Origin of the sequence: Corynebacterium antarcticum, assembly GCF_016595285.2 — a bacterium.
Lineage (GTDB): Bacteria > Actinomycetota > Actinomycetes > Mycobacteriales > Mycobacteriaceae > Corynebacterium > Corynebacterium antarcticum.
Genome location: NZ_JAENIP020000001.1, coordinates 807402 through 922744, shown reverse-complemented (window position 1 = coordinate 922744; position 115343 = coordinate 807402). Strand labels below are relative to the sequence as shown.

At 67.4% G+C, this 115343-nt stretch carries 85 protein-coding genes, 6 tRNA genes, 1 pseudogene and 1 CRISPR repeat array (2 of these 93 cut by a window edge); of the genes and pseudogenes, 53 read left to right on the top strand and 39 right to left on the bottom strand.

The genetic code is table 11. The features are described from left to right. Both JIM95_RS03975 and JIM95_RS03970 read right to left on the bottom strand, forming a co-directional pair. Positions 1-1877 carry the 5' portion of an ATP-dependent DNA helicase gene (locus tag JIM95_RS03975; RefSeq protein WP_200255770.1) on the bottom strand. It extends 88 nt beyond the left edge of the window, so 1877 of the gene's 1965 nt are visible here — the first part of the coding sequence; the start codon lies at positions 1875-1877; its stop codon lies beyond the left edge, outside the window. 275 nt (positions 1878-2152) lie between these two features. After that, positions 2153-3475, bottom strand: coding sequence for a nicotinate phosphoribosyltransferase (locus tag JIM95_RS03970; protein ID WP_410170736.1), 1323 nt, complete (start codon positions 3473-3475; stop codon positions 2153-2155). A gap of 134 nt (positions 3476-3609) precedes the next feature. On the opposite strand from JIM95_RS03970, the gene clpS reads away from it, so the two are divergent. From clpS to JIM95_RS03940, 6 genes are all read left to right on the top strand, one after another. Next, the gene (gene clpS / locus JIM95_RS03965; RefSeq protein ID WP_198737788.1) at positions 3610-3903 is read left to right on the top strand and encodes an ATP-dependent Clp protease adapter ClpS; all 294 of its coding nucleotides are present in this window, start codon (positions 3610-3612) and stop codon (positions 3901-3903) included. A gap of 19 nt (positions 3904-3922) precedes the next feature. Continuing rightward, entirely contained in the window at positions 3923-4462 is a 540-nt protein-coding gene (locus JIM95_RS03960; RefSeq protein ID WP_200255766.1) for a DUF2017 domain-containing protein, read from the top strand. 53 nt (positions 4463-4515) lie between these two features. Next, positions 4516-5211 carry a rhomboid family intramembrane serine protease gene (locus tag JIM95_RS03955; protein ID WP_200255764.1) on the top strand — a complete coding sequence of 232 codons (696 nt, stop codon included), beginning with the start codon at positions 4516-4518 and terminating at the stop codon, positions 5209-5211. Next, positions 5208-6137, top strand: a complete 930-nt coding sequence (locus JIM95_RS03950) for a serine hydrolase (RefSeq protein ID WP_200255761.1) — start codon at positions 5208-5210, stop codon at positions 6135-6137. The genes JIM95_RS03955 and JIM95_RS03950 overlap by 4 nt, the downstream gene beginning before the upstream one ends. A 130-nt stretch (positions 6138-6267) precedes the next feature. Further along, the gene (gene murI, locus JIM95_RS03945; RefSeq protein WP_248114133.1) at positions 6268-7116 is read left to right on the top strand and encodes a glutamate racemase; all 849 of its coding nucleotides are present in this window, start codon (positions 6268-6270) and stop codon (positions 7114-7116) included. Positions 7117-7189: 73 nt separating this feature from the next. Then, positions 7190-7957: an MBL fold metallo-hydrolase gene (locus JIM95_RS03940; protein ID WP_200255759.1), complete on the top strand. Its 768-nt coding sequence runs from the start codon at positions 7190-7192 to the stop codon at positions 7955-7957. Positions 7958-8122: 165 nt separating this feature from the next. Here the strand turns inward: JIM95_RS03940 and JIM95_RS03935 are convergent, their stop codons facing one another. Together JIM95_RS03935 and JIM95_RS03930 are read right to left on the bottom strand one after the other, a co-directional pair. Continuing rightward, positions 8123-8557: a hypothetical protein gene (locus tag JIM95_RS03935; protein WP_200255758.1), complete on the bottom strand. Its 435-nt coding sequence runs from the start codon at positions 8555-8557 to the stop codon at positions 8123-8125. 376 nt (positions 8558-8933) lie between these two features. Beyond that, entirely contained in the window at positions 8934-9983 is a 1050-nt protein-coding gene (locus JIM95_RS03930) for a zinc-dependent alcohol dehydrogenase family protein (RefSeq protein WP_200255757.1), read from the bottom strand. Between the two features lie 352 nt (positions 9984-10335). On the opposite strand from JIM95_RS03930, the gene rph reads away from it, so the two are divergent. Both rph and JIM95_RS03920 read left to right on the top strand, forming a co-directional pair. Further along, a complete protein-coding gene (gene rph / locus JIM95_RS03925; RefSeq protein WP_200255756.1) occupies positions 10336-11079 on the top strand; it encodes a ribonuclease PH in 744 nt (247 codons plus the stop codon). Between the two features lie 6 nt (positions 11080-11085). Beyond that, positions 11086-11721: pseudogene (locus JIM95_RS03920) on the top strand (non-canonical purine NTP pyrophosphatase); the annotation flags it as partial. 125 nt (positions 11722-11846) lie between these two features. Here JIM95_RS03920 and JIM95_RS03915 read toward each other — a convergent pair. Both JIM95_RS03915 and JIM95_RS03910 read right to left on the bottom strand, forming a co-directional pair. Continuing rightward, positions 11847-12206: a DUF3817 domain-containing protein gene (locus tag JIM95_RS03915; RefSeq protein WP_200255754.1), complete on the bottom strand. Its 360-nt coding sequence runs from the start codon at positions 12204-12206 to the stop codon at positions 11847-11849. Positions 12207-12220: 14 nt separating this feature from the next. Beyond that, positions 12221-12610 carry a hypothetical protein gene (locus tag JIM95_RS03910; RefSeq protein WP_200255811.1) on the bottom strand — a complete coding sequence of 130 codons (390 nt, stop codon included), beginning with the start codon at positions 12608-12610 and terminating at the stop codon, positions 12221-12223. Between the two features lie 124 nt (positions 12611-12734). On the opposite strand from JIM95_RS03910, the gene JIM95_RS03905 reads away from it, so the two are divergent. From JIM95_RS03905 to acpS, 4 genes are all read left to right on the top strand, one after another. Further along, positions 12735-12819, top strand: a tRNA-Leu gene (locus tag JIM95_RS03905). Positions 12820-12890: 71 nt separating this feature from the next. Further along, the gene (locus tag JIM95_RS03900) at positions 12891-13181 is read left to right on the top strand and encodes a hypothetical protein (RefSeq protein WP_200255753.1); all 291 of its coding nucleotides are present in this window, start codon (positions 12891-12893) and stop codon (positions 13179-13181) included. A gap of 222 nt (positions 13182-13403) precedes the next feature. Beyond that, a complete protein-coding gene (locus tag JIM95_RS03895) occupies positions 13404-22529 on the top strand; it encodes a type I polyketide synthase (protein ID WP_248702938.1) in 9126 nt (3041 codons plus the stop codon). A gap of 127 nt (positions 22530-22656) precedes the next feature. Then, positions 22657-23061 carry a holo-ACP synthase AcpS gene (gene acpS, locus JIM95_RS03890; protein WP_200255809.1) on the top strand — a complete coding sequence of 135 codons (405 nt, stop codon included), beginning with the start codon at positions 22657-22659 and terminating at the stop codon, positions 23059-23061. 786 nt (positions 23062-23847) lie between these two features. On the opposite strand, the gene JIM95_RS03885 is transcribed toward acpS, so the two are convergent. Together JIM95_RS03885 and bcp are read right to left on the bottom strand one after the other, a co-directional pair. After that, the gene (locus JIM95_RS03885; RefSeq protein ID WP_200255752.1) at positions 23848-24510 is read right to left on the bottom strand and encodes a TetR/AcrR family transcriptional regulator; all 663 of its coding nucleotides are present in this window, start codon (positions 24508-24510) and stop codon (positions 23848-23850) included. Between the two features lie 13 nt (positions 24511-24523). Further along, a complete protein-coding gene (gene bcp / locus JIM95_RS03880) occupies positions 24524-25024 on the bottom strand; it encodes a thioredoxin-dependent thiol peroxidase (protein ID WP_200255750.1) in 501 nt (166 codons plus the stop codon). Between the two features lie 170 nt (positions 25025-25194). On the opposite strand from bcp, the gene JIM95_RS03875 reads away from it, so the two are divergent. Continuing rightward, positions 25195-25476 (top strand): DUF3618 domain-containing protein, encoded by a 282-nt coding sequence (locus JIM95_RS03875; RefSeq protein WP_200255748.1) that lies wholly within the window; start codon positions 25195-25197, stop codon positions 25474-25476. Positions 25477-25552: 76 nt separating this feature from the next. On the opposite strand, the gene JIM95_RS03870 is transcribed toward JIM95_RS03875, so the two are convergent. Then, on the bottom strand, positions 25553-26761 hold the full coding sequence (locus JIM95_RS03870; protein WP_200255746.1) for a L,D-transpeptidase: 1209 nt from the start codon (positions 26759-26761) through the stop codon (positions 25553-25555). Between the two features lie 350 nt (positions 26762-27111). Between JIM95_RS03870 and JIM95_RS03865 the strand changes: the two genes are divergently transcribed. Next, positions 27112-27187: transfer RNA gene (locus JIM95_RS03865), tRNA-Lys, on the top strand. Positions 27188-27430: 243 nt separating this feature from the next. Then, a CRISPR array of direct repeats spans positions 27431-31850; the repeat unit is 28 nt; unit sequence GTTTTCCCCGCGTATGCGGGGATGGTCC. A 174-nt stretch (positions 31851-32024) separates the two neighbouring features. On the opposite strand, the gene cas2e is transcribed toward JIM95_RS03865, so the two are convergent. From cas2e to cas3, 8 genes are read right to left on the bottom strand one after another with little or no spacing between them, the layout of a single operon-like run. Beyond that, positions 32025-32369: a type I-E CRISPR-associated endoribonuclease Cas2e gene (gene cas2e, locus JIM95_RS03860; protein WP_200260529.1), complete on the bottom strand. Its 345-nt coding sequence runs from the start codon at positions 32367-32369 to the stop codon at positions 32025-32027. Positions 32370-32372: 3 nt separating this feature from the next. After that, positions 32373-33335 (bottom strand): type I-E CRISPR-associated endonuclease Cas1e, encoded by a 963-nt coding sequence (gene cas1e, locus JIM95_RS03855; protein ID WP_200260532.1) that lies wholly within the window; start codon positions 33333-33335, stop codon positions 32373-32375. 3 nt (positions 33336-33338) lie between these two features. Then, positions 33339-33980 (bottom strand): type I-E CRISPR-associated protein Cas6/Cse3/CasE, encoded by a 642-nt coding sequence (cas6e, locus tag JIM95_RS03850; protein ID WP_234034768.1) that lies wholly within the window; start codon positions 33978-33980, stop codon positions 33339-33341. Positions 33981-33994: 14 nt separating this feature from the next. Continuing rightward, on the bottom strand, positions 33995-34720 hold the full coding sequence (gene cas5e / locus JIM95_RS03845) for a type I-E CRISPR-associated protein Cas5/CasD (protein WP_200260538.1): 726 nt from the start codon (positions 34718-34720) through the stop codon (positions 33995-33997). Next, on the bottom strand, positions 34717-35865 hold the full coding sequence (gene cas7e, locus JIM95_RS03840; protein ID WP_200260541.1) for a type I-E CRISPR-associated protein Cas7/Cse4/CasC: 1149 nt from the start codon (positions 35863-35865) through the stop codon (positions 34717-34719). The genes cas5e and cas7e overlap by 4 nt, the downstream gene beginning before the upstream one ends. A gap of 25 nt (positions 35866-35890) precedes the next feature. Continuing rightward, positions 35891-36526, bottom strand: a complete 636-nt coding sequence (gene casB / locus JIM95_RS03835) for a type I-E CRISPR-associated protein Cse2/CasB (RefSeq protein WP_200260544.1) — start codon at positions 36524-36526, stop codon at positions 35891-35893. Further along, entirely contained in the window at positions 36519-38165 is a 1647-nt protein-coding gene (gene casA, locus JIM95_RS03830) for a type I-E CRISPR-associated protein Cse1/CasA (protein ID WP_200260547.1), read from the bottom strand. The genes casB and casA overlap by 8 nt, the downstream gene beginning before the upstream one ends. Positions 38166-38172: 7 nt before the next feature. Continuing rightward, positions 38173-41097 carry a CRISPR-associated helicase Cas3' gene (gene cas3, locus JIM95_RS03825; protein WP_200260550.1) on the bottom strand — a complete coding sequence of 975 codons (2925 nt, stop codon included), beginning with the start codon at positions 41095-41097 and terminating at the stop codon, positions 38173-38175. A 487-nt stretch (positions 41098-41584) separates the two neighbouring features. Here cas3 and JIM95_RS03820 point away from each other — a divergent pair, with 487 nt between their 5' ends. Then, complete coding sequence (locus JIM95_RS03820) at positions 41585-42148, top strand: nicotinamidase (protein ID WP_200260553.1); 564 nt, start codon at positions 41585-41587, stop codon at positions 42146-42148. A 424-nt stretch (positions 42149-42572) separates the two neighbouring features. Here JIM95_RS03820 and JIM95_RS03815 read toward each other — a convergent pair. The 4 genes from JIM95_RS03815 to JIM95_RS03800 form a co-directional block, all read right to left on the bottom strand. After that, positions 42573-42645 (bottom strand) — tRNA-His (locus JIM95_RS03815). Between the two features lie 69 nt (positions 42646-42714). Next, on the bottom strand, positions 42715-43296 hold the full coding sequence (gene orn, locus JIM95_RS03810; protein ID WP_200261059.1) for an oligoribonuclease: 582 nt from the start codon (positions 43294-43296) through the stop codon (positions 42715-42717). A 78-nt stretch (positions 43297-43374) separates the two neighbouring features. Then, positions 43375-44175, bottom strand: coding sequence for a mycolate reductase (gene cmrA / locus JIM95_RS03805; RefSeq protein WP_200260556.1), 801 nt, complete (start codon positions 44173-44175; stop codon positions 43375-43377). A 556-nt stretch (positions 44176-44731) separates the two neighbouring features. Continuing rightward, positions 44732-44805 (bottom strand) — tRNA-Arg (locus JIM95_RS03800). Positions 44806-44940: 135 nt separating this feature from the next. Here JIM95_RS03800 and JIM95_RS03795 point away from each other — a divergent pair. From JIM95_RS03795 to JIM95_RS03775, 5 genes are all read left to right on the top strand, one after another. Then, on the top strand, positions 44941-47289 hold the full coding sequence (locus tag JIM95_RS03795) for a bifunctional copper resistance protein CopD/cytochrome c oxidase assembly protein (RefSeq protein WP_200260559.1): 2349 nt from the start codon (positions 44941-44943) through the stop codon (positions 47287-47289). A gap of 145 nt (positions 47290-47434) precedes the next feature. Beyond that, positions 47435-48007 carry a single-stranded DNA-binding protein gene (locus tag JIM95_RS03790; protein ID WP_200260562.1) on the top strand — a complete coding sequence of 191 codons (573 nt, stop codon included), beginning with the start codon at positions 47435-47437 and terminating at the stop codon, positions 48005-48007. Between the two features lie 127 nt (positions 48008-48134). After that, complete coding sequence (gene ettA / locus JIM95_RS03785) at positions 48135-49805, top strand: energy-dependent translational throttle protein EttA (protein ID WP_200260563.1); 1671 nt, start codon at positions 48135-48137, stop codon at positions 49803-49805. A 231-nt stretch (positions 49806-50036) separates the two neighbouring features. Further along, positions 50037-50516, top strand: coding sequence for an acyl-CoA thioesterase (locus tag JIM95_RS03780; RefSeq protein ID WP_200260566.1), 480 nt, complete (start codon positions 50037-50039; stop codon positions 50514-50516). Further along, a complete protein-coding gene (locus JIM95_RS03775; protein WP_200260569.1) occupies positions 50513-51160 on the top strand; it encodes a DUF8185 domain-containing protein in 648 nt (215 codons plus the stop codon). The genes JIM95_RS03780 and JIM95_RS03775 overlap by 4 nt, the downstream gene beginning before the upstream one ends. Positions 51161-51189: 29 nt before the next feature. On the opposite strand, the gene JIM95_RS03770 is transcribed toward JIM95_RS03775, so the two are convergent. After that, complete coding sequence (locus JIM95_RS03770) at positions 51190-51588, bottom strand: globin (protein ID WP_200260572.1); 399 nt, start codon at positions 51586-51588, stop codon at positions 51190-51192. A gap of 1 nt (position 51589) precedes the next feature. Continuing rightward, positions 51590-52555: a mechanosensitive ion channel family protein gene (locus JIM95_RS03765; protein WP_248112466.1), complete on the bottom strand. Its 966-nt coding sequence runs from the start codon at positions 52553-52555 to the stop codon at positions 51590-51592. A gap of 47 nt (positions 52556-52602) precedes the next feature. Between JIM95_RS03765 and JIM95_RS03760 the strand changes: the two genes are divergently transcribed. Further along, entirely contained in the window at positions 52603-53319 is a 717-nt protein-coding gene (locus JIM95_RS03760) for an SDR family oxidoreductase (RefSeq protein ID WP_200260575.1), read from the top strand. Here the strand turns inward: JIM95_RS03760 and JIM95_RS03755 are convergent. Continuing rightward, on the bottom strand, positions 53316-55253 hold the full coding sequence (locus JIM95_RS03755; protein ID WP_200260578.1) for an FAD/NAD(P)-binding protein: 1938 nt from the start codon (positions 55251-55253) through the stop codon (positions 53316-53318). The genes JIM95_RS03760 and JIM95_RS03755 overlap by 4 nt on opposite strands. A gap of 26 nt (positions 55254-55279) precedes the next feature. Beyond that, on the bottom strand, positions 55280-57901 hold the full coding sequence (gene pepN, locus JIM95_RS03750) for an aminopeptidase N (RefSeq protein WP_200260581.1): 2622 nt from the start codon (positions 57899-57901) through the stop codon (positions 55280-55282). Positions 57902-58203: 302 nt separating this feature from the next. Between pepN and JIM95_RS03745 the strand changes: the two genes are divergently transcribed. Then, positions 58204-58845 (top strand): mycothiol-dependent nitroreductase Rv2466c family protein, encoded by a 642-nt coding sequence (locus JIM95_RS03745; RefSeq protein WP_200260583.1) that lies wholly within the window; start codon positions 58204-58206, stop codon positions 58843-58845. Between the two features lie 24 nt (positions 58846-58869). Here the strand turns inward: JIM95_RS03745 and JIM95_RS03740 are convergent, their stop codons facing one another. Beyond that, positions 58870-60006, bottom strand: a complete 1137-nt coding sequence (locus JIM95_RS03740; protein WP_200261065.1) for a TIGR04053 family radical SAM/SPASM domain-containing protein — start codon at positions 60004-60006, stop codon at positions 58870-58872. A 191-nt stretch (positions 60007-60197) separates the two neighbouring features. Here JIM95_RS03740 and JIM95_RS03735 point away from each other — a divergent pair, with 191 nt between their 5' ends. Next, positions 60198-60671: a ribose-5-phosphate isomerase gene (locus JIM95_RS03735; protein ID WP_198737755.1), complete on the top strand. Its 474-nt coding sequence runs from the start codon at positions 60198-60200 to the stop codon at positions 60669-60671. A 98-nt stretch (positions 60672-60769) separates the two neighbouring features. Here the strand turns inward: JIM95_RS03735 and JIM95_RS03730 are convergent, their stop codons facing one another. Both JIM95_RS03730 and JIM95_RS03725 read right to left on the bottom strand, forming a co-directional pair. After that, positions 60770-61567: a DUF1542 domain-containing protein gene (locus JIM95_RS03730; protein WP_200261068.1), complete on the bottom strand. Its 798-nt coding sequence runs from the start codon at positions 61565-61567 to the stop codon at positions 60770-60772. Positions 61568-61795: 228 nt separating this feature from the next. Beyond that, positions 61796-62038, bottom strand: a complete 243-nt coding sequence (locus tag JIM95_RS03725) for a helix-turn-helix transcriptional regulator (protein WP_200260586.1) — start codon at positions 62036-62038, stop codon at positions 61796-61798. A gap of 623 nt (positions 62039-62661) precedes the next feature. On the opposite strand from JIM95_RS03725, the gene JIM95_RS03720 reads away from it, so the two are divergent. From JIM95_RS03720 to clpX, 6 genes are all read left to right on the top strand, one after another. Next, positions 62662-62736, top strand: a tRNA-Gly gene (locus JIM95_RS03720). Positions 62737-63471: 735 nt separating this feature from the next. After that, positions 63472-63545, top strand: a tRNA-Pro gene (locus JIM95_RS03715). A gap of 140 nt (positions 63546-63685) precedes the next feature. Continuing rightward, positions 63686-65050 carry a trigger factor gene (tig, locus tag JIM95_RS03710; RefSeq protein WP_200260589.1) on the top strand — a complete coding sequence of 455 codons (1365 nt, stop codon included), beginning with the start codon at positions 63686-63688 and terminating at the stop codon, positions 65048-65050. A 271-nt stretch (positions 65051-65321) separates the two neighbouring features. Further along, positions 65322-65921 carry an ATP-dependent Clp protease proteolytic subunit gene (locus tag JIM95_RS03705; RefSeq protein ID WP_200260592.1) on the top strand — a complete coding sequence of 200 codons (600 nt, stop codon included), beginning with the start codon at positions 65322-65324 and terminating at the stop codon, positions 65919-65921. Between the two features lie 39 nt (positions 65922-65960). Continuing rightward, on the top strand, positions 65961-66593 hold the full coding sequence (locus JIM95_RS03700) for an ATP-dependent Clp protease proteolytic subunit (RefSeq protein WP_198737751.1): 633 nt from the start codon (positions 65961-65963) through the stop codon (positions 66591-66593). 141 nt (positions 66594-66734) lie between these two features. Then, complete coding sequence (clpX, locus tag JIM95_RS03695) at positions 66735-68009, top strand: ATP-dependent Clp protease ATP-binding subunit ClpX (RefSeq protein WP_200260595.1); 1275 nt, start codon at positions 66735-66737, stop codon at positions 68007-68009. A 79-nt stretch (positions 68010-68088) separates the two neighbouring features. On the opposite strand, the gene JIM95_RS03690 is transcribed toward clpX, so the two are convergent. After that, complete coding sequence (locus tag JIM95_RS03690; protein ID WP_200260598.1) at positions 68089-68826, bottom strand: TetR/AcrR family transcriptional regulator; 738 nt, start codon at positions 68824-68826, stop codon at positions 68089-68091. Positions 68827-69387: 561 nt separating this feature from the next. Here JIM95_RS03690 and JIM95_RS03685 point away from each other — a divergent pair. The 9 genes from JIM95_RS03685 to rpmA all read left to right on the top strand — a co-directional run bounded on the left by JIM95_RS03685 (position 69388) and on the right by rpmA (position 81558). Then, the gene (locus tag JIM95_RS03685) at positions 69388-70362 is read left to right on the top strand and encodes a malate dehydrogenase (RefSeq protein ID WP_200260601.1); all 975 of its coding nucleotides are present in this window, start codon (positions 69388-69390) and stop codon (positions 70360-70362) included. 102 nt (positions 70363-70464) lie between these two features. After that, on the top strand, positions 70465-73188 hold the full coding sequence (locus JIM95_RS03680) for a valine--tRNA ligase (RefSeq protein ID WP_200260604.1): 2724 nt from the start codon (positions 70465-70467) through the stop codon (positions 73186-73188). A gap of 2 nt (positions 73189-73190) precedes the next feature. Then, on the top strand, positions 73191-74768 hold the full coding sequence (gene folC / locus JIM95_RS03675; protein WP_200260607.1) for a bifunctional tetrahydrofolate synthase/dihydrofolate synthase: 1578 nt from the start codon (positions 73191-73193) through the stop codon (positions 74766-74768). Beyond that, the gene (locus JIM95_RS03670; RefSeq protein ID WP_200260610.1) at positions 74765-75202 is read left to right on the top strand and encodes a DUF4233 domain-containing protein; all 438 of its coding nucleotides are present in this window, start codon (positions 74765-74767) and stop codon (positions 75200-75202) included. Before folC ends, JIM95_RS03670 begins: the two co-directional genes overlap by 4 nt. 20 nt (positions 75203-75222) lie before the next feature. Further along, positions 75223-75744: a hypothetical protein gene (locus JIM95_RS03665; RefSeq protein WP_200260613.1), complete on the top strand. Its 522-nt coding sequence runs from the start codon at positions 75223-75225 to the stop codon at positions 75742-75744. A gap of 48 nt (positions 75745-75792) precedes the next feature. Next, a complete protein-coding gene (gene ndk / locus JIM95_RS03660) occupies positions 75793-76203 on the top strand; it encodes a nucleoside-diphosphate kinase (RefSeq protein WP_200260616.1) in 411 nt (136 codons plus the stop codon). 909 nt (positions 76204-77112) lie between these two features. Further along, positions 77113-80730 carry a translation initiation factor IF-2 N-terminal domain-containing protein gene (locus tag JIM95_RS03655; RefSeq protein WP_418904039.1) on the top strand — a complete coding sequence of 1206 codons (3618 nt, stop codon included), beginning with the start codon at positions 77113-77115 and terminating at the stop codon, positions 80728-80730. 207 nt (positions 80731-80937) lie between these two features. Continuing rightward, the gene (gene rplU, locus JIM95_RS03650) at positions 80938-81243 is read left to right on the top strand and encodes a 50S ribosomal protein L21 (RefSeq protein WP_200260622.1); all 306 of its coding nucleotides are present in this window, start codon (positions 80938-80940) and stop codon (positions 81241-81243) included. A gap of 48 nt (positions 81244-81291) precedes the next feature. After that, complete coding sequence (rpmA, locus tag JIM95_RS03645; RefSeq protein WP_198736916.1) at positions 81292-81558, top strand: 50S ribosomal protein L27; 267 nt, start codon at positions 81292-81294, stop codon at positions 81556-81558. A gap of 186 nt (positions 81559-81744) precedes the next feature. Here the strand turns inward: rpmA and JIM95_RS03640 are convergent, their stop codons facing one another. Continuing rightward, complete coding sequence (locus tag JIM95_RS03640) at positions 81745-82620, bottom strand: SDR family oxidoreductase (protein ID WP_200260625.1); 876 nt, start codon at positions 82618-82620, stop codon at positions 81745-81747. Positions 82621-82874: 254 nt separating this feature from the next. Here JIM95_RS03640 and obgE point away from each other — a divergent pair, with 254 nt between their 5' ends. From obgE to JIM95_RS03625, 3 genes are all read left to right on the top strand, one after another. Further along, a complete protein-coding gene (obgE, locus tag JIM95_RS03635) occupies positions 82875-84389 on the top strand; it encodes a GTPase ObgE (protein ID WP_200260628.1) in 1515 nt (504 codons plus the stop codon). Between the two features lie 106 nt (positions 84390-84495). Next, a complete protein-coding gene (gene proB, locus JIM95_RS03630; protein WP_200260632.1) occupies positions 84496-85647 on the top strand; it encodes a glutamate 5-kinase in 1152 nt (383 codons plus the stop codon). 307 nt (positions 85648-85954) lie between these two features. After that, entirely contained in the window at positions 85955-86869 is a 915-nt protein-coding gene (locus JIM95_RS03625; RefSeq protein ID WP_200260635.1) for a D-isomer specific 2-hydroxyacid dehydrogenase family protein, read from the top strand. Here the strand turns inward: JIM95_RS03625 and JIM95_RS03620 are convergent. Both JIM95_RS03620 and JIM95_RS03615 read right to left on the bottom strand, forming a co-directional pair. Beyond that, positions 86863-90279, bottom strand: coding sequence for a UvrD-helicase domain-containing protein (locus JIM95_RS03620; protein WP_200260638.1), 3417 nt, complete (start codon positions 90277-90279; stop codon positions 86863-86865). The two genes, JIM95_RS03625 and JIM95_RS03620, sit on opposite strands and share 7 nt — an antisense overlap. Before the next feature lie 5 nt (positions 90280-90284). Continuing rightward, complete coding sequence (locus JIM95_RS03615; protein ID WP_200260640.1) at positions 90285-93269, bottom strand: PD-(D/E)XK nuclease family protein; 2985 nt, start codon at positions 93267-93269, stop codon at positions 90285-90287. Positions 93270-93482: 213 nt separating this feature from the next. Here JIM95_RS03615 and JIM95_RS03610 point away from each other — a divergent pair, with 213 nt between their 5' ends. The 8 genes from JIM95_RS03610 (at position 93483) to holA (ending at position 101058) form a co-directional block, all read left to right on the top strand. Next, on the top strand, positions 93483-94787 hold the full coding sequence (locus JIM95_RS03610) for a glutamate-5-semialdehyde dehydrogenase (protein WP_200260642.1): 1305 nt from the start codon (positions 93483-93485) through the stop codon (positions 94785-94787). Between the two features lie 61 nt (positions 94788-94848). Further along, the gene (nadD, locus tag JIM95_RS03605; RefSeq protein ID WP_200260645.1) at positions 94849-95532 is read left to right on the top strand and encodes a nicotinate-nucleotide adenylyltransferase; all 684 of its coding nucleotides are present in this window, start codon (positions 94849-94851) and stop codon (positions 95530-95532) included. 203 nt (positions 95533-95735) lie between these two features. Then, the gene (gene rsfS / locus JIM95_RS03600; RefSeq protein ID WP_248112488.1) at positions 95736-96203 is read left to right on the top strand and encodes a ribosome silencing factor; all 468 of its coding nucleotides are present in this window, start codon (positions 95736-95738) and stop codon (positions 96201-96203) included. After that, positions 96200-96910 carry a histidine phosphatase family protein gene (locus JIM95_RS03595; protein WP_200260649.1) on the top strand — a complete coding sequence of 237 codons (711 nt, stop codon included), beginning with the start codon at positions 96200-96202 and terminating at the stop codon, positions 96908-96910. Before rsfS ends, JIM95_RS03595 begins: the two co-directional genes overlap by 4 nt. Before the next feature lie 87 nt (positions 96911-96997). Beyond that, positions 96998-97831 carry a DegV family protein gene (locus JIM95_RS03590; protein ID WP_200260651.1) on the top strand — a complete coding sequence of 278 codons (834 nt, stop codon included), beginning with the start codon at positions 96998-97000 and terminating at the stop codon, positions 97829-97831. Positions 97832-97908: 77 nt separating this feature from the next. Next, positions 97909-98583 (top strand): ComEA family DNA-binding protein, encoded by a 675-nt coding sequence (locus JIM95_RS03585; protein WP_200260653.1) that lies wholly within the window; start codon positions 97909-97911, stop codon positions 98581-98583. Then, positions 98580-100136, top strand: a complete 1557-nt coding sequence (locus tag JIM95_RS11475) for a ComEC/Rec2 family competence protein (protein ID WP_200260655.1) — start codon at positions 98580-98582, stop codon at positions 100134-100136. The genes JIM95_RS03585 and JIM95_RS11475 overlap by 4 nt, the downstream gene beginning before the upstream one ends. Then, on the top strand, positions 100084-101058 hold the full coding sequence (gene holA, locus JIM95_RS03575) for a DNA polymerase III subunit delta (RefSeq protein WP_200260658.1): 975 nt from the start codon (positions 100084-100086) through the stop codon (positions 101056-101058). The genes JIM95_RS11475 and holA overlap by 53 nt, the downstream gene beginning before the upstream one ends. Before the next feature lie 18 nt (positions 101059-101076). On the opposite strand, the gene JIM95_RS03570 is transcribed toward holA, so the two are convergent. From JIM95_RS03570 to JIM95_RS03555, 4 genes are all read right to left on the bottom strand, one after another. Beyond that, positions 101077-101811: a hypothetical protein gene (locus JIM95_RS03570; RefSeq protein WP_200260661.1), complete on the bottom strand. Its 735-nt coding sequence runs from the start codon at positions 101809-101811 to the stop codon at positions 101077-101079. Positions 101812-101861: 50 nt separating this feature from the next. Further along, positions 101862-102446, bottom strand: coding sequence for a hypothetical protein (locus JIM95_RS03565; protein ID WP_200260664.1), 585 nt, complete (start codon positions 102444-102446; stop codon positions 101862-101864). A gap of 339 nt (positions 102447-102785) precedes the next feature. Further along, a complete protein-coding gene (rpsT, locus tag JIM95_RS03560) occupies positions 102786-103049 on the bottom strand; it encodes a 30S ribosomal protein S20 (protein ID WP_198737722.1) in 264 nt (87 codons plus the stop codon). 209 nt (positions 103050-103258) lie between these two features. Further along, positions 103259-103822, bottom strand: coding sequence for a type II toxin-antitoxin system PemK/MazF family toxin (locus JIM95_RS03555; protein ID WP_248231957.1), 564 nt, complete (start codon positions 103820-103822; stop codon positions 103259-103261). Between the two features lie 156 nt (positions 103823-103978). Between JIM95_RS03555 and lepA the strand changes: the two genes are divergently transcribed. The 4 genes from lepA to JIM95_RS03535 all read left to right on the top strand — a co-directional run bounded on the left by lepA (position 103979) and on the right by JIM95_RS03535 (position 108954). Further along, positions 103979-105826 (top strand): translation elongation factor 4, encoded by a 1848-nt coding sequence (gene lepA / locus JIM95_RS03550; RefSeq protein ID WP_200260667.1) that lies wholly within the window; start codon positions 103979-103981, stop codon positions 105824-105826. Between the two features lie 122 nt (positions 105827-105948). Then, on the top strand, positions 105949-106608 hold the full coding sequence (locus tag JIM95_RS03545) for a hypothetical protein (RefSeq protein ID WP_200260670.1): 660 nt from the start codon (positions 105949-105951) through the stop codon (positions 106606-106608). A 183-nt stretch (positions 106609-106791) separates the two neighbouring features. Continuing rightward, positions 106792-107763, top strand: coding sequence for a diacylglycerol kinase (locus JIM95_RS03540; RefSeq protein WP_234034759.1), 972 nt, complete (start codon positions 106792-106794; stop codon positions 107761-107763). Between the two features lie 525 nt (positions 107764-108288). Beyond that, a complete protein-coding gene (locus JIM95_RS03535; RefSeq protein WP_200260673.1) occupies positions 108289-108954 on the top strand; it encodes a hypothetical protein in 666 nt (221 codons plus the stop codon). 122 nt (positions 108955-109076) lie between these two features. Here the strand turns inward: JIM95_RS03535 and JIM95_RS03530 are convergent, their stop codons facing one another. The 3 genes from JIM95_RS03530 to JIM95_RS03520 form a co-directional block, all read right to left on the bottom strand. After that, positions 109077-110981, bottom strand: coding sequence for a protein-arginine deiminase family protein (locus JIM95_RS03530; RefSeq protein ID WP_200260676.1), 1905 nt, complete (start codon positions 110979-110981; stop codon positions 109077-109079). Positions 110982-111127: 146 nt separating this feature from the next. Then, complete coding sequence (locus tag JIM95_RS03525; protein WP_200260678.1) at positions 111128-113437, bottom strand: 3'-5' exonuclease; 2310 nt, start codon at positions 113435-113437, stop codon at positions 111128-111130. Further along, positions 113438-115343 carry the 3' portion of a DEAD/DEAH box helicase gene (locus JIM95_RS03520; protein ID WP_200260681.1) on the bottom strand. It continues 4427 nt past the right edge of the window, so the window shows 1906 of its 6333 coding nt (coding positions 4428-6333); the start codon falls outside the window, past its right edge; it ends in the stop codon at positions 113438-113440.

Below are 115343 nucleotides of genomic sequence, written 5' to 3'. Positions count from 1 at the left end.
GAACCGTAGCGGCGGGTCACCAGGCGGTTGTCCAGCACGGCGACGACCCCGCGATCGTCGGTGCGGCGCAGCAGCCGGCCGGCGCCCTGCGCCATGAGCAGCGCGGCGTGGCTCGCGGCGACCTCCATGAACCCGTTCCGCCCGTCCGCGTCCGCGGCCTCCTTCCGGGCCTGCAGCAGCGGATCGTCGGGCCGGGGGAAGGGGATCCGGTCGATGATGACCAGCGAACACGTGCGTCCCGGGACATCGACGCCCTGCCACAGCGACAGGGTGCCGAACAGGCAGGTGTTCTCGCTCTTCGCGAACCGCTCCACCAGCGCGCCCGTGCCGTCGTCACCCTGGCAGAGGATGTCGAAGGGCAGGCGCATCCGCATCGCCTGCGTGGCCTGTTCCGCGGCGCGCCGGGAGGAGAACAGCCCCAGGGTCCGTCCGCCCGCGGCGGTGATCAGTTCCGCGATCTCGTCGAGCGTCTGCTCCGGTAGCCCGTCCCGGCCCGGATCGGGAAGATCGCGGGCGGTGTAGAGGATCGCGGCCTTCGCCGGGTCGAAGGGGGTGCCGGCGTCGAGGCTGTCGTAGGAGCCGCGGGCGAGGCCCCAGGCGGCGGCCATCGCATCGAAACGCCCGCCGAGCGTCAACGTGGCGGAGGTCAGGATCACCGTCTGCTCGGCGAACAGTCGTGAGGCGAGGAGACCCGCGACGGACAGCGGAGCGACCCGGAGGGTGTCGCCACGCCGGTCGTCCCGGTTCAGCCACACCACGTCCTGCTGCTTCGCCGGGTCTCCGGTGGCGAAGACCTCCAGCACCCGGACGATCGAGTCGTGCGTCTCCTGCAGCGCCGTCGCCACGGACTGGCGTTCGGCCGCGGTGGTCGGATCGTTGGCGACCTCTCCGTCGGGGCTCCGCGCGATCGACTGCCGCAGCGACCACAACGCGTCACGCAGCGCGGTGAACAGTGACGTCGCGGATGGGTCGATCACGTTCCACCTGCCCTCGGGCATCGCGGCGGACAGCTTCTCCCAGTCGCCCGCGAGTGCGCTGACCTTCTCGTCGCGTCCCTCCGCGCCGAGCTTCCCCGAGCGCTTGGCCAGCAGGGTCAACGCCGGGCCGGAGATCTCCGCCGTCGCCACCGCGGTGATCCGCCCGTCCAGCTCGTGGGCCTCATCGATGACAACGACATCGTGCTCGGGCAGGATCGTTCCCTCCGACAGGGCATCGATCGCGAGCAGCGCGTGGTTGGTCACCACGACGTCGACGTCCTGGGCCTTCCTCCGGGCGGACTCCGCGAAGCAGTCCTCCCCGTGCGGACAGCGGTTCGCCCCGAGGCACTCCCGGGCCGTGACACTCACCTGCTTCCAGGCGAGATCGGGGACACCCGGATCCAGGGAATCCCGGTCGCCGCTCTCCGTCTCCTGCGCCCACTCGTTCAGCCGCACGATGTGCCGACCCATCCAGGAGAGATCCGCCTCGTCGATCAGCGCCTCCTCCGAGGCCTCCGGCTGGCTGATCTTGTTCAGGCACAGGTAGTTCGAGCGGCCCTTCAGGATCGCGAAGGTGGGGCGTCTGCCCATCACCGGCTCCAGCGCGTCCGCCAGGCGGGGGAGATCGCGCTCGACCAGCTGCCGCTGCAGCGCGATCGTCGCCGTGGACACCACCACGGTGGTGCCCGTGGCCTGCGCGTGCGCCAGCGCCGGAATGAGGTACGCCAGTGATTTACCCGTACCGGTGCCGGCCTGCACCGCCAGGTGCCTCTCCTCCCGCATGGCCTTCGTCACGGCGTTCAGCATCGCGACCTGGCCGGGGCGCGTGATGCCACCGATCGCGGACACCGCCGTTCCGAGGAGCTGACCGGTGTCGGGGGAGAGTGCGGCTTCGGGCATGGATCCTTCCCGCAGGGGGTCGATGAGTCAGAGGTGCACTTCCGGAGCTGCCGGGAACCGGGCTGGTTGCGGCTGCGTGGAATGGGCTGCCCTGCAGTCTAACCCCCGGCCGGCCGGGGCACGGCGCCGTGCCGGGGACAGCCTGCACCGACGGTGCACGATCCCCGGACCCGTGCGGGAGGAGTGGACCGGGGACCGGGGGCCGTACGACGGTCGGGCGAGAGGAAAGCCCCGGAACGCTGGCGCGGTCCGGGGCCGTGAGGCTGGGGCGGGAATCAGAATCCGACGAAGCGGGCGCTGAGGGCGGGCTCGTCCCGGGACAGGGCGAGGCCCTCCCACGGGAGGGTGACCAGCTGGGCGGCCAGGTGCTCGCGGGCCTCGTTCAGCGTCGGGAGGCCGTCCACCGGCCTGCCGTCCCGGATCATCGGGATGGTCAGCTCGCGGGCGGTCAGCGTACCGGTGTCCGGAGTCTCCGCGTCGATCGGCAGCACGATCTCCTCGACGGCGGTCCCGGTGTCGCGGTGCGTGCGCAGCGCGCGCTTCGCGCCGCCACGGCTGGCCTTGTTGCGGGAACGCTTGGCGACGGGCTTGCCGTCGACCTCGACCAGCTTGTACACCATGCCCGCAGTCGGGGCACCCGAACCTGTGACCACCGAGGTGCCCACGCCGTAGATGTCCACCGGGTCGCCGGACAGGCCGGCGATCGCGAATTCATCCAGGTCGGAGGAGACGACGATCTTGGTGTTGTGGTTTCCGAGGGCGTCGAGCTGGCGCCGGACCTGCCTGGTCAGCATGCCCAGATCGCCCGAGTCGATCCGGACCGCGCCGAGCTTGGGGCCGCCGACCCGCACCGCGGTCTCGACGCCGTTGGTGATGTCGTAGGTGTCCACCAGGAGGGTGGTGCCCACACCGAGGGAATCTATCTGGGCCCGGAACGCGGCCTCCTCGTTCGCGCTCCCGTCCTCGTTGACGTGCAGGAGCGTCCAGGAGTGGGCGGCGGTGCCGCCGGCCGGGATCCCGTAGCGGAACGCCGCCTCGAGGTTGGAGGTCGAGTGGAAGCCGGCCAGATACGCGGCGCGCGAGGAGGCGACGGCGGCGTACTCGTGGGTCCGGCGGGAACCCATCTCGATGATCTTCCGGCCGTTGGCGGCGGTGACCATGCGGGCCGCGGCGGACGCGACGGCGGAGTCCGCGTTCATGATGGAGAGGACGACCGTCTCCAGGAGGACGCACTCGGCGAAGGTGCCGCGGACGGTGAGGATCGGGGAGTGCGGGAAGTAGAGCTCGCCCTCCCGGTAGCCGTCGATCCGGCCCGAGAAACGGTAGTTCCTCAGGTACTCCAGGGTGCGTTCGTCGAGGAAGTCGAGTGACGCCAGCTGCTCGTCGGTGAAGACGAAGTCCTGCACCGCGCGGAGGACGCGTTCGGTTCCGGCGACGACACCGTAGCGGCGCTCGTTGGGCAGCCGGCGGGCGAAGACCTCGAAGGCGCACTCGCGGTCGGCGGTTCCGTCACGCAGCGACGCCTGCAGCATCGTCAGCTCGTACATGTCCGTCAGCAGGGCGCTGGAGCGGTGGTTGTCTCTTGATTCCGGGGTGATGTGATTCACGCGCTCCACTGTAGTCCCATAGTTTCGGGCACCGACAGCACCGGTACTTTCCGGGGGAACACCGGTGCGCCGCCGCGACCGGGGTGGTCCCGCATGTCCGAACGGAAACGGATAGTCTTGTGGACATGAGTTCGCCCACACCGGTACCAGTAGAGACGGAGAACGTCGACGTCCTCACGAGTGAGAACCTGCCCTGGATGTGCATCGTCTGGGACGACCCGGTCAATCTCATGAGCTACGTCACCTACGTGTTCGAGACGGTGCTCGGCTACGACCGCAAACGCGCGACGGAGCTGATGATGCAGGTCCACACCGAGGGCAAGGCCGTCGTCTCCTCGGGGGAGAAGGACAAGGTGGAGGCGGACGTGAAGAAGCTGCACACCGCCGGTCTCTGGGCGACGATGCAGCAGGCCGGCTGAGAGGGGGAGACTGAACGACATGGAACCCTGGAAACGCAGGAAGGGCCTGATCCGCGGTCGGGCCAGATTCACCGCCACGTTCGACCCCATGGAGCGGGAGGTCCTCGGTGACCTCGCCGCCACCGTGGCGGAGGCACTGATCCGCCGGGCGCAGTCCGCCCCGAAGGACGAACTCGCGGAGCTCACCGGAATGCCCAGCGGGCACAGGGAAGCCCCCGAGGATCCGGCGCTGCGCCGGCTCCTCCCCGATTTCGAACGCGCCGGTGACGAGGAGTACGAGGGGGACAACTCCCTGCTCCGGAGCCTCCACGAGAACGACATCTGCCGGGGCAAGCTCGAGAACCTCCAGGTGATCAGTGAAGCACTCGGACCGGACGGCAATGTCGCGGTCGTCGTGCCCGAATCCGAGGTCGACGCCTGGATCACCGGGCTGAACGACATCCGCCTCTACGTCGCCTCCGGGGACGTCAACGGGGAGGCCGCGGAGGAGGAGCGCGCCGCGCTCGTCGAATGGCTGGCGTTCAACCAGGATTCCCTGCTCGCCGCCCTGATGGGGTGACCCCGCCGCAGGCGGGAGAATCCGACGTGACTCACGAATGATGAGGAAATGACGTGCCCAGGTACCCCGACCGTTCCGCCTTCCACATCCCCGACCCGGGGGCGCCGTTCCCCTCCGGTCTCCCCGCGTCGGTGCCGTCCGCCCCGTCCCCGGTGGCTGCGGGGCGGGCGCGGCTCCGCACGTCGGTGCGTCTCACCCTCGGCTGGGTGATCGCGATCTGGGTCGTGTTCCTGCTCAACATCCTCAGCGGGGACCACCTCAACTCCTTCGGGATCCATCCGCTGGACCCCGCGTTCCTGCCCGCGATCCTCAGCTCCCCGTTCCTGCACGCCGGGTTCGGCCACATCACGGGAAACACGACCATCGGGGTCGTCGCCGCGTTCCTCATCGGGCTCTCCGGGAGGAGAACCTTCTTCGAGGTCACGGCGATCTGCATGATCATCGGCGGCTTGGGCACCTGGCTTCTCGGGGGAGTCGGGACGAACCACATCGGCGCCTCGGGGCTGGTGTACGGCTGGATGAGCTACCTCATGGTCCGCGGCTTCTACAACCGCTCCCTCGGGCAGATCCTCGTCGGCGTCATTCTCGTGTTCTCCTTCTCCGGCATGATCTACGGTTTCCTGCCGCAGGCGGGACTGTCCTGGCAGGGGCACCTCTTCGGCGCGGTCGGTGGGGTGGTCGCCGGTGCGACCATCAGATCCGACGATCCGGTCCGGCGCCCACCGCGCGCGGGGAGCGGGCTGTCATGAGGAGACTGACGGGGCTGCTCGTGTGCGCGTCGGTGCTGTCCGCCTGCACGATCCCCACGGACGGCGGGAGCAGGGACGGGGACGACGACCAGCGTCCCCCGGTGTCGACGGGGGCCTCGCCGTGGGTCACCGGCACCACGTCACAGCTCGTGCCCGGGGCCCGGGAACTGCAGCGCGTGGCGGACGAGATCGCCGCCGCCGCGGTCGCGGACGGCCCTGTGGGCGTCGCGCTCGCCGACGGGCACGCCGTCGCGGAGTCGGGATCGGTCACCGTCGGCCCGGCCTGGTCCACCGTGAAGGTGCCGGTGTCCATGGCGGTCCTGTACCGCGGCACCGGGACCGTGGAGACCGTCGACCGGGCGATCACGGTGAGCGACAACGCCGCCCTGGACACACTGTGGTACTCCCTCGGCGGTGGGGCCGACGCTGCGGCGGCCACCGAAGAGATCCTCCGGAAGGCCGGTGATGAAACCACGGTCCCTCCGGAGATCACCAGGCCCGGGTTCTCCGCCGCGGGTCAGACCGCCTGGGCCCTCGCCGACCAGGCACGGTTCGCCCACCAGATGACCTGCATCCCGGGGGCCGGCGCTGTACTGACCGCGATGAATCAGATCACCGAAGCGCAGTCCTACGGACTCGGACGGATTCCGGGCCTCCCGTTCAAGGGCGGGTGGGGGCCGGACGACTCCGGCGACTACCTGGTCCGGCAGTTCGGTGTCCTGCAGACCCCGGACGGGGAGGTCGGCGTCGCGCTGGCGGTGCGACCCGGAGACGGCACCTACGACACCGGGCGGGCGATGCTCGACCGGATGGCAGGCACGCTGCAGACGGCGATCGACGACGGCGGCTTCACCGGTGCCGCCGCGTGTGTACCCGAGCCCTACCCCGAAGCGGCGCCGGTACCCGACGACGCGGAACCGCGCTGACGGTTCCGCCCGACGGTGGGGACGGTGGACTTCGCGCTGACCCGGTGGAACCCGGACACGGCGCCCCGTGCCCACCGCGGTGGAGAGCGGCCCGGTTCCCGCGCGGGGTGTGCCGGATAGGATCGGGGACGTGAGTACTCCGGAACCCCCAGCAGACGAGAAGGTCCGTGCCGAGATCCCCCCGACGGCGGATTCACCGATCGGCATCTTCGACTCCGGTGTCGGCGGGCTGACGGTCGCCCGGACCATCGTCGATCAGCTCCCGAGCGAATCGATGATCTACATCGGGGACACGGGCAACGGCCCCTACGGTCCACTGCCCATCCGCCGGGTCCGGGAACACTCCATGGCCGTCGCGGACGAACTGGTCCGCCGCGGGTGCAAGATGATCGTCATCGCCTGCAACACCGCCACCTCCGCCTTCCTCCGCGACGCCCGGGAGCGCTACGAGATCCCGGTCATCGGTGTGATCCTGCCCGCGGTGCGGCGCGCGGTCTCGACGACCCGCAACGGCCGCATCGGTGTCATCGGTACCGTCGGGACGATCAGTTCCGGCGCCTACCAGGAACTGTTCGCCGCCTCCCCGTCCGTCGAGTGCTTCGCCACCGCCTGCCCGAGCTTCGTCGACTTCGTGGAGCGCGGCATCACATCCGGGCGGCAGATCCTCGGCGTCGCTCAGGCTTACGTCGAACCCCTGCAGGCGGCGGGCGTCGACACCCTCGTCCTGGGATGCACGCACTATCCCCTACTGAGTGGCGTCATACAGTTGGCCATGGGGGAGCACGTGACCTTGGTGTCATCCGCCGAGGAAACCGCCAAGGACGTGTTGCGGACCCTGAGCCAGATGAATCTGCTCGCGGAGCCCGGAACGCCGTCCCGCACCTTCGAATCCACCGGCGATCCGCGCCTGTTCACGCAGCTGGCGGGCCGTTTCCTGGGGCCTGATGTGACACAGGTGAGTCACCTCGACGGACTGTAATCCGCGCCGGACACGACACGGTTTCAGGTTGAGAGATACCCATGTGGCCCCGAGTCATGGCACAGTGATTCCTATGAAGTTGACCATCCTCGGGTGCACCGGAAGTCTGGGAGCACCAAAAGGGCCCGCTTCCGGGTACCTCCTGCGTGGGGCCCGCGGACCAGCGGTGATCATGGACTTCGGCCCGGGCACCCTCGCGGCACTGCAGCGGGTGCAGGATCCGGCGGACGCCCACGTGATGTTCTCGCACCTGCACGCGGACCACTGCATGGACTTTCCCTCCCTCATGGTGTGGCGTCGCTACCACCCCGCATCCGCCGCCCCCGCACGTAACCTGTGCTGCGGTCCCGTCGACCTCCCGGCCCGGATGGGGCGGCTCTCCGCCGACATCGAGGGCGAGGTGGACGACATGTCCGATTCCTTCGCTTTCGTGCCGTGGCGGGACGGTGAGCCGGAGACCGTCGCCGACTTCACCGTGACCCCGTTCTCCGTGGTGCACCCCATCGAGGCCTACGGGCTGCGTGTCGAGGAACCCGCGACCGGTCGTGTCCTCGCGTACTCCGGGGACACCGGGTGGTGCGACAACCTCGTTGAGCTGGCGCGCGGTGCTGACGTGTTCCTGTGTGAGGCGACCTGGGGTGACGAATCCGCCGGAAAGCCGGAGGCCATGCACATCTCCGGACAGGAGGCGGGACGGGCGGCGCGGCTCGCGGGCGTGCGCCGGCTCGTTCTCGTCCACATCCCCCCGTGGGTCGACGACGAGGCCACCGTCGAAGCTGCCCGGTCCGAGTTCGACGGCGAGATCATTCTGGGACGTGCCGGGATGGAACTGGACATCTAGCCCCGACCGGAGTGCCTCACCGCCTCCTGATCCGACTGGACCGAGATCCTGAAGAAACCCCGCTGTGCGGGGTTTCTTTTGTGTGGGCGGAGGATGTGGCCATGGACACTGATGAAAAAGTTTTCCAATAGCTGTGGAACAGGCTACTTTATCGGTAATCATTGTCTATAAGTCCTGGAGTTGGTCATGCACCTGAGAAACCGGACACTGGCGATCGCCTTTGCGTCCGCGCTGCCGCTTGCCCTGATGTCCCCCGCACTCGTGAGTGCTGAGGAGCTCCCCCGGGAGAGTGTGGTGGAGAATCCCGTGAACACGGAAACCGAAGCGGTTGAAACCGCTGAACCAACGGAAAAGCCTGCGGAGACGGATACTTCCCCCGCATCGGGACATGATCATGACCACGGGAATCACGACCACGGCGGGCATGACCACGGGCACGATCATGACCATGGCAGGCATGACCATGGCAGGCATGACCACGACCACGGCGGAGATGACGACGATCACGATCACGGAGACGATCATGACCACGGCGGGCGTGACCATGATCACGGGCACGATCATCATGACCACGGCTATGACGGGCATGATCACGTTCATGACCAGTGGACTTCGGCGCACTCCCACGCAGAACGCCAATGGAACGGGCGTGACAGTGCTGAATCGCGGGACGGCTCGACTCTGGCGGCCGGCGCGCAGCCGCCCCAGGACTCCGCCCAGGCTGCACCCGATATTCGACAGGCATCGTCCGAGCAGAAAGGTACGGGGTCGGGTGTCGTGTGGGCGGCGTCTCCCATCATCGGTGCGTTGATTCTCACCGCTGGGGTCGGGGTGATCCGGCGGAGAAGGGGCTGACATCGTCCGGTCAGAGTCCCGGTGAATGGGTGACGCCCCAGGGTGTTTGATCGGGGCAGTTCGTTCCCGATCTCCCGGGGCGTCACCTGTGTCCAGGGCCGCAATGCGGTACGCGAGGGAACTACGGCGTGATCACCAGTTTCACCACCTTGTTCTCCGCAGCGTTGGCGAACAGATCGTAGGCCTCGATGAACCTGTCCATCGTGTAGTGGTGCGTGGCCATCTTCCTGGCTGGCAACTTGCCGGATTCGACCATGCGCATCAGTTTGTCGATGGAGTAGCCGTCGATGAGGCCCATGGAGATGTTGATGCTGGAGATCCACAGGTCCTGCAGGGGTAGATCGACGGACCTGCCGTGGACGCCGACGTTGGCGACGCTACCGTGCGGACGGACGATATCCAGGCAGGTCCTGAAGGTCTGTGGAATGCCGACGGCCTCGACCGCGACATCGACCCCGAGGCCGTCGCTCGACAGTGCCCTGATCTTCTCGACCGCGTCGGGATCGCCGGCGTTGACCTTGTGGGTGGCGCCGAACTCGATCGCGGTGTCCATCCGGTTCTCGTCCATGTCGACGGTGATGACCCGTCCGGCGCCTGCGAGCCCCGCGGTCATGACGGCGGACAGTCCGACCGGCCCTGCACCGACCACTGCGACGGTGTCGCCCGGTTTCGTGCGGCCGTTCAGGATGCCGATCTCGAATCCGGTGGGAAGGGCGTCGGTGAGGAACAGGACGTCCTCATCGCTCAGCCCGTCAGGGACGGCGTAGAGGGATGTCTCTGCGAAGGGTACCCGGCAGTACTCTGCCTGGGTTCCGTCGATGAGGTGTCCGAGGATCCAGCCGATTCCGCCGACGGTCTGGCAGTGCGAGTAGTTCCCGACCTTGCAGAAGCTGCATTTTCCGCAGGAGGTGATGGCGGGGATGATGACCCGGTCACCGACCTTGAACTCCGTGACCGCGTCGCCGACCTCAGTGATGGTGCCGACGGCCTCGTGGCCGAGGACCCGGCCGTCGGTCACCGCGGGGACATCGCCCTTCAGGATGTGGAGATCGGTGCCGCAGATGGTGTTGGCGTCGATTCTGCAGATGACGTCGGTGGGGTCCTGGATGGCCGGATCCGGTACCTCCTCCCAGGATTTCTGGCCGGGGCCGTGGTAGACGAGTGCCTTCATGAGGGAGCCTCCTTGTTGAGATTGGGGTTCACTAAGAAAGTGCTTTGGTTAACCTATTTACCGACGGTATGTCATTTCTCCACCCTGCAACAGGGGTATGTTTCGATACCGATTTCAACGGCCTGTTCGGAGGGATTTTTCCGGACAGGGGGTGGGTGGGGTCCGGTGGTCATCGTCCGGTGATGCCGTCACCGCGGGGACCGGACGGGCCGATCGTGGAGGCCGCCACAGAGCACGCTCCCCGACATTCCGGAGTCGGGTGGCGGCCGCTCCGGCGGCCGGGACCTGTCGGACAACGTCGGCGAGGGTGGGACCCCGGGGCGGAGGTACCGTGCCGGGTATCCTGACGGGCATGACTTCTTCCTTCACTCGCGCAGACGGACGCTCACTCGACGAGATGCGGCCGGTTTCCATCACCAGAGGCTTCACCACCAACCCGGCCGGAAGCGTCCTGGTCGAATTCGGCAACACCCGGGTCATGTGCACGGCGTCGGTCGAGGAGCGGATCCCGCGCTTCAAGGTCGGTTCCGGTGAAGGCTGGTTGACCGCCGAGTACTCGATGCTCCCCGCCGCCACACACGACCGCATGCCCCGGGAATCCATGCGCGGAAAGGTGAAGGGCCGGACCCACGAGATCTCCCGGCTGGTCGGGCGCTCACTGCGCGCCGCCATCGATCTCTCCCAGCTCGGCGAGAACACCATCGCCCTCGACTGTGACGTCCTCCAGGCCGACGGCGGTACCCGGACCGCCGCCATCACCGGCGCCTACGTTGCACTGGCGGACGCCGTCGCCGCGCTGCGCGAGCGGGGTGTCCTGACCGGGGATCCGCTGCTTCCCCCGGTCGCCGCGGTCTCGGTCGGCATCATCGACGGCCGTGTCTGTCTCGACCTGCCCTACGAGGAGGACTCCCGAGCCGAGGTCGACCTGAACGTCGTCATGACCGAATCAGGCAACTTCGTCGAGGTCCAGGGCACCGGCGAGGCGGGCACCTTCTCCCGGGACCAGCTGAACGCGATGCTGGATTCCGCGGAGATCGGCTGTCGACAGCTCATCGCCGCCCAGAAGGCCGCCCTCGAGTCACCCCTGAAGGGCTGAGCGCCGGTGCTTCTCCATGTGGCATCGCACAACCCCAAGAAACTGAAGGAACTCCGCCGGGTGCTCGACGCCGCCGGCATCGAGGGCGTCGAACTGCTCTCGTCGGAGGATCTGCTCGGATACCCGGAGCCCGTCGAGGACGGGCGGACCTTCGCCGACAACGCGCTGATCAAGGCGCGGGCCGGTGTGGCGGCCACCGGGATCACCACCCTGGCCGATGACTCCGGTCTCACCGTCGAGGAGCTCGGTGGAATGCCCGGCGTGCTCTCCGCGAGGTGGTGCGGCAGGCACGGCGACGACGAGGCCAACAACGAACTGCTTCTGGCGCAGATGGCCGATGTCCCGCTGAAGCGCCGGAAGGCCGCGTTCGTCTCGGTCTGCGCCCTGGTCACCCCGGACGGGGAGGAGTGGGTGGAGAAGGGCACCTGGTCCGGGCGGCTCGTCCGCACCCCGGTCGGGGAGAACGGCTTCGGCTACGATCCGCTGTTCATCCCCGCGGAGGAGGACGAGCGCGTGGGCGACACCGACGAGCGGCCCCGGTCCTCGGCCGAGCTGTCGCCGGAGGAGAAGGATGCTCTGTCACACCGCGGCAAGGCACTCGCCGCGCTGGTGCCGGCGCTCGCTGAGCTCGCCCGGCGTTCGGAGCTCGAGGGGACCGCCGTGGGTACCGATGAAGGACGCCTCATCGCGGTGGACACCGGCGATGAGGCGGAGGATGAGTCAGTGGAAGAGGATGCCGCGGAGGAATCCCGCGACAGCTAGGGGAATCAGAGATCGAACGCCGTCGTGACCTCGCGGCGGCGTTTGTGCTCGATCCAGAAGGACATGAAGGGGATCGTGCCGGCCAGCGCGGTGGTCAGCCAGCGCACCGGCTCCCACCGGGCCTTGATGCCGAGGTTCATCGTCGCCATGAGGTAGCACATGTAGAACAGTCCGTGCAGCTGGCCGATGAGGTTGGCCCAGCTGGGCATCTCGACGTGGAAGATGTAGTCGAGGATCATTCGGCCGGTGAGGATCAGCAGCCAGATACCGGTCACCCAGGCGGCGACGACGAAGATCCGGAGGGCTGTCCGGATCCGGTCCCGGCGGCCGTTCGGGCGGGTGGTGTCTGTGGAGGGGGCAGTCACGGAATGAACCTCTTTCACTCGGTTTTGTCGCTCCGGCGACGGGGCGTGTTGAGGGCGTTGAACGTCTCGATGTCGATTGACGGCCGGGGCGGGAGGAAGTCCTCGTCGATCTCCGTCATCTCCCCGCGGGCCTCACGCTCGGCCTTCTCCCGCTCGCCGGGAGCCTGGCCGGTCTCCCGGACCTCCCGTTCATACTCGCCGATCTTCCAGTAGGCGTAGATGAAGAAGGCTCCGAAGGCGGGCCACTGCAGGGCGTACCCGAGGTTCTGGAAGGAACCCGATCCGGACTGGAACCGGGTCCACTGCCACCAGGCCAGAAACAGGGTGGTCAGAACCGCGACGGCGAGGAGCAGGAGCCGGAAGAAGTGCACGCGGGGGCGTGTCTGTTTCCCGGGCTTGTCCATGTCGTTCACACCTGTCGACGATACCCCACCGGGGTACGCCGTCAGCCACCCGGAGGGAACCTGATTCGGAAGCCTTGGGCCGGTGATTGTAGGATGACGCGCAGCGTGCCCTCAGTGGGCACCCGCGCCCGTGGCGGAATTGGCAGACGCGCTGGATTTAGGTTCCAGTGTCTTATGACGTGGGAGTTCAAGTCTCCCCGGGCGCACCACCCCACCCCTCCGTGCATTGTCGCCCGGAGGGGTTTTCCCTTTCACGGAGGTGCACGGATACTGGGGGGGCATGAGCATCTCCCGCAGTTACGACGCCTGGTTGGCGGAGACCGGCACGCTGATCGGTGTCGAGTTCGAGGAGGACCGGAACCCGGGAGGGGAATCGTCCGTGGGGGAGGGGTGCGCGGGATCGTTCCTGCCCGTCCCGGGGACGGTCCTGGGGTCCGCCCGGGTTCTCGGCGATGACTGCACCGATCCTCTCCGAGGACAGGCGCCCCGCGGGGTCGACGAAGCGCGGGATGTCGTGGCCCGGATCCTGGATGAGGGAAGTGGTACGTCGGGGTCGGTGCGGACGGGCTGAGGTAATCACCCCTTTGCGGGGGTGGTCAATCCAGTTCCCGGGGCGAAACAGTTTTTCCCGCTCAACTACGTTTTTTATCGGCGTCGCCCGCTTTCCGCGAGGGTGAAGCACGGACACGCTCACAAAAGATGACGCTTTCCTCATGATTCTGTGGCACATTTGCCTGGGCAAAACTAGCGGCTCCCGGGCCGCCCACATCCATGCAAACAGGAGAGTTTCCACGTGACTGAGCACCAGCACACCTTCGGCAACGACCGACTCATAGACAACCTCGGGGAGCAGAGTTACGCACTGAGTTTCTCCGGTCAGGGTTTCGACTGGTTGCGCACGCTGCGCGATTCCCTCGCCACGGGTGCAGGTTCCAACGTCTCCGGCATCGTGGAACAGGCCGGCAAGCTCCTCGCGCCGGTCTCCGACGCTCTCGTCGGCACCCGCCCGCACGGCTTCGATCCCGTCGCATGGGCGGACACCGACGGGGAACCGACCTTCGACACCACGCAGGCCGCGGTCAGCGTCCCGGGTGTCTTCACCGCGCAGCTCGCGGTCCTCGACTCCCTGGAATCCCAGGGACTGGACATCGAACTAGCCACGGCGGTCATCGGCCACTCCCAGGGGGTGCTCGGTGTGCACCTGATGAAGGACGTCTCCCGGGCCGCGGAACTCGTCGCCGTCGCGGAGCTCATCGGCGCGGCCATGACCCGCACCGGCCGGATGACCGGGCTCATCCAGCAGGGCGAGAATTACCCGATGCTCCTGATCCAGGGGATCACCCGGGAGCAGCTGACCAAGGCCATCGCCGCGACCTGCGGCGACGTCGATGAGCGGGTCCGCCCCGTCATCGGTCTGCGCAACGGGATCGACGCCTTCGTGGTCGTCGGCCGGCCCGCGGACCTGACCGCGGTGAAGGAACTGCTGCAGAAGTTCGCCGCGCGCGACGCGAAGGCGATCGAGAACAAGGAGCGCGGCGGCAAGCCGTTCGCCCCCGCCTTCACGCCGCTGAAGGTGCAGACCGGTTTCCACCATCCCGCCTTCAACCCGGGCGTGGAGCAGGTCGTCGAATGGGCCGGTGCCTGTGGCATCGACACGGATCTCGCCCGCGCCGTCGCCGCCGACGTGATGGTCAACCCGGTCGACTGGGTCGCCGAGGTCACCGGCGCGGCCGATGCGGGAGCCTCCTGGATCTTCGAGATCGGCCCCGACGGCGGCGTCGCACCCCTCACCCGGAAGATCGTCACCGGCCGCGGCGTCGGCGTCCTCGCGGTGCATGACGAGGCCGGCCAGACCAGGCTCTTCGATCCGGGCCTGCCGATGGAACCCCCGGCCGACTTCAGCAGGTTCGCCCCGCGCGTCGCCCGCGACGCCGACGGCAACGACATCCTCGTCACCCGGTTCACCGAGCTCACCGGCTATTCGCCGATGCTGCTCGCCGGCATGACCCCCACCACCGTCGACCCCGAGATCGTCGCCGCCGCTGCGAACGCCGGCAACTGGGCGGAGATGGCCGGTGGTGGACAGGTCACCCCCGCGATCCTCGAATCGAACATCGCGAAGCTCACCGACCTCCTGGAGCCGGGCGTGAACGCCCAGTTCAACTCCATGTTCCTCGACCCGTACCTGTGGAAGATGCAGATCGGCGGCAAGCGCCTCGTGCAGCGCGCCCGCGCCAACGGCGCCCCGATCAACGGGGTCGTCGTCACCGCCGGTATGCCTGACCACGATGAGGCCGTGGAACTCATCCACGAGCTCCGCGAGGCCAACATCCCGTGGGTCTGCTTCAAGCCCGGCGCCGTCAAGCACATCCGTAAGTGCCTCGACGTCGCGGCGGACGTCCCCGAGATCCCCGTCATCATCCAGGTTGAGGGCGGCAAGGCCGGCGGGCACCACTCCTGGGAAGACCTCGATGATCTGCTGATCGCCACGTACGGCGACATCCGCGCGCACTCCAACGTCGTGCTCTGCGTCGGCGGCGGCATCGGCACCCCGGAGCGGGCCACCGACTACATCACCGGTGAGTGGGCGTGTGCCCACGGCCTGCCCGCCATGCCCGTCGACGGCATCCTCGTCGGTACCGCGGCGATGGCGACGAAGGAAGCGAAGACCTCCGAGGCCGTCAAGCAGCTGCTCGTCGACACCACGGGCATCGACGGCTGGGTCGGCGCCGGCCACGCCGCCGGTGGCATGGCCTCCGGCCGCAGCCAGCTCGGCGCGGACATCCACGAGATCGACAACTCCGCGGCGAAGGCCGGTCGGCTCCTCGACGAGGTTGCCGGTGACGCCGACGCCGTCGCCGCCCGCCGCGACGAGATCATCGCCGCCATCGGCCGCACCTGCAAGCCCTACTTCGGTGACCTCACCGACATGACCTACCGCACGTGGCTGCAGCGCTACCTGGAGCTCTCCGGGCCCCACAAGGGGGAGTGGACCGACATCACCTGGTTCACCCGCTTCGAGGAGATGGTCGCCCGCACCGAGGCCCGCCTCACCGACACGGACCACGGCACCTTCACCCCGGCCGTCACCCTGACCGAGGCCGACGCGCCGCGCACCACGGTCGAGAAGCTCATCGAGACCTACCCGCAGGTCGAGTCCGAACTGCTGCACCCGGCGGACGTCGCCTGGTTCCTCGGGCTGTGTCGCACCCCGGGCAAGCCCGTCAACTTCGTGCCCGTCATCGATGAGAATGTCCGCCGCTGGTGGCGCTCCGACTCCCTGTGGCAGGCCCACGACGAGCGCTACGACGCCGACCAGGTGTGCATCATCCCCGGGCCGGCCGCCGTCGCCGGCATCACCCGGATGAACGAGCCCGTCGCCGATCTGCTCGCCCGCTTCAACGCCGCAACCATCGAGCGCGTCGGGGAAACCTCCACCGAGGCACCCGCCACCGTCGACACCGCCCCCGTCCCGCGGGTGCTCGCCGCGCCGGGCACCTACTGGGCCGGACGCCACACCGCCTCCCTCATCGACCGCCTCGGCGCACCGGACGCCTGGGAGACCGCCGCCGACGGCCGCTCCGCGACCCATTCCGCGACCGGATCGACCCTCGTCGAGCAGGACGACACCCACGCGGTGCTCACGGTACCGCTCGCCGGCTCCACCGCGGCCGGCACCACCACGGATCTCACCATCCGCTTCACCCTGCCCGCCGACGCCGTCCCCGGCTCCGTCCCGCAGGTCACCCAGGCCGACGCCGAGGAGGCGATGGGTGAGCTCACCCGCGTCGCCGCCGGCGGCACCCTCGCCGAACTCGACGGACACACCGCTCGCTGGTCCACCACCCTGGACCTCGGCCACACGGCCGACTACCAGGGAGTGACCACCGGCTACCTGCCCTCAACCCTCTCCCCGGCAGGCACCGCCCCCGACGTCCTCGTCGGCCGCGCCTGGCCCGCCGTGTTCGCAGCCGTGAACTCCGCCGTCATCCCCGGCACCGACTCCGCGTCCGTCGTCGAGGGCATGCTCTCCCTGGTCCACCTCGAGCACCACCTCAAGCTCGACCGCGAGCTGCCCGTCCCCACGGCCGACAGGCCCGTGCAGCTCGACGTGACCGCCACCGCCGACGAGGTCACCGACACCGACATCGGACGCGTCGTCGTCGTCCGCGCGAAGATCATCGCCGACGGCGAACCCCTGGGCACCCTGTCCGAGCGTTTCGCCATCCGCGGCCGCAACGGCCGGGCCACCGCGAACACCAACACCTCGGTCCTGCCGAGCGTCATCGACAGCCCGCGCTCCTTCCGCTCCATAGCCACCGTCACCGCCCCGAAGGACCTCCGGCCCTTCGCCGTGGTCTCCGGCGACCGCAACCCGATCCACGTCTCGCCGACCGCGGCCGGACTCGCCGGCCTGCCGGGCGTCATCGTCCACGGCATGTGGACCTCCGCCATCGGCGAACTCATCGCCGCCTCCGGGTACTCCGACGACAGCACCACCACCGCGCCTGGCCGCGTCGTCGAGTACACCGCCACGATGCTCGCCCCGGTCCTGCCCGGCTCCACGATCGAGTTCACCGTCGAACGCACCGGCATCGACAACCGTCCAGGCTGCGGTGAGGTCCGCAGCGTCACCGCCACCGTCGGCGGCAACCCCGTGCTGGTGGCCACCGCCGTCATGGCCGCGCCCAGGACTTTCTACGCCTTCCCCGGCCAGGGCATCCAGTCCCCGGGCATGGGCATGGACGCCTACCTCTCCTCCGCCGCGGCGAAGGAGGTCTGGGACCGTGCCGACGCGCACACCCGCGGCAAGCTGGGCTTCTCCGTCCTTGAGATCGTGCGCAACAACCCGACCGAGGTCGTCGTCAACGGCGAGCGCTTCCACCACCCGGACGGCGTCCTGTTCCTCACCCAGTTCACCCAGGTCGCCATGGCGACCCTCGGCGTGGCCCAGGTCGCCGAGATGCGCGAGGCCGGCGCCCTGAACCAACGCGCCTACTTCGCCGGCCATTCCGTCGGCGAGTACAACGCCCTCGCCGCCTACGCCCGGGCGCTCACCCTGGAATCCGTCGTCGAGATCGTCTACCGCCGTGGCCTGACCATGCACCGCCTCGTCGAACGCGACGAGAACGGCAACTCCAACTATGCGCTGGCCGCACTGCGCCCGAACAAGATGGGGCTCACCGCCGACAACGTCGGCGAGTTCGTCGCCCGCATCGCCGAGGAGTCCGGCGAGTTCCTCGAGATCGTCAACTACAACCTCGCCGGCCTGCAGTACGCCGTCGCCGGCACCGTCACCGGCCTCAAGGCCCTCGGTGCCGCCGCCGAGAAGGCCGCGCCGGGTCAGCGTGCGTTCATCCTCATCCCCGGCATCGACGTGCCCTTCCACTCCTCGGTCCTGCGTGACGGCGTGGACGATTTCCGTGACCACCTCAACTCCCTGCTGCCGCAGGAACTGGACCTGGACGTTCTCGTCGGGCGCTACATCCCGAACCTCGTCGCCCGCCCGTTCGAGCTCACCCGTGACTTCGTCGAGTCCATGACCGAGGTCGTCGACTCGCCGCTGCTCACCGGGATCCTCGAGGACTTCGACGCGGCCGCCGCGAACGAGCAGAAGCTCGCCCGCACCATCCTCGTCGAGCTGCTCGCCTGGCAGTTCGCTTCCCCGGTCCGCTGGATCGAGACGCAGGACCTCGTCCTGCGCGACACCGACCACGGTGGACTCGGCGTGGAGCGCTTCGTCGAGGTCGGCGTGGGCTCCGCCCCGACGATCGCGAACATGATGGGCCAGTCACTGCGCCTCCCGCAGTACGCCCACTGCGACATCGAGGTCCTCAACATCGAGCGCGACCGCAGCGTCGTGTTCGCCACCGACGAGATCGTCCACGAGACGGCCGCCGAGGAGGAGAACACCGACGCCGGGACCCCGGCCGCCGAGGGCGCGGCCCCCGCGGAATCAGCGGCAGCAGCCGCACCGGTCGAGCAGGCCGCCCCGGCCGCGCCGGCCGGCGGGCCCCGCCCGGAGGACATCGCCTTCGGACCGGCTGACGCCACCGCGCTGCTCATCGCCCTGTGGACGAAGGTCCGCCCGGAGCAGATGGGTGTCACCGACTCCATCGAGACCCTCGTCGACGGTGTGTCCTCCCGCCGCAACCAGCTCCTGCTGGACCTCGGCGTCGAGTTCGGGCTCGGCGCCATCGACGGCGCCGCCGACGCGGAGATCGCCGACCTGAAGAACACCGTCTCCCGCATGGCGAAGGGCTACACCGCCTTCGGCCCGGTGCTCTCCGATGCGATCGCCGACGCCCTGCGCCGCATCACCGGCCCCACCGGCAAGCGCCCCGGCTACATCAGCGAGCGCGTCACCGGAACCTGGCAGCTCGGCCAGGGCTGGGCCGACCATGTCACCGCGGCCGTGGTCGCCGGCTCCCGCGAGGGAGCCTCCCTGCGGGGCGGCGACCTCGCCACCCTGAGCCCCGCCGCGCCGTCCAACACCGGTGAGCTCGACGCGCTCATCGACGCCGCCGTCCAGCAGGTCGCCTCCGACCATGGTGTCTCCGTCGGACTGCCGTCCGCCGGTGGCGCCGGCGGCGGGGTCGTCGATTCCGCCGCACTCGGCGAGTTCGCGGAACAGGTCACCGGCAAGGCCGGCGTCCTCGCCGCGACTGCGCGGACGATTCTCACCCAGCTGGGCCTCAACCACACCCCGCGCACCGCCGGTCTCTCCGATGCCGAGGCCGACCAGAGCTTCTTCGAGCTCGTCAGCAAGGAACTGGGCTCCGACTGGCCGCGCCTGGTCTCGGAGACCTTCGAGGCCGAGCGCACCGTGCTCATCGACGACCGGTGGGCGACCGCCCGCGAGGACGTCATCCGCGTCGCCGCGGGGGAGATCGACGGCGAGGACCTCGACGTCACCGGCACGGGTTCGGCTGTAGCCGACCTCGCCACCCACCTCGCAGGCAAAGCCGACGAGACGACCGCCGCCACGCTGCGCCGCCTCGCGGAGCAGGCACGCGACACCACGCCCGGCGCCTACGCCGACGATGTCGCCGTGGTCACCGGTGGATCGCCGAATTCCATCGCCGCCGCGATCGTCGCCGAGCTCCTGGCCGGTGGTGCGACCGTCGTCGCCACCACCTCCTCGCTCAACCACGACCGCCTCGAGTTCTACAAGGGCCTCTACCGCGACAACGCCCGCGGCGGTGCCGCACTGTGGATCGCGCCCGCGAACCTCACCTCGTACGCCGACCTCGAGTCCGTCATCGACTGGATCGGCTCCGAGCAGACCGCCACCGTCAACGGCGAGAAGAAGGTCACCAAGAAGGCGCTCGTCCCGACGCTGCTGTTCCCGTTCGCCGCACCACGCGTCATGGGCAGCCTCGACGACGCCGGCCCGCGCGCCGAGAACGAGATGCGCCTGCTGCTCTGGTCCGTCGAGCGGCTCATCTCCGGGCTGTCCGCCATCGGCACCGACGTCCGCGTCGGCCGCCGCATGCACGTCGTCCTGCCCGGCTCGCCGAACCGGGGCCGCTTCGGCGGCGACGGCGCCTACGGCGAGGCCAAGGCCGCACTCGACGCCCTGGTCACCCGCTGGAACGCCGAACCCGTGTGGGGCGACCGCACCTCACTCGTCCACGCCCTGATCGGCTGGGTCCGGGGCACCGGACTCATGGGCGGCAACGACCCCCTCGTCGAGGCCGTCGAGGCCGCCGGCGTGCGCACCTACTCCACAGAGGAGATCGCTGCCGAGCTGCTCACCCAGATCGCCCCCGAGGTCCGCTCCACCGCCGCCGAGGCTCCCGTCACCGTGGACCTCACCGGCGGACTCGGCGAGGCCGATCTGGATCTCGCCGAACTCGGACGCAACGCCGCCCGGGACGCCGCCGCGGCCGAAGCCGAACAGGACCGCGACGACACGAAGCGGGAACTGGCCGCGCTGCCCACCCCGTACCGCCGCGTGCGGCAGACGGCCCCGGACTTCTCGGGACAGGTCACCGCCGACCTCGACGACATGGTCGTCATCGTCGGCACCGGCGAGCTCGGTCCCTACGGCTCCGCGCGCACCCGCTTCGACGCCGAGGTCACCGGTGACCTCACCGCCGCCGGCGTCATCGAACTCGCCTGGTCCATGGGCCTGATCACCTGGGAGTCCGACCCGACCCCCGGCTGGTACGACGCAGAGGGCAACGAGGTCGAGGAAGCCGACATCCACGACCGCTTCCACGACGAGGTGCTCGCACGCGTCGGAGTGCGCCGCTACCACGACGACTTCGGCATGGTGGACAACCTCGCGCCGGAACTGACCACCGTCTACCTCGACCAGGACATGACCTTCAGCGTCCCCGACGCCGAGGCCGCCCGCACCTTCGTCGACTCCGAACCGGACAACACCAGCGCCTGGTTCGACGAGGAGACCGGCGAGTGGAACGTCACCCGCCACGCCGGGTCCGCGGTCCGCGTCCCGCGCCGCATGGCCATGTCCCGCTTCGTCGGCGGCCAGATCCCCGAGGGCTTCGACCCGACCGTGTGGGGCATCCCCGCCGACATGGCCGACAACCTCGACCGCGTCGCGCTCTGGAACATCGTCTGCACCGTGGACGCGTTCCTGTCCTCCGGGTTCAGCCCGGCTGAGCTCATGCGCGCCGTGCACCCCGCCCGGGTGTCCTCCACCCAGGGCACCGGCATGGGTGGCGTCGAGTCCATGCGCTCGCTCTACATCGACCGCATGCTCGCCGAGCCGCGCGCCAACGACATCCTCCAGGAGGCGCTGCCCAACGTCATCGCCGCGCACGTCATGCAGAGCTACGTCGGCGGCTACGGTCAGATGATCCACCCCGTCGCAGCCTGCGCCACCGCGGCGGTCTCCGTTGAGGAGGGCGTGGACAAGATCAAGCTCGGCAAGGCCGACGTCGTTGTCGCCGGCGGCTTCGACGATCTCTCCATCGAGGGCATCACCGGCTTCGGTGACATGGCGGCCACCGCCGACTCCGCGGAGATGGCGGGCAAGGGCATCGAGGAGAAGTACTTCTCCCGCGCCAACGACCGGCGCCGGGGCGGCTTCGTCTCCTCCGCGGGCGGCGGAACGCTGCTGCTCGCCCGCGCGAGTGTCGCCGCCGACCTCGGCCTCCCGGTGCACGGTGTGATCGCCTTCGCCGAGTCCTTCGCCGACGGCGCGCACACCTCGATCCCGGCACCGGGTCTCGGTGCCCTGTCCGCGGCCCGCGGCGGGGTGAACTCGCGGCTGACCAGGGCACTGGCATCGGTGGGTGTGACCGCCGACGAGATCGCCGTGGTGTCCAAGCACGACACCTCCACCACCGCGAACGACCCGAACGAGTCCGACCTGCATGAGCGGATCGCCGCGTCCATCGGACGCGCGGACGGCAACCCGCTCTACGTCATCTCCCAGAAGTCGCTCACCGGCCACGCCAAGGGCGGTGCCGCGGCCTTCCAGATGATCGGCCTCACCCAGGTGCTGCGCAGCGGTATCCTCCCCGCGAACCGGGCGCTCGACTGCGTCGACCCGGTCCTGGCGAAGCACAACCACCTCGTGTGGCTTCGCCGTCCGCTGAACCTGGCCGCCCGCCCGCCGAAGGCCGGACTGGTCACGTCCCTCGGGTTCGGCCACGTCTCCGCGCTGGTCGCCATCGTGCACCCGGGTGCCTTCGTCGAGGCGCTCCGCAACGCACGCGGTGACGACGCCGTCGCCTCCTGGACCGCGCGGTCGACCGCCCGCGAGGACGCCGGCCTGCGCCGGATCCTCCGCGGCATCTACGGCGGACCGGCCCTGTTCACCAGGCCCACCGACCGCAACCTCGGCGCCACCGGGGCAGCGGCCAAGGAACGCGAGGCGAGCATCCTGCTGGACGACGACGCCCGACTCATCGGCGGCGTCCTGCGTACCGGCGGAGAGATCTAGTCCCGCCGTACCGCTGACCGACCGACGACCGCCGCCCCACGTTCACAGGTGGGGCGGCGGTCGTCTCGTGCCACCACCCGGAACGGTGCTGCCCCGAAAGTAGAATGGATCCATGCCCGCACCGCTGCTGCCCGCCATCGGAACCGACCTCGTCCACGTTCCCGGCTTCGCCGAACAACTCGACACCCCGGGCAGCACCTTCACGGACGTATTCACCGCCACGGAGAAGCGCACCGCGGCCCGGAAACCGGCCCATCTGCGGGCCGAGCACCTCGCCGGGCGTTGGGCCGCCAAAGAGGCGTTCATCAAGGCCTGGTCCACCGCGCTCTACGGGCAACCACCCGTCATCGCTCAGGAACGCCTCGACTGGCGGGAGATCGAGGTAAGGCCCGACCGGTGGGGGAGAGTCACACTCGTCCTCCACGGGGAGGTGGCATCAGCAGTCGCAACCAGCCTGGGGGACGTGCGCGTGAGCCTGTCCATCTCGCACGACGGGGACTACGCGACGGCGGTGTGTTGGGTGATCAGATGAAGATGCGCATTGAGGGGCAGTGACCGACACGATCAACTGGCTGGGACAATAGCTGAATCCACTCTGACAAATGAGAATTGCAGAGGCACCACACTATTCCCAATTGTAAAATTGGTGGCTTGTTCATTGGATATGCGTGATGCCCCGTAACGACGGGGAAGAACAAAGGCGGACATGCTCGAACCACCCCTACTAACGGGCCATCCCCGCTCGTTGGGGCGGGGAATCGTGGAGAAATCATCGGCTCCGTGTGAAGAAGGTAGCACAGTATCGATCTTTGGGGTGTTCTGGTGCTGATTCAGAATGTTGACTGCAGCTGTGCGGTGTAACCTACCAACTGACTAATTTAGTAGGGGTTAACAAAGGGCGTCGCATATGCTACTTTTATCTCGTTGGGACAGTCTTGGAGAGGGTCAGCCTGACGTTCCTGTACGACGAGCCATGAAAAGAGGAAGAGTCGGATGGAAACTGACCGATCTGGAGAATCTGGCCATAAGGACGGCGCTCGAAAGCTGAGGGCGATCAAGGGTGAGGCCGTCGATATCCCGCGCCATAGTTCGAGCGCAGATAAAGAAGCGGGAGGCCGCGCGGGTTTCTGGGTGACCGGTGTGTATGAACCTGGGGCGGTCAAGGATCTTCGTCGGTGTGTGCGGCAGTGGGGAGGAGAAGTCGATGAAATTGATCCATCCAAAATTGGCGCAGTGGCTGTAGAGCGAGTGATCGGGATTGGCTTCATCTACTGCTATTATACGACCTGTAAGCCACTCAGACTGGTCAACTTCGAACCTACCCCTGAGCCACCGAGAACAGGTACGCGACGAGCATCCGCTTGATCTCTCTCACCGTGTAATCGAAGCGCCTGTCGTCGATTCCTGGGTCGCGGACGGCGAAGTTCAGCAGTGAGCTTGCAGTGTGGACGAGGATGGCCGCCAGTTCGGCCCGTTGTTCGTCGGTTGCGTGGCTGGCCAGGGGGCGCATCGCCTCCGCGATAATCTCGAGTACCTCAGACTCCGTCGCAGCGGCCGTGGCTCGGGTGGCCGGGGTGGACTGAATCGCATGCCAGACCGCACGCCTTGAGGGGTCATCGTGCCACAGCTTCGCGACGTGCTCGATGAACTCATCGAGGAACTCGGGCCACTGGAGAGCCGGTACCTGGTGGGCGAAGGTGTCGAGCTCGGCCACGACACCGGCCGTGTCTTGGCGGTCCAGCTCACAGATCAGGACGTACTTGTTCGCGAAGAACTGGTAGAGCGTGCCGATGGGCACCTCTGCGCGCCGCGCGACCTCGTCGAAGGTGAATGACTCGAATCCCACATCAACCAGAACGCTCCGCGCCGCGGTGAGGATGCGATCGAACCTCTCGCGCGAGCGCTGCTGCGCCGGGCGTCTGCGGGGGACGAGGATCTCGGTCGAATTCTGGTCGCTCGGGGGAGTGGAACGGGGTGTCATCGGCGTATCCCGGTCACAGATCCCGGAGAACCCGTGCGACGTGACCGGTGGCGCGAACGTTGTACTGCGCGGACTCCACCCGGCCGTTGGTGCCGATGATGATCGTGGAACGGATGATTCCCTGCACGACACGACCGTAGTTCTTCTTCTCGCCCCACGCGCCCCACGCCGCCATCGTCTCCTTCGATTCATCGGAGAGAAGGGTGAACGGCAGGCTCTCGTCCTCCCGGAAAGCGGCGAGTGCGTCAGGGGAGTCCGGGGAGACACCCAGGACCGTGATACCGAGATCGGTGAAGTCGGACAGGTTGTCCCGGAAATCACACGCTTCCTTCGTGCATCCTGGGGTGCCGGCCTTCGGATAGAAGTAGACCAGCACGCGGCGCCCGGCGAAATCCTCCAGTGAAACCGTCTTTCCGGTGTGATCCGGAAGTGTGAGCGCCGGCGCCGGATCACCGGGTTCCAGCCGACGGGGAGCAGATGACGTATTCGTGGGGGATGACGAAGGCGCGGGCATGAATCTCACCTTACCCGGCCCCGATTCCGGAGTTAAGACCGGATTCTCCCTCGATCGCCACCGCATCCGCCCGTTCACCATAGTGGCCCAGGTGCGCGTCACCCCTCCCATGAACTACCGTTGGAGGCATCGTAAGACTGACCACCACAATTAAAACCGGGAGTTCATCCGTGGCACGTGACATCGAAGACATCCAGCGCGAGCTGGACCGCACCCGCCGGCAGTTCGCCTCCACCCTGGACCAGCTCGCAGAGCGCAGCCGTCCGGAGAACATCGTGGACGACGCCAAGCGTTCCGCTACCGACAAGCTGAACGATCCGAAGGTCCAGAAGATCCTCGCCGGTGTCGCCGGCGCTGTAGTTCTGGCCGCTGCTTTCGGGGTCTACCGCTCCCGCAAGAAGAGCAGCGACCTCAAGGAGCTGCAGCGTATGCTCTCCGAGCGTCTCTCCTAGACACCACGTCTGGACAAGACCGAAGAAGATCATGCCCACCCCGGGTTACCGGGGTGGGCATGATCTTTTGAGGAGGTTACTGATTCTCGTCCGCGTTTCCGGCCTTCCAGGTCTCCCAGGGGATGTTCCAGTCCCCGAGACCGTCCCAGCCGGACAACTGTCCACCCTGGGTGTTACTGACGATGACGACATCGCCGCGTTTGACCGTGTTCTGGAACCACTGGGCGTTGTCCGTGGAAACATTGAGACACCCGTGGGACGTGTTCTGGCTTCCCTGCGCCCAGACGGACCATGGAGCCGCGTGCACGTAGATTCCGGAGTAGCTCATCTGGGTAGCGAACTGGACCTTCGTTCGGTACCCGTCCGGATCATCAACCGGTGTGCCGTACGTCGACGAGTCCATGACCAGTGTCGGGTGCTGGTCGCCGATGATGTACGTGCCGTTCGGGGTGGGGAAGCGTGCTGAACCCATCGAGATCGGGATGCTCTTCAGCACCTCGCCGTTGCGGGTCACCTTCAGTTGCTTGGTGTTGTCGTCGGCGTAGGAGATCACCGAATCGCCGATGGTGAAGCTCGCGGCATTGTCCGCCGCACCCCAGATCCCGCCGCCGAGTTCCTTGCCGTAGATGTCGGCTTTGACTTCGACCTTGGTGCCCGGTGTCCAGAACTCCTCGGGGCGCCACCGCACCTCACGGTTGTTCAGCCAGTAGAAGGCGCCCTCCACCGGTGGATCGGTGGTAATCTCCAGGGCTTCCTCGGCAGCTTTCCTGTCGGGGATGTTGAGCCCGAACCGGAACGCGATGGTCTGACCGATCCCGACCGTGGACCCGTCCAGGGGAGCCAGCGCCACCGACGCGGTCTGTGCCGGTTGTGAGGTACTGAACGTGGTCGTGCGCGTCGTTCCGTTGGAACCCGTGGCGGTGATCGTGTAATTGCGGTAGTAACCCAGTACTTCGGCGGTCGTCCACGTTTTACCGTCGCCGGAGAGCGTGGACTCGACCTCGTAGCCGTCCTGGTTGGTCATCACGACCTTCTCCAGCGTCCCCTCGAGTGCCTTGACGGTCACCTGCACCTTCGGATCCACGTCTGTTGAACCGTCGGGGATGCTCACCGCGGGTTTCAGGGGTTCTGCAGCGGTGGTGGCAGTCTCCGCGGCGGCTCGTGCGGAGCTGCCGTCGCTGTTGTCACCGTCAATCGTGCAACCGGCGAGAAATCCGGTGGTGGCGGCAATGGCCAGGAGACTGGTCAGCCTCCCGGTCTTTGACGCGTGTTGTCCGAAGGTCATTGTGCTCCATTTGGGTCTACGTCTCTGCGGGGCATGTCTGTTCGGTAAGCCAGACTGTGCCGCTTCACTAGATCGGCGGCTGCGTCCGCAGGGTTACGGTGCTACCAGCCTACGTTCCGGAGTTGCGGTGAGTGGGGACTTTCGGGGCGATTGTTCCTGAGCCGTGACCGTGCCCGCCGTCCCGACTTGTGTCCCGTTCGGGCTCATCCATCCTCCATCTGCAGCCGGCGATGTCGAGGAGCGCTCCTGATCTGGAAATACGGCTGATGAGCTGGCGATTTTACAATCATTCCGGCCGCTTGTAATATTTCTCTTCGTTGCCGAGGGAGTAAAAATCCCGGTAACGGTATGCGCCATTAGCTCAATTGGCAGAGCAGCTGACTCTTAATCAGCGGGTTCGGGGTTCGAGTCCCTGATGGCGCACCAATTTGCCCCGTCCGGAGTGATCCGGGCGGGGTTTTACTCGTGCGTGCCAGTCGGTTGACCGTGAGATCGGCATTTGCTGCACCCCGAGCTAGAGAATCTCGGTTGACTGAAACTGTGTGGCTCGGATGTGTGAGGCGAAGCCACAAAGAACCTCATTACACCTTGCAGGTACACGGTAGTGAGATCGACAGCAAACTGAAGCTATAATTGACTTGGGGTTCCCAAACCTCCAGTCTGGGAAGTGTTTTCCCCGCGTATGCGGGGATGGTCCGTCACCGAGCGGATGCGCCGGATAGAGATATGGGTTTTCCCCGCGTATGCGGGGATGGTCCGATGTCGCCCGCCTCTCCGTCGCCGTCGGGTACGTTTTCCCCGCGTATGCGGGGATGGTCCGTCTCGCACGTATCCGGCGAGGTCCGGTAGTGGGTTTTCCCCGCGTATGCGGGGATGGTCCTCAGGTGATCGCGCAGCAGTGTGCGGCCCCCATGTTTTCCCCGCGTATGCGGGGATGGTCCCGGCGTCTGATGTGAAGCCCGGCATGCCCCTGTGTTTTCCCCGCGTATGCGGGGATGGTCCTAGCAGGTTTATGACGCCGACGATGATGATGAGGTTTTCCCCGCGTATGCGGGGATGGTCCCAGTTGATCACCGCCCGAGAAGTGGCGATGAGAGTTTTCCCCGCGTATGCGGGGATGGTCCTGACTGAGCAGATCAAGGTCGTGGTTGAGCCGGGTTTTCCCCGCGTATGCGGGGATGGTCCGGTGGGCTAGCCCCTGTTGGTTGCGTTTCCGCAGTTTTCCCCGCGTATGCGGGGATGGTCCGCTGACCCGAACGACCATCCGCGTAATCCAGAAGTTTTCCCCGCGTATGCGGGGATGGTCCCGAGGGCATCGTGAAAGCCTGGAACAAGGTAGCGTTTTCCCCGCGTATGCGGGGATGGTCCTCGGGTGGTTGTCTCCGGTACCGGGGTGTTTCCGTTTTCCCCGCGTATGCGGGGATGGTCCGTCGTTCAAGACACGCGCCGGGTTCAACGATGAGTTTTCCCCGCGTATGCGGGGATGGTCCTCTTGCCGAAAGACGCGACGGCGCCAAAAACAGGTTTTCCCCGCGTATGCGGGGATGGTCCGGGCGTCGCTGACACTGTGATCGCTCGTCTGCTGTTTTCCCCGCGTATGCGGGGATGGTCCGCGGGCCGGGTCGACACCGACGAGCTTCAGGTAGTTTTCCCCGCGTATGCGGGGATGGTCCCCTGCAGCTCACGCCGACGAATACGTCATATGAGTTTTCCCCGCGTATGCGGGGATGGTCCCGGCTCGACTTCGATATCGTCGATCACGCCCCGGTTTTCCCCGCGTATGCGGGGATGGTCCCAGAGGTCTGGGCGCGTCGATCGATGAGAGCGTGTTTTCCCCGCGTATGCGGGGATGGTCCCCCCGTGCTGGGGGCGCTCGCCGGCGCGCTGGCGTTTTCCCCGCGTATGCGGGGATGGTCCGGACGCCTCGCTTATGAAGCACCGTCGGTTATCGTTTTCCCCGCGTATGCGGGGATGGTCCGACAACCGGGTGGGAGGGCCTGCGGAAATGGGGGTTTTCCCCGCGTATGCGGGGATGGTCCCCCTGCCCAGCCTGCGCAAACCCGCTGGCCTCCGTTTTCCCCGCGTATGCGGGGATGGTCCTTGGAAAACCGCGCCTACCGCGCCGGTGGACTGGTTTTCCCCGCGTATGCGGGGATGGTCCCGCCCCGAACTCATCCCTCAACGTCAAGCGCTCGTTTTCCCCGCGTATGCGGGGATGGTCCTCGCCGCCGAGCTGCATACCGAACTTCGTGATCGTTTTCCCCGCGTATGCGGGGATGGTCCCATCCACCGCGCCCTGAGCACGAACACGCGAGAGTTTTCCCCGCGTATGCGGGGATGGTCCTTCGTAGCTGGAATTGTCCGGCGCCGGAATTGTGTTTTCCCCGCGTATGCGGGGATGGTCCTATCAAGGCGCAGCCATTCCTCGCCGACGTTGCGTTTTCCCCGCGTATGCGGGGATGGTCCGGTCCACCTTGACTACACCGGCAGGCCAGAGGTGTTTTCCCCGCGTATGCGGGGATGGTCCCCTGCCGCGGAACCAGAAGCGGCGGCTGTAGAGGTTTTCCCCGCGTATGCGGGGATGGTCCCGAGAAACTCCGATCGTCGCGCGTGATTCTCCTGTTTTCCCCGCGTATGCGGGGATGGTCCGTGATCAACGTGCGGCGGAAGCCAATACCCTCTGTTTTCCCCGCGTATGCGGGGATGGTCCCACCCTCGTCGCCGCCGGTTTGATCAGCGGCGCGTTTTCCCCGCGTATGCGGGGATGGTCCCGGCGTGCAACCCATCTACAACCACAGCGGGAAGTTTTCTCCGCGTATGCGGGGATGGTCCCTTCGGCGAGATCGGCGTCGTGCCGGCGAGCCAGTTTTCCCCGCGTATGCGGGGATGGTCCCTCGGACCAGGCGAACAGCTTGTCCTTCAGGGAGTTTTCCCCGCGTATGCGGGGATGGTCCGTAGGTGCCGTATTCGTTGATGATGTCCGGGATGTTTTCCCCGCGTATGCGGGGATGGTCCGGCGGCGAGGGAGGCTCCGCCGGTACCGATTCCGTTTTCCCCGCGTATGCGGGGATGGTCCTCATAGATGGTAAATGTCAGCATCAAGGCAACCGTTTTCCCCGCGTATGCGGGGATGGTCCATCACGGCCGTACGTGGCGAGAAGTGCGGCCTCGTTTTCCCCGCGTATGCGGGGATGGTCCTCACGCTGGATAACTACCGGCGCGAGAACGGAGGTTTTCCCCGCGTATGCGGGGATGGTCCGAAAGCTGATTCCTCGTACGTCGACGGAAAAGTGTTTTCCCCGCGTATGCGGGGATGGTCCCTCGGACCAAGCGAACAATTTATCTTTGAGGGAGTTTTCCCCGCGTATGCGGGGATGGTCCCGCTCGGGAGTCGATGCGTTCGGCGGCGGCGTCGTTTTCCCCGCGTATGCGGGGATGGTCCCGCGATCAGCTCCGACAACCTCGCCTGCGTGTTGTTTTCCCCGCGTATGCGGGGATGGTCCTCCTACGGATCGGTCTATACAGATGATGATGTGGTTTTCCCCGCGTATGCGGGGATGGTCCGAGACTATCGCGGCCCCACCGGACGGTGACGGCGTTTTCCCCGCGTATGCGGGGATGGTCCCCCCCATCCACTAAAAGGACCACACCATGAGCAGTTTTCCCCGCGTATGCGGGGATGGTCCGTCCGAGGAGGCGCTGGACAAGGCACGCCACGAGTTTTCCCCGCGTATGCGGGGATGGTCCGGAACTCACACCATGCTTTCCATCCACGACGCAGTTTTCCCCGCGTATGCGGGGATGGTCCGTTGGAGATTCAGGGCACGAAGGGGCAGTTGGCGTTTTCCCCGCGTATGCGGGGATGGTCCTCCTACGGATCGGTCTATACAGATGATGATGTGGTTTTCCCCGCGTATGCGGGGATGGTCCGAGACTATCGCGGCCCCACCGGACGGTGACGGCGTTTTCCCCGCGTATGCGGGGATGGTCCCCCCCATCCACTAAAAGGACCACACCATGAGCAGTTTTCCCCGCGTATGCGGGGATGGTCCGTCCGAGGAGGCGCTGGACAAGGCACGCCACGAGTTTTCCCCGCGTATGCGGGGATGGTCCGGAACTCACACCATGCTTTCCATCCACGACGCAGTTTTCCCCGCGTATGCGGGGATGGTCCGTTGGAGATTCAGGGCACGAAGGGGCAGTTGGCGTTTTCCCCGCGTATGCGGGGATGGTCCCCAAACACCGGCGACAGCACTTCGTCCCACAGCGTTTTCCCCGCGTATGCGGGGATGGTCCTCACCGCGAGCGCCGCCGACGGTCGTACAGGCGGTTTTCCCCGCGTATGCGGGGATGGTCCCCGGCCGCGGGGCGCGTCCTCGGGGCGGTACAGGTTTTCCCCGCGTATGCGGGGATGGTCCCGCCGCGAAGCTCGCCCAGGTGCTGCAGGTCCAGTTTTCCCCGCGTATGCGGGGATGGTCCGGCCAGGCCCTCAGGGGTGCAGTGCTCCTCGGGGTTTTCCCCGCGTATGCGGGGATGGTCCCAAGGTTCCAGGCCCCACCGTAACCACGCCGGGGTTTTCCCCGCGTATGCGGGGATGGTCCGGTAGCCGGGTTCGTCGGCCTGCCGGAGATCGCGTTTTCCCCGCGTATGCGGGGATGGTCCGCGGCAGAGGACGCGGAGCGCGCGGGCGCCACTGTTTTCCCCGCGTATGCGGGGATGGTCCAGGTTTGCCGTCCACAAGGGTGTCCGAGATAAGGTTTTCCCCGCGTATGCGGGGATGGTCCCCCCCAACTTCTCCAGAGGATTCACCAACGTCGGTTTTCCCCGCGTATGCGGGGATGGTCCCCCCGTGTCACTGGCCGCGATGGCCGGTGTCTCGTTTTCCCCGCGTATGCGGGGATGGTCCGCCCGGAAACTCGCGCAGCAGCAGCCCCTCGCCGTTTTCCCCGCGTATGCGGGGATGGTCCCAGGCGGGCGGAGACGCCGCTACAGACCATGAGGTTTTCCCGTGCATGCGGGGATGGTCCCCCCGAATCTGCTGGTTAAGGACTGCGTAGGTCGTTTTCTCCGGCGTACGCGGGGATGGTCCCAGTGGCCTGGCGCGTTCGTGTAGGTCACCTCAGTTTTCCCGCGCATGCGGAGATGGTGCGAAAACCCCTCTGACAAATAAACTTGCGACCGTCGAGAATGAAAAAATGTGCTGGTTAAATCTGTAGATGTGATTCAGATTTGGGATGTAAGATCGTCGGTGGATCTGCTCTTCCTAGTGGTGTCTTGATCTCCTGCGGTGGGAAGCCCGAGACCATCCTCTGGGGGCTCTTGCATTATTCTTGGCTGTGGGGCGCAATATGAGATCAAGTCCATCGATGTCTGCCGTTGACCACTCATGGTTGTGCATCAATATGGAAAACCCCTGCTCTTTGGAATGATCTGGGTAGGTCATGATGGCCCTTCCGTTTCCGACTTCTTCAAGGACTATCTCCCAGATTTTCTCCCGCAGGCGTGAGTTAACCTTCCCCACGTAAACTCCCGTTGACACCTCGATGAGCCATCTCGTCAGGAATCCACGTAGAGAAGGTGGGCAGTTTGACAGGATTATCGTGATCATGGGCTAGGAATCCAGGCTGTAGTTCTTTCCGGCTTCCACTGACTCCAGTTTATCGTCCCATAATTCAATAACTGCAGGCGGTGGGTTGTCCTCGGAAATCTCGTCTGGAACCAGTAGGTGATTTATGTCATGTACTCCACGGGTGAGTAGCTTCTTCTCTCTGAAAAGGTCTCGGCATTTTCTCCTGATCTCGGAGGCGAGAATGTCGGGAGTTATGTCTTCGTTATTCATTCTCGCGACAGCTTCAAAAGCGACCGGTATGGTCACTTCGGCCTTGTAGAGATCCGCTATGTCGTAGACGAAGCTTCTGTCATGACCTTTGTGGACGAAGCCGAGGCCCGGGGAACAGCCGAGCGCGACTATCACCGAGTGGACGACACCGTACAGAGCGGCGTGAGCCGCGGACAATGCCTGGTTTATATCATCACTGGCGAGAAAATCCTCCGGATCATACTGCCGTTTGTCCCATTTCACCCCGGTTTCTTCAGAGAGGCGTCGGTAGACATCCCTGATCCGCGCACCTTCTCTGCCGCGGAGCTGTTGCATCGTGAGGCCATTCGTTGATTCGCCGTGGAATCGCATCTCGTACATCCGGCGCGCGACTTTGAGACGGGTCCGAGTGTTCGACACTAATGCAGCCTGCCGTTCAAGTAGACGGGTGGATCGGCCCAGAGGCCGCCCGTGCGCGTAGTACCGCACTCCGTTCTCCCCACACCAGATGACGCTGGTTCCGCTGTCTGCGGCCACCAGCATGGCTTGGTGTGTGACCCTGGTCCCAGGACCGAGGATCAACACTCCCAATGCTGAACTCGGGATGTGTAGCGTCCCCTTTTCGGTGGTCGCGGTCAGTGCGCCATCGTCTCTTCCTATCGTGCAGTGCTCGAGGTAGACGAATGTGATCCGATCAACCGCCCGAGTGAGCTCAGATGAACGGGTTGGCTTTCCGACTCCCAGTCCCCGTGCCATCATCTATCCCGCGGGTGCCAATGTGAGTAGTCCCATCCCGAATCCCTTCGCACGACCGATTCCGTCGACGAGGGCTCGCCGTAGCTGTTCCAGATCAGTCACGGTCAGTACACCGTCGTACTGGGCCCGCGCCAGCGTGACCGTACGCCGGCCCCGGTTGAATCGCAGTAGTCCTTTGGAGGTGATCTGGAATGCCGGGGAATCAGAGGATTCGGGATCTGACACTGAGAAACCGTTCTTCTCCGCGCGCTCCGTGAGCCATTTTGTCTGGTCTGCAGCACTCAACAGTCCAGCTTGCCTCCGCTCACCTGCCTCAGTTCTGATCGTTTTGCTGGGATTTGCCGTGAGTCGGAATCGGTAGGTAGCTCCCGTCCGGATGCGATTGAGGAGCGGATCATACGGTGCGGTATCCCACGAGGGCTGATTCTCCCAACCCGCCTGTTCCTGCAGGTGCGTGAACGAGGGTTTGTCAGGGCTGACCGTGTAGAGGCTGATCGAATGTTCTGAGCGATCGACCCTCCACAGGACGCGGTTGGTGGATTCGTCGGTGAATTCCGGGGGGAAGCAACTCATCACCGCTGCATGCATCTTCCAGGGGTTTGCGAGCAATTCCGTTGTTCCCCGTCGGCGTGGGTGGAGGTGCATTCGGGACAGGTAACTCATGCTTCACCTCTCAGAAGGAGCATGGGGTCGTGACCGCTGGTTGTTTTCCCGGTCACGGAGAATGGTTGTGTGAATCCGTGGACGACTCCCCGCATGTCATGGGTTCGGGCATTGTCCCTGAAACTCTTCGGTGTGTCCCGGATGAGTTCGTCGAACATCTCTCCGGGTAACGCATCCCGGTAGTAGTGGAGGCGGACCGGCTCATCGAGCGACGCTCTGTAGGTTTCCGACGCCAGCCAGGGATGTTCGTTGAGCAGTTGATCGAGTGGCCTTTCGTCGACACCCAGACACACCTTCCTCCCCGGTGGGCAGGATCTACGTCCGAGAAACGGCGGATAAACCGGGGATCTCAGGGCGTCGGTTATCTCGGTGATCGTGTTCTGCGGACCCTCGAACGCCGCGAGAAACACCGCATCGGAGAGATACTCGCGGTGGGTCAGTGGCCGCGAAGCCTTGTTGATGGAGCTTCCCCGACGGACCATCTCCCAGTCGATCTCGGTCTGGAAGTCGGTGAGCACTGTCCCGGGTTGGTCGACGCGGGTCCCGAACCGGAGGGCTGCCAGATCATCGATCGGTTCTTCACGTGAGCGTCCGAGTGCGGCGGCAATCATCCCGATGACGCCGCTCTTGGTGGGATGGTCGAGCGTCTTCCGGTGATTGAAGCGGCTATCGCCGCCCCACGCCTGTAGTGGGGCCGCCAACTGAAGTACAGCGACCGTCATTCCTGGCCTCCCAGACGAGATTTGACGGAATCGACGGCGAAGCTCAGGATGTCCTGGAAATCACCGGAGGTGCCGTATCGATCCAGGGCGGTCTTGGCGGCCTCGGTGGCCGCGGCACCCGAGACGAAGTATCGGACCGCCACCGGTTCAGTTCCATAGCCGCCATCTTCTTCCGCAGCGTGTTCAGCGAGCTTGATGGTGGCTTTCTCCCCGTATCCGGAGTCGGACCTGATTGCTTTCTCGAATGCTCCGACGAAGTTCACCGGTTGGTCTTCACGGACCGACACCATCACGAGTTCCGGCCTGGTTCTGTTTCCGAAGGTGTTCTGCTTGCCGGTCGGCATGGACAGGGCGAAGCACGCGAGGAACGCCTCGACGGCACGGCAGGCGGCGTCGACGGAACCGAGTTCTTCGACGAGCTTGGGTACGTTGATCGTCGCGTAGCGGTAGAGCGTGGAAGACGTGAATTCGACGGTTCCGATCATGCCCGCGGCGGCCGTGTCCTCGGCCTTGTTGTCGTCGCTGGCGGTGAAGTAGTCGAATTCGGTGAGGGCGGGGTGCACGGATAAGGCGTGCGCCACCTGGCACGTCGCATCGGAGTTCAGTTCCGGGGCATCAGCGATCATCCTCCCGAACAGGGCGATGTCGATGGAACGGTCGGTTCTGACCGCTTCCTGGGCAGCTTTCTTCGCAATCGCTTTTCCGGACTCGTGGGATTCGATTCCCAGGTTCGCGAGATTCGTGATCTGGCGCCTGGACAGGAACAGCAGATATCCGGTGACCGGGCCGGTCTCCGCTTTCTCCCCCTTCTTGACCTTGGGCTCCTTGACCTTGACGCCGGAGGCGGTCAGCGCCTTCGTGGCGAGATCTGTGGCGGTGGCTTCGTCGAGATCGGGACGGAGCTCTCGGATCTTGACCGCGATCCGGTCGACCGCGATCAGAGTGCGCTCGCCGAGCTCGTCGGTATCGAGGAATTTGCCGAAATTGTCCCGTGCGGCCCGCTTCCATGCCTGGCTTGATACCCGGGAACGTCGCACACCGCCGTACACGGCGGACTTGGGGCTGCCGGTGTCGTCCCTGTTGACGCATGACGGGGGGACGGACTGGATGATGTGGATGTCGAGGTAGGTGTTCTGGGTCTTCATGGGAATTGCCTTTCTTCGGTGTCGGTCAGGAGGGGTTTTTCGGAGCGGTGCGGTGGAGCTGCCGACCCCAGCGGAGCCGTACCCCCGGCGCACTGTCCGGGAACTGCAGTTCATAGAGGTCGACGGTGAGTTGTCCGTAGTCGAGGGGGATGTCGAGTGCACGGAACTGCTGGATGAGGCCCCGCGCATGATGTCGTGTCGCCTCGAAGGTCTGTGCGGTCGCCAGGGCCCGAAACCTGCGGAGTGTCGATTGTTCGAAGGCATCCGTGTTGGAGGGATCAGCCAGTCGCCGTACGGCGTCACCGAACCCGGTCGGGTTTCTGGTGCCCGATTCCGGGTCCAGCATCGGCACGTTCATGGGGAAGCGTCGGGACTGCTGATGGGTTCCGTAGAGACCGAAGGCCGTGTACACGGCACTTTCCGCACGGCTCGGCTCGTTGTACCTGCTGCCGTTCGCGGGTAGCCCTGACAGGACGAGAGGCCACATGTCGGGCATCTCGCTGAACCCTCTCGTCGTGCTCGCCCGCATGAGGGAAAGCTGGGCCTTGGCGCGGCTCTCTTCGCGGAGGTACCGGGTCTGTATGTCGTTGATCTGCCGGTGCATCTTAGTCCGCAGCACAACCCGCATGGGGGGCTGTTGCGTCGTTGTGTCATCAGTCATGGGTCGCCTCGTTCGTAGGGTTGTCAGGTGTGGGTGTGTTGTTCCGTTCTTCACCGGGGAGAATCTTGTTGACCGCTGCCATGAACCTCGCGTGTACCAGAGGCGCCGTGTAGATGCGTCCATCGTGTTCTCGCCCCGTCCACGCATTCTCGCCCGCATTCACCACCAGGTTCTCCGCCAGTCTGAAGGCGAGTTTCCGGAGCGATGCAGCCCACTCGGCTCGTTCTCTGTCGGGATCGCACTGGGCGGAGATACCGGTCAACCAGGTCCGGAACATGGGATCTATGTGACTGAAGTACTCGGCGTTCGCGTGGGTCCGCTGACTCTCTGGTGTTCCCCCCGCCGCAACCGCGAGGTTTCCGGCGAGGTTCGTGTACTCCCGTCCGACCTGGGTCGCTCGCTCGACCGCTGAAAGGACCAACCCCTGGAGTTCGTGTGCGTCGGCGGCGGCGAGTTCACTCGAGAGACGGAGGGAATCGTGGAGGATACTGTCGACCACGGCATTCTGCGTGCCGTACTCGATGCTCACGACGTCGAGGACGATGCGGTAGGAGGGAGGTAGGACACTGTTGGTCAGTTTGCCCACCCATTCCACGGTGCGCGGTGGAATGAACCGACGAACCTTGCTCTTGTTCACACCGACTACCATGCTCGGGTCGGGGTGGGGGAGAAGAGTCTCCAGGCCCCGCCACATGTTCTGTCCCCGGTTGAGGGCGCGGGGCATGTAGATCGTGCGCTTCGCCTTCTTTGATTGCGGTTCGGAATACCGGAAGGATGTCATGGTCTCGTTCTGGAGCTGCGCCGTGTAGTCGACGGGGTCACCGTTGCAGACCAGGGCGCCGGTGACGGTGTTGTCCTCCGTGTGGAGTCGGATCCGTCGTTGCGGCCACGTGAACAGTGCCACCTGGCCGGGTTCCCGGATGATGCTCCGCGGTCCGGAGGGTACGGGATCCTCCTCCCATAGGGGAAGGTCATCGGGGTCGGGGACCCTGTCCGCGACCAGATTGAGGAGCAGTGTCTCGAGGAGCGTTCCGCCCACCACCGTCGTACCACCGAGCCAGCCGCACCAACCTATGCCCATCGGGTAGCCTTTTCCGTTCTTGACCCGGGGATCATCGCACTGACCGGGCTTGATGCCCGAACAGTCCCATGAGTTCGCGTGGATCAGCCAGCGGGCTCCCTCCGCCAGTGACACCGGTTCGGAGGGGTCCGACCTGGTGAACATCGCGTCTTCCCCGGGACTGTCCGGGATGATCACGGAGAGGTCCTTCCATTCTCCGGACGGGGTGCGAAGATTCGCGGACTGGAGGAATGGGCGTTCAGAATCACAGAGAGCGAAGCGGTGGTGCCAGGTATCGAGGTACTCGTCAACCGATTCGGTGTCCAGGCTCTTCAGTTCCCACATCTGTTTCCAGTAGCCTATCGGATCGACGCGTAGTTCCTCTCCGAATGACCGGTAGAGAATCGCCAGCAGTATTCTGAGAATCGCGAAATCCATCGTTGGGAGTTCGCCGCTCAGCTGTCGGTACTGGGCCGCCGAATGGAATAGTCTCCGTAGACTCACTTCTTCCACTTCCCCGGATCCATTCAGTACTTTGATCCAGGGTTCATCTATGAGATTGAATGTCGTAGAACTCATGGTTTCGTCATGCTCCCGGTTCTGTGGCGACGGCTTTTTCTATCCTCAGTCCCGTCGCCATGTCGTACCAGATTCTGTACTGGTTGATCGTTGTCGAAAGATCCTCATCGAGAATCAGGGGAAGCTGTCCTCGCAGCCAGTGGGATTTCTGCCATACGTCGATGTAGTTTTCCTCCAATGTATCAAGGACTTCGTCCCCCAGCTTTCCTCTGGCGAGGAAAGCTGGAAGAGTTACGGTGCACATCGCTGTATTTCTCGCCAGTTCCTCATCGACCCCCGTTATCGGATTGACGACGCGGTCTCCGCAGTTCCCGATCCAGGGGAGAGTCTTCAGGAGACCGGCTCGACGTTGGATGACGATCACCTCGTAGGTCGCGTCGGCATCACGGACCTGAGGAACTCCGGCGTTTCGATCACCGGGCTCCTCATCGGTGATGGTGGCCCACCCGACTATTCCTCCACGGGACGGGGGGTCCACGAGGAAAGCGCTCGCGCGGACACGACTCTCACTGTGCTGCTCGCCCTCCCTGCGGTGCGCACTCGACCAGGCGTCGAGCCACGGGGCGGGGACGGCCGATGTCGTCGAGTATGCGCTGTCGACCAGACCGCTCACGTGGTCGGGTGATGTGATGGAAGGGCCGTGACGAAGCAGCGTGATGGTCGTGCGGAGCAGGGAGGCTTCGCCGTAGACGTATACGGACCCCTTGGGGAAGACCGGTGGCTCGACCGGTATCTCCGGCGTTTCAAAATCCACACCCAGCACCCCGGAGATGTGCAGGGTGGCGGACCGTAGTCCCTTTGGGCGATTGTCGTCATTGGCTCGGTGACGGTGCATCCGGCCGGCTCTCTGGATCAGGAGGTCCAGAGGAGCCAGATCGGTTATGAGTGCGTCGAGATCGATGTCGAGTGACTGCTCTATCACCTGGGTGGACACAACTATCAGTCGATGGGGACGTTTCCCTCCGGGGCCGAGTAGTTCGATGAGTCGTTTTTCGCGGGCTCTCCGATCCACCGCGAGGAACCGTGAATGAAGCAGGAACATCTCTTCTTCGCGAACAGTGGTGGACAACAGGTCGTAGATTTCCTGCGCCCTGGATACGGTGTTCGCGATGATCCCGAGGCAGCCGCCGTCTCTGGTTATCTCGAGAGCTTCCTGTGCGATATCCGACGGCGATTCACCGATTGACCTAATGGAGAAGGTGCTCTTTCGTCCAGATGGGGGAGGGGTGATTACCGCGAATCTGCCATTCGAGACACTGGATATTGCCGGGTACCCGGTTACCCCTGCAGCCTTCTCCCACAGGTTCTTCTCTGGATCGCACTCAGTCCCCCTTCTCCGGGCGCGCCGTTCGCTGAAACTCATGGGACCGGTTCTGACAGGTACGGAACTGCGCTGACCTCTCGCATAGGCCGTACACATCTCGGCGCGGCGGTCGGGTGACAGTGTCGCTGACAAGGCTATGACCGTGGTCCCCGCCGCCCCGAGCCATTCCAGAACCCTGTCGAGGTAGACGGCCATGTAGGTGTCCGCGGAGTGGATCTCGTCCAGTATGACCACTTTTCCACTCAGCCCCAGGTGGCGCAGCATGACATGTTTCGACGCGAGGGCCGCGAAGAGAATCTGGTCGATCGTGCCGACGCTGAAATCTGCGAGTGATGACTTCTTCCGTCCCCGTAGCCACCAGTGTGCTGATATCCTGCCGCATCCGGTGTCATTCGCGGATGCGTCGGTATAGTCGTACACCGGATGAAGATGCGGTTGGTCCCCCTCCATCAGGCCCCTGTACTCGTCGTTGAACTGGGCCCGGGAATGGCAGAGGACCGCTGAGGCATCCACATCCTCCGGTACCGCACGGGAGATCCACGACAGCACCCTCGGGAAAATCCCGTCGCTGGTGGCGCACGTCGGCAGGGCTATGACCGCTCCGCCGTGTCCGAACCTGGAGGCGACGATCTCGGCCGCCGCGAGTGCGGCCTCTGTTTTCCCCTCACCGGTTGGGGCTTCAATCAGGATCAGTCCGGGCCCTTCTAACGATGCGGCGGATTCCATCGCCGCGCGTTGGGTGCTCCGGGGGCTCGCCCCCCGCGGGAGTTTGAATCGGGAGGAAAAGAGGGCGGCGGTATCGGTCACCTGCGCAGGCGACCAGGGCGGTGGGAGGGACAGTTTCCGCAGAGCCTGTTCGGTTCGGTCTCGGCGGTCGACACTCAGTGTCAGAGGAAACAGATCGGCGTTGGAAGCTATCCAGTCGCATACTATGACGAAACCGGTCAAGGCGTGGAGGGCCGACTGTGTTGGGGTGGAGAGCGCGAGACCAGTGATCTCGTCGTCTGAGAGTCCGGCTGTCGCAGCCGCCCGATCCCACCAGATCAATCGGTCTCTGCTCCAGTGGAGGTGACTTTCGTTCGCGTACGCGGACACGGTGACCGGGGAGCAACTTGTTTCGGGGTAAACGCCGTGGTGTCCTCCGACCACCCCTGCGAGAGCTTCCGCTCCCGGCGTTCCCCGGACACCGGTTTTCTCTTCGAGCCATTGGAGCATGCTCAGATAGCTCACCGTGGAGTGTGGTGCTCTACGACGTTCCCCGGGGGAGAGGGGAATGAAGTGGGCGCCGGCGTCCCGCATCCGGTCGGCGAGTGGTTGAACCTGCATTGCGAATGCGGAGGAGTGCTTGCCTATGTCGTGGCCGGAAGCAAGAAGGACGGCAGTTTTCCTGGCGAGCAGCTCGGTGCCGAAGGAACAGGCCAGCAAACGCCGCGTCGCGGGCGACAGCCAGCTGTCCCACATGATGTCGGCCACGGAGCCTGTGTCGTCCAGATGAATGTGGAGGGGAAGCATCTCGGCGCCTTCCGTTCCGTAGGCTCCGGAAGATTTGGCCCAGGCGCTCCTGAGGGGCTCTGGCGGAGGGGGCTGCGGAAGAAAGACACTCGCCATGGTCGCTGTTTCCTGTCGTGGTCCGGGCTCTATGTATCGGGGGATGACCATCACTCTGCCAAATGGTGAGGACACCACCCCCTGAAGTGTCGAACATGTTTGTGAATTCGTGCGTCCCGGAGTTCACGTCAGGGAGGGGAATCGGGTCAGCCGTCGCCTGTGGAGACGCCGAAGTCGTTCGAGTGATCGGCAGGGGACCCACGATGATGGGGTGGGGTGGGGTTGAACGGGACACCGATCGGGGAGCTTGCCGGAACGTCGTGCCCTTCGGTTTTCCGTGACCTCCCGGAATAGCAGTTGTTTGATCCGAGCTCACCGGGCGGAGATCGGGTGCAGTGACGGCAGGCAGTGGAACGCTTTCGGGGGTCTCGCGGGACTACGGATGAGGTGGTGGCCCGGGGTGAGGATCGGTGAAGGACGCGCCGCGCACCAGCAGGATCTAGACTCGAAGCTACCTCCACTCACACAGCTGAAAGCAGGCGGCCCGATGCGTGCACTCGTGATCGTTGATGTACAGAATGACTTTTGTCCGGGCGGTGCGCTCGCCACAGAACACGGCTCGATGGTGGCGGAGCAGATATCCGAGCTCGTCCACGCTCCGTCACAGGACTATCGCGCGATCGTGGCCACACAGGACTGGCACATCGACCCGGGAGATCACTTCTCGGACAACCCCGATTTCGTTGATTCGTGGCCCGTCCACTGTGTGGTCGGCACCGGTGGCGCGGAATTCCATCCGGCCATCGATGCAGAGAGACTCGATGAGACGTTCCGGAAGGGCGAGTACAGCGCCGCCTACTCGGGTTTCGAGGGACATGCGGCATCGGACGTGGACACCGGTTTGGCACGTTGGCTGCGGGAGCGCGGAATCACCGACCTCGATGTTGTAGGGATCGCGACGGACCACTGCGTCAAAGCCACGGTCATCGATGCTCTCCGCGAGGGATTCGGAGTGCGGGTGTTTGCGGAACTGTGCTCTCCGGTCACCGCTGAAACGGGGGAGACCGCCCTGGAAGAGATGACGACAGCCGGAGCCGTTATCGTCCGTTGACACAGCTGTGTCCTGCCCCGGTCCCGGGTGCCTGATCAGGAACAGGGGAGACCTCCCCGGAGCGTGTTTCTCGTCGTGTGCATCGAACCTGGTCGGAGGTGAAAGGAAGTCCCCGTTAGCTCCGGGGTGGGTCGCGGTTACCTCCGCGATCTCGACCGACTGGTGGTCGAGTGTGCCGAGGGCTACGGAGGGAGCCCCGGCAAGAGGGCGGGCGGCTATCGCAGATGGGTTTCTGATCGGCATCTTCCTGGGCCGGTCATGCTCCGCTACCTCCGGTACAACCGGCTGTGGCGGGAGTGTTCCGTGGTTTTCGCGGTCGGATGGGGCCGGCGGATTTTTCCGGGTCGCCCTCTGTCCAGGTTCCGTTGTCAGGAAAAAGAAGAACTCCCCGGGTCTTCGACCACGGGGAGTTCTTTCACTTGGGGGTGGCTGACGGGACTCGAACCCGCGACACCCAGGATCACAACCTGGTGCTCTACCAGCTGAACTACAGCCACCATCGCATGTCACCCATGGTATTACCCGTGCGTGAGCAGCGAGGAACATCTTAACCCAGGACGCGATCTTTACAAAAATCGGGCGAAGGCCTGCTCGGATTCTGCGGCGGCTGCCTGGGTCTCCTCGGTTCCGGGACCCGGGTGGTCGACGAAGATCGCCCTCCGGTAGTAGTCCAGCTCCCGGATCGACTCGATGATGTCGGCCAGCGCCCGGTGCGCCATCCCCTTGTCGGGCTGCCGGAAGTAGACCCTCGGGTACCAGCGGCGGGCGAGTTCCTTGATGGATGAGACGTCGACCATGCGGTAGTGGAGGGCGGCGTCGAGAAGCGGCATGTGCGCCCTGATGAATGCCCGGTCCGTCGCGATCGAGTTTCCCGCCAGCGGTGCGGGATGCTCGGGGTCGCAGTGCTCGTCGATCAGATCCAGGACCGCCTTCTCGGCCTCGGCGAGGGACACCGTAGAGGCCCGGATCTCGTCGGTGAGGCCCGAGGAACGGTGCATCTCCGTCACGAAGCCGTCCATGCGCGACAGTTCGTCCTCCGTGGCGTGGACGACCAGGTCCACTCCCTCACCGACGATGTTCAGGTTCGCGTCGGTGATGACCGCCGCGACCTCGACGATCACGTGCTCGGACGGGTTGAGGCCCGTCATCTCGAGATCGACCCAGACGAGTCGGTCGTTCTTCGCCGGGATCTTTCCCGGATCTGCTGTGGTGCTGTTACTCACTGCTCAACCCATCTTCCTGTAGAACGAACCCATGATCGGGGCGCCGACGGCCGTCGGCATGATGGCACTGATCCGGTCCATGGCCTTTCCGATCGGCCCGGGGACGACCCGGCGACGGTTCCCGGACATCGCCTGGAGCGTTTCCCGGGAGCACGATTCGTAGGTGGTCCAGAGGAAGTCGGGCACCACCTTGTCGACGATGGACTTGTCCGCCTCATCGATCACCGCGTCCCGGACCGGTCCGGGCGCGAGGAGGGTGCAGGTGACTCCCGTTCCCCGCAGTTCGTAGTGGAGCGCCTCGGTGAAGGCGTTGACGCCCGCCTTCGTGAAAACGTAGGTGGCGTTGTTCGGGATCGGCATGTTTCCCGCGGCGGAGCCGACGTTGCAGATGGCGCCGCTCCCGCGCTCGAGCATGCCCGGGAGAACGGCCCGGGTCAGCTCGAAGACGGCGGTCGCGTTCAACTGGAACTGGGTGGTCTCGTACTCCCAGTCCTGATCCATGAACGCTCCGAAGCTGGCGATGCCGGCGGAGTTGACGATGATGTTGATCTCGCGGCCGGTGATCTCCTCGATGAGGGCTGCGCGCGCCGCGGGATCCGCCAGGTCGCAGGGCCGGACATCGACGGTGACGCCGTGGGTGTCCTCGAGTTCGGCGGCGAAGTCGCGGAGCACCTCCTTCCGGCGGGCCACGAGGATGAGGCTGTGCCCGAGTCTCGCCAGATCTCGCGCCATCGCCATTCCGATACCCTGGCTCGCCCCGGTGACGAGGGCTCGGCGGTCTTTACTGGGGGAGGGTAAAGCCATGGGGGCTCCTTCATGAGAGAACGACGGAAGCTGAATCGGGTTGACGTGGCCAATCGTACCTACCGGCCCTCTCGGTCCCGGCCCCGAGGACGTCCGGTGGCGTTTTCCGCGGCGGTTGCCGGAACGGCGGAAAGCGCCCGGTTTCATCTGTGGTGTGTGGGGAGCCGGTTCCGTCCCCGGTGGTCGTCACCGGGGTGGTCGGGGGCTGGTGTGGGGTCGGTTCGACGCGTTCTGCACGACCGGGCTGCTACCGAACCGGGGCCGACGCGATTCTGCGTACGGGGGATCCGGCGTGGTTTCCGGGGCGGGGTCTCCCCGCCACCGGAACCATCGCACCGGTGGGCTGCGGTCGAACAGTCGGGGCGACCTGGCTCACGGGCATGTTCCGTCGAGCATGCCGTATCGCCCGGGCTACGGTGCCGCAACCTCTCGTCGGGTGCTGCCCCGCCTGTTGCGGAGTGGTGCGTGTATCGGGGGCCGCCGGTGCTGGATGTCCGATACGGCGAAGGACAGCCCCGGAGCCGAGATTCAACGGCTCCGGGGCTGTCCGGAATCGTGCCCCCGGCAGGATTCGAACCTGCGACCAGCCGGATAGAAGCCGGATGCTCTGATCCACTGAGCTACGGAGGCGGGGAACCCGCGGAACGCGAAACCGTCCGGGGTCTTCCGCTGCGAGACTTTACCCCACCGGAGGGCCACTGAACCAAACCCCCGCGGTCGTCCACGTGGCTAGGGGGACTCCGTGGACAGCGATAGTCTGTAGTCATGGATGCACAACCCGACAGCTCCCGGCAGGGAGCCTCCGACAACGCTGCCGTCGATGCCGCGGAGGCGCCGGTCGCCCCGCGGCCGAGTGGTGTGTCCGGGGTGTCCCGCGGATCCCGGGGGCGGGTCCGTGGATCAGCTGGACTGTACCTCCTCTTCTTCCTGACCGCGGGACTGGTTGGGGCCGTGATCTCGTGGGGGTTCCTCGGTGAGTCCCTGGCGGCGTTGGGGATCCCCGACCCCGGACCCGCGACGACCGCGGGGCTGCCGTTGCTCCGGTCGGCGGCGGTGATGCTCATGTGCCTGTCGGTCGGATCATTCCTGTTCAGCTCCTTCCTCACCTCGCCGATCACCGAGCCCCTGTCCACCGGAGAGATCCGGGAGATCCGCGCGGCGGAGCAGTCCGCCCGGGAGCGGCGGGACCGTGATTCCGGGGCCGGTACGGATGATCCCCGGAACATCGTCGACGATGTCCCGGAGGTCGATGAGGAGATGGCACTCGGGTCGGACGCCGACCGGGTGACCCGGGCGAATCTCTACGCGGCACGGCTCGGCGTGGACGGTTCGGTGGCCGCGCGCACCGGGACCGTCGCGGCGGCGTGTGTGGGGCTGATCGCGCTACTCCTGATCCCGATGTATCTCTCGGACGTGTCGGGTGAACCGTTGTCCAGGACGCTGCGTCCCGGGAACTGGGTGATCGCGGTCAACCAGGTCTCGACGTCGCTGGCCTGGCTGGCGGTGGCCGTGATCGCCTTGTCCACCGCTGTCGTCGGGTCCCTGTCCAGCCGGTGGGTGATGCAGCCGTTCCTCCTGCTCGGTGCGCTCGGTATGGTGGTCCCGCTGGGGCTCGAGGGACACTCCGCGACCGGTGGCGATCACGACTACGGGACGAACTCGTACCTGTGGCACCTGGTGTTCATGACGCTGTGGGTGGGCGGACTGATGGCGCTGATCGCCCACGGCCGTCGGCGGGGGTCCCGGATGGATCTCGCCGTGGAACGCTACTCGGTGATCGCCCTGCTCTCCGTCGGCGTGATGACGGTGTCCGGTCTCATCAACGCGGCGATCCGGATCCAGTGGTCGGACTGGCTCACCACGGGCTACGGCTGGCTCATCACCACCAAGACGGTCGGTGTCGTGGTTCTCGCGCTGTTCGGCTATCTCCACCGGAGGGCCACCATCCCCGCGATCAGGCGGGACCCCTCGGATCACTCGCTGTTCCGCCGCGTGGCCGTGGTGGAGGTCCTCGTGATGGCGGCGATCACCGGCGTGGCCGTCTCCCTCGGCCGGACGCCGCCTCCGCCGCCGCGTTCCGCGGACCTGAACACCATGGACATCCAGCTCGGCTACAAGCTCTTCGAGGAGCCGACGCTGTGGAACGTGTGGACGATGTGGCGCTTCGACATCGTGTTCGGCTCGGCCGGGGTGATCCTCGCGATCGCGTACGCGTGGGCCGTGCACCGTCTGCACCGTCGCGGCATGGCCTGGCCGGTGGTCCGCACCGTCTGGTTCCAGCTCGGAAACCTGATGCTGGTGCTCACGATGTGTTCGGGTATCGGGCTGAATATGCCGGCGACGTTCTCGATGCACATGATCGGGCACATGATCCTCACCATGGGTGTCCCGGTGTTCTGGGTGCTCGGTGGTCCGTTCACCCTGTTCCTGGCGGCGCTCGAGCCCGGTGAGCCGGATGAACCGGGGCCCCGGGAGTGGCTGCTCGTCGCCATCGACAATCCCGCCGTCCGGTTCCTGACGCATCCCGCGGTGAACACGATCCAGTTCGTGGTGCTGTTCTACATCCTCTACCTGACGCCGCTCTACGATGTCGCGGTGGCCGAGCACGCCGGCCACCTCACCATGAACGTGGTGTTCCTGTGGTCCGGGTTCATGTACTACTGGGAGCTCATCGGCGTCGATCCGACGCCGGTGCGCCGGAGCCCGATGGGCAAGGGCGCGTGGCTGTTCTTCTCCCTGCCGTTCCACATGTTCTTCGGTGTGACGCTGATGCAGATGCAGACGATTCTCGCCTACGACTTCTATTCGACGCTCGGCCTGCCGTGGGAGATCGACCTGCTGAAGGACCAGAACGTGGGCGGCGGTATCGCGTGGGCGTCGGGACAGTTCCCCCTGATGATCATCTTCGGCGCGGTGCTCCTGGAGTGGTGGCGACACGACCGCCGTGAGATGCGGATCTACGACCGGCGGGCGGACGCCACCGACGACGAGGACATGACGGCGTACAACGAGATGCTCGCCAAGGTGAACGCCGGGGAGAACTACTTCGACGAGTACTACGAACGGGACATCAGCACCGACGGCGGCCGGGGCGGTCCGGGCGGCGGACGCTAGGTCGTTGCCCCGCGGCTGTGGGGGACCGGGTGTGGAGGGCCCGTTGTGCACAATGGTGGGCCCCACGCTCCGGCGCCGCTGTCGGGGTGGTGTGACTGTGACGGTGTACACGACACCGCAGCCACTCCCGAGAGGAACCACCCACATGGCCCAGCACAGTTTCACCCTTACCGGCAACATCGGGGCAGACCCCACCTATCACGGCGTCAATGAGCGCAACGGAGTCACCAAGTTCCGGCTCTGCGCGAACCGGCGGCGCCCCGGGGACCGGGAGGGGACCTGGATCGACTACGACACGCTCTGGATCGAGGTGCAGTGCTGGGGCAGACTCGCCGAGCACGCGCGGCGCTGCCTCCGGAAGGGGATGAGCGTGGTGGTCGTCGGGACCGCGATCCTGGAGACGTGGACCGACGCGGACACGGACAGCAACCGGTCGCGGATCGTCCTGAGGGCCAGCCACATCGGCCCGGACCTGAACCGCTACCTCACCACGTCCACCACGCCCGGCGGGGAGATCGTCGCGGAGCCGTTGACCGGGGGATGGGTGACCTCGGGGTGCATCCCCGCACACCGCGCGGAAACCGCGGGCGACAGCGGGGCGGCCGGGGGCGGCGGTGCGCCGGGGCGGAAGCCTGAAGACGATTCCCACCCGCGGTCGGGAGGGCAGCTCGTCGGTGCCGGATCCGGCGTGGACGCCGAGGTGGATCCGCCGTTCTGACGTATGCCGGGCACGCCGCGGGCCGCAGGCCGGCGGTGGCCGTCCGTGTGCCGCGGGGTCTCCGGGATCCGTGGGGTAACCTCGTGGGGCAGGACCGCAATCTAGTAGAAAGCACTAAGGGACAAACATGGGCGAGTTCATCTACACGATGAAAAGCGTGCGTAAGGCACACGGGGACAAAGTCATTCTCGACAACGTCACCATGGCCTTCTACCCGGGCGCCAAGATCGGTGTCGTCGGCCCGAACGGTGCCGGTAAATCATCGATCCTGAAGATCATGGCGGGCCTCGACCAGCCGTCGAACGGTGAGGCATTCATCGATCCGGGCTCCACCGTCGGCATTCTGCTGCAGGAGCCGCCGCTGAACGAGGACAAGACCGTCCGTGAGAACGTCGAGGAGGGCCTCGGCGAGATCTTCGAGAAGAAGCAGCGCTACGAGGCCGTCGCCGAGGAGATGGCCACGGACTACTCCGATGAGCTGATGGAGGAGTTCGGCAAGCTCCAGGAGGCCCTGGACGCCGCGGACGCGTGGGAGATCGACTCGAAGATCGACCAGGCGCTCGACGCCCTGCGCTGCCCGCCCGGCGACGAGCCCGTCACCCATCTCTCCGGTGGTGAGCGCCGCCGCGTCGCACTCGCGAAGCTGCTGCTGTCCGAGCCGGATCTGCTGCTGCTCGACGAGCCCACGAACCACCTCGACGCCGAGAGCGTGCTCTGGCTGGAGCAGCACCTGGCCAAGTACCCGGGTGCCGTTCTCGCCGTGACCCACGACCGGTACTTCCTCGACCATGTCGCGCAGTGGATCTGTGAGGTCGACCGCGGCAAGCTGTACCCCTACGAGGGCAACTACTCCACCTACCTGGAGACCAAGGCCAAGCGCCTCGAGGTCGCCGGCAAGAAGGACCAGAAGCTGCAGAAGCGCCTGAAGGAGGAGCTGGCCTGGGTCCGCTCCGGCGCGAAGGCACGTCAGGCCAAGAACAAGGCTCGACTCGCGCGCTACGAGGAGATGGCCACCGAGGCCGAGAAGTACAAGAAGCTCGACTTCGAGGAGATCCAGATCCCCACCCCGCCGCGCCTGGGCAACCAGGTCGTCGAGGCGAAGAACCTGACCAAGGGCTTCGACGGGCGCGTCCTGATCAAGGACCTCTCCTTCACCCTGCCGCGCAACGGCATCGTCGGCGTCATCGGGCCCAACGGTGTCGGTAAGTCCACGCTATTCAAGACGATCGTCGGGCTCGAGGAGCCGGACTCCGGCGAGGTCAACGTCGGACAGACCGTGAAGCTGTCCTACGTCGACCAGAACCGCGAGAACATCGACGGGGAGAAGACCGTGTGGGAGGTCGTCTCCGACGGTCTGGACCACATCGTCGTCGGCCAGAACGAGATGCCGTCCCGCGCCTACCTGTCCGCCTTCGGTTTCAAGGGGCCGGACCAGCAGAAGCCGGCGAAGGTGCTCTCCGGTGGTGAGCGCAACCGGCTGAACCTGGCGCTGACCCTGAAGCAGGGCGGAAACCTGATCCTGCTGGACGAGCCCACCAATGACCTGGACGTCGAGACCCTGTCCTCCCTGGAGAACGCACTCGTGCAGTTCCCCGGCTGTGCCGTGGTCATCTCCCACGACCGCTGGTTCCTGGACCGCACCTGTACCCACATCCTCGCGTGGGAGGGCAACGTCTCCGAGGGGCAGTGGTTCTGGTTCGAGGGCAACTTCGAGGAGTACGAGAAGAACAAGGTCGAGCGCCTCGGTGCCGAGGCCGCCCGCCCCTCGCGCGTGACGCACCGCAAGCTCACCCGCTGATCCCACGGTGACGTGACGCCGCCCGGCGGTGTTCACCTCCCCCTTCCGGCCCCGCACGATCGGAGACACCCCCGACCGTGCGGGGCCGGAGACGTTCAGTATGCTTTTGATGTTGAAATGAAATCGTCGTGCCGATCCCTCGGCGGGTATAGATTGGTGTCCCAGAGGCCGGCAGCCGGGCCCGCAGCCCGCAGGTCCGCGACACACCCGCACGGAAGGATCCCCGAACACATGGCCAACAGCAGCGACCGCAACACCGGCAACGCCCCCGTCCACACCGCTGAGGTGCACGTCCGGTGGTCCGACTTCGACCGCTTCGGCCATCTCAACAACGCCGCCTACATCGAGCTGGCGCAGGAGGCCCGGAACATCTTCGCGCTGGAGGAGTTCATCGGTCGCGGCCACGACGTGCCCGCCGTGTTCATCCGCCGGCTCGACGCCAGCTACATGAGCCCGATCCTCCCGGACACCTCCACCGTCGTCGTCGAGACCCGGGTGACCCGGGTCGGGCGGACGTCCTTCACCACCAGCCAGTCGATCATCGACCGGCACGGCACCGTCGCCTGCGTCATCGAGTGCGTACAGATCGCCGTCGACCTCAAGACCGCCACACCGCGGGCCATCACCGCCAACGAGCTCAAGGTGCTCAGCCGGGCGGCCGGCACCGATGTCACCGGTGCGGCCGGTGCCGCGGAGGAGGGGCACGAGTGACCGAGACGCTCACCGTCACCGCCGGTGCCGAGGGGCTGCGGGCGCTGCTGTCACGGGCCACCGGCATCGACGCGGACGCCTCGGCCCGCTTCCGGCAGCGGGCCGACGGCAGCGTCGACGTGTTCGTCACCACTCCGTTCGACGTGATCGCGGCGCGCCGGGTCGAGGGCACCGCCGGGCGGGACGGAGCCGTCGTGCGGGCCTCCGATCTCCGGGACGCTCTCACCGAGGGGCGCACCGAGATCGGTACGGCCCGTGACATCGCATGGCCCGGGGCACTGCCCCCGGCCGGCGGCTTCACCCTCCTCGACACCCTCCCGGTGACGGTCGTGCGGCAGCTCGCGGATCAGGGGCAGGCACTCGCACGCCAGTTCTCCGGGCCGCTCGGACCGCCGCAGTCCCTGCTCGACCAGACGGTACTCACCGTCACCGCCTCCGACGGTGCCGCCGGGGACCCCGGTGCCGCGGAGATAACGATGCGCATGGTGTTCACCTGCACCTCCCTCGGGCTGATCCCGGGGGCCGCGGCGCCCGAGTCCATCCCGCGTCACCTGCGGGTCTCCGGCACCGGGACCTGGGTGCGGGTGGACGCCCCGTTCGGCACCGTCTACCGCAGCACCCGGCAGTCGGTCCTCCAACTCTGATTCCGGGGGGCGCTGAGCCCGGGCCGCGCTCAGTCGAACCGGTTGACCAGCATGTCCGCGACACGCACCATGTGCTCCCACAGGGCCGCGCGGTACGGGGCGGGTAGCGTCTCCTCGTCGACGGTGTCGATGGCTGCGGCCATCATCTCCAGCCACCGGTCCCGCTCCGCGACGCCGATCGCGAACGGGTGGTGGCGCATCCGGAGCCGTGGGTGTCCGCGGTTCTCGCTGAAGGTCTGCGGACCGCCCCAGTACTGGGCCAGGAACCATTTCAGGCGCGCCTCCGCTCCCTCCCAGTCGTCGTGCGGGTACATCGGTCCGATGAGATCATCCTCGCGGACCTGCAGGTAGAAACGGTGCACGATCGTCGAGAAGGTCTCTTCACCTCCGACGGCCCCGTAGAAGCTGCTCGGCTGATTCTCCGCCATGTCATCTCTCCTCCGCCGCGGGGCCTGTCGGACCCGCGGTTCCGTCGGTGGCCGACGGCTCGGCGCTGATGCCGATGCCGTTGGGGTACGGCGTCGAGATACCCCGCTTCTGCAGGTCGGTGATGATCCGGCCGAGTAGCTCGCGGCGCACGGCCCACTGGGTGCCTGCGGCGACCTTCGCCCGGACCCGGATCAGCATGTGATCCACCGCCAGTGCGTGCACCCCGTCCACCTCGGGATCGCCGAGGACGGAGTCCTTCAGCGCCTCACTCGCGGCGGCGGCGCGGGCGGAGTCGCCGATGGCCTTCTTGGCGTCCTCGACATCGTTGGACAGGCCGACGGGAACGTCGACGCGTGCGACGGCGTGGCCCTTGGTGGAATTGCCGACCCGCTGGATGAGGCCGTTGCGGACGAACCACAGGGTACCGTCGACGTCGCGGATGGTGGTCAGGCGCAGGGACACGGCCTCGACCGTGCCGACCGCGTCCCCGACGTCGATGGAGTCCCCGACCCCGTACTGGTCCTCGATGAGCATGAAGATCCCGGAGAGAAAGTCCTTCACCAGGGACTGCGCACCGAAACCCAGGGCGACACCCGCGACGCCGGCTGAGGCGATCAGGGGGCCGACCTGCACCCCCAGCTCCGACAGGATCGCCAGGCCCGCCCATCCCCACACGAAGATCGCGACGGCGGAGCGCGCCACGGATGACAGCGTCGTGATCCTGGCCTCCCGACGTTGCCTGTCGCGCGTCCCCTCGGGGACGAGCGCCACCGACTCACCGAACAGCGAGTGTCCCGGGCCGCGTTCGATCGCGTGCCTCGAGGCCCGCCTGATGAGGATGATCAACGTCCACTGGATCCCGACGGCCACGACGAGGATCAGCCCGACCGCGACGGCCATCTCGATCAGTCCGTCGGTGTTCAGCCCGTGCTTGTCCCTGAAAACATGCCGCAACGTATCCTTCACGCCTTAAGAACCTACCGGGTGCGGGCCCGGGCGTTAGGCTGGGGGCCATGAGCAACCGATCTGTGGCAGTCATCACCGGGGCGACGGGTGGAATCGGTCGAGCCGTCGTCGACATCCTCATGCCCGACTTCGATGTCCTCGCCCTCGGGCGGGACGAGGCCGCGCTGGGAGAACTCGACGCGCTCGACCACGTGCGCGCACTGCGCTGCGACCTCGTCGCGGAGCTCCTCGACGCCGGGCCGGGCGCCGGACTGCGTGAGGTCCTGGACCTGCCCCACATCGACGTGGTGGTGCACGCCGCGGCGGTCGGGCACCGGTTCTCGGTGGAGCAGGCCACCCCGGAGCAGTGGCGGAGCATGCTCGACCTGAACGTCGTGGTGCCGGCGGAGCTCACCCGCCGGCTGCTGCCGGCGCTCCGGGCGGCCGGGGGAAACGTGGTGTTCATCAACTCCGGGGCGGGCAACGGCGCGCATCCGGGCACGACGGTGTACACCGCCACCAAGCACGCGCTGCGCGGTCTGGCGGACAGCCTGCGCAAGGAGGAGGCGGGCGCCGGGGTGCGCGTCAGCAGCGTCGCCCCCGGTCCGACCGACACCCCGATGCTGCGGGGCATCGTCGGGTCCGCCGGCGGGACCTACACCCCCGCCCACTACATCGAGCCCGCTGAGGTCGCCGCCGCGGTCCGCCTCGCCGTCACCGCGGGGCCGACCACGCAGCTCACCGACATCGCGGTCCGACCCCGCATCGAGCTGGCCGACCGCTAGCCCCGCCCCGACACCGCAGCCAGTGCGTGCACGGCGGCGGCATCGGTCGTCTGCAGCAGCGTCGCGTCGGTGCCCGGCATCGGACTGATCGTGGTGTCCGGCATCTGGGCGTGGGTGGGGATCCCGATGAGGTGGAGCCGCGGATCCGGTGTCCCGCCGGCGGTGACCACCCGCTGCGTCACCGGATCGACCTCCGGGGAGGGTGTCGTCGAACCGTCGGACAGGCGGAACACTCTGATCCGGCCCTGCTGCAGCAGATCCCGCATGAGCGGGTCCGCGGTGGTGCGCACATCGGGCGCCGGGAGGCGGGCGTCGAGGAGCACCCGCGCGGTGACCGCCCGGTCGGTGGTGGGGGAGTGCATCCGGTACCCGCCGCCGGTCACCCCGACGGTGGGGTGCGCCCCGAGGAAGGACACGACACCGGCGTCGACCAGGGCGAGCAGCTCCCGGGTGCGGAAGGCCGGGGGGCCGGAGCCCGCCATCCTGCCCAGCGCCATCATCCAGGCGTAGCGGCCGCGCCGGGAGTCCGGCGTGTAGCGGCCGTTCGCTCCGAGGACCGAGACGGTCTTGCGCGCCGACGCGATCGACCACATCCCCTCCTTCCACGCACTGGCCCGGCCCGCAGCGGCGTGGGCGATGTCCGCCGCCAGACCGTCCGCGACGGCGGCGGTGAACTCCCCGGGGGACATCGGCCCGGTGATCCCGCGGGCGGCCAGCGGGTCGGCCTCGGCCACGGGGTCGAACACGGGTACGCCGGGGACCCGCGCGGCCAGCACCCGGGGCAGGTCCGCCACCGGGGTGTCGTCGATGAGTTCGGCGATGTCCGCCGGATCCACGGTCAGGTCGGGCCGCATCCGCTGCAGGGCACGGTGGTGGGCCTCGTGGGCGTCCCGGGCGACGGCGGGCCACACCTGCCGGTCGAAATCGATCGGCGTGTCGCCGGCGGAGAGAGCCCGGACGACGGCATGCAGTCTGGCGTGCGGCATGCGGGGCGGCAGCGAGTGGTACTCGGACTTCGGGAACAGCGGGTAGCCACGGCCCGATGCCGCGACGATCCGCGGTTCGCGGCCGGAGGGGACGTACCGCAGGCCGGAGCGCGCCGCGGGGTCGTCCACGAATCGCCCGCCGCGGCCCGCGGTGAGGAGGATCATCGCGTCGAAGAATCCCATTCCCAGGCCACGGACCAGCACGGTGTCTCCCGGGTCGATCAGGTCCAGCCGCTGGTCGGCGGGATTACCGGGCCTGATCCACGTCAGGTCGTCCGATGCGCAGAGCTGGTCCGCGTCGTCCGGCACAGAGAGCTGCCACCCGGGGGTGAGGACCGTCGCACCCGCCCGGACCACCGAGCCGTCCGCGAGCGTGATCCCGTCGGTTCCGTCGGCGGCCGCGGTGAGCGCCACCGCGCGGCTGCGGTGGTGGTGGAGCGTGACCTGCGCGGGAAGCCGGTGCCGGGTCACGTCGAGGAACCACCGGAGGTACGCGCCGTAGAGGCGGCGGCTCGGATTCGATTCGGGGCGCGTGGCGCGCAGCTCGTCGGCGAACGCGACCGCCACCGCCGGGGCGGGCCGGTGCCGCCGGAACACCCGGGCGACGTCCGGGTCGATCCCCGCTTCGTCGGGGTTCTCCCCGCGCAGCAGCTGGATCCACTCGTAGAGCGTCGGTCCCCGCCACACGGGGGCCGACACCGTCGAGCCGGGTTCCGTGAACATCGTCACCGCACCCGCGAGGGTGTTCATGCACAGCTCACCCGCCTGGTCGGTGCGCCAGACCTCGCCGGAGCCGTGCTGGGAATCATCGATGAGGTGCACGTCCAGGGGCACGTGTCCGGGTGCTTCGTGCAGGGCGGCGCCGAGCCGCTCCAGCACCGACGTGCCGCGCGGCCCGGCGCCGATGATCGCGATCGACTGCGTGGTACCGGGATTCGGGGAAGTCACACAGACAGGCTAGTCCAGCCGGCCGGTCACTCGCCGGCGTCGACCGCCCGGTTGCGCAGCGCCCGCTCGACCCTGTCCCGGCCCTCGGCGACGACGCGCTTCAGGCCCGCCGGGTGATCACCGTCGAGGAACGCCCCGGCACGCGCGACGCCCTCGCCGGTGATGTCCCAGGACGGGTAGATCCCGTTGAGCGCGGCCAGCGCCATCTCCGGGGTGGCGGTGCGCCAGAAGCCGGGCGCCAGCTCGAAGTAGGCCTCGTTGAACTGCCGGAGGTTCGGCGCGGCGCCGGCCCAGGTCAGCCCCTCGATCTTGTGCCGGATGGCCAGGTTCGACAGACCGGAGTGCGGATCGGTGACCTCGTCGAAGATCTCCTTCTTCCGCCCCGGGGTGTTCACCGCGGCGTGCGCGGCCCACGCCCACTTCTGGCTGTCGGAGGAGGAGTCGCGGGCGAGTTCCGTCTCGATGGCGGCCTCCGGGTCCGCGATCTGCCCGGCGGCGATGAGCGCGGTCAGCGCCCGCCAGCGCAGGTCGTTGTCCACCTCGAGGCCGTCGATGGGGGAGACCCCGTCGCGGAGCCGCGTGAATAAATCGATCTGCTCGGTAGTGTCGGCGCCCAGCTTCCGGCGGGACAGCACCTGAAGGAACGTCAGCTGTGCGTCCGAACCGGGCTCGGCCTTCCGTGCGCCGTCGAGGAGGGCGTCCGCGAGCAGCGCCCGCCCGGTCTCCTCCGCCCAGGTCGGGTCGGCGTAGTTCGCCAGGGCGCTCGACGCCTGGGTGAGAATCCGTTCGAGGACGGCGATCTCCGTCTCCGCGGAGGCTCCGCGGGCCACCAGCCGGATGAAGTCGCGGGCCCGCATGCGTCCGTCGCGGACCATCTCCCAGGTCGCGGACCAGCACAGCGTGCGGGGCATCGGGTCCTCGATGCGGTCGATGTTGTGCACGACGAAGTCGAGGGAATCGGAGTCGAGCCGGGTCAGGCAGTACGTGAGGTCCTCGTCGTTGACGAGGACGAGATCGGCGCGCTCGGTACCGATGAGATCCGGGATCTCCGTGAACTCGCCCGAGACGTCCAGCTCGACGCGCTTCACGCGTCGGACCACCCCGTCGGTGAGTGAGTACAGGCCCACGGCCACGCGGTGGTCGCGCAGCTCCCCGGCGCCCGGTTCCGCACCGTGCTGGCGGACACCGAAGGAGACGTACCTGTCACCCGACACCTCGAACTCGGCGGCGAGCGTGTTCACGCCCGTCGTCTTCAGCCACTGGTCCGCCCAGTCGGACAGGTCGCGGCCCGAGGCCTCCTCGAGGGCCCGGAGCAGATCGTCGAAGGTCGCGTTGCCGTAGGCGTGCGTGGCGAAGTGCCGGCGGACACCCGCGAAGAACTCCTCACGACCGACATAGGCGGCGAGCTGCTTCAGCACACTCGCGCCCTTGGCGTAGGTGATACCGTCGAAGTTCTGCTCCACCGTCTCGATGTCGCCGGCGTCCGTGGTGATCGGGTGTGTCGACGGCAGCTGGTCCTGGCTGTAGGCCCAGGACTTCTCGATGTTCGCGAACGTCACCCACGCGGTGTCGTATTCCGTGGCCTCGGCCTGGCTGATCGCCGCGGACCAGGTGGCGAAGGACTCGTTGAGCCACAGGTCGTCCCACCAGCGCATGGTCACCAGGTCGCCGAACCACATGTGCGCCAGCTCGTGGAGGACGGTGTCGCAGCGGCGCTCGTAGCGGTAGCGGTTCACCTTGGAGGTGAACACGTACTCGTCGCGGTGGGTGACGCAGCCGGCGTTCTCCATCGCGCCCATGTTGAACTCGGGCACGAAGACCTGGTCGTACTTGTGGAAGGGGTAGGCCACGCCGAAGTTCGCGTGGTAGAAGTCGAAGCCCTGCCTGGTCTCGGTGAACAGGCGTTCGGCGTCGAGACTGTCCGCGACGGACTTCCGGCAGTAGATGCCCATAGGCACGGTCAGTTCGTGCGGCTGGCCCGCGGGGGTCTCCGGGTGGTGGGTGAGCTCGCCGGTCCACTCGCTGCGCACCTCATGGTAGGGGCCGACGCAGATCGCGACGAGGTAGGTCGACAGCCGGTAGTCGATGCGGGAGACGTGGGTGGCCGTCCCGTCCGGGTTATCAGTCACGGTCTGCTCCGCGTTGGAGATCACCCGCCACCCGGCGGGCGTGGTGATCGTGAGGTCGTAGGTGGCCTTGAGATCCGGCTGGTCGAAGCAGGCGAACATCCGCTTCGCGTCCGCGGTCTCGAACTGGGTGTACATGTAGACCTCGTTGTCGGCGGGGTCCACGAAGCGGTGCAGGCCCTGCCCGGTCCGGGAGTAACGGCAGTCCGCCGTGATCCGCAGCGAGTGCGCGCCGGGCTCGAGTCCGTTGAGGGCCACCCCGGCGGCCTCGTCGTAGCCGTCGTCGCCGAGGGTGACGGCGTCCGCCGTGATGTCCCCACCGTCCAGCAGCACCTCGGCCACCCGGGCCGCCCGCAGATCGATGAACGTGTCGCCGGCGGTGGACACGGTGAAGTCGACGGTGGTGACCGAGGAGAACTCCCTCTCCCCGCCGGTCAGATCGAGGGCGATCCCGTAGTTGTCGACGTCGAGCATCGACGATCGGGCCTGGGCTTCCGCATGGGTGAGATTGGTCGAGGTCACGTAACCCGAACTCCTGTCTGTGTGGACTGCTGCGGTGCCGCCGACGGCGGGCCGCTCTATCAATCAGGTGGTGGACGAAAACAGTGCACCCGCACCGCGGACGCCTCCCGGGACGGTGACACCGGATGACGGGTGTCCCCGGCCGTCGGGGGTGGCGGCGCTACACGGTCCAGGATACGGGCCGTGCGGGCAACCGGGCGTGCGTGGGCCGGAAAAGCACCTATCCTGGACGGCACGACCCGACGCGTCGGGTTCCCGGCGGGAACACCGGCCGACAGAACCCGAGAGAGAGAAGGTAGCCCGTGAGTCAACCCCTGAAGTTCTGGTTCGATGTCACCTGCCCGTACGCGTGGATCACGTCACGTTGGGTCACGGAGGTGGAGAAGGTCCGCGACGTGGACGTCACCTGGATCCCGATGAGCCTCGGCGTCCTCAACGAGGGGCGCGATGAGCTTCCGGAGCGGTACCGGCGGATGATGACGACGTGGGCGCCGGCGCGCGTGTTCGCCCGGATCGCCACCGAGCACCCGGACAAGGTCGGGGAGCTCTACACCGCACTCGGGACGAAGATCCACACCGAGGGGCGGGGCGAGGAGCTCAGGGAGAGCGCCGGTGACGGCGACGTCTCCGACGCACTGATCCCCCTCGTACGGGAGGCACTCGTGGAGGTCGGGCTCGACGGGGACCTGGCCGACACCGGAACCGGCACCGACTGGGATGACGCACTGCGCGGGTTCCACCAGCAGGCGATGGACGCCGTCGGCGACGAGGTCGGTACCCCGGTCGTGGAGGTCGCCGGAACCGCCTTCTTCGGTCCGGTGCTGACCCGCATCCCCCGTGGAGAGGACGCCGGAAAGGTGTTCGACGGCGCCGTGGCTCTCGCCGGCTACCCGCACTTCTTCGAGCTCAAGCGCTCGCGGACGGAACGTCCCGAGTTCGACTGATCCGGCGGAGGGTCGCCGGCCGGGTCAGGCGCCCAGTCGCCGCGCCCGCATCCACGCCTCCGGGACGTACGCGCAGGTCGGATCCGACGCGAGGTAGTCGTGGGTCATCGCGTACGCCGTGGAGCGGGAACCGCCGCACACCCCGTGGAACTCGCAGACGCTGCACTTGCCGTGCCAGTTGTCGGGGTCGCGGAGTGCGGTGAACACCGGCGACCGGGAGTAGATCTCGGAGAACGGCGTCTCGGTGACGTTCCCGCAGTGCACGGGCAGGAAACCCGAGGGGTAGACGTCGCCGATGTGGTCGACGAAGGCGAACCCCGATCCGGAATTCACGGCCATCGGGGGCCGCGGGCGGCGGGGATGCTCGGGATGTGCCCCGAGCAGACGGGTCGTCTCCCCGGTGAGCGTGCGGTAGAGCTCGCCGCCCCGGTACGGGGTGTCGGCGCGCTCCCGCTGGAGCACCACGCGGCGGTACTGCGGGGCCTCCGTCGTCTTGATCGCGATCCGGTCGGAGACGTCGGCCAACCAGTTGAGCACGTCCTCCCGCTCGTCCGGGTCCAGGCAGTTCAGCCGGGCGCCACGTCCGGTCGGGACGAGAAAGAACGTGTACCACATCTTCGCGCCCATCCCGATGACGGTCTTCAGCAGGGCGGGTGCCTCGTGGATGTTCGAGCGCGTGAGCGTCGAGTTGATCTGCAGCCGGAAGCCGACGTCGAGGATCTCCGGGGCCATCGCGAGCGTCGCGTCGAACGTTCCGGGGAATCCGCGGAAGGCGTCGTGGGTCTCGGCGGTCGCGCCGTCCAGCGACATCGACATCGCCTTGCCGCCGGCCGCCCGCAGCTCCTCCAGCCGGGCCCTGGTCAGCTTCGGGGTGACCGAGGGGGAGAGGGAGATCGACAGCCCGCGCCCGGTGCCGTACCGGACCAGGTCCACGAGATCGTCGCGTTCGAAGGGATCCCCGCCGGTGAGGACGACGAGCGGGTGCGGGCGGTCGTAGGCCGCGAGCTGGTCGAGCAGTTCGAAGCCCTGCCGCGTGGTGAGCTGTCGGGGATCGGCCCGGGTCTGGGCGTCCGCGCGGCAGTGCCGGCAGACCAGCTGACAGGCGCGGGTCACCTCCCAGATGACGATGAACGGCTTCGCGCCGATGTCATGGCGGATCATCCGGACACTGGGGTGGGTGTGGGACACGGTTCCGCGGGCTCCTTCCGGGCGGGTGGTCACTCCCTATGACGCTAGCCCCGGGCGGGGCGAAATTCAGCGTCATGACGCGCGCTATGCGACATCTCACGTCAGAGGGTCGCGTCTCCGGGCGGCGGGCCCCTACCCGGCTCCCGCCGGGTTACACTGGTCGCATGCGCGTTTACCTCGGAGCGGACCACGCAGGGTTCGAAATGAAGAATGTCATCGTCCAACACCTCAGCGACGCCGGACACGAGGTGATCGACTGCGGCGCCCACACCTACGACGCCGAAGACGATTACCCCGCGTTCTGCATCGAGGCCGCCTCCCGGACGGTCAACGATCCGGGTTCGCTCGGCATCGTCCTCGGGGGGTCGGGCAACGGTGAGCAGATCGCCGCGAACAAGGTCAGGGGCGCCCGCTGCGCCCTCGCCTGGTCCGAGGAGACCGCCCGCCTGGCCCGTGAGCACAACAACGCCCAGCTGATCGGCATCGGCGGTCGGATGCACTCGAAGGAGGAGGTGCTCGCGATCGTCGACGCCTTCCTGGATCAGGAGTGGAGCGAGGCCGAGCGTCACCAGCGCCGGATCGACATCCTCGCCGACTACGAGAAGACGGGCATCGCCCCGGCACTGCCCGAGGCCTGATCCTCCTGATCATCCCTCACGTACAGTGAGCGGGCCCCGACCGGTCACCGGTCGGGGCCCGCTTCACGTCCGGTCCCCGGGTCTCCGGGCCCCCTGCGTCAGAAGTCGAAGTCCATTGCGCCGCCGTCGCCACCGAAGAAACCGTCGCCACCGAAGAAGCCTCCATCATCCCCACCGGCACCCGGGTCCGCGTCGAGATTCTGTCCGGCGTCGCCGGCGGACCCGTCCGGTGCGTCCGCCCCGGCGTCACCGTAGCCCTGCTCGAAGTCCTGGGGTCCGTAGTGGACGCCGGACATGCCGCCGAAGAGCATGGAGAACATCATCACGGATCCGGCGGTCCACATGCCGGTGCGCAGGGCGCCGGCCCACCACGGCTCGGAGTACCAGCCGGCGGGTACAGGGCGGCCGGCGACCATGCCACCCGGGTAGTAGTTCGGGGTCTCGGGTGACGCCGTGGGAGAGGCGGTGATCTGCTTTCCCTCGTGGTCGATGGTGCGCTGCTCGGTCACGGACCCTGCACGCCGCTGGCCCTCGAGGGGTGGCAGCTCCGGGCCGGCGGGCATACCCATGATCTCCCGGGCCGCGTTCACGTAGTGGAGTCCCTCCAGCGCGGACTCGCGGGCGAGCTCGGCCTGGCGCACCGTCTGTGCGGTGCTGATCTGGCCGGAAGCGGCGTTGTAGCGCTCGGAGGCGTCGGCGAGCGCCTGCGTCGAGGCGGTGTCACTGCCGCTCAGGCTGAGGACCTGCGATCCGAGCCGCTCGATCCACCGGCGTGCGTCCGCCACCGCGTCGTCGAGTTCCGCGCCGGCGGAGCGACGTCCCCCGTTGGACCCGTTCCTCGACAGCAGGAGAACGACTCCGAGGATGACGACGGCGATCAGGAGCAGAGGGAGAATATTCATCGGCGACCTTCGTGTACGACGGCGGGGTGGAGTTCGGCAGGGCTCGGGGCGGCGGTTGCGGGCCACGTCCCTGCTCTGCACGGACAACGCCTGATCGGCCCCGGAGGTTCCCGGGGGCCCTCCGCAAGAAAAACCCCGCAGCACACGACCGTGTGCTGCGGGGTTGCTGCGGGTTCAGGTTCAGGGGGTGGGCCCACCGGTCGAAGAGCGGTGTGGGGTGGTTCAGGCTTCGGAGTTCTCGGGTGACTTGACGGACTTGCGGCCGTTCTTGCGTTCTTCGACCCACTCGTGGATGGTCTGCGAATCCCAGAGGGTCAGTCCGTGCATCTTGGCGACGGGCTTGGGGGCACGTCCGCGCCCGGCGTAGCTGGTGAAGGTACCGCGCGCAGTCCCGGAAAACTTGGCGCACTCGATGGCAGTCCAGAGCTCTCTGCCGGAGTCGGAGTCAATGATCTTAGGTTGCATGTCGGCCACGATACGGCAGGTAGCTAACGGAGTCCTGAGAAAAATGTGGGCTGAAGAATGTTCGTCGACGTACCTGTTTCATCGGCGAAAAACCGTCGCCGAAACCTACATTTGAGAGGCGTCAAAACGATGTCGTCCCGTTTCCGGGCCGACATACTGTCCCATCAGTGTCGATGGCCTGTTAGGTCCACCCCCGAAAGTGTTTTTAATTGCAAATATATAAAAACGAAAGGGTAGGCTATCCAGATATGTCGAGAGTGTGCTGCTTATAAAAGAATAAGATCGTTACGCTTATTTCTTCACAACTTTTTCTGAAAGGGGTGAATGTCGAGGGTTTGAACGTGCGAGTGAAGCGTTCGGATGGACGGATCGCCCACTTTTGGGGCTGTGTCCGACACTTTCGGGGGTGCTGGATTCCGCCTGCGATCTCCGGTGTGAACGGGATGTGTGGTGGGTCCCGTGTGCGGCACCGTCGCGGGATCCGGACGTTTCCCGTGTCCCGGCCGTGTGTTGCGGTCGGGGGCGGGCCGTCACCGCGGCATTTCTCATCTGTCCCGGGTTGGGCTAGAATGTTCATCACCGCCGTTCCGTACCGGTGAAAACGGTCGCGGGTCAGTGGAACTGGGAACGTCGTATAGTGGCTAATACCTCAGCCTTCCAAGCTGAAGACGCGGGTTCGATTCCCGTCGTTCCCTCCACACAGAAGGGCCCCCGCCAGCGTGAATGCTGGCGGGGGCCCTTCTTTTTCCGATGTGGCCGCCCGGGGTGTGTGGCGGTTCAACCGACACTGCGACGGGTGCTCGGATGGGCCGGTAGGTCGGGCTGGATCGGGGACCACTGCCCTCCGGATCCAGGTGGCCGGTGCGCCGGGAGGTCGCCCCACGTCCCCGGGACACCTGCTGCGGGCGCCCGCCGTCGGGCCCCGGGTCGGGCGGGGGCCTTCGTTCCGGTGCGGGGCCGGTGCCGCGGATCAGGGGTGTGTCGGTCGGCGGGGCAGGCGGGGCGCCGCCGCTGTCGTGTGGGGTCCGGCCGGTGGTTCCGGTCGGCCCGGTACCGAGGGGAACGGGTGTTCTGAGATGGGGTCGTGATCGGCCCGGTTCTCACGGACGTTCCCGTGAATCAGACTGTGGGTCCGTGATCGGGAATTCCCGGGGGAGAGCAGGGCCGGGGAACATCCCCGGAAACGGGGGCGTACACCGTGTCTGGTGCCGCCGACGCCGGCGGCGGGCGGACGGTGTCACGGTGTTCGGGCTGCCACGGGACCGGTGGTTCCGGCCCGCACGGGTGGACCGTCGGTGCCTGAGGATGTGCCGTCGGGCGGCGCGGAGACCGGCGGGAACATGAACTACGGGGGTCTGTTGAACCCGTGCAAGCGCCAGTCGGTAGACTGCACTGGCAACGGCCCGACGAGGGTCGTGTCGCTTCAGTGACTACGGGGTATGGCGCAGCTTGGTAGCGCACCTGCTTTGGGAGCAGGGGGTCGCAGGTTCAAATCCTGTTGCCCCGACAGGGATCCTCACCTCGAGGCATCCGGCATCCGGCACGGACATCGCCCGCACGGTTGTGTCCGGTGTATTCAGCCGGAGGTCTGTGGTGGCGAAACCCGTCAGACGAATCAATACAAACATTATTCCAGGAGAGTGACTCGTGAAGAGTTCCGTCGAGCAGCTGAATGACACCCGCGTCAAGATCACCGTCGAGGTTCCCTTCGAGGACCTCAAGCCGGAGTTTGACCAGGCATACAGGGCACTGGCGCAGCAGGTGTCCATTCCGGGCTTCCGGAAGGGCAAGGCCCCGCGTCAGCTGATCGAGGCCCGCGTCGGCCGTGGCCCGGTGCTCGAGCAGGTCGTCAACGACATGCTCCCGAGCCGTTACGGTGCCGCCGTCGAGGAGAACGACCTCAAGGTCATCGGTCAGCCCGTCGTCGACGTGACCCGTATCGAGGACGGGGAGCTCGTCGAGTTCACCGCCGAGGTCGATGTCCGACCCGAGATCACCCTCCCGGACTTCTCCGACATCTCGGTCGAGGTCGCCCCGCTGTCCACCGACGAGGAGGCGGTCGACGCCGAGCTGCAGAAGCTGCGTGAGCGCTTCGGTTCCCTGAAGAACGTCGAGCGCGCCGTCACCGAGAACGACTTCGTCACCGTCGACCTCTCGGCCACGGTCGACGGAGAGACCATCGACGAGGCGACCACCGAGGGCCTCAGTCACCAGGTCGGCTCCGGTGAGCTCATCGAGGGCCTCGACGAGACGCTCGTCGGCATGGAGATCGGCGAATCCCGCGAGTTCACCACCAAGCTCCTCGCCGGTGAGCACGAGGGCAAGGAAGCCCTCGTCACGGTCACCGTCGGCAGCGTCAAGGAGCGTGAGCTCCCCGAGGTCGACGACGAGTTCGCCCAGCTCGCCTCCGAGTTCGACACCGTGGAGGAACTCCGTGAGTCCCTCGCCCAGCGCGTGGAGGAGGGCGGTAAGGCCCAGCAGGCGGCGGAGATCCGCGACGAGGTCCTCAAGGCGGCCCTCGAGAAGGCTGAGTTCCCGCTGCCCGAGTCCATCGTCGACGAGCAGGTCAACAACCAGGTCCAGCAGCTGGTCAGCCAGTTCGGTGGGGACGAGAAGAAGCTCAACGAGCGGCTGAAGCTCGAGGGCAGCTCCCGTGAGGAGTTCGACAAGGACGCCCGCGAGCAGGCCGAGAACGCTGTCCGCACCCAGCTCTTCCTCGATGTTCTGGCCGACAGGATCCAGCCCGAGGTCAGCCAGGAGGAGATGACCGAGCACATCATCTTCACCGCGCAGCGCTACGGCATGGACCCGAACCAGTTCATCCAGCAGCTGCAGCAGGCCGGCCAGATCGGCAACCTCTTCAGCGACGTCCGCCGCGGCAAGGCGCTCGCCGCCGCGATCTGCGAGGTCTCGGTCGCCGATTCCGAGGGCAACAAGATCGACCCCTCCGTGTACTTCGGTGAGGAAGATGTCGAGGAGTCCGCGGATTCCGACGACACGTCCGCCGAGTAGCACCGTTCCGGCGCCAGGCTGCCGGTGAGAGAGCCCGACCACGTCCGGTGGCCGGGCTCTTTCCGACCGGGCCACGCCCCCACGGGGCCCGCGGGAAAGCTGACAGCGAACAGAGCGGCGTGAGCGTCCCGCGCGGCGGTACCCTGGCGGGTAAGTAAAACAATCGACAACGTCACCACACAGTATGTCCACCCCGGACAGTCGCGACGACGCAGCACTCCACCGCGGCGCCCGCACCGGGGCGGCGACGAGAAGGCAGGTTTTGGAACCCATGACTGACACCACCCGGATGGCGGCCCCCACCAGCGGGCTCAACCTGAGCGATTCGGTCTACGAGCGTCTGCTCCGCGAGCGCATCATCTTCCTGGGGAGCCAGGTGGACGACGAGATCGCCAACAAGCTCTGCGCCCAGATCCTCCTCCTGAGCGCCGAGGACCCGAGCCGCGACATCTCGCTCTACATCAACTCCCCGGGTGGTTCCGTCACCGCGGGCATGGCCATCTACGACACGATGAAGTACGCGCCGTGCGACATCGCGACCTACGGCATGGGTCTCGCCGCATCGATGGGCCAGTTCCTGCTCTCCGCGGGAACGAAGGGGAAACGCTTCGCCCTCCCGCACGCCCGCATCATGATGCACCAGCCCTCCGCGGGTGTCGGGGGCACCGCCGCCGATATCGCGATCCAGGCCGAACAGTTCGCGTACACGAAGCGCGAGATGGCCGAGCTCATCGCCGAGCACACCGGGCAGACCGTCGAGCAGATCACCGAGGACTCGGACCGCGACCGGTGGTTCACCGCGGAACAGGCGAAGGACTACGGTTTCGTCGATCACGTCATCACCGCCGCAAACGGTTCCATCGCCAACTAGTCCGGCACACACCGGGATATCCAGGAGACAACAAGAGTTATGAGCAACGGAATGCAGATGCCCTCCGCCCGCTATGTGCTGCCCAGCTTCGTGGAGCACTCGGCCTACGGCGCGAAGGAATCCAACCCCTACAACAAACTGTTCGAGGAGCGCATCATCTTCCTCGGGACACAGGTGGACGACGCCTCGGCGAACGACATCATGGCGCAGCTCCTGGTCCTCGAGGGGCAGGACCCCGACCGGGACATCACCATGTACATCAACTCGCCGGGCGGTTCCTTCACCTCGCTGATGGCCATCTACGACACGATGCAGTACGTCCGCCCCGACGTGCAGACCGTGTGCCTGGGCCAGGCGGCCTCCGCGGCCGCGGTGCTGCTCGCGGCCGGTTCGCCCGGTAAGCGCGCCGCGCTGCCGAACGCCCGGATCCTGATCCACCAGCCCGCGACGGGTGGCGTGCAGGGCCAGGTCTCCGACCTGGAGATCCAGGCCCGGGAGATCGAGCGGATGCGCACCCTGATGGAGACCACCCTCGCCGAGCACACCGGTCGCTCCGCGGAGCAGATCCGCATCGACACCGACCGCGACAAGATCCTGACCGCTCCCGAAGCCGTCGAGTACGGGCTGATCGACCAGGTCTTCGATTACCGGAAGCTGTCGAAGCAGCTCTAGCACCGAATATTTCGTACGGGTACCCGGCCGCGCCTCGGACACGGGGGCGGGGGCCGGGTACTAGAGTGGGGCGAACGGATCCAATGTGCACGGTCACCCCGTGCGCCCCGGCTCAAGAAGGCGAGTGACTACCCGAAGGCCATGGCACACATGCAAGAAAGCTCGGACCTGCTCAAGTGTTCCTTCTGCGGAAAAAGCCAGAAACAGGTGAAGAAGCTCATCGCCGGCGGTGGGGTCTACATCTGTGACGAGTGCATCGAACTCTGCAATGAGATCATTGAGGAGGAGATGGGCCAGGCGGCGGAGAACGCCGACGACAACGCCGGCCGTCTTCCCCGGCCCACGGAGATCTCCGCGTTCCTGGACACCTACGTGGTCGGTCAGGACGAGGCCAAGCGGATTCTCGCGGTCGCGGTGTACAACCACTACAAGCGGATCCGCGCCGAGGAGACCCGGTCGAACTCGGGCCGGGACGACGAGATCGAGTTGGCGAAGTCGAACATCCTGCTGCTCGGCCCCACCGGTTCGGGCAAGACCTATCTGGCGCAGACGCTCGCCCGGCTGCTCGACGTGCCCTTCGCGATCGCCGACGCAACCTCCCTCACCGAGGCCGGCTACGTCGGCGAGGACGTGGAGAACATCCTGCTGAAGCTCATGCAGGCCGCCGACTTCGACGTGCAGCGGGCCCAGCGGGGCATCATCTACATCGACGAGGTGGACAAGATCTCCCGTAAGTCGGAGAATCCCTCGATCACCCGTGACGTCTCGGGGGAGGGGGTGCAGCAGGCGCTGCTGAAGATCCTCGAAGGGACGACGGCGTCCATTCCGCCGCAGGGCGGCCGCAAACACCCGAACCAGGAGTTCATCCAGCTCGACACCTCCAACATCCTGTTCATCGTCGCAGGCGCCTTCGCGGGCCTCGAACAGGTCATCCAGGACCGGATCGGGAAACGCAGCATGGGTTTCGGTGCCCAGGTCCGCTCCCTGCACGAGGACGAGTCCGTGGACATCTTCCGCGAGGTCCGGCCCGAGGATCTGGTGAAGTTCGGCCTGATCCCCGAGTTCATCGGCAGGCTCCCGGTCGTGGCCACGGTGACGAATCTGGATCGGGCCTCCCTGGTCAAGGTCCTCACCGAGCCGAAGAATTCACTGATCCGCCAGTACGAGCGGCTGTTCGAGATGGACGGCGTCCAGCTGACCTTCACCGACGACGCCCTCGACGCGGTGGCCGAGCTCGCCCTCGAGCGGAAGACCGGGGCGCGCGGTCTGCGGGCGATCATGGAGGAGATCCTCGTTCCCGTGATGTACGAGCTCCCTGACCGCGAGGACATCGCGGAGTGCGTCATCACGGCCGAGGTCGCTCGGGGGACGGCAACCCCGGAGCTCGTCCCCGGCCCCAGCGAGAAAACCGCGTGAGCCGCTGACGGACGGGACAGAGAGGGCCGCCACGATCAAACCCGATCGTGGCGGCCCTCTCCCGCGCGCTGAGGCCGGTTCAGAGCGTGTCGGTCTCGCCGTAGATGCTCGATGATCCGGGGTCGTGCTCGTCGGAGAATTCCCGGGTGCCGACCGACAGGTAGCTCATCGTCCCCGCACCCGACATGTTCGAGGTGAGGAAGGACAGCACGGTGTCGACGGCGAGGCGCTCGAGGCCCGCGGTGTTCGTCCCGTCCGCCAGATCGACGTCGTACAGGTTGAGGTAGGTGTCCCGGTTCGAGGTGCGGAAGGCACACAGGGACGAGATGATCGTGTAGATGTCGAGCGCCGAGATCCCGGGGCGGAAGGCCCCCGCGTCCTGTCCGAGCATCAGCAGACGGTCCAGGGCGAGGAGCACGGCCGACTGGTCGGCGAGCGGCGACGCCGCGGTGACGTCGGCGTGGCCGAACAGGTTCTCCAGGAGGATCAACCGGGCGGCGGCCGGCTCGGCGAACATCCGCCGGCAGATCACCTCGACCACCTTGCGGATGCCGTCGACCGGGACGGTGGAGGGCACCTCCATGTCGCTCGAGTCGGGCCGGATGAGGGTGACGGCCCGGAGCAGGGCCTGCACGTAGAGGTTCCGCTTGTCCCCGAAATGATAGTGGATCATCCGCTTGGACATGCCCGATTCCTGCGCGATCGCCTCCAACCGGGTGTCCTCGAAACCGTGTCGGGCGAAGCTCTCCATCGCGACGGCGACGACCTGGTCCGCGGTCGTGCCGGAGGTTTCGGTGTCGGCGGGGGGACGATTCATTCCCGTGGTCCTTTCCAGATGAAGTGGCGTACACCGCTCACCGGCGTACGCGCGCCTGACCTTCCGGTCTCATTCCCGGTAGTCAGCGCGCCGTTAACGTGAATCAACCCCAGCCAAGAACGTGGCCACGCTCAGGGGACGGTCCGGCATGCCCGTGCGGGCGTACCGGGGAGATTGGGGCTACTACATTTCATCGTGCCTTAAAACCCGGTTCCCCGGAGCGCTGATCTGTCTGGCTCCCGAAAAGCGCAGGTCGGATGTTGGGATCGTGGGTGGGCGGGGGTGGGGGATTCCGTTCCGGTCGATCCGGACTCGGGCCGGGTGTGCACCTTCACACGGCTGACGTCGACTTATCGACGGCACAACCACAGCTTCAGGGTTACGCTGGATGGTGTGCGACGGCCCTCCGCCGTGTGTTCCCGTGCCACCGTCCCGACCGACAGTGCGTCCGAGTGGACCTTCAGTGGGCTTTCAGTGGGCTGACGTCACACAGACTTTAACCGCGCCCCGCCGGAAGAATCCGGCTTCTGGGGCGACGACGAGAAGAGGATGATTCAACCTATGACCACTCAAGCCAAGAAGATCACCGTCACCGGTGCCGCCGGCCAGATCGCCTACTCGCTGCTGTGGAGGATCGCCAACGGGGACGTCTACGGCAAGGACACCCCGATCGAACTCAACCTCCTGGAGATCACCCCGGCCCTCGGTGCGGCCGAGGGCGTCGCGATGGAGCTCCTGGACTCGGCGTTCCCGCTGCTCCGTGACATCCGGATCACGGATGACGCGGCCACGGCCTTCGACGGTGCTTCCGCGGCATTCCTCGTCGGCGCCAAGCCCCGCGGCAAGGGCGAGGAGCGCAGTGACCTGCTCACCGCCAACGGCAAGATCTTCGGGCCGCAGGGCAAGGCCATCAACGACCACGCGGCCGAGGACATCCGTGTCCTCGTCGTCGGCAATCCCGCCAACACCAACGCCCTGATCGCCAAGGCCGCCGCGCCGGACGTTCCCGCGGACCGGTTCAACGCGATGATGCGCCTGGACCACAACCGTGCACTGAGCCAGCTGGCGACCAAGCTCGACCGCTCCTCGACCGAGTTCGAGAACCTGGTCATCTGGGGCAACCACTCCGCCACCCAGTTCCCCGACATCACCTACGCCACCGTCGGCGGGGAGAAGGTCAGCGAGCTGATCGACCGCGACTGGTACGTCGACGAGTTCATCCCGCGGGTCGCCAAGCGTGGCGCCGAGATCATCGAGGTCCGCGGCAAGTCCTCGGCGGCGTCCGCGGCTTCGGCCGCCGTCGACCACATGCACGACTGGATCAACGGCACCGACAAGTGGTCGAGCGCCGCGGTCCCGTCCGACGGTTCCTACGGAGTGCCCGAGGGCCTGCTCTTCGGTCTTCCGACGGTTAGCCGCAACGGTGCCTGGGAGATCATCGACGGCCTCGAGATCAACGATTTCCAGCGCGCCCGGATCGACGCGAACATCGAGGAACTCCTCGGCGAGCGCGAGGCCGTGTCCGATCTGCTCTGATCCGCCGCTCCGCCCGTTCCACGAACGCCCCGCCGACCCGGTTCTCCCGGGTCGGCGGGGCGTTCGCCCTGCTTCGCTGCGTACCCGGGGTCACCCTCTAAGATGGGCGGTGTGACTTCACAGAATGAGAACCAGGACAACCGCGCCGACAAGCTCCCGAAGAGCTGGGACCCGAAAGCGGTCGAGGCTGAGCTGTACAGGGGTTGGGTGAACGCCGGCTACTTCACCGCCGACGCCGATTCGCCGAAACCGGGATTCTCCATCGTTCTGCCCCCGCCGAACGTCACGGGTCAGCTGCACATGGGCCACGCCCTCGACCACACGCTCATGGACGCCCTCGCTCGCCGCAAGCGGATGCAGGGCTACGAGGTCCTCTGGCTCCCCGGCATGGACCACGCCGGCATCGCGACCCAGACGAAGGTGGAGGCCCACCTCAAGGAAACCGAGGGGAAGGACCGGCACGACTACGGCCGGGACGAGTTCGTCGCCAAGGTCTGGGAGTGGAAGTCCCGCTACGGCGGGGTCATCGGTTCCCAGATGCGCGCCATCGGCGACTCCGTCGACTGGTCCAAGGAGCGGTTCACCCTCGACGAGGGGCTGTCCCGCGCGGTCCAGACCATCTTCAAGAACCTCTACGACCGGGGCATGATCTACCGTGCGCACCGTCTGGTCAACTGGTCCCCGGTCCTGCAGACCGCGGTCAGTGACATCGAGGTCGTCTACAAGGACGTCGAGGGCGAGCTGGTGTCGATCCGCTACGGCTCCCTCGACGACTCCGAGCCGCACGTCGTCGTCGCCACCACCCGTGTCGAGACGATCCTCGGCGACGTCGCCGTCGCCGTGCACCCCGACGACGAGCGCTACGCCGATCTCGTGGGCACGACGCTGCCGCACCCGCTGCTGCCGGACCGTGAACTGGTCATCGTCGCCGACGACTACGTCGACCCCGAGTTCGGCACCGGTGCCGTGAAGATCACCCCGGCCCACGACCCGAACGACTACGCGCTCGGCCTCCGCCACGATCTGCCGATGCCGGACGTCATGGACGACACCGGGCACATCGCCGGCACCGGCACGGAGTTCGACGGGCTCGACCGCGCCGAGGCCCGGGTGAAGATCCGGGAGGCGCTCGCCGAACAGGGCCGCGTCGTCGCCGAGAAGCGCCCCTACGTCCACTCCGTCGGCCACTCGGAGCGCTCCGGCGAGCCCGTGGAGCCGCGTCTGTCGGAGCAGTGGTTCGTCAAGGTCGACAAGCTCGCGGAGATGGCCGGCGACGCGGTGCGTGAGCACGACACCACCATCCACCCGGCGAGTCAGGAGCCCCGCTACTTCGCCTGGGTCGACGACATGCACGACTGGTGCATCTCCCGCCAGCTGTGGTGGGGCCACCGGATCCCGATCTGGTACGGACCCGACGGGGACATCATCTGCGTCGGCCCCGACGAGACCGCGCCCGAGGGCTACGTCCAGGACCCCGACGTCCTCGACACCTGGTTCTCCTCCGCCCTGTGGCCGTTCTCCACGATGGGCTGGCCGGACGACACCCCGGAGCTGAAGAAGTTCTACCCGACCTCCGTCCTGGTCACCGGCTACGACATCCTGTTCTTCTGGGTCGCCCGGATGATGATGTTCGCGACCTTCGCCGCCACCCTCGACGACAGTGAGCTGGGCACCGCCGACGGCGGCCGGCCCCAGATCCCGTTCACCGATCTCTTCCTCCACGGCCTCGTCCGCGACGAGAGGGGCCGGAAGATGAGCAAGTCCCTCGGCAACGGCATCGACCCGATGGACTGGGTCGAGCGCTTCGGCGCCGACGCCCTGCGGTTCACCCTCGCCCGGGGTGCGAACCCGGGCACGGACCTGCCCATCGGCGAGGACTCCGCGCAGTCGTCCAGGAACTTCGCCACCAAGCTGTTCAACGCCACCCGCTTCGCCCTGATGAACGGTGCCCGGGTCGGGGAGCTGCCCGCCCGCGCCGACCTCACCGACGCCGACCGCTGGATCCTCGACCGGCTCGAGCAGGTCCGCGCCGACGTGGACCGTCAGCTGGACGACTACCAGTTCGCCAAGGCCAACGAGGCCCTGTACCAGTTCGCCTGGGGTGAACTGTGCGACTGGTACCTCGAGATCGCCAAGGTCCAGATCCCGCGGGACTTCGGTGAGGCCACGCCGGAGGAGGTCACCCGGGGCCGGAACACCCAGCTCGTCCTCGGTACCGTCCTCGACGTCGTCCTGCGCCTGCTGCACCCGGCGATCCCGTTCGTCACGGAGACCCTCTGGAAGGCCCTCACCGACGGCGAATCCCTCGTCGTCGCCGACTGGCCGACCGCGGCGGACACCACCGACGGAGCCCCCGTCGACGGGACCGCCGCACGCCGGATCGCGGACGCCGAGAAGCTCATCACCGAGATCCGCCGCTTCCGCTCCGACCAGGGGCTCAAGCCCTCGCAGAAGGTCCCCGCCCGCATCGACTTCACCGCCGCAGATCTCGAGGCGCTGGCCCCCGCGGTCCGTTCCCTCGTGCGCGTCGAGGAACCCGACGCCGGGTTCACCCCCTCCGCCTCCCTCGAGGTCCGCCTGTCGCAGGCCACCGTCACCGTGGAACTGGACACCTCGGGGACCGTGGACGTCGCGGCCGAACGAAAGCGCCTCGACAAGGATCTGGCCATCGCGCAGAAGGAACTCGAGACCACCGGAAAGAAGCTCGGCAACGAGAACTTCCTGGCGAAGGCACCCGAGGCCGTCGTGGACAAGATCCGGGAGCGGCAGCGCGTCGCCGCCGAGGAAGTCGAGCGCATCACCCTCCGACTGAAGGAGCTCGGCTAGACATGTCGGACACCATCGACCCCTCAGGATCCGGCTTCGAGGGCACCCGTCCCCGGGACACCCCGGCCGACGCCGCTGCCGCCGCACAGGCCGGTGAACTCGGCGTCGACGAGGCGGGGCTCGTCCTGCCCATCGACGTCCACGCCCCGACGAACCCGCCGGCGGACGACGCGGTCACCCCGGAGGACCTCGCCGACCTCGCGGCCGTGGAGGCGGAACTGGACCTGCGCTGGCCCGAGACGAAGATCGACCCCACACTCGACCGGATGACCCGGCTGATGGATCTGCTCGGCAACCCCGAACGGAGCTTCACCGCGATCCAGGTCGCCGGAACGAACGGGAAGACCTCCGTCGTCCGGATGATCGAATCCCTGCTGCGCGCCTTCCACCGCCGGACCGGGCGCACCACCAGCCCGCACCTGCAGCTGGTCACCGAGCGCATCGCCGTCGACGGCGCCCCCATCCACCCGCGGACCTACTGCGCGCTGTGGCGGGAGATCAGGCCCTACGTCGAGATCGTCGACGCCGTCTCGAAGAACGAGGGCGGGCCGCAGATGAGCAAGTTCGAGGTGCTCACCGCCATGGCCTACGCCGCCTTCGCCGACGCCCCGGTCGACGTCGCCGTCGTGGAGACCGGCATGGGCGGCACCTGGGACGCCACGAACGTCATCGAATCCGATGTCGCGGTGATCACCCCCATCGGTCTCGACCACACGGACTACCTGGGCGAGACGCTGACGGAGATCGCCGGGGAGAAGGCCGGCATCATCAAGCCCCGCACCGTCGATGCGGACGACGTGCTCTCCCCGCGGGAGAACATCGCCATCGTCGCGGAACAGCACCCCGAGGCGCTGAAGGTCGTCCTCGAACGGGCCGTGGAGACCGACGCCGCCGTCGCCCGCGAGAGCATCGAGTTCGGGGTCGTCGAATCCACCGTCGCCGTCGGTGGACAGCAGCTCGTCCTGCGTGGCCTGGGCGGTGACTACGACGACATCTTCCTGCCGCTGTCGGGTGCGCACCAGGCGCGCAACGCCGCCTGCGCACTCGCCGCGGTGGAGGCCTTCTTCGGCGCCGGCGCCGGTCGTCAGCTCGACAAGGACACGGTCCGGGAGGGATTCGGCACCGTCTCCTCACCCGGCCGGCTCGAGCGGGTCCGCTCCACGCCGACGGTGTTCGTCGACGCGACCCACAATCCCCACGGGGCGAAGGCCCTCGGCCTCGCCCTCGACCGGGACTTCGACTTCCGCCGGCTCATCGCCGTCATCGGGTGCTTCGGGGACAAGGACGCCCGCGGCATCCTCACCGAACTCGAACCCCACGTCAGCGAGGTCGTCTGCACGCAGTCGACGTCGCCGCGGGCCCTCGACTGTCACGAACTGGCCGAATACGCCCGGGAGATCTTCGGCGACGAACGGGTCCACGTCGACGAGAACCTGCCCGCCGCGGTGGAGACCGCGGTGGCGCTCGCCGAGGAGACCGACGCCCCCGGCGAGGCGGTCTCCGGATCCGGTGTCCTGATCACCGGATCCGTCGTCACGGCCGGTGAGGCACGAACGCTGTTCGGAAAGGAACCGTCATGACGGACAAGAGGAGGAAGAACGGGGAGGAGATCGAGTACGGTCCCCTGGGCCCGGGGCACGCTCCCGCGAAGGACCCGATGAAGGGCCTGCGGGGGGTCATGGCGGGCACGCTGGTCATGGAGTCGATCTCCCTGCTCCTCGTTCTCACCGTCATCGCGCGGGTGGACAACGGCGCCCACTGGACCACGTTCAACTGGGTGTATGTCACGGTCGTCGGTGTCGCGATGTTCCTCGTGGCCTTCATGCAGAAGCGCCCCTGGGCGATGGCGGTGAACTGGGTTCTCCAGATCGCCGCGGTCGCGGGTTTCCTGGTGCACTACTCCATGGGCGTCATGGCGCTCATCTTCGTCGCCGTCTGGCTCTACATCATGCATCTGCGCAAAGTTCTCCTCGAGAGGATGCGTCGGGGGCTCCTGGTCACCCAACACACGTGAGCGGGGCATAGACTGGGTCCATGAGTCTGTCCATCCGGCGCCTGATCGCCGTCCTCTATTTCGTGTTCGGTGTCTGCTGCCTGTGGGGCGGCTATCTCATGCTGGACGGTCGCCGGGGAATCGGCGTCGCCATGTTCCTCTCCTGCGGCGTCGCCATGGGAGCCCTCGAGGGGTGGCGCAGGAAGCAGGAGTCGGTTTCCGCCGCCGCCGCCATCGGCCTTCCCCTGGATCCCGCGCTCCGCGAGGAGGCCATCCGGCTGAAGGGCGAGGGGCGGCGGAATCCGGCACTCGCCGTCTTCCGGAACTCTCCGCCGTGGCCGAACCTGAAGACCGCGGAGATCATCGTGGACTCCCTCCCGGCGGCCCCCGGCAAAGGTGCCGCGGGGGAGGAGACCGACCGGGTCGGCATGATCTCCACCGACTACCGGGAGATCACCCGGATCCGCGACGAGGGCGACATCCCCCTGGCCGCGAAGGCACTGAAGGAGAAGGTCCCGCAGCTGACCATCGCGGACGCCGCCCGTGTGGTCAAGGATCTCTGACACCCCTGCATCCCTCATCCGCGGTTCGGTTTCTGTAGAATTCCCGGCATGACTGAACGCACCCTCATCCTGATCAAGCCGGACGGCGTCGAGCGCGGCCTCGTCGGCGACATCATCAACCGCATCGAGCGCAAGGGCCTCAAGCTCGTCGCGATGGATCTCCGCGTCACCGACCGCGAGACCGCCGAGAAGCACTACGCCGAGCACACCGACAAGCCCTTCTTCGGCGAGCTCGTCGACTTCATCACCTCCGCACCGCTGGTCGCCGGCGTCGTTGAGGGACCCCGCGCGATCGAGGCCTGGCGCCAGCTCGCCGGCGGCACCGACCCGGTGGCCAAGGCCACCCCCGGCACCATCCGTGGTGACCTTGCCCTGGATGTCGCCACCAACGTCGTCCACGGCTCCGATTCCCCCGAGTCCGCCGAGCGCGAGATCGGCATCTGGTTCCCGAACCTCTGATCCGGACGCTCCCGCGGCACCTCCGCCCCGTTCCCCCGTCACCACGGTGGGTACGGGGCGTTCGTTCTTTCACCCCGCCCGGCCACCGGAATTCGGGGGTGGATGAAGGGCAGCTTAAGAAACCGACCCGCAGGTGGTGCCGCGCTCGGTGCCCGGAGTGCCGTCAATGAGGGGACGGGTTCCGGATGTGTGCGACAATGGGGACCGGCTCCGCGTTGCTTCGTTCGCGCCCTGACGGGTATCGCTGGAACGCAGCGGATGCCGCGAGAGACACACTTTCAGAAAAGCACACGACAATTAAAGACTTTTCCACCCCGCGCGGCGGCGGCAGGGACACCAGACGAGACGAACGCACGAACATGTGTCCTGCCAGCGCCCGGGGAAGTCGATACCAGAGGAGACCCCGTGGCTGAGACCACCGGTACAGAACCGAAGAAGACCCGCCGGACCGCGAAGCGGACGACGAAGAAGGCAGCTCCCACGAAAGCCGCGGCACAGGCGGCGGACGCAGGCAACGGCGACACCGGTGACGGCGCCGTGAAGGAGTCCGGGACCCCGGCCAAGCGCGTCCGCAAGAACACCCGTAAGGCCACCGCGCCGGCCGCGGACACCACGCCCGCCGCCGGGGAGACCGAGTCCGGTACCGGGAAAGCACCGGTGAAGAAACGCGCCACGCGGAAGACGACGGCGGGGAAGACCGCCGCAGCGAAGACGACCTCCGCGAAGAAGAAGGCGGAGGAGAAGACCGCAACCGGCGACGACGCAGAGGGAAACCGGAGGAACACCGGGTCCCGAACGCCCGCGAAGAAGCGGGGCAAGGCCGCCGACGCCGCGGCGGACACCCGGGAAGAGGCCACCGGGACGTCGAGGAAGGCGCCCCGGCGTCGCGTCACCCGCAAGCCCGAGGCAGTGGCCGCCCCGGCGGAGATCGCCGCCGCAGCCGAGGTCCCCGCCGACGCGACCGCGCGCCTCGCCGCCGAGTTCGACCGGTCCAGGCTCGGGCCGAAGACCCGGGTCCATGTCCTGGCGAAGCTCCTCGCCACGACGTCGAAGGACCTCATCCTCACGCTGGACAAGATGGGCCTGGTCAAGGTCGCGCAGTCCTCACTGAGCGCCGAGGAGGCGAACCGGCTGCTCGATGTTCTGGCGGTACCCGCCGAGGACGCCCCCGAGCCCCCCAACGGCGAGCCCGTCGAGAAGATCAGGGCGCGGGTGGAGAAGAACGTCGCCAACGAGATCCACCAGATCGAGGAGAAGGTCGAACGCGAACTCGCCGACAGTGAACATGACACCGGTGACGACGGAGAGAAAGACTCCGGGGAGACGGCCACAACCGCGGACGCACACATCGACATCGAGGAAGCGGTCCGGGAGGAGAAGGAGGCCGAGCTGCTCCGGGACGTCATCTCCGCGGTCACCCCGGCCCCGGAGACCCCGGCGTTCATCGCACCCGTGTTCCTGCCGCCCACACCCGCGGACACCGACGAGGCTGGGGACCGGGACGACGACTCCGACGACGACGCGGAGGGCGGCGGCAAGCGCAAGCGCCGCGGCCGTCGTGGCAAGGGCCGGGGCCGGGGCGGCGACGACGCCGACAACGAGAACGGCAACGAGCGCAACAGGAAGTCGGAGAACGCCGGTGACGGCGACGACGCCGACGACACGGTCGACCTCCCCGATGAGCCCGTCGCACTGAAGGGGTCCACGCGCCTCGAGGCGCAGCGCCGCCGGCGGACCGAACTGCGCGAGGAGGGCCGCAAGAAGCGACACGTCGTCTCCGAGGCCGAGTTCCTCGCCCGACGCGAGTCCGTCGAGCGCACGATGGTCGTGCGGGAGAAGGCACGCACGGACCATCCCGGATCCGTCACCCAGGTCGGCGTCCTCGAGGATGATCTGCTCGTCGAGCACTTCGTCACCTCAGAGACCCAGTCGTCCATGGTCGGCAACATCTACCTCGGCCGGGTCCAGAACGTCCTGCCCTCCATGGAGGCCGCCTTCATCGACATCGGCAAGGGGCGTAACGGCGTGCTCTACGCGGGCGAGGTCGACTGGAAGTCAGCCGGTCTCGGCGGCCGTTCCCGCCGCATCGAGCACGCGCTGCACTCAGGTGACCAGGTGCTCGTCCAGATCACCAAGGACCCGGTCGGGCACAAGGGCGCCCGCCTGACCACCCAGATCTCCCTCGCCGGCCGTTTCCTCGTCTACGTGCCCGGCGGCCGCAGCGCCGGTATCTCCCGGAAGCTCCCGGAGACCGAACGCAAGCGGCTCAAGGCGATCCTGAAGGAGGTCGTCCCCTCCACCGGTGGCGCGATCATCCGCACCGCCGCCGAGGGCGTCCACGAGAAGGAGATCGCGGCGGACGTCAACCGGCTGCACTCCCTCTGGGAGGACATCCAGGAGAAGGTCAAGAAGGAGAAGAAGTCCAAGGGCTCCAAGCCGGTCACCCTCTACGAGGAGCCGGACATGCTGGTCAAGGTCGTCCGCGACCTGTTCAACGAGGACTTCGACGCCCTCGTCGTCGAGGGCGACCGGTCCTGGAACACCGTCAACGCCTACATCCGCTCCGTCGCGCCCGATCTCGAGGAGCGCATGGAGCGCTACGACGCGAACGCGAACGGCGGCGTCGACGTGTTCGAGCACTACCGCATCGACGAGCAGCTGCAGAAGGCGCTGAGCCGCAAGGTGTGGCTGCCGTCCGGCGGATCCCTGGTCATCGACCGCACCGAGGCCATGACCGTCATCGACGTCAACACCGGGAAATTCACCGGGTCGGGCGGAAACCTCGAGGAGACCGTCACCAAGAACAACCTGGAGGCGGCCGAGGAGATCGTCCGCCAGATGCGCCTGCGCGACATCGGCGGGATGATCGTCGTCGACTTCATCGACATGGTCCTCCCCGAGAACCAGGATCTCGTGCTGCGCCGCCTCACCGAGGCGCTCGGCCGCGACCGGACCCGTCACCAGGTCAGCGAGGTGACCTCGCTGGGCCTGGTCCAGATGACCCGCAAGAAGCTCGGCACCGGACTCCTCGAGACCTTCTCCACCGAGTGTGAGACCTGTGACGGCCGTGGTCTCGTGATCCACGCCGATCCCGTCGAGCACGAGGATGAGCCGCCGCGTTCCCGCCGTGGACGTAAGAGCGGCGGTTCCGACGAGCAGCCGGTGCACCGCCCGGCCGAGCATCCCGCCGCGGTGGCCCTGCACAAGGACCACAGCGGGGAGAAGCCCGCCGACGAGCACGACGACGATCACGATGATCGGTCCGCCGCGTCCCCGTCGATCGAGGAACTCGCTGACGCGGTGGTCGCCACCGACGACGAGGAGAAGGAGACCGGGAAGCGGAACAACCGCTCCGGTTCCTCCCGGCGCGGCCGGCGCGGCACCCGGCGCTTCGGTACGGACGACGACTCCACCGGGAACGACGCCGGGAAGGCCGCCGGCGACGCCGATGAGTCGCAGAACGCCGCCGACGAATCCCGGGACGATCAGGACGGGCACGACACCCACGGGGATGACCGGGAGAACCGACCGCGCCGTGGGCGCCGTACCCGCCGGCGTACGAGCCGGGCACCGCACGCCGACGACGCGCGTTCCGGTTCCCGGGAGGAATCCGACCGCGAGCCCGCGAAGCATTCCGGCCGGGACGACCACCCGGAGGAGACCAACAGTGTCGAGTCCATCGCCGCGGCGGCGGTCGCGCGTGCCGGTGTGGAGGACCCCGACGAGCCATCGGGCGCCGACTACCTGCCCGCGGACAGCTACCGCGAAGCGCTCGACGCGTTCGAGGCGTCCCCGCGCCGGAAGCGCCGGACCCGCGGCAACTCCGTGTCGGACTTCCCGCCGAAGCGGTCCGACTACATCTCGGGCCCGCTCGCGGACGAGGACATCGAGGAGGTGCACCGCGACGACGACTCCGCGGAGAAGCCGGCCGCCGGTCGCACAGATCAGGAACCCGATTCGGACCGGGAGGAACGTTCCGCGTCCGCGGCACGCCGGCAACGCCGTCGTATCGCGAAGAACGTGCGTCCGCTCTCCGAGGACGGCACCTCCGACGGTGACGGGGACGTGTCGGCCGGTCAGGTGGCCGCGGAGGACACCTCCGCTGCGCCGCGGACCCAGGAGCCGGACACCGCGTCCACGGATGAGGGCACGACGGGTCGTCGCGGCCGCCGCCGCGTCACGAAGCGTCTGACGAAGAAACAGATAGCCGAAGCCGAGGCACGTGGTGCGGAGGCGTCCCCCGAGGTAATCCCCGCAGCGGAGGACACGGCGACGGAGGCCCCCGCGGAATCTCCCGCCGGTGGCGTCCAGGTGAAGAAGCTGCGCCGGGGTCGACGCCGCATCGTCCGCCGGATCGCCGCTCCCGCCGCCGGGACGCAGGCACCCGAGGCGGTCGTTCCCGCCGATGACGATGCCGGGAGTGCCGCGTCGGAGACGCCCGCCGGGGACGGATCCACCGCTGAACATCCGAAGCGGGGACAGCGCGGGCGTCGGCGTGTCGTCCGGAAAGTCCCGGGAAAGCGGTAGTGGGTTTGTCTTTTGACTGTCCGGGGCGGTAGTCTTTGACAGTCGCTGTTCCAGACCGTGTCGGTGTGCATCGTCCGCCGTTCGCACGGTCGCTTCACCGCGGGCCGTGAGGTCTGGAACGCAAGTGTTCAACACAGTCCATTGAAGGTGCTGCCGCCCACCGGCGGCGCACTCATCCGAGTTTTTAGAAAAAGGGGTAGCCCTCCTATGTATGCGATCGTCAAGACCGGCGGCAAGCAGTACAAGGTTGCCGAAGGTGATCTCGTCAAGGTCGAGAAGATCGAGGGTGAGCCGGGTTCGTCCGTGGCTCTCACCCCGGTTCTGCTCGTCGACGGCGCCGAAGTAACCACCGCCGCTGACCAGCTCGCCAAGGTGAGCGTCAACGCAGAGATCGTCGAGCACGTCAAGGGCCCGAAGATCCGCATTCTCAAGTACAAGAACAAGACCGGATACAAGAAGCGTCAGGGCCATCGTCAGCCGCTGACCGTCATCAAGGTCACCGGCATCAAGTAAGCCTGCCGGCTTTCATCGATCTTTTCCTTTGAAGGAGGGAGACAGACAATGGCACATAAGAAGGGTGCTTCCAGCTCCAGCAACGGTCGCGATTCCGAGTCAAAGCGTCTCGGCGTCAAGCGTTTCGGTGGCCAGCGGGTCAAGGCCGGCGAGATCCTGATCCGTCAGCGCGGTACCTCGTTCCACCCCGGTGAGAATGTCGGCCGTGGCGGCGACGACACGCTGTTCGCCCTGAAGGCGGGCTCCGTGCAGTTCTCCACCAAGCGCAACCGCCGCATGATCAACATCGTCGAGGAAGTTCCGGCGGCGGTCTAGGACCCCGGCCCGCTTCCCGACGAAGCGCCGCAACGGCGCCCACCTCCCCGATCCGGGAGGTGGGCGCCGTTTTCGCGTGTTCCGGGACATGTCGGCCCCTCGGGCATCTGAGACACCGGCCCGTCGGAGCCACGGGTGGGGACAGGGAGCCGGGGGCGCCGTCGCGTGGGGACACCCCCGGTCGGGTCAGGCGATCTCCCGGAACCAGTCGGACAGATGGTGGGTGCCGGTGCACCGTCCGACCGCGTCACCGGTCATCGCCTCGGCGAAGAACCGGGCGAGATTTCCGTGGCGTTCGCTGATCCGGGACGCCGTCCAGACCGCGCCGTCGAGCACCCGCCGGGGTATCCGCACGTTCCGTGGTGTGGCCCCGACCGCGGCGGCGGCGAGTCTGGCGATCTCCTCGGCCGTCAGCACGTCCGGTCCGCCCACCTCGACGCGGACCCGGTCCCGCTGCGCCCGGTCCGCGGAGAGATCCACGCAGAACGCCGCGAGATCCGCCCCGTGGATCGGATTCAGCCGGATCCCCGGGTCAGGGGGAAGAAACACAAGGCCCTTCCGGGCGAGCGTCACGTAGGACGCCATGTCCGAGAAGTACCCCGAGGGGTTGACGATCCGACCGGCCACCGGTGAGGATTCCAGCGCGGCGGCGAACGCGGTCTTGGAGCGCGCCACCAGCGACGTGCCGTGCTCCATGCCGATCGCGCCGACATAGAGCATCGACTCGATCCCGCTACGCTCCGCCTCACGCAGGACCGCGAGGTTCGCCAGGAAGTCGACGTCCCACGGGCTCGCCTTCTGATGGGTCACACCGAGTGCGGAGAACACCCGCGTCGAACCGTCGAGAAGGCCCGCCACCCGGCCCGGTGCGGTGACATCCGCAGTGACCAGTTCCGTGCGCGGACCGTCCAGGGCGGGGGACCCGTGGGGGCCCGGCCGGCGCGCCCGTGCCGGATCACGGACGACGGCGCGGACACGGTGTCCACGCCCGTCGAGCTCCGCGACTATGTGACGGCCCAGATACCCTGTCGCCCCCACGACGGTGACCGGCTGATCGGACATGACACGCTCCCGTTGTCGAATCTGCTGTACCGGCTCCGAGCCTACACCGCCGGCCCGGGAGCGGAGCCGAATCCGGTGCGGGGCCGCCGCGATCCACCGGGCGGGCTCCACGCCCGACGGTCCGCGGGACCGTCACCGGATCGGATCCGCGGGGAACCCCCGGAACACCGCGACCCCGCGGGAGTAGGCCCTGAGGCGGGTGTTCGGTAGGTTGGAGGGAGCATTTTTCTTCAACAAGAAAGCCTTTCAACGCAATGAGCAACCGTTTCGTGGACCGCGTCGTCCTGCATCTGTCCGCCGGCGACGGCGGGAACGGCTGCGCCTCCGTCCACCGTGAGAAGTTCAAGCCCCTCGGCGGGCCCGACGGCGGCAACGGCGGGCACGGCGGTGACATCATCCTCGAGGTGTCGCCCCAGGTGCACACCCTCCTCGATTTCCACTTCCGCCCGCACATCAAGGCATCCCGGGGTGGCAACGGCGCCGGCGACCACCGCAACGGCGCGCGCGGCGAGGACCTCGTCCTCGAGGTTCCCGCGGGCACCGTCGTCCTCAACGAGGCCGGTGAGGTCATGGCCGACCTCACCTCGAACGGGATGCGCTACGTCGCCGCACAGGGCGGCCACGGCGGCCTCGGCAACGCGGCGCTCGCGTCCCGCTCCCGTAAGGCCCCCGGTTTCGCGCTGAAGGGCGAGCCCGGCGAGGAGCATGACGTCGTCCTGGAACTGAAGTCGATGGCCGACGTCGGTCTCGTCGGTTTCCCGTCCGCGGGCAAATCCTCTCTGGTCAGCGTGCTTTCCGCGGCCAAGCCGAAGATCGCGGACTACCCCTTCACCACGCTGCGCCCGAACCTGGGCGTGGTGAATGTCGGAAACGGCACCTTCACCATCGCCGACGTGCCGGGACTGATCCCCGGAGCGTCGACGGGCAAGGGGCTGGGACTGGACTTCCTCCGCCACATCGAGCGGACCGCGGTGCTCGCGCACGTCGTCGACACCGCGACCCTCGAACCGGGCCGCGACCCGGCCAGCGACATCGAGGCGCTCGAGGGTGAGCTCGCCGCCTACGAGTCTGCGCTGGACAACGACACGGGCCTCGGCGATCTGAAGGACCGTCCGCGGGTCATCATCCTCAACAAGGCCGACATCCCGGAGGCGGAGGAGCTCGCCGAGTTCCTCCGCGGAGACCTGGAGGAGCAGTTCGGCTGGCCGGTGTTCATCATCTCCGCCGTGGCGCAGAAGGGGCTCGACCCCCTGAAGTACAAGCTGATGGAGATGGTGGAGACCCACCGCCGGGAGAACCCGATCGCGGAATCGGACGTGCGCACCATCGTCCGGCCCCAGCCCGTCGACGCGAAGGGTAAGACCCGGGACTTCGTCATCGAGGCCGACCCTGCGGAGGAGGGCGCGTTCCTCGTCCGCGGCGAGAAGCCCGAGCGCTGGATCCGGCAGACCGACTTCGAGAACGACGAGGCCGTGGGCTTCCTCGGCGACCGGCTGGCGAAGCTCGGCGTCGAGGACGCCCTGTTCAAGGCAGGCGCCAAGGCGGGCTGCACCGTGACCATCGGCGAATTGTCCTTCGAATGGGAACCGATGACCGCCGCCGGCGTGGATCTCACCCCGACCGGTCGCGGGACGGACGGGCGACTGGAGCAGACCGGCCGCGTCTCCGCCGCGGAGCGCAAGCGCGCCTCCCAGGTGCGCCGCGGTCTCATCGACGAGTTCGACTTCGGCGACGGCGAGGAAGCCGACCGGGAACGGTGGCAGGGCTGACCCCACTGTCCGCCTGACGACACACGCCCGCCCCACCGGTCCCGCACCGCCGGGATAAGGGGGCGGGCGTCCGTCGTACCCGGGGACTGGATCTAGACTGTCCAGCATGACGAGGACCCCCGATTCCCCCTCCCGCTCCGCCGCCGAGACCGCACTGCGGACCCGGATCACCGCCGCGCGCCGCGTGGTGGTGAAGATCGGTTCGTCATCCCTCACCGGGCCGGACCACCGGGTGGACCCGGCGGCGATCGACCGTATCGTCGATGCGGTTCAGGCGCGGCAGGGGAACGGCACACACGTGATCATCGTGTCCTCCGGCGCGGTCGCCTCCGGGATGGGCCCGCTGAATCTCTCGGAGCGGCCCACCGATCTCGCCGGCAAGCAGGCTGTCGCGGCAGTCGGGCAGGTGTACCTCGCCCACGAGTGGGGCAGGTCCTTCGCCCGCTACGGACGCACCACCGCGCAGGTCCTGCTCACCGCCTCTGACGCTGGCCGACGTGACCGGACGCGGAACGCACAACGCACGCTGGACCGGCTGCGCCTGCTCGGGGTGACACCCATCGTGAATGAGAACGACACCGTCGCCCACTCCGAGATGCGCTTCGGCGACAACGACCGACTGGCGGCGATCGTCGCGCACCTCGCCGGTGCGGAGGCCCTCTACCTGCTGTCCGACGTGGACGGACTCTACGACCGGAACCCGGTCGATCCGGCGGCCCGGTTCATCGGGGAGATCCGCGACGGCAACGACCTGCGTGACGTCGTCGCCGGCGACGGCGGGAGGGTCGGCACCGGGGGAATGGTCTCGAAGGTCTCGGCCGCGCGCCTCGCCTCCCGGTGCGGGGTGCCGGTTCTGCTGACCTCCGCGGAGCAGATCGGTGCCGCACTCGACACAGGTGACGTGGGCACGGTGTTCCACCCGAAGACGACGCGGATCTCGGCGTGGAAGTTCTGGGCGCTCTACGCCGCAGACACCGCCGGTACCCTGCGCATCGACGCAGGAGCGGTGCGCGCGGTGACCGGGGGCGGCAACTCGCTGCTCGCTGTCGGGATCACGAGCATCGACGGTGAGTTCCACTCGGGAGACATCGTCGACATCGTGGGCCCCGACGGGGAGGTCATCGGTCGCGGTGAGGTCGCCTACGACGCCCACACGCTGGCCCCGATGCTGGGGAAGCAGACCTCCGAACTCCCGGAGGGCATGCAGCGCCCCGTGGTGCACGCCGACTACCTCTCCGACTACGCCTCACGGGCCTGACCGGGGCCGGTGTCCCGTCGCCCGGATATCCCCGCATCCGGGCGTCGGAGCCTTCCGGAGGCGGTCCGGTGCAGCGTCTCCGGAACCGGTTCCCGGGCTCCGGCCGGTCCACCGTCGACGGGGTGGCGGAAGGGACCACGGTGCCGGAGGCCCCCGCCGCGGGAATCCCGCGGCCGGTCACACCCCGTCCCCGAAAGGCCGGTGGAAACGCGCACCTGCTGCCACGGGAAGCGGCTAGGTTGGAGCGACGACAGATGATTCAACACCGCGTCGGGCGCATCCGGGCGGGGGAAAGGAACGGCCGAACATGAAGTACGTCATGCAGACACGGGAGTGGGACAGCATCGTCGAGGCGCTGTCCGGCCGCGGACACGAGCGTGTGGAGAGCCTCGAGGACGCCGACTTCCTCGTATTCAACGGTGTGCCCGGCGATTTCCCGGAGTCACTGCCGGACAACATCCGCTTCGTCCAGTTGTGCCTCGCCGGCATCGACGCGTTCTTCGACGCCGGTCACATCGACGACACCCGTCGCTGGGCGAACGCCTCCGGTGTGTACGGCAGGCCTGTCGCCGAGTCCGCGGTCGCGCTGCTGCTCTCGGCGCTGCACATGCACGTGCACGTCGCCCGCGAGCGGACGTTCGACTCCGCGCCCGAGGTCCACGAGGGGACGGGCTGGCTGTTCGGCACGACCGTCGCCGTGATCGGTGCCGGCGGGATCGGCCGCGACCTGATCCCCATGCTCACCGGATTCGGGTGCGAGGTCATCGCCGTGAACAACTCCGGGCGGCCCGTCGAGGGCGCCGCGGAGACCGTCACCGCGGAGCACACCGATGATGTCCTGCGACGCGCGGACCACGTGATCCTCGCGGCCCCGCTCACGGAGGAGACCCGCGGGATGATCAACTCCCGGACCCTCGGGCTGATGAAGGACACCGCCGTGCTGGTCAACGTCGGGCGTGGCCCGCTGGTGGTCACCGACGACCTGGTGACGGCCCTCGAGGAGGGACAGATCCGGGCGGCGGGCCTGGATGTGACCGATCCCGAGCCGCTGCCCGACGACCATCCGCTGTGGGGGATGGACAACGTGGTGATCACCCCGCACACCGCGAACACGTTCGAGAGCATGCAGCGCCTCATGCCGGATGCGGTGCTGGCGAACCTGGACGCTCTGGACGCGGGGGAGCGGATGCCCACCGAGGTGGACCCGGACCGCGGCTACTGACCCGCCGGGGTGCCGGTCACCCGGGTGGGTCTGCCCCTGTGCCGGGTGATGATCTCGGGCTGCCCCTTCCGGGCCACCGCCAGTTCCAGCCGGACGACCGGGGCGCCCAGCCCATCGCCGATGAGGTGGGCGTAGAGCCCCAGCTGCCGGAAGTACTCCTCGGCGGTGTCCGCGCCGAGCCCCGCGTCCGTCTTGTAGTCGAGGATCACCCAGCCGTCGTCGTCGCGGTAGATCAGGTCGATGATCCCGTCGACGGTGATGCTCCCCACCCGCCCGGCGACGGGCAGCTCCCGGTGGTGCTCGCCGGCAAGTGCGCGCCGGATCAGCGGTGACGAGAGGAAGCTCTCCGCCGCGGCACGGACGGATGCCGTCTCCCGGTCGCCGAGCCCGCTGAGTCGTGCCGCACCGGCGGCCAGTTCCCCGATTTCCCCGGGATCGGTGACACGCTCCATGACCCGGTGCACCGCGGTTCCGAACGCGGTGCCGTGGTCCTTCGACACCGGCGCCCCGGCGAGCCGGAACCCGGCCCCGTTGCCGGCGGGCGCCGGGTAGTCGTCCGGGAGGTCGGTGAGGGCGGGATCGCCGTGGGCGAGGCGCGTGACCGCCGCCCGGCCCGGACGGCTCACGGCCGACCGGACGGCGGCGTCCACCTCTCGGGTGCCGCGCTCGAGCTCGTCGGGACGACGGAGGGCCGGAGCTCCCGCGGTCGCGGCGGGCCCGATGTCCGCGAGGTCGGTGAACTCGACCTTTCCGGGATCGAGCAGTTCGTGCAGGACATATCCGGCGCAGTCCCTGCGGGGTTTCCCGCTCGAGGTCAGGGTGGGCTCGAGCGGGATGAGGAGAACCGATTCCGCGCGGGTCGCCGCCACGTAGAGCAGGCGGATCCACTCCGCGTCCGACGCGAGTTTCTCTGTCCCGGACCAGGTCTCCCAGTCCGGTGTGCGGAGCTCCGCGCAGCTGGCACTGAGGCGCATCGCCACCGTGCCGGTGGCCCTGTTCAACCCGATGTCCGCCGTGTGCGCATGTTTCCGGCCGCTGAGCCCGGCGAGGATCACCATCGGGAACTCGCGTCCCTTCGCGCCGTGCACGGTGAGCACCCGGACGGCGTCGACGTCCTCGGTGTCGATGACCGGTTCCGCGAGCCTGGAACTGGTGATCGCCTGGGTGTCGGACCATTCGAGGTATCCCCGGAGATCCTCGCCGACCTCCCGGCTGTACTCGTGGGCGTTGTCCCGCACCGTCCGGATCCGGTGGAGCGCCGGGGTCGGGTCATCCTCGAGTTCGGCGGCGACGGCGTCCATGTTCAGCGCGTCGACGGCCGCGGCGACGATCCGGCCGACAGGTCGTCCGGTCGCGGCCTCGGCGAGGGCCCCGAGCAGGCCGAGTCCCTCCGCCACGGGTGACGGGGAGGCGGAGCCTCCGTCGCAGGCGGTCGCGGCCCGGGGGAGCAGGAACCTCCGGCCGTCGGCGCGCCACTGTGCGAGATCCCCGTCGGAACAACCGATCAGGCTGGTGCGGAGCGCGGCCGCCACGGTGAATTCGTCCGCCGGGTCGGCGATCGCCCGCAGGACGGTGTGCAGGTCGACGATCTCGGTCCCCTGGTAGACCAGCGAGGAGTTCTCGCTGATGCAGGGGATCCCCGCGTCCCGCAGCGCCGCCATCGTCGCGCGCGCCGCCCTGTGCGTCACGGACAGCACGGCGATGTCGCGGAGGCGGAACGGAGCCGACTCACCCGGTCGGGATCCTCGCGGGTGGTGTCGCCACCGGCCTGCCAGGGCGGCCCGGACGGCCGCGACGATGTCCCTGTTCTCCGCGTCCTCAGGGGTGAGGTTCTCCTCGTTGTCGCGGTGGTTGTTCATCACGACGACACCGCAGTCCTCGACTGGAGCACCCGGGCGGGCGGTCAGCGCCGCGAACGGGACCGTGTTCCCCTGTCCCCCATCGGTGGTCCGGGCGTTGGCGAACAGGGTGGAGAAGACACCGTTGACCCAGTCGATGACCGGGGCGGAGGAACGGAAGTTCGTGGTGAGCTCGACGAGTTCGGACCGTCCGGTGTTTCGTGCATCGAGATAGGAGTCGATGTCGGCCCGCCGGAAGCGGTAGATCGACTGTTTGGGGTCGCCGACGGTGAACAGGTGACCGGGGATCGGATCTCCACCGTCGCCCGCGATCGCCCGGATGATGCGGAGCTGTGCGGGGTCGGTGTCCTGGAATTCGTCGATCAGCAGGTGGGTGAACCGTCGGTGGAGCTCGCCGCGGACGGTCGCGCGGGTGTCCGCGGCGATGTCACCGCCCCTCCCCGGGTGTGCGGTGAGCAGACGGTCCGCGACGTAGATCAGGTCGTGGTAGTCGAGGGTCCCGCCGTTGATCCGGCGCTGAGCGGTGGCGACGACGTGGCACGCCATGACGTGGCGCACCACGGCCACGTGATGGGCCGGCACCTCGGCGTACCTCGCCGCCCAGTCCTCGCCGATGGACCGGAACCGGTCCCGGGCGTCCCGGATCGGGATCTCCCAGTCGGCGGTCCTGCCGCCGTGGCCGCAGGAGAACGACGGCGGTGCCAGGTCCTCCGGTGCGGGGTCGGGGTGGGCGAGCAGTGCCTCCGCGTTGTTGAGACACGTGGCCACGGTGACGGCGAACTTGTCCTCGCTGTTCGCGCAGTTCCGGAGGAGCTCGCGGAGGCGCCGGATGCAGTCGTCGACGTCCCGGGCGCCGATCGGTTCGGGCCGGACGAGGGGAGCCGCGATCGTGGGGCCGAGATCGCCCCAGTGCTCGTCCATCCACCGGATGCGGTCGCGGACGGCGGTCAACCAGTCCCCGTACGTTGACAGGGCGGCGAGGCTCTCCGCGAACTGCGCGCCGCTCACCCGGCAGTCGGGCAGTTCCGTGAGATCCGGGATGCCGCCGCTGATCGTCTCGTCGCACAGCGCGAGGAATCCGGCGGCGAGTTCATCGGCTGCGAGGAGGCTCGTGAAGTCGGAGGCGACCCTGATGGTCGGCGGGACACCCGCTTCGAGGGGATGCAGGGTGATGATGCGCAGGCAGAAGGCGTGCAGGGTCTCGATGGCCGCCGCGGGCAGCTGCTCGAGGGCGGCCCGGGCGTTCCGGCGTGCGGTGTCGGTGTCTGCGAACTCCCGCACCGCGATGCCCGAATCGTGCACGCCGGTCGCGGCGATGGATTCGAGTGCGGTGCGGAGCCGGTCAGCCAGTTCTCCGGCGGCCTTCTCCGTGAAGGTGATCGCCGCGATGCGGTCGACGGGGACACCCTCCTCCGCGATGAGGGTGATCAGGCGCTGGACGAGGAGATGGGTCTTCCCCGACCCCGCGCCGGCCTCGACGAAGAGGTTGATGTCGGTGGCGGTCGTGATGGTCCGACGTGCTGCGTCGTCCCGGAGCGTCGGTGTGGTCATCGTGATCACCGCTTCCTCGGGTCTGCGGTGGGGTCGGTGCCGGCATTCGCGTGGTCCCACGGATCGTGGTCGGGGACGATGGGGAGTGGGTCGAATCCCCGCTCCGCCAGTGCCGCGGCCGCCCTGTCGTAGTTCGCGGCACCCAGCCGCAGATAGTTCGGCCGGGGGATGTCCCCGGTGTTTCCCGTCCTGCTCTGGGGCGGGAACACCCCGGAGCCGATCAGCGAGTGCAGGGCGCCGAGCTTCTCGACGAGATGTGCGAGCACACCGTTGTCGACGGCGATGGAGGACGTCCGCGTCTCACCCTGTGGGGTTCGGTCGGTGAAGAACCGGTACCGGGACTCGATGCCCGGTGGATCGAGGCCCGGGAGCGCCACCAGCGGGGCCCCGGTCGCGGCCCGCGCCGGTACCCGGAGGTCGGGGAAGAGCGGTGTCGCGGCGTCGAGCGCGGCACGGACCGCCGCACCGTAGAGAGCGAGCTGCAGCCGGAGGATCCTCTCGCCGGTGGGGTTTTCCTGGTTGATCTTCCCCGAGTGGAGCTGCCTGCCCGACTTGTAGTCGGTGATCCGGAGGATCCGGCGGGCGGGGTGGTAGTCGAGCCTGTCGATGGATCCGCGGAATTTCAGCACCGGGCCACCGGACAGCGCGATCTCCAGCGGCGGCGCCGTCTCCCCGTCGTCCCGGTGCACACCGCCGAAGGTGAGCTCCGCACCGACCGGAACCCACCCGTCGAGGGCATCGGCGCGCTCCTCCCCGAACCAGGCACCCACCGTGGTGTGCACCTCGGAACGGAACAGGCTCCAGCGGGCGCCGGCACCGGACTCGGGTGTCGTGTCGCTGAGCTGCTCGTCGGTGATGGCGCCCAACCGACTCCGGGCCGCGTCCCAGTCCACGTCCGCGGCGCAGGCCGGCCGAGGCTCGGCGTCCAGCCAGATCTCCCTGGTCCAGAGTTCGAAGATCCGGTGGTAGACGGTTCCCCGGTCGCGGGGGTCGATGCCGGCCCCTGGGGGTGTGTCCTCGAGGATCCGGCAGCCGAGGACCCGCTCGATGAAGAACGTCAGCGGGGACACCGGGTAGCTCTCCAGCGCCGTCGCCGAGAGCTCCCGGTCGAACAGGTCGGTGGTGAACCCGGGGATCCACCCGTTGTACGCGCTGAAGGGCTCCCCGGCGGCCGCACCCGCCGCGCGGGCCCGGATGATGTCCGCCGATCTGCGGATCCCCGGACCGGGATTCCCGCCGGCGAGTATCTGTGCCAGCAGAAGTTCCTGCGGGTCCGCCGGAATGGTGTCCGTACCCTCCCCGGACAGGGAACTGACGAGGCCACCGGAGACCACCGTCGGTTCGGTGCGCAGGAGCCGGGACCGGCCGACGCCGCCGGATCCGTCGCAGTGGCTGCGGGGATAGCTGACCACGACGTGTCCGGGGGCGGTGGCGCACGCCCGCCGGAAGACCTCGGTGCGTGCGTTCTGTATCTCCGCCGGGGTCTGGCCACGCTGCGCGAAGGTGACGGCACCGGACTCGTTCACCGGACCGGGCAGCGCACCCTCCGTGGCCCCGAGGATGATCACGGAATCCAGGATCCGGCCCGGAAGATCATCGATCCCGCCGATGGAGATACCGTTCACCGGGGCCTCGACCGGCTGGAGCTCGTCGAAGAAGGTGGCGAACAGCTCGGTCGCCAGATCTGTCCGGAACTGCGGCAGCCGGGCGCCCGTCGTCGCCAGCGCGTCCACGGCCCTGCTGATCGTGGCCAGTGCCGCGGCGCTCTCCGGATCGCTCGCGGGGCGTAGGTGAGCGGCCGCGAGACCGCGCAGGGATTCCGTGAACCGGTCCCAGGTCGTCGCGGCCCACAGCCCGTTCAGGTCATCCCGGAGTGCGAGGACCCACCGCCGGATCCGGTCGACGTCACCCGTACCTGAGTCGTGGTCCGGCTCCGCACCCGGTTCTTCCTGTGCCGCCCAGTCCGCGAGGGAATCGAGGCGGCGGCTGCGCCGGGTGATCCGGTCGAACGTGTCCAGGTGGACCGGTGCCCCGTCGACCGGATTCCGGATGGCCCCCGTACCGAGGACGGCCGCCAGCCCACGGCGGGGCAGGGTCTCCGGGGCGAGAGCCAGAATGCGCAGCAGGGCGCGGATCTCCGGGGCGTCCGACCACCGCAGATCCGAGAACCCGGTGAACGGCACCGATGCCGAACGCAGGGCATCGGCGAGCCTGCGGCCGTAGTCCGGGCTGCACCACCCACAGGCGATCCGGTGCGGCGCGATGCCATCCGCGATGAGCCGCCGGATGTGCCGGACCACCCGAATCACCTCGTCGTTCTCGTCGCTGCAGGACCACACGACGGGCTGTTCGTCGCTCCGTGGACCGTCCTGCGCGCCGGTGCCTGTGGGCACGGTGTCGATCCGGATGGCCTTCAGCTGATCGAGGAACCACCGCTGCGCCGGATCCGCGGGCAGAACGTCGACGACGATGAGCGCGGCACCGTCGGGCGGTGGGGTGAGGGCGTGGCGGCACGCTTCCCACCAGGTGAAACAGTCGGGATTCAGGTCCCGCACCCGGCGTGCGATGTCCAGGCACGCGCCGGGCAGGAGTCGGCCGTCGGTGTTCCCCTGCAGATGCTCCGGCAGACCGAGGAGCTCCGTCACGACGGTCACCAGTGCGCGCCTGGTCGCGGGTTGATCGGCAGTGCCGTGGCGCGCGAACTCGGTGTCCGTGTCGGTGAGCAGCCGCATGACCGATCCGGTGATCCGGGACCGGTCGAGCAGCTGACGCGCGTCCTTCCCCTCCGTCAGCTCCGCGGCCCTGCCCAGGATGTACCCGCTGCAGGAGGTGACCGTCACCCCGAGAACGGTTCCGGTCGCGGTCAGCTCCCCGAGGATGTCGCCGCGAGCCCGGGGGCCGCAGATGACCGTCACCGGGCGGAGGGGATCGTCCCGTCGGGCGTTCCCGATGGCGGAGGCGAGCTGGGCTGCGACGGTGTCTGCGCTCATGCGGTGTGGATCCTTGTCGTTGCGCCTCCGGGGTCTGCACCTCGGGCGGCGGGGGACGGTGACTCGACGCCCACGAGCCTAGTGGCGGGCCGGGCACACCCCCGCTCCGGATCGACGGGGTGTTCGAATTCCATCCCCGGGGCCGGTGAGGGTATCCCGTGCCGGGGCGATTCACCTCCCACGGATACTTGTGCGCTGCTAAAATTCGGCGGCATGAACCCCGCTGAGAACGCCGACACGACCTCATCTCCCCGGCAACGGGAACGCGAGGAGGTCCTGGCGAAGGCCCGCGCGGCGAAAGCCGCCGCACGGACCATCGCCCAGGCCACGACGGACACCAAGAACGCGGTCCTGCTGGCCGCGGCCGACGCGCTCGTCGCCCGCACCGGGGAGCTGCTCGAGGCCAACGCGCGCGACATCGCCGCGGGTCGGAACGCCGGAATGAGCGAGTCCCTCATCGACCGGCTCGCCCTCGACGCTGACCGGATCGCCGGGATCGCCGGTGGGCTACGCCAGGTCGCCGCCCTTCCGGACCCGGTCGGGGACGTCACCGGCGGGAAGACGCTCCCGAACGGGATCCGGATGCGCCAGGTCCGGGTGCCGCTCGGGGTGATGGGCATGGTCTACGAGGCCCGCCCCAACGTCACCGTCGACGCCTTCGGCCTCGCCCTGAAGGCCGGCAACGTCGCGCTCCTGCGCGGGTCGCGGTCCGCCCGCAACTCCAACACCGCCCTCGTCGCGGTGCTGCAGGACATCCTCGCGCTGCAGGGGCTGCCGCGGGAGGCGGTGCAGCTCCTGCCGTGCGAGACCCACGACAGTGTGCAGGACCTCATCACCGCACGTGGTCTGGTCGATCTCGTGATCCCGCGCGGCGGCGCCGGCCTGATCGAGGCCGTCGTCACCGGTGCCACCGTGCCCGCCATCGAGACCGGGACCGGTAACTGCCACGTCTACGTCGACGGCGCGGTGGACCTGGATCAGGCCATCGCAATCGTCATCAACGGCAAGACCCGCCGCCCGAGCGTCTGCAACGCCACGGAGACGGTGCTCCTCGACGCCGCTCTGCCCGACGCCGACATGCTGCGCGTCGTCGAGGCCCTGCAGCAGGCCGGCGTCCGGATCCACGGCGACGTCGACGTGCTCGCCGCGTTCGGTGCCACGGACGTCGAACCCGCGACCGACGAAGACTGGTCGGACGAGTACCTGTCCATGGACATCGCGGTCGGCGTGGTCGACGGGGTCGACGGGGCGGTGGAGCACATCGCCCGCTGGTCGTCGGGGCACACCGACGCCATCGTCACCACCGCCATCGCGGCGGCGGACACCTTCGTGGCCGGTGTCGACTCGGCCGCGGTGATGGTCAACGCGTCGACCGCATTCACCGACGGCGAGCAGTACGGATTCGGCGCCGAGATCGGCATCTCGACGCAGAAGCTGCACGCCCGTGGGCCGATGGCGCTGCCCGAACTCACCACCACGAAGTGGGTGCTCACCGGCGACGGACAGACCCGGCCCTGACCCGACCCACGCAGGTGCGGTCGGCGCTGCCCGGGCGCCCCGCCGGGTAGTATCTGTCGCCATGACCATCTCCGCGCAACATCACGGGAGCCCTGCGGGTGACGCCCGGCCACTGACCGGGCCCCGGAGAATCGGGATCATGGGCGGCACCTTCGACCCGATACACAACGGGCACCTCGTCGCGGGAAGTGAGGTCGCCGACCTCCACGACCTCGACCTGGTCGTGTACGTGCCCACCGGGCAGCCGTGGCAGAAGGCCGGACGCGAGGTCAGCGAGGCGGAGGACCGTTACCTGATGACGGTCATCGCGACCGCGTCCAACCCGCGGTTCACCGTCTCCCGGGTCGACATCGACCGCGGGGGAGCGACCTACACCGTCGACACACTGCGCGATCTGCGGAAACAGTTCCCCACCGCCGAACTGTTCTTCATCACCGGCGCCGACGCACTGGCGAGGATTGTCACCTGGCGGGACTGGGAGGAGATGTTCTCCCTCGCGGAATTCGTCGGGGTGACCCGCCCCGGCTACGAACTCGATGACGCCATCCTCCCCGAGATACACCGGAAACGACTGTCCCTGATCGAGATCCCCGCGATGTCCATCTCGTCGACGGACTGTCGCTCCCGCGCCGCCGAAGGCCGACCCCTCTGGTATCTCGTTCCGGACGGGATCGTCCAGTACATCGCGAAACGACAGCTCTACCACCCGGGCGGAGCCGACGACGCCCTCGACCCCACCCCCTGAGACCCCGATTCGGGGAGGACCCGGTGGTGCGGTAGAGTTGCGCCTCCCACTCAGGTGACCACGAGGAAATGTGCCGTAACGGGCAAACCGTGGGACACTTGAACTCGAGAGTGTGCATCCGTGCGACAATCCCCGCGACGTTGAGACCTGTTTTCAACCGGGTATGCGCACCAGAAGTAGAAGAACCCCACGGAAGAGAACCTGTGCCTGCAACCACCGCCTCCATCAAGCTCGCCACCGTCGCCGCCCGGGCCGCGTCGGAGAAGCTCGCCGAAGAGATCGCCGTCATCGACGTGTCCGGTCAGCTCATCATCACCGACTGTTTCGTCATCGCCTCCGCGGCGACGGACCGCCAGGTCGGCGCCATCGTCGACGAGGTCGAGGAGAAACTCCGGGAGGTCGGTGCGAAGCCGATCCGCCGCGAGGGCGTCCGCGAGGGCCGCTGGGCCCTCCTCGACTACGGCGAGATCGTCGTCCACGTCCAGCGCACCGAGGAACGCGAGTTCTACGGCCTGGACCGCCTCTGGCGGGACTGCCCCTTCATCGAGGTGGAGGGCATCGAGACCCCGGAACGACCGGAAACCTGGTCGAACGACGTCGATGTCCGTGCCGTCGACTCGATCGACCAGATTCCGCTCGCGTCGGAGGAACCCGACGCGAACGAACTGTGACCCGCCGACTGATCCTGCTCCGCCACGGCCAGACCGACTACAACGCCACCGGCCGGATGCAGGGGCACTACGACTCGTCGCTGTCCGACATCGGGCGCGCCCAGGCCCGTGCCGTGGTCGAGCCGCTCCGTTCCTTCGGGATCACCCGGATCCTGTCTTCCGACCTGACCCGGGCGCACGACACGGCGACGCCTTTCGCCGAGGCCCTCGGCCTTCCCGTGGAGAAGGACCGTCGCCTCCGGGAGACGGATCTGGGGGAGTGGCAGGAGAAGACCAGCGTCGAGGTCGACGCCGCGCACCCCGGTGCGCGCGCCATCTGGCGCCGCGACGTCAACTGGGCCCCGCCCGGCGGGGAGACCCACCTCGAGGTCGGTGCCCGTGCCCGTGCCGTCGTCGACGAGCTCATGACTAGGTACGACGACTGGGACTCCGGCGCGGTCCTCATCGTCGCGCACGGCGGCACCCTCAAGGCGCTGACCGCGTCCCTGCTCAACATCGCCCCCGAGCAGTTGCCGATCCTCAACGGGCCGGACAACTGCCACTGGGCGAAGCTCACCGCCCGACCCCCGTTCCATCCGGGGAGCCGGGACGCCCTCGGCGACGCGGACCAGATCATGCCCGAGGCGATCTTCACCCCGGAGAACGTCTCCCGTGCCCGCTGGTACCTCGACGTCTGGAACGCCGGAGTCAACTACCCCGCGGCCTGATCTCCCCGGTTCGGGACCGGTCCACTCCCGGTGATACGTTTAGGTGAACAAAAACCTGAAATGCCACTGTGAGGAGCCTCCATCCCCATGCCCGTACGCGTCGTCACAGATTCGGCGGCCTGCCTGCCTGACGCCGTCGTCGATGACCTGGACATCACCGTCATCGACCTGCACATGATGCGTAGCGGAAAGGACAGCTCGACCTCCGGGCTCTCGGCACTGGAACTGGTGGCCATCTACGCCAGGCAGCTGGAACGCGGTGGGGACGAAGGCGTCCTCGCCCTTCACCTGTCCAAGGAACTGTCCTCCACGTGGTCCAACGCCGTGACCGCGGCGGCCGTGTTCGACGATGATCTGGTCCGCGTCGTCGACACCTCCTCCATGGGGATGGGGGTGGGGGCCGCGGTCATGGCCGCGGCCAAGCTGGCGCAGGACGGTGCGGACCTCGAGATCTGCTACGACGCCGCCGTCGACGTCCTGGACCGCAGCGACATGTGGCTGTACGTGCACCGTATGGACGAGCTCCGCAGATCCGGGAGGCTGTCCACCACGACGCAGCTGATCTCCACCGTGCCGACCGGACTGGCCAACCGGCCCATCCTGCACCTGAAGGACGGCCGACTGGAGATCCTCGCCAAGACCCGCACCCAGTCCAAGGGGCTGGCGAAGCTGGTGGAGCTGGCGTGCCACGACACCGGCGACACTCCCGTGTTCGCCGCCGTGCAGCAGCACGAGGCCCGGGAGGCCGCCCGGGCTCTGGCGCAGATGCTCACCGAGAGGTTGCCCGAGGGATCGACGCTGATGATCGTCGACATGGATCCGGTGCTCGCCGTGCACTCGGGCCCCGGTGCGGTCGCCGTGTCCATGGTCTACTCCGCGGACGCCGCGGAGCTCACCGGGGGGCTCTCCACAGGCGACTAGCCGCCGGGAACGGGGTTGTGCACAGCTCTCCGCGCCCGAGTCTCCGCGGGTGGCGGGGGCGGCCTAGGGTTCGCCGCATGCGCCAGCGGATAACCCGAAGACTCGCGGAGCTCACCCATCCGACCGGTGAGGAGGAGCTCCTCGATGTCGCGTTTCCCCGTCCCCGTCTGCACGTCACGCTCCGGCAGGGGGTGATCGCGCTCGCCGCGGTCGGCGTCCTGCTCCTCGGATGGCTGGTGTTCCGGGCCCCGGAACCCCCGCATCCGGTCTCCCCGTCCCCGCCCGCGGTGGCTGTCGCACAGGTACCGGATGGTGTCCGGGTGGTGGACAGGGCCGCGGAGGAACCGATCGTGGTCTCTGTCGTGGGCGCGGTGGAGAATCCCGGTCTCCACGAACTTCCCGCGGGGAGCCGGGCGGCGGACGCGTTGGCCGCAGCCCGGCCGCTACCGGACGCGGACACCCGGCACATCAACCTCGCGGCCCGCCTCGTCGACGGGATGCAGCTGACGGTCCCCGAACCGGGCGTCGCCGTCCCGGTGGCCGGTTCGCCGGGCCCGGGCATGCCGGTCCCGCTGAACTCGGCGACCGCGGAGCAGCTCGAGTCCCTTCCCGGGGTGGGGGCGGCCACCAGTGCAGCGATCATCGCTTACCGCACGGAACACGGCGGGTTCGCCGCCGTCGGGGATCTCGTCGAGGTACCCGGCATCGGGCCGGCGAAACTCGCCAGACTCGAGGGACTGGTCTCCCTGTGACGGAGCTCCGGCTCCTCCCGTCCGCCGTGGTCGTGTGGATGGCGGTCGCCGTGGTGCTGGTGTCCCGGACGACGCCGGCGGGGATCGTGCCCGTCGCCGCCGGAGTGCTGTTCGCCGTCGCGGTGCGTGCTCCGGGGCAGGGGCTGCTGATCGCGGGGTGTGGGGCGGCGGCGGTGGTCACCTCCCGGGTTCGGGTCGCCGTGGCCGAAGGGCATCCGTTGAATTCGGTTGCCCGTGCCACGGTCGAGGGGAGGGTCGTCGCAGCACCCGCATCCGTGGGCGACGGCGTCCGGCTGCTCCGGCTCCGGGTCGACGGGTATCCGGCGGATCTTCCGGTGTTCGTCCGTGACCCCGACGCCGCGGTCGGTACCGCCGGGTCCGTGGTGCGGGTGACCGCGGACGTGGGGCCCGGCAATCGCCCGGGTGTCGGCACACTGGTCCTCGACGCGCACTCGATCACCCGACTGCGGGAGCCCGAGGGAATGGAGCGACTGGCCGGCCACGTCCGTGCCGCACTGGTGGATGCCACCTCCCGGTGGCTGGACCCCGACTCCGCCGGCCTGGTCCGCGGAATGGTGCTGGGGGACACCGGCGGCCAGTCGGAGGAACAGCGCCGGCTGTATCTCGACACCGGGCTGTCGCACCTCTCGGCGGTCAGCGGATCGAACGTCGCGATCGTCACCACCGCTGTCTTTCTGCTCGCCCGCGCCCTCGGACTCGGGCCTCGTGTCCAGGTTGCGGGCGCGGTCGTCTCCCTCCTCGGGTTCGTCAGCCTCGTCGGGACGGAACCGAGCGTGCTGCGCGCCGCGGCGACCGGGATGGTCGGGCTGGTGGCCGTCGTGGCGTCCACCCGCGCCGAACCTGTCTACGCGTTGTGCCTCGCGGTGATCGTGCTGCTGTGCTGGCGCAGTGACCTGGCCGTGGAGTACGGCTTCGCCCTCTCGGTCGCCGCGACCGCGGGAATCGTGGCGCTGCACCCGTTGTTCCACCGCCCGCTCGCGGCGACCGGCTGGCCGGCGGTCGTCATCCGTGCGGTGTCCGTGGCGATCGCCGCGGATGTGGTGACCATGCCGATCATCGCGGTCATGGCCGGGCGGGTCTCGTTGGTGTCCGTGGCCGCGAACGTCCTCGCCGCGCCCGCGGTCGCCCCGGTGACGGTCCTGGGGCTCGTCGCCGCCGTCCTGGCCGTGGTACCCGGCATCGGGGAGGATCTCGCCGGGCTGCCTCTGATCCTGATCGTGCCATGCGCCCGGTGGATCACCGGGGTCGCGCGTCTGCTCGCGTCGTTGCCGCTGTCCACGGTTCCGGTGGCGGACGGGTGGCTCGGGGTCGCGTGGGTGATCCTCGGCTGCTGTTGGATCGTCTGGGCGGTCTGTGCCGGACGGGTCCGGATTCTGGTCGGTGTCGCGGTGGCCGCCGCGGTGCTGGGTGCACTGTCCGGCCCGCATCCGACCGCGTACCCTCCGGCACCCGGATGGCGGGATCCCGGACTGTGGCACGATGGAGCGCGTGAAACCGTCACCACCCGGCCCCGTGCACCTGATCCTCGGTGAGGAGGAGTTCCTCGCCGAGCGAGCCCGTATCGCGGTCACCGCCGCGGTCCGGGAATCCCTCCCCGACGGCACCGAACTGCCCGTCACCACCATGCGGGCCGGGGACGTCAACGCCAACGAGCTGGCGGAACTGCTGAGTCCGTCCCTGTTCGGCGAGGACCGCGTCCTCATCCTCACCAGCGCCCAGGACGCGGGGAAGGACGCCGTGGATCTCATCCTGTCCGCTGCGGGCAGCCCCGCTCCCGGAATCTACCTCATCATCCTGCACACCGGGGCGGGCCGGACGAAGGCGATGGTGCCGAAACTGTCCAGACTGGCGGAGGTCCACCGCGCGGACAAGGTCAAGCCCGCGGAACGCCCGGCCTTCGTCAACCAGGAATTCCGGAACCACGGGGTGCGGGTGACCTCCGACGTCACGCGCGCGCTCCTCGAGGGCGTGGGCTCGGATCTGCGGGAACTGGCCAGCGCGGTGAGCCAGCTGGTCGCCGACACCGGGGGAGAGGTCACCGAGGCGAAGGTCCGCGAGTACTACGTCGGCGTCGCGGAGGTCTCCGGATTCGACATCGCGGATCTCGCCTGCTCCGGGCAGGTGCAGCGCGCCGTCGCCTCCACCCGCAGGGCGCTCCAGCTCGGACTGTCGCCCGTGATGCTCGCCGCGGCACTGTCCACAACCGTCGGATCCATCGCCCGGCTCTACTCCACCCGGGGGAGAATCGACGCCAACAGCCTGGCGCGGGTCGTGGGGATGCCGCCGTGGAAGGTCGAGAAGACCGCGCGGCTGGCGCGGACGTGGAACGGTGAGGCGGTGTCGGAGGCCGTGATCATCGTCGCGGAGCTCGACGCTGCGGTGAAGGGGCAGGCCGCCGACGACGGCTACGCCATCGAGCACGCGGTGCGGAGGATAGCGGAACTGGCCGGGTGAGCCGACCGGGTCCCGCCACTAGTTGACGTCGACCCACCATTCATCGAACGTCTCGTCCATCTCCAGGCTGTCGCCGATGTAGACCGTGAGCCTGGTCGGTGTGACGGTGATCTCCGCGTCGCCGGTGTCCACGACATAGCGGTGGAGGTCCGGATCGGAACCGGATTCCTCCACGTGCCGGTCGAGGGCACCGGTTCCGGTGACGAAACCGTGGTAGGTGTATCCGTACCCGTCCCTGCAGATCGTCACGAACACCGAGTCGTTGCGGGCGGCCAGGACGGCGTCCTCGTCGGAATTGCACGCGGCGATCAGGTTGGCTGCCCTGAGGTCCCAACCTCTCCCGGTGAACTGGCTCGGATAGTTCCGGTGCGGGACCGCCGTGCGCACCACGGGTGCCGCGGAGGTTGTGGCTGATCCCTGGCGGGCGTTCTCCGTGGCAGCGTCGGTGGCCGGCGCGGCGGACACCGGTTGAGTCTGTGCGACGACCTCACCGTCGGGAGTGCCACCGCCGGGACCGGACAGCAGATGTATGGCCAGGGCGGTGGTCACCGCCGCCAGGACAGCAACACCGAGGAGTACCGGAACCGTGGTGGGCCTGCGGCCGGAGGGCGTGTCCGCGCTCCGCGGGGGCGCGCCGGGCCGGCCGGTCCACGCCGTGGTCTCCGGTTCCGGCGCCGATTGCGGGGGAGGGAGAGGCCCCCAGTCGTCGGGATCGTCGGAGGAGCCCCACTGGTAGTCCTGGTTGTCGGTCATGGCGGGTCCTTAACTGAATGCCGGTGCGGGTTCATCGGGTCGTCCGGGAATCATCGCCTGATGAGGATAACCCGTGCATCGGTGGTCGTGGCACAGTCGTAGCTCTCTCCCCCGGAGGGATGGCAGACGACGACGTAGTCCTTCCGGGTGACGGGGCTGTGGACCAGCAGCGAAGTCTGGTCCTCCCGCCCGGCGTCATCGAGGCCGGCGCGCAGTTGTTCTCCCACGGCGATGGAGAAGGGGCAGCTGGTCCGTTCCGTCGCGGCGTAGACGGCCCAGCCGCCGGCGGTCCCGCACCCCGTGCTGCCGGCCGGTGGGGTGATGGGTTTCGTCGGTGTCAGGGTCGTCGTCTCCGTCGAGGTGACGGGCCCGCTACCCCCGGCACCGCCCCCCGCCCGGGCGGGGCCCGAGGCTCCCTGGCCCGGAGCGCCCGTCTCACGGCTGGAACCCATCCGTGAGACGGTCCCGACGAGCACGACCGTGAGCAGGAGCACGATGACCACCCCGGCCACCCACAGCGCCCGCGGAAACGGCCGCTCCGCGGGCACGGGCCGGTCGTGGGCTTCCCCGGTGGATGAATCGGGTAGCCAACCGGAACCGGTGTCGGAGTCGTCCCATGAGTATTCCGGGGGCATGTGCGTGCAGCCTTTCTGCTGGATCGTGCCGTTGCGATCCGGGGTGTCGGACCGGTGTCCCTGCCGCCGGTTCGGGCGGCCGGACCGCTTCAACAATACTGGTCGGGTCTTCCGGATGAAGGTGAATTCCCGGGGAGTGCCCCTGATGGCGGTGTCTCCGTCCGGCGTCGGCGCCGTCACACCGACCGCCCGATTTGCGGAGAACCCGGTGCCCGCGGCCACCTGCGGCGCAGAAGGGCGCGCCCGTCGGCCCGGAGGGTGGAATGCAGAAGGCCCCTGCGCCGGAATCACCGGTACAGGGGCCTTCTGGGTCTCCCACCGCGTGGGAGGGGGACGGAACTAGTCCATCTTGTTCAGTGCCTTGGCCATCGCGGACTTCTTGTTGGCGGCGTTGTTCCGGTGGAACACGCCCTTGGTGACGGCCTTGTCCAGGGCACGGGAGGCGACGCGCAGCTGCGTGGTGGCCTCGTCCTTGTTGCCCTCCTCGACCAGCGCGCGGAACTTGCGGATCTCGGTGCGGACGGCGGAACGCACGTGCTGGTTGCGCTGGCGGCGCTCCTCGTTGGTGCGGACGCGCTTGATCTGGGACTTGATGTTAGCCATTGAGAATACCTCTTGAACTCGTGGTCGGGTGTGATGAAACCACCGGCCGGAACCGTCCAGACCTGTGATCGCGATGGATCACGGTCGCGGTGGGTGCGTTCTCCTGAGCGGACCCAAGGTCCTGACCGCTCCGGCACCCACGCCCGGAAAGTGAATAACAGCTTGACAGAGTACCAGCACCCGGTGACCCGGGCAAACGAGGGCGGGGCTCAGCCCCAACCGTAGGTGCTGCGCAGTCGGTTGGCGATGCGTTCGAACCGGTGCCGCGGGATGACGGCACCCTGACGCCTGATCTCCAGCTCGGGGATCTCCAGGACCTTGTCCATGCGTACCCAGCACTGTCTGCCCGACTCGTCCCAGGGGCCGGAACCGATGCCGAGCCAGTTGTCCTCCTCGGCGTGTTCGGGGTTCGGCGAGATCACCAGACCGAGCATGTACTGCCGGGACCGGCCGATCACGATGATCGCCCGCTCATGCGCGGGGGAGCCGGGGCCGTCGGTGTTCACCCAGATCCACACGACCTCGCCGGGGTCGGCCTGCCCGTCCATGTCCGGGGCGTAGTAGATGCTGCGTGCCATGGACTCGGTCGGCTGCGTGGCGTAGGTGGTCGCCGACTTGATGCTCCGGTGGGCGGGTGCCTGGCTCGACGGGTTCAGCCCGAGACGGTCGTTGATGACCTCGAGCCCCTGGTCGAGTGCGCTGTCACCCCGGCCGAGGATGGAGCTCACGGCACGGTGGAACCAGCTCTCCTCGCTTCGCCCACCATCGTTCACAGCTCACGATCCTAGTCGTTGCCGGAACGTCGGGGGCGGGGATCGGGGCCGGGTGTCCTCCCGTGCCCGACGGCGGTGTATCCGATGCGCGTGGGCTGCGGTTGCCCGGTCGGGTAGTGTCAGGAGAGCTCCAACCAGGAAGGGACCGTCACACACATGGCCGCAAATTTTGCCGAAGCTACGTACACCGACCCCAAGCAGATCCGTAACTTCTGCATCATCGCCCACATCGACCACGGGAAGTCCACGCTCGCGGACCGGATCCTGGGTCTGACCGGCGTGGTCGAGGCACGGGACATGCGTGACCAGTACCTGGACAACATGGACATCGAGCGTGAGCGCGGCATCACCATCAAGGCGCAGAACGTCCGACTGCCGTGGGTTCCCCGCTCCGGGGCGCACGAGGGGGAGGAGATCGTCATGCACCTCATCGACACCCCCGGTCACGTCGACTTCACCTACGAGGTCTCCCGCGCCCTCGACGCCTGCGAGGGCGCCGTGCTGCTCGTCGACGCCGCCCAGGGCATCGAGGCGCAGACCCTGGCGAACCTGTACCTGGCCATGGAGAACGACCTCGAGATCATCCCCGTCCTGAACAAGATCGACCTTCCCGCCGCGGACCCCGACAAGTTCGCCGAGGAGATCGGGCACATCATCGGCTGCGAACCGGACGAGGTGCTACGGGTCTCCGGGAAGACCGGCGAGGGTGTGCCGGAGCTGCTCGACCGCATCTGCGAGCTCGTCCCTCCGCCGAGCTCCAGCAAGGGCCCCGACGCACCCGCGCGCGCCATGATCTTCGACTCCGTCTACGACACCTACCGTGGCGTGGTCACCTACATCCGCATGGTCGACGGCACCCTCGAGCCGCGCCAGAAGATCAGGATGATGTCCACCGGGGCCACCCACGAGCTCCTCGAGATCGGCATCGTCAGCCCCACCCCGAAGAAGTGCGTCGGGCTCGGGCCCGGCGAGGTTGGCTACCTCATCACCGGCGTGAAGGACGTCCGCCAGTCCAAGGTCGGCGACACGATCACCTGGGCCAACAAGGGTGCGGAGGAACCGCTCAAGGGCTACGCCGAGCCGAGCCCGATGGTGTACTCCGGCCTCTTCCCGATCTCCCAGGCGCAGTACCCGGATCTCCGGGACGCACTGGACAAGCTCCAGCTCAACGACGCGGCGCTCATCTACGAGCCCGAGACCTCCGTCGCCCTGGGCTTCGGGTTCCGCTGCGGCTTCCTCGGCCTGCTCCACATGGAGATCACCCGCGACCGGCTGCAGCGCGAGTTCGACCTCGACCTCATCTCCACCGCACCGTCGGTGAGCTACCGGGTGGTCACCGAATCCGGCGAGGAGTTGACCGTGCACAACCCCTCCGACTGGCCCGGCGGCAAGCCGAGGGAGGTCTGGGAGCCCATCGTCAAGATGACGGTGATCGTGCCCGCCGAGTTCGTCGGCACCACGATGGAACTGTGCCAGGCCAAACGCGGGCAGATGGGCGGCATGGACTACCTCTCCGAGGACCGCGTCGAGCTCCGCTACATCATGCCGCTCGGTGAGATCATCTTCGACTTCTTCGACATGCTCAAGTCCCGCACCCGCGGCTACGCCTCCCTCAACTACGAGGAGGCCGGTGAGCAGGAGTCCGATCTGGTCAAGGTCGACATCCTCCTCCAGGGCGAGCCCGTCGACGCGTTCAGCGCCATCGTGCACCGCGACAACGCCCAGTGGTACGGCAACAAGATGACCGTGAAGCTCAAGGACCTCATCCCGCGTCAGCAGTTCGAGGTGCCGATCCAGGCGGCCATCGGGTCGAAGATCATCGCCCGCGAGAACATCCGCGCCCTGCGCAAGGACGTCCTCGCGAAGTGCTACGGCGGCGACATCTCGCGTAAGCGCAAACTCCTGGAGAAGCAGAAGGAGGGCAAGAAGCGGATGAAGAACATCGGTTCCGTCTCCGTGCCGCAGGAGGCCTTCGTCGCGGCACTCTCCACCGACGAGGGGTAGACGGCCGCGGCTGCTGCCGACTCTCAACGTCGACAGACGGCACACAGCCCGTTGCCAGGTGGCGGCGCTAAGATTCCCCCGACCTGTCTGAAGACACGCAAGAGGGGACGTCTGGCACGGAGATGGAAGTCAACAGTGTTCCGGTGATCATCGAGCGGACCCTGGATTTCCTCCAGGGTTTTCCCGTGGAGATCATGGCGGTGATCGAACTGGCGGTGCTGATCGCCGCCGTGATCATGTTCCGGAGATTCCGGGCGAAGAGCCCGGACCCGGTCCCGTCGGTCTCCCCGCGGGAGGAGCACCGCCACCTGCTGATCAGGACCATCACCTACTCGGACTTCAGCCGCTCACTGTTCCCGCTGGTGGTGACGACACTGTTCCCGTTCCTGATCCTCGTTCTCGCCGTGGGACTGATACCGGCGGGACTGTTCATCGGCGGAGGAACCGGGGTACTGCCGCTGATGTTCCTCGTCATCAACCTCATGGCGGTTCCGTCGGCCTTCATCTTCTACTTCTGGTTGGTCACGGAGCGCGTGTGGCGGGAGATCTCGGAGAGCGACAAGGACACACTGATCCACGAGTGGAACAGGGTCTTCGCCATCGGGGTCTACGCCCTCACGCTGGTGGTCTCCCTGCTCTGCTATCAGTGGTCCCGCGGTGGCGACCTGTTCACCTTCGGAGACAGCGTCAAGGCTCTGTTCACCCTCATCGTCGCCGTGTACTCCTTCGAGATGACCCGCCTGGCCGCGAGCATCTACTCGCAGCTGTCTGTGCGGGTGTGAGCGGCGTCCGCACGTCCGTACCGTACCGGTGGAGGCCACGACGGAACTCCGCGGGCGCGGGGCGGGCTCGAGGTGAATGCCCGTGCCGGGCTGTGGGAAGATCAGCTCATCCACGTTGATGGCCCGGGCACCGCGAATCAGCCCGGCGCCCCTCATCCAGATCCGTCCACCGAAAGCGACCACATGACCGACTACCCGATGGGCTTCGTCGACATCGGCGCGGTCGCGATGCTCACGAATCCCGACAGCGGACACGGTCGTGCCCGGCACTCGACGGAACGTGCGATGGTGACGTTCCGGAACGCGGGTGTCGAGGTCCTGGCCTTCCAGGGGCGGACGACGGAGGATTCCCGACGACTGACCCGGGAGGCGGTCGAATCAGGGCGCTTCGACGCGATCGTCGTCTGCGGCGGCGACGGCATGATCAACGTCGTGCTCCAGGAAACGGCCGGGAAGCAGATACCGGTCGGGGTGATACCCGCAGGTACCGGCAACGATCACGCCCGCGAGCACGACCTGCCCAGGACGAGCCCGGAGGCCGCGGCGGAGGTCATCGCCGCGGGCTTCACGGTGACCACGGACCTGGGCCGGATCACCGACCGGACGGGGGCGGTGAGGTGGTTCGGCACCGTCATGACGGCCGGATTCGACTCCCTGGTCAGTGACCGGGCGAACCGGATGACCTGGCCGCACGGCTCCGCCCGCTACAACCTCTCGATCGCCGCCGAACTGATCAACCTGCGTCCCCTGTCCTTCTCGATGACGCTGCACGGCAGGCACGCGGTTCCCGGGGAGCCCGGACCGGTGGACGGATCGCCCCTTGAGTTGCGTGGTTCGGCGATGCTCGCGGCGTTCGGCAACACCCGGACCTACGGCGGTGGGCTCCCGGTCTGTCCCTTCGCCAACCACCGGGACGGTCTCCTCGAGGTGACCCTCGTCGATCCCGTGAACCGGGTGCGATTCGTGTCCTGCATGGCGAGGATCCTCAAGGGGACCCACGTCGAACTGCCCGAGGTGCACAGCTTCCGGGTGCGGAGCGCCCGGGTGTGGGTGCACGGTGTGGACGCGTACGCGGACGGAGAACGCATGGCCGACCTGCCTGTCACGGTCGAGGCGGTGCCCGCTGCGGGGAAGTTCATTGTCCCGGCCCCTTAGTGCCTGTTTCTCACCGTCCCCGACTGTGTGCCATTGGGGCGCAGCCGGGGACGATGAACCGGGGGCGTCGGTTGGTCCGGTACTTCTCCTGTCCCGGCGCGGTGATGCGGGAGAAGACGCGGGACCGGTGGGGTCTCTAGGGGTCGTGCCGGGGACCTGAAGGCTCCGGGGATGGCGGGACGTCGAGAGCACCGGTCCGGCATCGCCGCGCCAGTATCTCCGCGTCCGACGTCCCTCCTGTCGGTGTCGGGTGAAGTATCCGGCGTCCGCTGACGCATCGCGGATCTCTCCGGCGGTGGTCGTCGGTGGGGCTTTCTTGTGGGGTACCGGCCTGTTCCAGCCTTCGGGATCAACGGTTCGTCGAGAGACATACAGGCGGACGCCAGGCTGCTCTGATCTTTCCGGAGGCGAGGTTACGTACGGTGGCGAGCTGTCAGTCTGGAGGAACCTTACCCACTATTGAAAAACAAATGCAATAAGGGTTATTGTGGGGCCCCATCCACACGACCTCTTTCAGGAGAATCAATGAGAAGAACTCTGCGTACCGCCGCGGTAACCGCAGGAGCGTGCGTCATCATCGGTGCAGGCGTGGCGAACGCCGGAACCATCGTCGACCATGACGGCGAAACCCGCGAGCGCGCCGGTGCCGTCACCTTCACCCAACCAGACGTCGAGTACGTTCCGGAGGATTCCAGCTACGGCAAGGTGCTGAAGGTCACCTGGACGGTCACCAACGACTCCAATGTTCGGGTCAAGTCACTGGGCCCCGGTTACAACGCCGAAGGGAAACGCTACAACGATGCGGTGGGACAGGAGATGCTCGTCCGATGCATCGACGGTGCCGTTCCCTTCGCGCCGGGCACGATCGCCCACTGCGAGCAGTACATCAACGTCACCGACGCGGACGCCGCCGCGGGACACACCAACGAGGAGACCCCCAAGTTCCGGGTTCTCTACGGCATGAACAACGTCAAGGGTGAGTACGAGTGGACCACCGCGGAGACGATTCCCGCGATCGACCTGAACACCGGTGCACCCGTCGCAGACGACGACACCGACACCGGTGACAAGCCGGTCGAGGGCACCCCGGAGAAGCCGAAGGACCACGGTGTCCTCGGGGTCATCGCCAAGATTCTCGACGCCGTGCGGGCCTTCCTGAACAAGATCGCCGGAGGATCCTTCTCCAGCTAGATCGGGACAACGGGGGGGCAGGCCGGATCCGTACCGTGGATCCGGCCCGCCCCCCGTCATTCACCCGGTACCGGAGCTGGCCCCGTGGCGGATCAACCCGCCACGGGACCCTCCATCGTGGGCTAGCGCCTGTACCAGGCGGTCATCTCGCGGAACTGGTTCGTGCCGCAGTGGATCTCCCCGGTGCCGCGGTGGAGGTAGTCGTAGTCGTCGACGAAGATGACCTCGTAACCCGCCTCCGACATCTGCTTTTTCAGGTGATCCGCGAAGACATCGGTGCCGTTGATGTCCGGTCCGAGTGTCTTCGGTGCGATGTAGGTGTGCTTGTCGCGCACGATGCCGTTGATCGCGTTCGGGTTGAACGAGGCCATCGGGTAGATCTTCGTGGCATCGTAGGCGTCATGGAGGTCCATGCGGTACCAGGCGGGGTAACGGATGATGTCCTGCTCGCCCAGGCCGGTCTCCGCCTTCAGTGTGGCGATGTTCCGGTCACTCATCTCGATGGCGACGGCGTGCTGGCGCTGCATCATCTCATCGGTCGCCTCCGTGAGTGTGGTGGTGCTGTTCGGGTAGTTGACCAGTTGGACGTCGCCGTGGCCCTCAGTGATGAGATCGGTGATCATCTTCTTCCCGAGGCCCGGATCCGCGACCAGCAGTTTGAAGCCGGCCGCGTTGTCGGCGGGCAGGACGTGGACGATCTCATCGATGTGCCCGACGGCCAGGTGACTGGTGTCCAGGATCAGGGGATCTTCGTAGCCCTGAGCCGCCAGGAAAACGAGCTGTTCCGCGGTCGGGGAGTTCGGGTCCACTGGTCCGTGGTCATGGTCATGGTGGGCGTCGGTACCGTGGGTGTGACCGTGGTCCTCGGCGACTAGATCCGGGTTCTGTCGAACTCCGATGATCGCCCGGCCGTTCGGATGAGCCGGTGTCGGCGGCAGGAACTCGAGGTTGCCGCCGGCACTCGGGTCGGACGTTCCGGGCTTCACGTTGATCTCCGCGACGCCGATGTCCCGGCCACGGAGCTGGTACATGGCGTTCTGGCCGTCCTCGGCCTGATCGACGCGCATCACTATCCGCATGTGCTGCGGGCCGTTCTCACCGGGCATGGAGGTGTGGAAGACCTCGCTACCGTCCTGGATCCACTGGACGTCCATGCCGGGGAGTTTGCGCAGCTCTACATCGCCGAGGGCTTTCTCGAGTCGGGCGTTGAAGGGAGCGGCGTCCTTGAAGGAGTCGTCCAGGGTGAGCACCGTCTGCAGGTCCTCGGTGTGATCGTGTCCCCGCAGTGGCGCCTGCTGCAGCTGGACGCGGTCGACGGTGGACGAACCGTCGTCGGTCGTGGTGAGTGTGACGGTGAGGCGACCGTCCCACGCGGTGCGGTCCCGCACCACGTCCAGCCCCTCCACTCCGAGGGTGACGCCGGTGCGCAGTTGCTCGGCGGTCAGCTTCGTTGATGCCGTCACCAGTGTCCAGGTTCCGTCCTCCTTCTGCAGGAAGATACGGGCGTGGTCGGTGTCGTAGTCGAGGGACGCAGTTGCGGCGTCGGTGAGTTCCGCCGCCTTCACCTGCAGGCGGGCGAGATCGAGTGCATCCTCGTCACCGTTGACCACCTCATCCGCGGCGTCGTTGCAGGCGGCGAGTTCGGCGCGGGGCGTTCCGGGCTCGTAGGTGCACCGCGCGGCGTCGTCGTCGAGGTTGGCGAGGAAGATCGCCCCTGCCTCGAAGTTGGCCCGCTCCCGGTTCTCCAGGTCGGTGTCGGTGACACGGCCGTCGCGGTCCGTGTCACCGACGATCGTTGCCAACGGCGGCGCCGTGGGGGCGGGTTTCGGTGTGGTCGAGGAGCCTTCCGAGCTGAACCCCGAGGTCAGTCGGTCGGCGAGTGTCTTCCATTCGGAGGAGAGGGAGGTGGAGCCGGTGGCGGTGACGGCCGAGTTGATGTAGTCGACCGGGTTGCACGCGGTGAGTGTGAGGGAGGAGCAGGCGAGCGCGGCGAGGGTGGTGCCGGCCCGGAATCGGCGGAGATTCAAGTGAAAAACCTTTCCAGTAGTAGTGGTGAGCCTAGACTACTGCGAAGATTTTTCATTAAGCAACTGTGGTCGGGAAGGGGTGAAAACTGGGAATTCGCTGACAGGACGCCGCGTTCCCCGACCACTTCCCCTCCGTGACCGGCGGGTCAGGACCCGATGCGGCTCCGCAGAAACTCCGAGGGCGCGCCGCTCGTGGTCACCAGCAACTCATCCCTGGCACGGGACGCCGCGACATAGAGCAGCGACCGCTCCCGACGCATCGCCTCCTCGCGCGCCTCATCATCGAGACGCGCGAACGAGTACATCTGCGGAATCTGATCCTGCGACACACCGGCGACGATGACGTGCGTGAACTCGAGTCCCTTCGCTCCGTGCATGGTCATCACACTGACCACCCGCTCATCGACCTCGTTCGCCTCCTTGCAGAACTTCGCCTCGATGTCTCTCCGGGCGAGGGCGTCGACGATCCTGCCGGCGTCGTTGCGGGTGCGGGTGAGAACGGCGATGCGGACCGCGCGGGTCGGTCCCTCGGTCTCCCGCCACTTGCGGATCGCCTCTGCGGCGGTGTCCATCTCGTGGGCGAAGGAACGACATTTCCGGACCACCGGCTCGGGGCCTGAACGCTCCGAGTGGTAGCCGGTGACGGTGTCCCTGTCGCCCTCGGAGTTCACGAAGTGCTCGCCGGTGAGGATATTCACCGCGAAGTCGAGGTTTTCCGCCGTGGTCCGGTAGTTCAGGCGGAGACCCGCCGACGCCTTGCCCCGGGTGTTGATACCGAACCGGGACAACACCATCGGGTTCCCGTAGATCCGCTGATGGGCATCCTCGGAGATGAAGATGTCGTTCGGGCCCCGGGCGACCAGTGCACGGATGAGCAGCCAGTGCCCGGCGTGGAAGTCCTGTGCCTCGTCGATGATCACGTGATCAGCCAGACGCGAGGACGGATCCCCGTCGACGGCACGTTCATCCAGTACGGCGGCGGCGATCGCCGCCATGGTCTCCCACCCGACCTTGGCCGACTGGGCACAGCTGGCGAGATAGGAGTCGAGAACGGTCCAGACGGCGATTCTCTCCGCGCGGTTGAGCGCGACACCGCGACCCGTGCGGGGCACCCGGAGATAGTCCCTCTTCGACGTGATGCGTCCGGGAAGAACGACGTCGGTGAGTTCCTGGCGGAGGAACGCACCGTGCCCCTTGGTTCCCGGGAGCGTGACGCCGGTGGCGCTGACCGCCGCCTCGAGTTCCTCCGCCTCCTTCTGCGCGCTGACGCACCGTGGTGCGACGAGTAGCGACCTGCCGAGCACATTCTCGGTGGCCTCGGCCCGGGCCCGGGGACTGGCGTCCGCGACGATGGAACGCGCGAGTGAGTCGATCCCGGTCACGACGATGCCCTCATCGCCGGGATCCTCCGCCAGGGCACCGGGGTCGAGGGCCGTGACCATCGAGCGCAGTGATGCGGCGAGTCCCCTGGTGTAGGTGGTCAGCAGGATCCTGGTTCCCGTCTTTCCGCTCCTGCGGCCGGTGAGCAGCCCCTTGTGGATGTTCACCGCACGGTGGACCGCGACAACGGTCTTTCCCGTGCCTGCACCACCGAAGACGCGCCCTGACCCGCTCAACCAGCGCGTGGCCAGATTCCGCTGCTGCGGATGGAGGAACACCTTCCATCTGCCGAAATCCCCCGATTCGATGACATCCCGCAGCGCATCGACCGTGTCTCCGATGTAGGTGAACTCCAGCTGGGCGGCCGGTTGATTGATCGCGGCGAGCACCTTCTCCTGCTCTGACGCGGTCGGATCCGGAGTTCGGTCCTCCGCCGACTGCAGGCGCAGATCCTCACGGACCTCATCGACCGAGTACCCCGATGCGAGCTCACGGAACGCCGCGCTCTGCCACGCCGGGGCCTTGTCGAGGGAGCGCAGGAACATCATGGAGGTGGTCGTCGCCAGAACCTGCTCAGACAACTTCCGGTTGAGGCCCAGTTCGCGGTAGAGGCTCTCCGGGGTGTGCCCGTCCGCGGCGATCCGAGCACCGCTGTAGCGGTGGGGTCCGGTTTCCGCAGCCGACCGCTTCGCGGCGGGCTGCGTGTCCGTGGCGGGGGAGGGGGCGGGCGCCGCGGAGGCGGTGAAGCGCGTCTCATGGAGGACCTCGGCGACGCCGTTGACCGGGTTGATGTGCAGCACGCTGTCCCGTGCGGCGGCGAGTGCATCTTCCGGGGCGTGGACGCCGCAGACGATGTACGCGGTGTCGCTGTCGTCGGACTCGCCGGCGATCTCGAAGAGGATCACCGCCTGGCTGTGATCGGCTGATTCCAGCACCCGGATCCGGGGATCCGCGGATGCTTCCACCGGTACCGGGTGGGACGTGCCCTGGATCAGGGAACTGAGAAGCTGCTCGAGTTTCCGCTGTTCGGCCGTGGTGTCGGGCCGGGCCCCGGCGGTCATCGTGATGGTCGGCATCTAGTGTGCTCCTCGTTCCGAATCAGTCAGGTGTGCGATCAGTTCGGCGACGAGATCATCCGGAACCTCACCGGTGTCGCCGGTCGTGAATACCGTCCAGCCCGCCTTCCTCAGAGTGTCCAGGACGGACTCCCCGGCGTCAACGGTGAACGCGACGCGCTGGCCCCGCCAGACGAGGTCCAGCGGGCAGCCCTCGACCTCCTCACCCTGTTCCGGTAGCGGGGGTAGCGGGACAGACTCCGCGATAGCGCGGAGCGCCGATTCCTCGGTGTCGCTGATCGCCTCGTCGATGAGAGCCAGCCACTCGGCGGGCAGCCCGTGGACCTCGACGTCATCGCCGGATGGTGGCGGGACCTGCGCGCTCAGCTTCTCCTCGACGCCGTCCACGTCGGCGAGGTCCGTGGCGGTGATGTCAGCGACCTTGCGCCGAAGCGACAACAGGTTCGACCATTCCAGCCAGTGGTACCAGTGCGTCTTGTACGCCTCGAGGCCCAGGTCGGCCATGGTGTGGTCCGAGGCATCGAACTCGAGGCGCGCATCGGCCTCCGCCATCGCGGCGGGCCCGCCGGAGCCGAGCTTCAGCATGAGTGACAACGGCCCGTCACTGAACAGCAGCGTCGATGAGGTGACCCTGGTCATCCTCGGCCCCAGGATCATGGGCAGGGCGGCCGCCGCGTGCTGCCAGACCTTCAGATCCGGTTGCAGGATGATGTCCAGCAGGAGAGTGACGGGGTCCCGCTGCAGTGAATCGAGCGTCACCTGGGCGATCCCGAACTTCCGTGCCACACCGGCGGCGACCTGCTGGTGGTACCACCAGGGCGTCGTCGTGGTGCCGGACTCCGCGATACCGAGGTCACGCCAAGTGATGGCCCAGGGTACGTAGCCCTCTAAACGCAGCTGCTCCCGCTTCCGCGCGTCATCGACGAGCCGGTTGTGCTGGGGCGAGGCGTGGTACTCCACGGAATCGCAGTAGATGGCGAAACGTGGGGCGTTCTCCCCGGCGGTGGACTCGAGGACGAAGTCGGGTCGGGTCGTACCTCCCGCGATCAGCTGCTGCGGTTTGAGGGACCAGGACATCGCCTGTCCGGGGATCCGGGCGTGGACGTGGACATGGTTGCCGACCGGCTGCCGGTCGATGGTGGCACCCAGTTCCTCGAGTTTTCGGACGATGAGATCCCGGGTGCGGATCTCCAGCGGGGTCTCCTCCTGTGCCTTCTGCGGGCGCTGTTGGGTGACCGCCGCGGAATCGAAGGCCGGGAGATCATCGACGTCCTCATCGCCCACGACCAGCTGCAGCAGTGCCGATTCCGCAACCTGGCGGGACACGACCGTCTCCTGATGCGCCCGGGTGAACGGCAGGAGGCACTGCGGGCAGGAGAGGCGCTGTTCATCGGCGCAGGGACAGGATTTCAGTGCCCGGTAGGCCGTCTCCAACAGCTGCCAGACCTTCTCCGGCCGGGAGAACTCCGACAGGTAGCCTGTGCCGCCCGGAACCAGGTCGTGGAGGAGCAACGCCGTCCGTGTCTCCGGGGAGCGTTCCCCGGGAGCCGGAACAACGACCTCCGTGACATCCAGGTGCTCCGGGCTGCCGCCCAGAACCGCCTTGAACCCGAACTTGATCGCCGCGACGAGCGATGGTGCCCCCATCGGGCCGAAACGCTGCACGGACGAGGGCAGGTGCAGGAGAACACCCTGGGTGTGCAGGACACGGCCGAGTGCGACCTCCACGTTGTCCTGTTCGAGTTTCTTCGCGTTCTGGCACCAGCCGCGGTGGTCCCGCCGGTCGTTTCCGCCGGCGGTCCGGTCGACCTGGCCGCAGTAGCGGCAGAGAGTGAACAGCGGGAAACTGCGTGCGTCGCCGGCCAGATACCGCTCCGGGCCGGAACCCGAACCGAGGTTGAGCCAC

What these genes read in the sequence shown, in the direction of transcription:
- JIM95_RS03565 (WP_200260664.1), bottom strand. Translation starts at nt 102,446, where the DNA reads ATGCCCCCGGAATACTCATGGGACGACTCCGACACCGGTTCCGGTTGG.
- holA (WP_200260658.1), top strand. Translation starts at nt 100,084, where the DNA reads ATGGAGCGCGTGAAACCGTCACCACCCGGCCCCGTGCACCTGATCCTC.
- orn (WP_200261059.1), bottom strand. Translation starts at nt 43,296, where the DNA reads ATGACGGGCCTCAACCCGTCCGAGCACGTGATCGTCGAGGTCGCGGCG.
- proB (WP_200260632.1), top strand. Translation starts at nt 84,496, where the DNA reads ATGACGAGGACCCCCGATTCCCCCTCCCGCTCCGCCGCCGAGACCGCA.
- JIM95_RS03770 (WP_200260572.1), bottom strand. Translation starts at nt 51,588, where the DNA reads ATGGCGGAGAATCAGCCGAGCAGCTTCTACGGGGCCGTCGGAGGTGAA.
- JIM95_RS03795 (WP_200260559.1), top strand. Translation starts at nt 44,941, where the DNA reads ATGGATGCACAACCCGACAGCTCCCGGCAGGGAGCCTCCGACAACGCT.
- ettA (WP_200260563.1), top strand. Translation starts at nt 48,135, where the DNA reads ATGGGCGAGTTCATCTACACGATGAAAAGCGTGCGTAAGGCACACGGG.
- JIM95_RS03870 (WP_200255746.1), bottom strand. Translation starts at nt 26,761, where the DNA reads ATGACCTTCGGACAACACGCGTCAAAGACCGGGAGGCTGACCAGTCTC.
- lepA (WP_200260667.1), top strand. Translation starts at nt 103,979, where the DNA reads ATGGCCGCAAATTTTGCCGAAGCTACGTACACCGACCCCAAGCAGATC.
- rpmA (WP_198736916.1), top strand. Translation starts at nt 81,292, where the DNA reads ATGGCACATAAGAAGGGTGCTTCCAGCTCCAGCAACGGTCGCGATTCC.
- casA (WP_200260547.1), bottom strand. Translation starts at nt 38,165, where the DNA reads ATGAGTTCTACGACATTCAATCTCATAGATGAACCCTGGATCAAAGTA.
- clpS (WP_198737788.1), top strand. Translation starts at nt 3,610, where the DNA reads ATGAGTTCGCCCACACCGGTACCAGTAGAGACGGAGAACGTCGACGTC.
- JIM95_RS03910 (WP_200255811.1), bottom strand. Translation starts at nt 12,610, where the DNA reads ATGGACAAGCCCGGGAAACAGACACGCCCCCGCGTGCACTTCTTCCGG.
- JIM95_RS03570 (WP_200260661.1), bottom strand. Translation starts at nt 101,811, where the DNA reads ATGACCGACAACCAGGACTACCAGTGGGGCTCCTCCGACGATCCCGAC.
- JIM95_RS03900 (WP_200255753.1), top strand. Translation starts at nt 12,891, where the DNA reads ATGAGCATCTCCCGCAGTTACGACGCCTGGTTGGCGGAGACCGGCACG.
- JIM95_RS03740 (WP_200261065.1), bottom strand. Translation starts at nt 60,006, where the DNA reads ATGATCCGCCATGACATCGGCGCGAAGCCGTTCATCGTCATCTGGGAG.
- JIM95_RS03590 (WP_200260651.1), top strand. Translation starts at nt 96,998, where the DNA reads ATGCCCGTACGCGTCGTCACAGATTCGGCGGCCTGCCTGCCTGACGCC.
- cmrA (WP_200260556.1), bottom strand. Translation starts at nt 44,175, where the DNA reads ATGGCTTTACCCTCCCCCAGTAAAGACCGCCGAGCCCTCGTCACCGGG.
- JIM95_RS03670 (WP_200260610.1), top strand. Translation starts at nt 74,765, where the DNA reads ATGACGGACAAGAGGAGGAAGAACGGGGAGGAGATCGAGTACGGTCCC.
- JIM95_RS03705 (WP_200260592.1), top strand. Translation starts at nt 65,322, where the DNA reads ATGACTGACACCACCCGGATGGCGGCCCCCACCAGCGGGCTCAACCTG.
- JIM95_RS03820 (WP_200260553.1), top strand. Translation starts at nt 41,585, where the DNA reads ATGCGTGCACTCGTGATCGTTGATGTACAGAATGACTTTTGTCCGGGC.
- obgE (WP_200260628.1), top strand. Translation starts at nt 82,875, where the DNA reads ATGAGCAACCGTTTCGTGGACCGCGTCGTCCTGCATCTGTCCGCCGGC.
- folC (WP_200260607.1), top strand. Translation starts at nt 73,191, where the DNA reads ATGTCGGACACCATCGACCCCTCAGGATCCGGCTTCGAGGGCACCCGT.
- JIM95_RS03540 (WP_234034759.1), top strand. Translation starts at nt 106,792, where the DNA reads ATGACCGACTACCCGATGGGCTTCGTCGACATCGGCGCGGTCGCGATG.
- rpsT (WP_198737722.1), bottom strand. Translation starts at nt 103,049, where the DNA reads ATGGCTAACATCAAGTCCCAGATCAAGCGCGTCCGCACCAACGAGGAG.
- JIM95_RS03930 (WP_200255757.1), bottom strand. Translation starts at nt 9,983, where the DNA reads ATGAAGGCACTCGTCTACCACGGCCCCGGCCAGAAATCCTGGGAGGAG.
- casB (WP_200260544.1), bottom strand. Translation starts at nt 36,526, where the DNA reads ATGACTGATGACACAACGACGCAACAGCCCCCCATGCGGGTTGTGCTG.
- JIM95_RS03960 (WP_200255766.1), top strand. Translation starts at nt 3,923, where the DNA reads ATGGAACCCTGGAAACGCAGGAAGGGCCTGATCCGCGGTCGGGCCAGA.
- JIM95_RS03545 (WP_200260670.1), top strand. Translation starts at nt 105,949, where the DNA reads ATGGAAGTCAACAGTGTTCCGGTGATCATCGAGCGGACCCTGGATTTC.
- JIM95_RS03935 (WP_200255758.1), bottom strand. Translation starts at nt 8,557, where the DNA reads ATGAACGTGATCATGCCCGTCATAGCCGTGGTCATGATGATCGTGCCC.
- JIM95_RS03685 (WP_200260601.1), top strand. Translation starts at nt 69,388, where the DNA reads ATGACCACTCAAGCCAAGAAGATCACCGTCACCGGTGCCGCCGGCCAG.
- rplU (WP_200260622.1), top strand. Translation starts at nt 80,938, where the DNA reads ATGTATGCGATCGTCAAGACCGGCGGCAAGCAGTACAAGGTTGCCGAA.
- JIM95_RS03620 (WP_200260638.1), bottom strand. Translation starts at nt 90,279, where the DNA reads ATGACCACACCGACGCTCCGGGACGACGCAGCACGTCGGACCATCACG.
- JIM95_RS03665 (WP_200260613.1), top strand. Translation starts at nt 75,223, where the DNA reads ATGAGTCTGTCCATCCGGCGCCTGATCGCCGTCCTCTATTTCGTGTTC.
- JIM95_RS03690 (WP_200260598.1), bottom strand. Translation starts at nt 68,826, where the DNA reads ATGAATCGTCCCCCCGCCGACACCGAAACCTCCGGCACGACCGCGGAC.
- JIM95_RS03625 (WP_200260635.1), top strand. Translation starts at nt 85,955, where the DNA reads ATGAAGTACGTCATGCAGACACGGGAGTGGGACAGCATCGTCGAGGCG.
- JIM95_RS03725 (WP_200260586.1), bottom strand. Translation starts at nt 62,038, where the DNA reads ATGCAACCTAAGATCATTGACTCCGACTCCGGCAGAGAGCTCTGGACT.
- cas2e (WP_200260529.1), bottom strand. Translation starts at nt 32,369, where the DNA reads ATGATCACGATAATCCTGTCAAACTGCCCACCTTCTCTACGTGGATTC.
- JIM95_RS03535 (WP_200260673.1), top strand. Translation starts at nt 108,289, where the DNA reads ATGAGAAGAACTCTGCGTACCGCCGCGGTAACCGCAGGAGCGTGCGTC.
- cas6e (WP_234034768.1), bottom strand. Translation starts at nt 33,980, where the DNA reads ATGCACCTCCACCCACGCCGACGGGGAACAACGGAATTGCTCGCAAAC.
- rph (WP_200255756.1), top strand. Translation starts at nt 10,336, where the DNA reads ATGACTTCTTCCTTCACTCGCGCAGACGGACGCTCACTCGACGAGATG.
- JIM95_RS03940 (WP_200255759.1), top strand. Translation starts at nt 7,190, where the DNA reads ATGAAGTTGACCATCCTCGGGTGCACCGGAAGTCTGGGAGCACCAAAA.
- JIM95_RS03790 (WP_200260562.1), top strand. Translation starts at nt 47,435, where the DNA reads ATGGCCCAGCACAGTTTCACCCTTACCGGCAACATCGGGGCAGACCCC.
- JIM95_RS03640 (WP_200260625.1), bottom strand. Translation starts at nt 82,620, where the DNA reads ATGTCCGATCAGCCGGTCACCGTCGTGGGGGCGACAGGGTATCTGGGC.
- JIM95_RS03885 (WP_200255752.1), bottom strand. Translation starts at nt 24,510, where the DNA reads ATGACACCCCGTTCCACTCCCCCGAGCGACCAGAATTCGACCGAGATC.
- JIM95_RS03700 (WP_198737751.1), top strand. Translation starts at nt 65,961, where the DNA reads ATGAGCAACGGAATGCAGATGCCCTCCGCCCGCTATGTGCTGCCCAGC.
- JIM95_RS03780 (WP_200260566.1), top strand. Translation starts at nt 50,037, where the DNA reads ATGGCCAACAGCAGCGACCGCAACACCGGCAACGCCCCCGTCCACACC.
- cas1e (WP_200260532.1), bottom strand. Translation starts at nt 33,335, where the DNA reads ATGGCACGGGGACTGGGAGTCGGAAAGCCAACCCGTTCATCTGAGCTC.
- cas5e (WP_200260538.1), bottom strand. Translation starts at nt 34,720, where the DNA reads ATGACGGTCGCTGTACTTCAGTTGGCGGCCCCACTACAGGCGTGGGGC.
- JIM95_RS03735 (WP_198737755.1), top strand. Translation starts at nt 60,198, where the DNA reads ATGCGCGTTTACCTCGGAGCGGACCACGCAGGGTTCGAAATGAAGAAT.
- JIM95_RS03610 (WP_200260642.1), top strand. Translation starts at nt 93,483, where the DNA reads ATGAACCCCGCTGAGAACGCCGACACGACCTCATCTCCCCGGCAACGG.
- bcp (WP_200255750.1), bottom strand. Translation starts at nt 25,024, where the DNA reads ATGCCCGCGCCTTCGTCATCCCCCACGAATACGTCATCTGCTCCCCGT.
- JIM95_RS03615 (WP_200260640.1), bottom strand. Translation starts at nt 93,269, where the DNA reads ATGAGCGCAGACACCGTCGCAGCCCAGCTCGCCTCCGCCATCGGGAAC.
- JIM95_RS03525 (WP_200260678.1), bottom strand. Translation starts at nt 113,437, where the DNA reads ATGCCGACCATCACGATGACCGCCGGGGCCCGGCCCGACACCACGGCC.
- clpX (WP_200260595.1), top strand. Translation starts at nt 66,735, where the DNA reads ATGGCACACATGCAAGAAAGCTCGGACCTGCTCAAGTGTTCCTTCTGC.
- JIM95_RS03950 (WP_200255761.1), top strand. Translation starts at nt 5,208, where the DNA reads ATGAGGAGACTGACGGGGCTGCTCGTGTGCGCGTCGGTGCTGTCCGCC.
- ndk (WP_200260616.1), top strand. Translation starts at nt 75,793, where the DNA reads ATGACTGAACGCACCCTCATCCTGATCAAGCCGGACGGCGTCGAGCGC.
- nadD (WP_200260645.1), top strand. Translation starts at nt 94,849, where the DNA reads ATGACCATCTCCGCGCAACATCACGGGAGCCCTGCGGGTGACGCCCGG.
- cas7e (WP_200260541.1), bottom strand. Translation starts at nt 35,865, where the DNA reads ATGAAGACCCAGAACACCTACCTCGACATCCACATCATCCAGTCCGTC.
- JIM95_RS03585 (WP_200260653.1), top strand. Translation starts at nt 97,909, where the DNA reads ATGCGCCAGCGGATAACCCGAAGACTCGCGGAGCTCACCCATCCGACC.
- JIM95_RS03680 (WP_200260604.1), top strand. Translation starts at nt 70,465, where the DNA reads ATGGGCGGTGTGACTTCACAGAATGAGAACCAGGACAACCGCGCCGAC.
- JIM95_RS03760 (WP_200260575.1), top strand. Translation starts at nt 52,603, where the DNA reads ATGAGCAACCGATCTGTGGCAGTCATCACCGGGGCGACGGGTGGAATC.
- cas3 (WP_200260550.1), bottom strand. Translation starts at nt 41,097, where the DNA reads ATGGCGAGTGTCTTTCTTCCGCAGCCCCCTCCGCCAGAGCCCCTCAGG.